Here is a 115343-nt window from a genome sequence, read left to right as displayed (position 1 = left end):
GGCGGCCAATCTCACGCCACTCATCGGCGAGTTCGGCCTCGGCGCGGGCAGCCGGGTGCTGCAGTTCGCATCGATCAGCTTCGACGCCGCGCTGTGGGAGATCTCGCTCGCGCTGCTGTCCGGCGCCGCCCTCGTGGTCGCGCCCGCCGAGCAGCTCCAGCCGGGCCCGGCCCTCGCCGACCTCCTCTCGCGCACCGGCGCGACCTTCCTCACCCTCCCGCCGACCGCCCTCGCCGTCCTGGCCGACGACGCGCTGCCCGCCACCGCCGACCTCGTCGTCGCCGGCGAGGCCACCGCACCCGACCAGGTCGCCCGCTGGTCCCGCGGCCGCCGCATGATCAACGCCTACGGGCCCACCGAGGCCACGGTCTGCTCCACCATGAGCACGCCGCTGTCCGGCGCCGTCGTCCCGCCCATCGGCCGGCCCATCCCCAACGCCCGCGCCTACGTCCTGGACGCCGCCCTGCGCCCGGTCGCCCCCGGCGTCGTCGGCGAGCTCTACCTGGCCGGCGGCGGCATCGCCCGCGGCTACCTGCGCCGCCCGGCCCTGACCGCCGAACGTTTCGTGGCCGACCCCTTCGGCCCCGCCGGCGGCCGGATGTACCGCACCGGCGACCTCGCCCGCTGGAACGCCCACGGCGAGCTGGAGTTCGCCGGCCGCACCGACCACCAGGTCAAGGTGCGCGGCTTCCGCATCGAGCCCGGCGAGATCGAGGCCGCCCTCGCCGCCCACCCCGCCGTCGCCCGCGCCGCCGTGATCCCCGTCGAGCACCAGGCCGGAGACCGCCGGCTGGTTGCCTACGTGGTGCCCGCCGCCGACGACACCGCCCGCGACACACAGCAGGAACAGGCCCAGCTGGCCACCTGGCAGGAGACCTACGACGACCACTACGCCGCCCTCGACGGCGAGTTCGGCCACGACTTCACCGGCTGGAACAGCAGCTACACCGGCGCCGCCCTCTCCCTGGAGGAGATGACCGAGTGGCGGCAGGCCACCGTCGACCGCCTCAAGGGCCTCCAGCCGCGGCGCGTCCTGGAGATCGGCTGCGGCTCCGGCCTGATCCTCGCTCCGCTGGCCGACCACGTCGAGGCCTACTGGGGCACCGACATCTCGCCGGCCGTCATCGAACGGCTGCGCGGCCAGCTGGAGCACCATCCCGACCTGGCCGCACGCGTCGAACTGCTGGCCCGCCCCGCCCACGACCTGGACGGGCTGCCCGCAGACTACTTCGACACCATCGTCGTCAACTCCGTCGCCCAGTACTTCCCCAACCAGGCCTACCTGCGCGACGTCATCACCGGCGCGCTCGCCCTACTCGCCCCCGGCGGCACCCTCTTCCTCGGCGACATCCGCAACCACCGGCTGCTGCGCACCTTCCGCACCGCCGTCGAACTGCGCCGCGGCGGCTCCTTCGCCGACGCGTCCGCCATCGGCCGCGCCGTCGAGCAGAGCGTGGCCGCCGAACAGGAACTGCTCCTCGACCCGGACTACTTCACCCTCCTCGCCGCGACCCTGCCGGACGTCGCCGAGGCCGGCACCGAACTGCGCCGCGGCACCCACCACAACGAAATGAGCCGCCACCGCTACGACGCCGTACTCCGCAAGAAGCCCGTTGAGGCGGCGGAACCGGCGCCCGCCACCACGCTGGTCTGGGGCACGGACGTCGGCAGCTGCGCGGAGATAGCCGCCCACCTGGAGCAGCACCGGCCCGCACGGCTGCGCGTTGAAGGCGTGCCCAACCTGCGCCTGGCCCACGAGACCCGCGCCCGGCACCTGCTCGCCACCGACGGCGCCGCGGCCGCCCTCGCCTGCCTGGACGGACCGGCACCCGCCGGCACGGTCGACCCGGAGGAGCTGTACGGCCTCGGTGACCGCCTCGGCTACCACACCGGCGTCACCTGGGCCGCCGCGGCTGAGGACGGCAGCCTGGACGCGGTCTTCGGCCGCTCCGCCGCCGACGTCCGCCCCGGCCTCCTGGCCCGCCCCGCCGCCGCCACCCCGCTCGACACCCTCGCCAACAACCCCGCCCGCGCCCGCGAAGGCGCCGACCTCCAGGCCTCGCTGCGCACCCACGCCGAGCGCCTGCTGCCCGGCCACATGGTGCCCGCCTTCTTCGTCACCCTCGACGACCTGCCGCTGACCCCCAACGGCAAACTGGACCGTGCCGCCCTGCCCGCGCCCGACTGGGACGGCGACGCGGCCGGCCAAGCACCGCGCAACCAGCGCGAGGAGATCCTCAGCACCCTCTTCGCCGAAGTCCTCGGCCTGCCCCGGGTCGGCATCGACCGGGACTTCTTCGACCTCGGCGGCCACTCCCTGCTCGCCACCCGTCTGCTCGCCCGCATCCGCACCGTCCTCGGCACCGAACTGGCCGTCCGCGACCTCTTCGAGGCGCCGACCGTCGCCGAGCTCGCCCGCGTCCTCGGCGACGCCCAGGGCACCCGCCCCGCACTGCGCCGCCAGGACCACCCCGAGCGGATCCCGCTGTCCTTCGCCCAGTACCGGCTCTGGTTCCTGCACCGCATGGAAGGCCCCAGCGCCACCTACAACATCCCGATGAGCCTGCGGCTGACCGGACACCTCGACCACGACGCGCTGCGCGCCGCCCTCGCCGACGTGACCGCCCGCCACGAGGCCCTGCGCACCCTCTTCCCCGAGGAAGACGGCATCCCCTACCAGCGGATCCTGCCCGCCGACCAGGCCCGGCCCGCGCTCGACGTCGTCGACACCGACCCGGCCGCCGTCGAGGCGCTCGTGGCCGGGGCGGCCCGCCAGGGCTTCGACCTGGCCACCGAACTGCCAATGCGCGCAAGCCTGTTCACGGTGGCGCCCGACGAGCACGTACTGCTGCTCCTGCTGCACCACATCGCCGGCGACGGCTGGTCCTGGCGGCCGCTGGCCCGCGACCTGTCCACCGCCTACGCCGCCCGCCTCGAAGGCCGCGCGCCCACCTGGACCCCGCTGCCCGTCAGCTACGCCGACTACGCGCTGTGGCAGCGCGACCTGCTCGGAGCCGAGGACGACCCCGACAGCCGCCACGCCCGCCAGCTCCAGTACTGGACCGAGGCCCTGACCGGGATCCCCGAGGTCCTCGAACTGCCGCTGGACCGGCCCCGGCCCGCTGTCATCAGCTACCGCGGCGACACCGTCCCGTTCCGCATCGACCCCGCGCTGCACCAGAGGCTGCTCGCGCTGGCCGCCGACGGCCGGGCGAGCGTCTTCATGGTCCTGCAAGCCGCCTTCGCGACCCTGCTCGGCAAGCACGGCGCCGGCACCGACATCCCGATCGGCGCGCCCATCGCGGGCCGCACCGACGACGCCGTCGAAGACCTCGTCGGCTTCTTCGTCAACACGCTGGTGCTGCGCACCGACACCTCCGGCGACCCCACCTTCCGCGAGCTGCTGGAGCGGGTGCGCGAGAGCGACCTGGCCGCCTACGCCCACCAGGACCTGCCGTTCGAGAAGCTCGTCGAGCGGCTGCGCCCGGAGCGCTCACTGGCCCGGCACCCGCTCTTCCAGGTCATGCTGGCCTTCCTCAGCGACGGCGAGGCCCAGCTGGAGCTGCCCGGCCTGAAGGCCGCGGCCGCGCCCGTCGGCGTCGGCATCGCCAAGTTCGACCTTCACCTGAGCCTGGTCGAGCGCAGGTCCGCCGACGGCGCGCCCGCCGGCATCGAAGCGGCCCTGGAGTTCAGCACCGACCTGTTCGAGCGCGGTACGGCCGAGGCCCTGGCCACCCGGCTCGTACGACTGCTCGACGCGGTCACCGCCGAACCCGACCGGCCCATCGGCACCGTCCAGGTCCTGGACGCGGCCGAACAGCGCCGTCTGCTGACCGACTGGAACACCACCGACGGAGCGAGCACCGATGTCCACGTGGCGGAACTTTTCCAGCGTCAGGTGGCGCGTACGCCGCGCGATGTGGCACTTGTGCACGAAGCTGCCGCGCTGACCTACGCCGAGCTCAACGCCCGCGCCAACGTCCTGGCCCGGCACCTGGTCGCCCAGGGCGCCGCACCCGGCGAGATCGTCGCGCTGGCCCTGCCCCGCTCCGTGGAGCTGATCACCGCGCTGCTGGCCGTCCTCAAGACCGGCGCCGCCTACCTGCCCGTCGACACCGAGTACCCGGCCGAGCGCATCGCCCGGATGCTCGAGGACGCCCGGGCGCTGTGCGTGATCACCACACCCGGCGCCTGCGACGGCATCCCCGCCGGCCTCCCGCGCATCCACCCGCACGACGGCGCGGACACCGCCGGCACCACCGGCCCCACAGCGGCCGACCTCACCGACGCCGACCGCCTCGCGCCGCTGCACCCGCAGCACCCGGCGTACGTCATCTACACCTCCGGCTCCACCGGCCTGCCCAAGGCCGTGGTCATGCCCGCGGCCGGGCTGTCCAACCTGCTCACCTGGCACACCGCCCGCTTCCCCGGCGGCCCCGGCGTGCGCACCGCCCAGTTCACCGCGATCGGATTCGACTTCTCCGTCCAGGAGATCCTCTCCCCGCTCGTCATGGGCAAGACGCTGGTCGTGCCCACCGACGGCATCCGCAGCGACGCCGACGCCCTGGCCGCATGGCTGGAACAGCACCGTGTCAACGAGCTGTTCGCACCCAACCTCGTCCTCGAAGCGCTCGCCGAGGCCGCCGAGCGGCGCGGCACGGCGCTGCCCGACCTCACCGACGTCCTCCAGGGCGGCGAGGCCCTCACGCCCAGCGAGCGGCTGCGCGCCTTCCACGCCCGCCTGCCCGGACGCCGGCTGCACAACGTCTACGGCCCCGCCGAGACCCACGCCGTGACCACCCACACCCTCACCGGCGACCCGGCCGCCTGGCCCGCCGCCGCACCCATCGGCCGCCCGGTCGACAACGACCGCGTCTACCTGCTCGACGCATCACTGCTGCCGGTGCCGCCGGGCGTCACCGGAGAGCTGTACGCGGCCGGTGCCGGCGTCGCCCGCGGCTACCTCAACCGCCCGGGCCCGACCGCCGAGCGCTTCGTCGCCGACCCCTTCGGCGCGCTCTTCGACGCTCCCGGCTCCCGGATGTACCGCACCGGTGACCTGGCCCGCTGGACGGCCGACGGCGAACTGGAATTCATCGGCCGCGCCGACCACCAGGTCAAGGTGCGCGGTTTCCGCGTCGAGCCGGCCGAGATCGAGGCCGCCCTCGCCGCCCTGCCCCGCGTCGCCCGCGCCGCCGTCGTCGCCGCCGAGGACGGCCATGGCGACAAGCACCTCGTCGGCTATCTGGTTCCCGCCGGTGAACCGGCGCCCGACACCGGCGCGCTGCGCAAGGAACTGGCCGCCGTCCTGCCCGGCTTCATGGTGCCCTCGGCCCTGGTCGTGCTCGACGAGCTGCCGCTGACACCCAACGGCAAACTGGACCGGGCCGCGCTGCCCGCTCCCGCCGCCACGGCCGGCAGCCGCGCACCCCGCTCCCCACGCGAGGAACTCCTCGCCGGACTCTTCTGCGAGGTGCTCGGCCTGGAGCGGATCGGTATCGACGACGGCTTCTTCGACCTCGGCGGCCACTCGCTGCTCGCCACCCGCCTGATCAGCCGGATCCGCACCGTGCTGGGCGCGGAAGTGGCGGTCCGCGACCTGTTCGAGGCGCCGACCGTCGCCGCGCTGGCCCGCATCCTCGACCGCACCGCGCAGGACCGCAGGCCCGCGCCGCGGCCACTGCCACGCCCCGAGCGGATCCCGCTGTCCTCCGGCCAGAACCGGCTGTGGTTCCTCAACCGGCTCGGCGGCTCCGACGCGGGCTACAACCTGCCGGTCGCCATGCGGCTCACCGGCCACCTCGACGAACAGGCGCTGCGCGCCGCCCTCGCCGACGTGACCGCCCGCCACGAAACCCTGCGTACCCTCTTCCCCGAGCACGACGGCACTCCCTACCAGCACATCCTCGCCGCCGACGAGGTGCGCCTGCCGCTGGAGACCGTGCACACCACGCCCGACGGCCTGGCCGGCGTCCTCGCCGCCGCCTCCCGCCGCGGCTTCGACCTCACCGCCGAACTGCCGCTGCGCGCCACCCTGTTCACCGTCGCGCCCGACGAGCACGTGCTGCTGCTCCTGCTGCACCACATCGCCGGTGACGGCTGGTCGCTCGCTCCGCTGGGCCGCGACCTGACGCGCGCCTACACGGCGCGGGTCCAGGGCGGCGCACCGCAGTGGGACGCGCTGCCCGTGCAGTACGCCGACTACGCGCTGTGGCAGGACGAACTGCTCGGTGCCGAGGACGATCCCGACAGCCTGACGAGCCGGCAGCGCGCCTACTGGCGCGAGGCCCTGGCCGGACTGCCCGAAGAGCTCGAACTGCCCGCCGACCGGCCCCGCCCGGCCATCGCCGAGAGCCACGGTGAGGCCGTCGTGTGGAACCTGCCCGCCGAACTCCACCGCGACCTGCTGGCCCTGGCCCGCGAGAACGGCGCGAGCCTGTTCATGGTCCTCCAGGCCGGTCTCGCCACCTTGCTGACCCGCATGGGCGCCGGATGCGACATTCCCGTCGGCACCCCGGTCGCCGGCCGCACAGACGACGCCTTCGACGACCTGGTGGGCCTGTTCATCAACACCCTGGTGCTGCGCACCGACACCTCCGGCGACCCCACCTTCCGGCAGCTTCTGGAGCGGGTCCGGGAGACGGCCCTGGCCGCCTACGCACACCAGGACCTGCCGTTCGAGCAGCTGGTGGAGGACATCAGCCCCGAACGCTCGCTCTCGCGCAACCCGCTCTTCCAGGTCCTGCTGGCCCTGCAGAACACGCCCGGCGGCGGTCTCGACCTGCCCGGCCTGACCGCACGGCCCGAACCGGTCACCCTCGGCGCGGCCAAGTTCGACCTCACCTTCAACCTGGACGAGCGGCACACCGCCGAAGGCGCGCCCGACGGCGTCAACGCGATGCTGGAGTACCGCACGGACATGTTCGACCGCGCCACCGCGCAGGCCCTGGCCGACCGGTTCGCCCGCCTGCTGGCGGCGGCCGCCGCCGACCCGGACCGCCGCATCGGCGCCCTGCCGGTCCTCGACGACGCCGAGCGCGAACGCGTCCTGACCGAGTGGAACGCCACCGCTCACGAGCCGGACCGCTCCGCCACCTCGCTTACGCGGCGCTTCGCCGAACAGGCCGCCCGCACCCCGGACGCCGTCGCCGTCAGCGACGGCGGACGGCAGCTGACCTACCGCGAACTCGACGCCCGCGCCAACCGGCTGGCCCACCGCCTGATCGCCGAGGGCCTCACCGCCGAAAGCCCGGTCGCGGTGCTGCTGGAGCGCTCGGCCGCCCTGGTCGTGGCCACCCTCGCCGTCCTCAAGGCCGGCGGGGTCTACGTGCCGCTGCACCACAGCCATCCGGCCGAGCGCATGCGGCGCGTCGTGGCCGACACCGGCGCGCGGCTGCTGCTCACCGACGACGCCTCACGCGCGCTGCTGCCCGAGCCCGGCGTCCCCGCGCTCCTTGTCGGCGACGCGCACACCGACGCCGCCGCGGACGGCCGGTGGCCGGACACCGACCCGGCCCCGGCCATCGCACCCGACCGGCTCGCCTACGTGATGTTCACCTCCGGCTCCACCGGCGTGCCCAAGGGCATCGGCATCACCCACCGCGACGCCATCGACCTCGCGCTGGACCGCTGCTGGGAGCCCGGACCCGGCCAGCGCGTGCTGATGCACTCGCCGTACGCCTTCGACATCTCCACCTACGAGCTGTGGAGCCCGCTGCTGTCCGGCGGCCGCATCGTCGTCGCTCCCCGCGGCGACCTGGACGCCGTGACCCTGCGCACCGTCGCGGAAACCGAAGGCATCACCTCGCTGCTGCTGACCGCCGGCCTGTTCGGCGTCATCGCGGACGAGGCCCCGCAGGCCTTCGCCGGCGTGGCCCAGGTGTGGACCGGCGGCGACGTCGTACCTCCCACCGCCGTGCGCAGCGTCCTCACCCACTGCCCCGGCACCGTCGTCAAGGTCCTCTACGGCCCCACCGAGATCACCCTGGGCTGCACCTGGCACCACTTCACCGAGCCCGGCCAGGTGCCGGACAACGTGCCCATCGGCCGCCCGCTGGACAACACCCGCGTCTACGTCCTGGACGAGCGCCTGGAGCCGGTGCCCGCCGGCGTTCCCGGCGAACTCCACATCGCCGGCGCCGGCCTGGCCCGCGGCTACTGGGCGCAGCCCGCGGCGACCGCCACCCGGTTCACCGCCGACCCCTTCGCCGAGCTCTTCGGCGAGCCCGGCGGACGGATGTACCGCACCGGCGACATCGCCCGCTGGAGCCACGACGGCGTCCTGGAGTTCCTCGGCCGCACCGACGAACAGGTCAAGATCCGCGGCTTCCGCATCGAACCCGGCGAGGTGGAGACCGCGCTCGCCGCCCATCCCGACGTCACCCGCGCCGCCGTCGTGGCCCGTCCCGACCGCTTCGGCGGCAAGGCCCTGGTCGCCTACCTCGTCCCGGCCGAGGCGAGCACTCCCGACCCGGCCGAACTGCGCGGCAGGCTCGAAGGACAGCTGCCCGACTACATGGTGCCGTCCGCCTTCGTCGTCCTCGACGCCCTGCCGCTGACCGCCAACGGCAAGCTCGACCGAGCGGCTCTGCCGGAGCCCGAATGGGCCCGCGCAGGCGACTCCCGGCTGCCGCGCGGCCCGGTGGAGGAGCTGCTGTGCACGCTCTTCGCCGACGTCCTGGGCCTGGAGCGGGTCGGCATCGACGACAACTTCTTCGACCTGGGCGGCCATTCGATGCTCGCCAGCCGCCTGGCCGGCCGCATCTCCTCCGTGATGGGCACCGACATCAGCGTGCGGACCGTCTTCGAGGCGCCGACCGTCGCCGCACTCGCCGGCCGCATCGACGGCGGCGGCGCCGACCACGACCCGCTCGCGGTGCTGCTGCCGCTGCGCTCCGAAGGCGATCGGCCGCCGCTGTTCTGCCTCCACCCGGCGGGCGGATTCGGCTGGATCTACACCGGGCTGCTGCGCTCGCTCGACCGCGAACAGCCGGTGTACGCCCTCCAGGCCCGCGGCCTCGGCGGCGACGAGCCGCTGCCGGCGAGCCTCGCGGACATGGCCGACGACTACGCCGAACAGATCCGCAAGGTCGCGCCCACCGGCCCGTACCAGCTGATCGGCTGGTCCTTCGGCGGCCTCGTGGCGCACGCGGTGGCCGCCCGGCTGCAGGAGCGGGGAGAGCAGGTGACGCTGCTCGCCGTCCTCGACGCCTATCCCGGCTGCTACGACGAGGAGCACCAGGTCGGCGAGCAGGAGGTGCTGGCCATCCTCCTCAACGCGGCCCATGTGGACCGCGCCGGTCTGGGGGAGGGGCCGCTGGAGCGGGCCCGGGTCATGGAGCTGCTGCGCGAGCGCGGCAGCGCGCTGGCCGGTCTCGACGACGAGGCCTTCGCCCGCATGGTCACCGTCTTCCTCAACAACACCCGTCTGCTCCCGGGCTTCGTCCCCGGGAACTTCGACGGCGACCTGCACTTCTTCGCGGCAGGCATCGGACGCACCGACCCGGCCCTGACCCCCGACCGCTGGCGGCCCCACATCACCGGCCACATCGAGGAGTACGAGCTGGACACCGACCACGCCGGACTGGCCCGGCCCGAGGCCCTCGCGGCCATCGGCCGCCTGCTGGCCGGCCACCTGGCCGGGCCCGCCGCGTAACCACCGGACGAGCGGCCACCGCACCTTTCACGATGGGAGACACCGCCTTGACCTCCACCACCCCGATCCTCGACCGGGCGGCCACCGGCACCGGCGCGCCGGACACGGCCGAACCGCCGCGCCTGTCCGGCTCGTTCGACACCGACCGCCATGCGACGTGCGGCTTCCTCCAGGCGGCCACCGAGGCCATCGAGGCCCTGCCGCCGCGACCCGAGCGCGGCGCACACCAGCTCGCGCGGGCCGAGTCCCTGCACCGGCAGGCCCGCCTGCTGCGCCGCCGCTTCCTGGCGCTGCACGCCGACCGCGTGTACGCGGAGCTGACCGACGGCCTCACGCTGCACCCGCGCCTGGACCGGCTCGCCGACCTGGCCGCCGAACGCTTCCCGGGCCTCGTGCCCACCCGTGCGCAACTCGCCGCCGAGGCACGCCACTACCAGCACCACAAGGAAGGCTGGGAGGTCGACCAGGGCCTCTTCTTCCACGCCCTGTTCGACTCCCGCACCGCAGGAACCCATCTGCTGCGCTCCATGCTGCGGCCCACCCCGCGGGCCCTGGCGTCACTTGCCGAGTTCCGCCGCACCGGCCGCGCCGACCTCCAACTGGCCACCGTCACCCGCCGCGACGGCATCGCCACGCTGGAACTGTGCAACGACGCCTATCTCAACGCCGAGGACGACGAGGCCGTGGAGGCCCTGGAGACCGGCACCGACCTGGTGCTGCTCGACGACGCCAGCCACGTCGGCGTACTGCGCGGCGCACCGATGTCCCACCGCGCCTACCTCAACCGCCGTGTGTTCAGCGCCGGCATCAACCTCACCCGCCTCTACCACGGTGAAGTCACCTTCCTGGGCTTCCTGTTGCGCCGCGAGACGGGCTACATCGCCAAGTTCCTGCGCGGTCTCGTCCTCCCGGACACCGCCGCCGCCGGCTTCGGCGCCGAGGACTTCGCAGTGCCGCAGAGCGACAAGCCGTGGGTCGGTGCGGTCGACACCTTCGCCATCGGCGGCGGCATGCAGATCCTGCCCGTCCTCGACCGCATCGTCGCCGCCGACGACTCCTGGTTCAGCCTCCCCGCCCTGGAAGAGGGCCTCGTGCCCGGCGTCGCCAACCTGCGGCTGACCCAGCTCCTCGGCAGCCGCCTCGCGCGCCGCGTCATCTTCTGGGGCCACCGGCTGCGGGCCGACCAGCCGGAGGCCGCGCTGCTGTGCGACGAGGTCGTACCGGCCGACGCCATGGACGACGCCGTCCTCGCGGCGGCCCAGCACCTGGACAACCCGGCCGTCGGCGCCAACCGGCGCATGCTCACCCTCGGCGAGGAACCCTTCGACGTGTTCCGCCGCTACATGGCCGGCTACGCCCTGGAGCAGTCCCTGCGCCTCTACAGCCCGGACCTCATCGCCAACCTCGAGCGCACCTGGATCAGCCGTAACCGCGCCCGGAGCCAGGGCGGCCGCTCGTGACCCTCCTCGCGCCGCCCGAAGCACCCGCCCTCCCGGACACCACGGCCGAAGAGCCGCCCGCCGAGCTGCAGTTGGCCATGTACCGGGCGCTGGTCCGCGGCCGGGCCTTCAACCAGCAGGCCTCCGCCTTCAGCAAGCAGGGTCGGCTCGCCGTCTATCCCTCCTCGCGCGGCCAGGAGGCCTGCCAGGCCGGCTCGGCGCTCGCCGTCCGCGCCACCGACTGGGTCTTTCCCACCTACCGCGACAGCGTGGCCCTGCTCACCCGCGGTATCGACCCCGCCGAGATCCTCACGCTCTTCCGCGGCGACCAGCACTGCGGCTACGACCCCCGCGCCACCCGAACCGCCCCGCAGTGCACCCCGCTCGCCACCCAGTGCCTGCACGCCGCCGGACTGGCCGACGCGGCGCGCATGTCCGGCGACCCGACCGTGGCCCTGGTCTACATAGGCGACGGCGCGACCAGCGAAGGCGACTTCCACGAGGCGGCCAACTACGCGGCGGTCCGCCGCGCACCGGTGGTCTTCTTCGTACAGAACAACCAGTACGCGATCAGCGTGCCGCTGTCCAAGCAGACCGCCGCCCGCACGCTCGCCGACAAGGCCGTCGGCTACGGCATGGCCGGTGTGCGCATCGACGGCAACGACGTCCTGGCCGTCCACCGGGCCGTGACCGAGGCCGCCGACCGGGCCAGGTCCGGCCAGGGCCCGACCCTGATCGAGGCGGTCACCTACCGCATCGACGCCCACACCAACGCCGACGACGACACCCGCTACCGACCCGAGGGCGAGGCCGCGGCCTGGGCCGGGCTGGACCCGGTGGACCGGCTGGAACGGCGTCTGCTGGACAGCGGGGTCCTCGACGAGCAGGCCATCGCCGCGACGGCCGCCGACGCCGCCGCCCTCTGCTCCGGCCTGAGCGCGCAATTCTCCACCGAGCCGCAGGCCGACCCGCGCGAGATGTTCCGCCACGTCTACCACCACCTTCCGCCGCACCTCAGAGAACAGGCCGCACAGCTCGACGCCGAACTCGCCGCGGCCGCGGAGGAGGAGTGATGGCCGACGTCACCCTGGCCAAGGCCCTCAACACCGCCCTGCGCCACGCCCTGCGCGACGACCCGCGCACCCTCGTCTTCGGCGAGGACGTCGGCACACTCGGCGGCGTCTTCCGCATCACCGACGGCCTGGCCCGCGAATTCGGCGACGACCGCTGCTTCGACACCCCGCTGGCCGAGTCCGCCATCCTCGGCACCGCCGTCGGCATGGCCATGTACGGCTACCGGCCGGTCGTGGAAATGCAGTTCGACGCGTTCGCCTACCCGGCCTTCGAACAGCTCGTCAGCCACGTCGCCAAGCTCCGCAACCGCACCCGCGGCGCGCTCAGCCTCCCGCTGACCATCCGCATCCCCTACGGAGGCGGCATCGGCGCCGTGGAACACCACAGCGACTCCTCCGAGATCTACTACATGGCCACTCCCGGCCTGACCGTCGTCACGCCCTCCACCGTCCGCGACGCCTACTCCCTGCTGCGCCGCTCCATCGCCTCGCCCGATCCCGTCGTCTTCCTCGAACCCAAGCGCCTGTACTGGCACAAGGAGGCCGCCGCCCTGCCGGCCGACACCGGTCCGCTCGGCTCCGCCGTCATCCGCCGGCACGGCAGACACGCCACCCTCATCGCCTACGGTCCCGCCGTCGCCACCGCCATGGAAGCCGCCGAGGCCGCCACCGAGTCCGGCTGGGACCTGGAGGTGATCGACCTGCGCACACTGATGCCGCTGGACGACGAGGCGGTGTGCGCGAGCGTGCGCCGCACCGGCCGCGCCGTCGTCGTCCACGAGGCCCACGGCTTCGCCGGCCCCGGCGCGGAAATCGCCGCCCGCATCACCGAACGCTGCTTCTACCACCTCGAAGCCCCGGTCCGCCGCGTCACCGGGTTCGACGTTCCCTACCCGGCGCCCGTGGTCGAGAAGCACTACCTGCCCGGTGTCGACCGCATCCTGGACGCCGTCGGCGCACTGGAATGGGAAGGAGCACCCGCATGAGCACCGCCGCGACCACCGCGGACTGGTTCCGCTGCCTGAGCCCGCGGCCGGCCGCCGACGTACGCCTGCTGTGCTTCCCGCACGGCGGCGGCTCCGCCGCGGCCTACCGCGACTGGCACACGCTGCTGCCCGACTCGGTCGAGGTCCAGGCCGTCCAGTACCCCGGACACGCCGACCGGTTCGGCGAACCCCTGCCCGACGACCTCGACCGGCTCGCAGACGACCTGTGCCGCGCGGCACTGCCGCTGCTGGACCGCCCGTTCGCCCTCTACGGACACAGCATGGGCGCCCTGGTGGCCTACGAGACCGCGCTGCGCCTCCAGGACCGCGGCCTGCCCGTGCTGCGGCTGATCGTCTCCGGCATGCCCGCGCCCCGCCTCGTACGCCCCGGCGACGTCCACCTCGGCTCCGACGACGCACTGTGCGCCGAGCTCGAACGGCTCGGCGGTGTACCGCCGGAGGTGTTCGAGTACCCGGACCTCCGCGACGCCGTACTGCGCACCGCCCGCGCGGACTACCGCCTGGCCGAGACCTACCGGCCGCGCCCGGACGCCGTACTGCACATCCCCGTCACCACCCACCGCGGCCTGGCGGACCCGGAGTTGACGGCGGCGGAGGCCGCGGGCTGGGCGGAGGCCACCACCGCCGAGTGCCTGCACCGCGTCTTCGCCGGCGACCACTTCCACGCGGCCGCCGACCCCGCACCCGTGGTCGCCGACCTCGCCGCCGCTCTTGTCAGCGCCGTGTCAGTCCCGTAGCAGGCGCGCCGCCGATGCTGGCCGAGCGGCCCCTTGCCCGGGGAATCCGACCCATCCGAGGAGCATCATGACCAACCCATTCGAGGACGCCGACGCCACGTTCCTGGTACTCGTCAACGACGAGGGCCAGTACTCGCTGTGGCCGTCCTTCGCCGAGGTCCCGGCCGGCTGGGCGGTCGTGGTCCAGGCCACCGACCGGCAGAGCGCGCTGGACAAGATCACCGAGCTGTGGACCGACATGCGCCCCAAGAGCCTCGTCGAGGCCATGAACGGCGCCGGGGCATGACTCCCGCCCCCGGCCCGGCGACCGCCGTACTGGACGCTCCCGCGCCGGTCGCGGCCGCCGGGCACGTGCTGCACGCGGCCGAGCTGCACTCCTCGCTCACCGACCCCGCGCTGACCTCGATGACCCTGCTCAGCGAGATAGCCGTCCGGTATCCCGGCGCGCTGTCCTTCGCCACGGGCCTGCCCTACCAGGGGGACTACGAGACGGCGGCGCTCCCGCGCTACGTGGAGACCTACACCCGGTACCTGACCGAGGAGCGGGGCCTGACACCCGAGCAGGTCACCCGGACCCTGTTCCAGTACGGCCGGACCACCGGCATCATCAACGACCTGCTCGCCCGCCATCTGTCGATCGACGAGAACCTGACCGTCGACCCGGACGCGATCGTGGTCACCACCGGCTGCCAGGAGGCGATGATCCTGGTGCTGCGCGCGCTCCGCCGCGACGCGCGCGACGTGGTCTTCGCCGCCGACCCGACCTACGTCGGCTTCACCGGAGCGAGCCGGCTGGTCGACATGACGGTGCGGCCGGTGCGCGAAGGCGACGGCGGCCTGGACCCGGACGACCTGGTCGCACAGATCCGGCAGGCCCGTGCCGACGGCCTCAACCCGCGTGCCTGCTACGTCATTCCCGACTTCGCCAACCCGTCCGGCGCCGCCATGCCCGTCGACGACCGTCTGCGGCTGCTGCGGATCGCCGAGGAAGAGGGCCTGCTGCTGCTGGAGGACAACCCCTACTCGATGTTCCACTCCGGCGGCACCCGCCCGCCGACCATCAAGTCCCTGGACCGCGCCGGACACGTGGTCTACCTCGGCTCGTTCTCCAAGACCGCCTTCCCCGGCGCCCGGATCGGCTATGTGGTGGCCGACCAGCGCATGGCCGAGGGCGGCCGGTTCGCCGACCAGCTGGTCAAGCTCAAGAGCATGCTCACGCTCAACACCTCGACCGTGGCCCAGGCCGCGATCGGCGGCCTGCTCGTCGAGCACGGCTGCAGCGTGGAGAAGGCCACCGCCCGCGCCGCCGACGTCTACCGGCGCAACGGCCGGGCCCTGCTCGACGGGCTGAAGGAGCGCTTCGGCGGCGGCCCGGACGCCCGGGTCCGGTGGAACAGCCCGTCGGGCGGCATGTTCGCGGTGCTCACGGTCCCGTTCCGCGCCGACGACGAGGCACTGGAGGAGTCGGCCCGTGACTTCGGTGTGCTGTGGGCCCCGATGCACCACTTCTACGCGGGCACGGGCGGGACGCATCAGCTCCGGCTGTCCTTCAGTGTCCTGACACCCGAGGAGATCGGCGTCGGTCTGGACCGCCTGGCGGCCTTCGTCGCCCACCGCACGGCCTGACCCACACGCCTCCCACACCCGCAGCGGTACCTCTCGCCCACCCCCGAGCGAGGAGTGCCGCTGCGTTCTTCCCGTCAGCCCCGCGTCAGCGCCGTATTGGCCGCCTCGCCAAGACTCGTGCCCGCCCGTGGCAGCCCGCGCCCGCCCGGACGCCGATCCCCGCAGCCGGATCCGACCCAGGAGACACATCCGATGACGAACCCCTCCACCGCAGGTGAGCCGACGTTGACGCGGCACGTGGCAGGCGTCGGGCCGGTCGCGGGAGCCTCCCGCCGGACAGCGCTGACCGAGGAACAGCTCGGGCTGCTGCTCCAGCACCGCGCCGACCCCGAGGCGTCCCCGTACAACGTGCCGCTCGCCCTCGACCTGCGCGGTCCGCTGGACGCCGCCGCGCTGGAGGAGGCGCTGGGCCGGCTCGTCAGGCGCCACCCCATGCTCTCCGCGCGCGTCGTCGACGACGGCGATCTGCCGGAGCTCGAACTGACCCCGGACCGTGCACCGGTGCTGGAACGGCGCACCATCCTCCTGTCCGAAGGCGACAGCGGCGCCGACAGCACGGCCCTGCTCGCCACCGCCCGTCGCGAACTCGACCTGGAGCGCGACGGCGTCATGCGCGCCCTGCTGCTGCGGCACGGCCCCGAGCACCACACGCTGCTGCTGATCGTCCATCACCTGGTCGTCGACGGCGAGTCCACCGCGACCCTGCTGTCCGACCTGCTCGCCGCCTACGAGCACGGCACCATTCCCGGCGCGGAGCCCGCCGACTTCGCCACCTACGTCGCCGCCCGCGCCGCCCGCGCCGAGCAGCACACCGCGGAGCTGGAGGCCTACTGGCGCGAGCGCCTCGACGGCGCCGACGTCACCGTCGACTTCCCGCTCGACCGCACCGCTCCGTCCGACACCGCGACGCCGCAGGAGGGCAGCGTCCCGGTCGAGCTGGGTGCCGAACTGAGCGCCGACATCGTCCGCTTCTCACGCACGCGCCGCGCGGGCGCGGCCGCCGTACTCCTCGCCGCCTACCTCAGGGCACTGGGCACCTACGGCCGCCAGTCCGCGCCGACCGTCGGTGTGCCGCTCGGTGTGCGTGACGACCTGAACTTCGAGCGGACCGTCGGCTATTTCGTCCGCACCCTGCTCGTGCGCTCGCCCGAACAGGAAGGCCTGAGCGCCGAGCAGTTCGTCGCCCGCGTCCAGACCGAGCTGGCCCGTGCCGTGGACCACTCGCGGCTGCCCTTCCCGCGGATCGCCCGGCTGATCCCCGGTGCCGACCGCGCCAGCGTCCAGAACTTCAACTGCTGCTTCGTCCTGCACAGTTGGGCCGACACCTCGGCGGCCGCCGCCGACGGCGTGCTGCTCTCCGGCGGCCTGCGCGCCCACTGGCGCCAGGACGTTCCCACCCCCGGCCTGGGACTGCTGACCCTGGAGCTGTACGAGGGCGAGGGCCGGCTGCGCGGACGGCTGAAGTACGACGCCACCCGGATCGAGCCCGGCACCGCCGAGGCCTTCACCGACCACGTACTCACCCTCGCCGAGCAGATCGTGCGCGAGCCCGAACGTCCCGTCGCCGAACTCGACGGCATCAGCCGCCGCGCCCGCACCACCCTCGACCTGCTCAACGCGACCGATCACCCGCTGCCCGCCGCCGACATCGACACCCTGCTGCGCCGCCGCACCGAAGAGCAGCCCGACCGCACCGCCGTCGAGTTCGGCGACCACACCTGGACCTACGGTCAGCTCGCCGAACGCATCGACACCTACGCGGCGGGCCTGGCCGGCCGTGGCATCGGCGCCGGCGAGCGCGTCGGCATCATGCTGCCGCGCGACCACGAGGCGGTCGCCGCCATGCTCGCCATCCTGCGCGTCGGCGCCGCCTACGTACCCATCGACCCAGCCCATCCCGAAGCCCGCCGGCAGCACATCATCGACAGCAGCGGCCTGCGGATGGTCCTGGTGGCCGAGAGCACCGCGGACTCCTGCCCGCCCGGTCCCGAGCCGGTACGCCTGAAGGAGCTGACGACCGGGCCGACCGCCGCTCCGGCGGCGCCGCCCACTCCCGAGACCGCGCTGCACGTCCTCTACACCTCCGGCTCGACCGGCCTGCCCAAGGGCGTACAGCTCAGCCACCGGGCGCTGGCGACCGATGTGCTCGCCGCCATCCGGCACTTCGGTATCGATCCGGACGACGCCGTGCTCCTCAAGGCGCCGTTCACCTTCGACGTCAGCGCCCACGAGATGCTGATCGCGCTCGTCTCCGGAGCCCGCCTGATCGTCGCGCCGCCGGACGCCGAGCGCGACCCGGACCTGCTCGCCGAGACCCTCGACCGGCACGCCGTCACCCTGCTGCACGCGGTCCCCTCCCAGCTGCGCCTGCTCCTGGAAGCCGAGGCGTTTCCCGCCAACCGCAGCCTGCGCACCGTGGTCAGCACCGGCGAGTCCCTGCCCAACGAGCTGCGGGCCGCCTTCGAGGCCACCCATCCGGCGCGCCTGCACAACGCCTACGGGCCCACCGAGACCTCGTACTCCACCGTCTTCTCCTGGTCCCGCGGCGAACGGCCCTTCTGGACCGACCGCGCCGACGTCCCCATCGGCGTCCCCTTCGACAACATCCGCTGCTACGTCCTCGACGACCAGCAGCGGCTGCTGCCGCCCGGCGCACCCGGCGAACTGTGGATCGGCGGCGGCACCGTCTCGGACGGCTACGTCGGCGATCCCGAGCGCACCGCCGACCGCTACCGCCGGCTCGACCTCGGCGACGGCCGCACCGGTCCGGTCTACCGCACCGGCGACCTGGTGCGGCTGCTGCCCGACGGCTCGCTCACCCACCTCGGCCGCCTCGACGACCAGGTGAAGGTCAACGGCAACCGGGTCGAACTCGGTGAAGTGCGCGCCGCGTTGATGTCCGTCGAAGGCGTCGAGGACGCCACCGTCCAGGTCGCCCGGCACGCACAGGGCAGCCTGCAGATCGTCGCCTATGCCGCGCCGCAGACGCTCGACGCGAGCGCGGTGCGCCGCGAGGCCGCCGCGATGCTGCCGTCGCACATGGTGCCCGTGAAGATCACGCCGGTGGAGCGGATCCCGCTGCTTCCCAACGGCAAGACCGATCGTCAGGAGCTTGCCCGCATGGCCGAGCGCGCCACGCACACCTCCGAGGCCCCGGCCACACCGCCCGCGGCGCCGGCTCCCGCCACCGCGACCCAGGGCGCGCCGCCGGCCGCCGCCCCGCAACCGGCCCAGGCGGCCCCACGGCACTCCGCCGCACCGTCCGTGCTGCCCGTCCTGCGGGCCATCTGGAGCGACCTGCTCGGCCAGAGCAGCGACGACGCCCAGTTCTTCGAGTCCGGCGGTGACTCCATCCTCGCCATGCAGCTGGTCTCCCGGCTGCGCCGCGAGGGCTTCACGCTGGCGATGCGCGAGATCTACCGCCACCCGGTGCTCGCCGACCTCGCGGCCCACCTCGACGACCAGGCGGCGCAGGCACCGTCGGCACCGGCCGCCGCGGCGCGGCCGTCCGGCGCGGCCGGGCAGACGGCGGGGGAGTGGCCGCTGGCGCCGGTCCAGTCCTGGTTCTTCCGTCACATCAAGACCGACCTGCACCAGTGGAACCAGTCGGTGCTGCTGGAGGTCAACAGCCCGGTCGACCCGGGCATGCTGCGGCTCGCCCTGCAGGCCGTCGTAGCAGCACATCCCGCGCTGTCCGCCCGCTTCGAGCAGCCCGCCGGCGCCACCGGCGAGGGCCGCATGTCGGCGGCCGCCCCGTTCGCCGCCTCGGCGCCCCGTGACGTGCTGTGGGAGCGCGAGTTCGGCAGCGAGGAGGAGCTCGACGAGGCCCTGGAGGCAGCCGAGCGCAGCCTGGCGCCGCTGGACGGCACGCACGTGCGCGCCGTACTGGCCCACGACCGGCGCGGCGGCGGTGACCTGCTGCTCATCGCCATCCACCACCTGGTCGTCGACGGAGTCTCCTGGCGCGTACTGCTGGAGGACCTGGAGCACGCCCTGGCCTCCCTCGCCGACGGCGCCCTGCCCGCCCTGCCCGCCGAGGCCTGCGGCTACCAGGAGTGGGTGGCCGCACTGCCCGCCGTCGCGGCCCGCGACGGCGAGGCCGACTACTGGCTGGAGCTGGCCGAGGACCGCCGCGCCGCCCACACCCTCCTGCTCACCGCGCCCGCTCCCGACGAACAGCTCATCCGCCGGATGGAGTTCGCTCTCGACACCGCCGCGACCCAGCGCCTGATCGGTCCGCTCCCGGACGAACTCGGCCTGTCCGTCCACGAGTTGATGGCCGGTGCCTTCGCTCAGGCCCTGGCGCGGTGGCGCGGCACCTCCACGGTCACCTTCGACGTCGAGACACACGGCAGGCACGGCCGTGACGACCTGTTCCGCACGGTCGGCTGGTTCACCTCCATCCACCCGGTGGTCGTCGCCGCCGACCGCGCGCTCCACCCGGAGCAGTACGTCGCCGCGGCCGGCCGGGTGCTGGCCGGCACGCCGGAAGGCGGCGTCGGCTTCGGTGCGCTGCGCGAGTACGCGCCGGACGCCGCCGTCCGCGACACCCTGCGCACCCTGCCGCCAGCCCTGGCCTGCTTCAACTACTACGGCCAGGCCGACCAGCTCAGCCCCGCCGGCCGCTTCCGCATGTCACCGCGCCCCATCCCGCGCGAACACTCCGCCCGCTGCGAGCGCGTCTACGCCATCGAGGTCTACGGCATCGTTCACGACGGCCGCCTGCGCATGGGCCTGACCTGGGTGCCGAGTCCCGCCGACGGCGTCGACGAGGACGCGATCGACGCCCTGGTCGGCCAGATGCGCTGGGTGCTCGCCTCCCTGGCGGGCATCGACGGCAATGCCGTGACGGCCGCGGAGATCACCACTCCCGCCTCCACCGCTCCCGCCACCCGCACCCCGGCCGCCGCGCCCGTGCACCGCCACCAGACCGTGCCCGTCACGCCTCAGCAGCACGGTCTCCTCCTGGACGCCCTCGCCCACCAAGGCACCGGACGCTACGTCGAGCAGCTCCACTGGCGCTGGCACGGCCCGCTGGACACCGAGCGCTTCACCGCCGCCTGGCAGTCGGTCTTCGACGGTGAGACGGTCCTGCGCGCCTCCTTCGACTGGCAGCACGAGCCCCACCTCGTCCTGCACGACCGCGTCACCGCCGACGTCGTCCGCCTCGCGCCCGGCACCACCGACTGGGACGAGCTCCTGGAATCGGACCGGCTGCGCGGCTTCGACCTGCGCCGCCCCGGCATGCTCCGGGTCACCCTGCTCGACGAGGACGAGACCCGCGGGAACGGCGTGAACGCCGCGAACGACGCGAACGGCGGGAGCGACGGTGCCGGCGGGAGCGACGGTGACGGCGGCTCCACCCGCATCCTGCTGACCTTCCATCACGTACTGCTTGACGGCTGGAGCGTGTCCCTGCTCATCCAGCGCTTCTACCGCGCCTACCTCCGCGGTGTCGCCCTCCCGGCCGGCGACCGCAGGCCCGACATCCGCGACTACGCGACCTGGCTGCGCGCCCAGGACACCACGCCGGCCCGCGCGTTCTGGTCCACCGCCATCCCGCAGGGCACCCTCGCCGTCCGGCCCGCGCTGCCCGGCGATCCCACCGGCCAGAGCGGCTCCGGCCGAGTCCAGACCGCCCTGACCGCCGCGGAGGCCGAACGACTGCGCGGCTGGGCCGCCACACACGCCGCGACCGAGAGCAGTGCCCTGAACACCGCCTGGGCCCTGCTGCTCAGCCGCGCCGCCGGCGGCACCGCGGCCGTGCCCGTGGGCTTCGGCGTGACCGTCTCCGGCCGCGGCATCCCGCTCGACGGCATCGAAGGCGTCCCCGGCCTGCTGATGAACTCCCTGCCGATGGCCGTCGAGGTCGACCCGTCGGCGACCGTCCCGCACCTGCTGGCCACCCTGCGCGAACAGGCCCTGGACATGGCCGCCTACGAGTGGGTCTCCACCGGCCAGATCCACGAGTGGACGGGCCGCGGCGCCGGCGAGAAACTCGTCGAGAGCCTCGTCGTCTTCGAGAACTACCCGCGCTCCCAGGACGGCCTCGAAGCCGACCTCGGCTCCCAGGGCATCAGCGTCGAACTTCCCGACGCCGCCGGCTCCGAGACCGCCTTCCCCGTCACCCTCCTCGCCTTCCGCGACACCGACAACAGCCTCCAACTGGTCGTCGTCCACGACCGGACCCGCCTCTCCGACGACGACGCGGCACTCCTCCTGGACCTCTACGCCCGCCTGCTGCGCGACCTGCCCGAGGTCGCAGACGACCGGACCACCGTCGCCGACGTCCTGGAGACCCTCCTCGACGACGCCCTGCCCACCATGGCCGACCGACCCGAGCCCGCCGACACGGACGACGGCGGACACACCTGGCCCGAAGGCCCCGGCACCCAGCTCGTCAAGGACGCCTGGCACACCGTCTTCGGCACCACGGACGTCGCACCCGGCACCCACTTCTTCGAAGCCGGCGGCCACTCCCTGCTCGCCATGCGCCTCCTGCGCGACCTCGCCGACCGCACCGGCCGCACCCTGCGCCTGGACGACCTCCTCGCCCACCCCAGGGCCGCCCAGCTCGCCCGCCTGCTCGACCAGGAGCCCGGCGACGACGGCGCCCACTCCGTGCTCGTACCGCTGCGCGCCGCCGACCACCCGGACGCCGGAACCGTCCACCTGGTCCACCCGCCCGGCGGACAGGTCGCCTGCTACGCCCAGCTCGCCCAGAACTACCAGGGCCCCGAGGCCGTCGTCGGCATCCGCGACCCGCGCGTCGACGACCCCGAGCCGCGCTACCTCACCACCGAAGAGCTCGCCGAGATCTACCTCGACGCGCTGCGCCCGGAGATCGAATCCGGCCGCAGGCTCATCCTCGGCGGCTTCTCCGGCGGCGGAGTCGTCGCCTACGAGATCGCGCAGCGCATCACCGCCGAAGGCGGCGTGCCGCCGCTGGTGCTGATGGTCGACGCCGGTGCTCCCGACGGAAAGATCACCGACGCCGAGGCCGACGGCTCGTTCCTCCACCGCCTGCGCGCCGTCGCCGAGGAGACCAACCCCGCCGGCACTCCCGCACCGCAGACCGCCGGCACCGGTGAACCCGCCGACGCCGCCGCCTACCTCACCGAACTCGCCCAGATCGCCGACTGGATGCGCGGCGACGGCCGCGGCGACCCGATCACCCTCATGCGCGACAGCGTCGAAGCCGTCCAGCGCTACCAGCCCGCTCCCTACGCCGGACCCGTCGCGGTGCTGCGCGCCGGTGACACCGAATTCGGCAAGGGCACCGACTACGACGAGTCCGACCGCTTCCACGGCCGGCCCGGCCTGGGCTGGGAGGACCACTGCACCGATCTGACGATCCGGATCGTGCCCGGCAACCACGTGACGATGATGACCGGCGACAACGTACGCGAACTCGCCAGGATCCTGGCCTCCGCCGCCCACCAGTGACCCCCTTCCCGCACCCGAGGAGACCCTCCATGCCCGCACCCCGCAGGCGGATGACCCTGGCAGGAATCATCGACGGCCCCGGCGGCCACGTCGCCGCCTGGCGGCATCCGGCGACACAGGCCGATGCCCAACTCGACCTCGACTTCCACATCCGCAACGCCCGAACCCTCGAACGCGGCCTGTTCGACGCCGTGTTCATCGCCGACATCGTCGCCGTCTGGGGCACCCATCTCGACTCGCTGTGCCACACCTCGCGCACCGAGCACTTCGAGCCGCTCACCCTGCTGGCCGCCTACGCGGCCGCCACCGAGCACATCGGCCTCGCCGCCACCGCCACCACCACCTACAACGAGCCGCGCCACATCGCCGGCCGCTACGCCTCCCTCGATCACCTCAGCGGCGGCCGTGCCGCCTGGAACGTCGTCACGTCCGCGGCGCCCTGGGAGTCCGTCAACTTCGGCAAGCCCGAGCACATGGAGCACGGACAGCGCTACCAGCGTGCCGAGGAGTTCATCGACGTCGTCCAGCAGCTGTGGGACAGCGCCGGTGACGCGGACGGCGGCACCGCCGGCACCCGCATCGACCACCGCGGCGAGTACTTCGACGTCGCCGGCCCGCTCGACGTCGCCCGCCCGGTCCAGGGCCGTCCGGTGATCATCCAGGCGGGCTCCTCGCCCGTCGGCCGGGAATTCGCCGCCCGCCACGCCGAGGTCATCTTCACCCGTCACAACCGCCTCGGCGACGCCCAGGACTTCTACGCCGACCTCAAGTCCCGCGTCGCCGCCCACGGCCGCAACCCCGACCAGGTCATGGTCTGGCCGACGCTCGCACCGATCGTCGCCGCCACCGAGGCCGAGGCCGAAGAGCGCCTGGCCGAGTTCCAGGAACTGGTCCCCGACCACGTCGCGCTGCGCACACTCCAGGACTTCCTCGGCATCGACCTCAGCGACCACCCCGTCGACGGCCCCGTCCCCGACGTCCCGTACACCAACCAGTCGCAGAGCACCACCGAACGCCTCATCGGCCTCGCCCGCCGCGAGAACCTCACCATCCGCGGCCTCGCGCTGCGTCTCATGGGCGACATCATCGCCGGAACTCCCGAGCAGATCGCCGACCACATGGAGTCCTGGTTCACCCAGGGTGGAGCCGACGGCTTCAACATCGACTTCCCGTATCTTCCCGGCTCCGCCGACGACTTCGTCGACCACGTCATCCCCGAGATCCAGCGGCGCGGTCTCTTCCGCACGTCCTACGAGGGCACCACCCTGCGCGAGAACCTCGGCCTGGACATCCCCGCACGCCTTCAGAAAGCAGGTGCCGCGTGACCTCCGGACAGCACGACACACCCACCGCGGTTCTCCTCGCGGCCATCGCACCCCACCAGGCGCCCGGCGGCCCCGCCGCCTTCCCGGCCGTACGCGCCGCCGTACGGGCCGCGGAGGACAGCGGCTTCGCCGCGGCCGTCCTCTGCGACGGCACGGCCGACATGCCGGCACGCTTCGAGGCCACCACACTGGCCGCCGCGCTGGCCGCCGTCACCCGGCACATCGGCCTCATCGTCCGCCCGCCCTCCGGCGACCTGGCGCCCTACCACCTCGCCCGGATCACCGCCTCCCTCGACCACCTCAGCCGCGGCCGCGCCGGCTGGTGCTCCGCGCCGGCGGCCGACGGCAGCCACGCGGCCGGTGCCGCCGAGTACATCGACGTCGTCAAGGGCCTGTGGGACAGCTTCGACGACGACGCCTTCGCGCACGACCGTGACAGCGGCGTCTACTGGCACCTCGACCGCGTGCACAGCCTCGACCACAACGGCGAGCACTACAGCGTCGCCGGCCCCCTCAACGTCGCCCGCCCGCCACAGGGCCACCCTCTCACCGCCGTCACCGACCCCGCCCTCGCCGCATCCGCCGACGCGGTCTTCCTGGACACCACCGACCTCGAACAGGCCCGCGCCCGGCGCGAGCGCATCCGCCGGGACGCGACCGAGGCCGGACGCGCGGCGGATCAGGTCAAGGTCTTCGCCCCCCTGCCCGCCGGCGCCGGCGCCGACCATGTGGACCGGTGGACCCGGCAGCGGGCGGTGGACGGCTTCCTCGTGCCGCTGCACCGCGCCGACGACCCCTTCCTGACCGACGCCGTCCCCGAGCTGCGCGACCGCGGCCTGCTCGCCCCGCAGCCCCCGGCCGGCACGACCCTGCGCGAGCGCCTCGGCCTGTCCCGTCCAGCCGGCCGCTACGCCCTGGTGGGCTGAGGGAGCTTCCATGGAGACGCTCATCCTCAGCGGCAGCACCGCGGCCGTGTCCACCTCGGCCCGCCTGGCCGGTCTGGTCCGCCATCGCCTGGAACGCCTCGACCCGGTCGGCACGGTCACCGCACTGGACCGACGGCTGCTGCGCCTGCCCGGCCTGGACGCCGACGCCTTTACCACCGGCGCCCTCGAAGCCGATCCGGACGTCGGCCACGTGCGCGAACGCCTCGCCGCCGCGCACGCGGTCGTCCTGATCACTCCCGTCCAGCACGGCAGCTACGCCGGCGCGCTCAAGAACCTGCTGGATCACGCGCCGCGTTCCGCGCTGCGCGACAAGGCGGTGCTCGTCGCCGCCACCGGCGCCACCGTGCACACCGGCGCCACCGCCTGCGACCACCTGCGCGCGGTCGTCCGCTCCATGGGCGGCTGGAGCGTGCCCACACAGCTCGTCGCCGAACGCGCCGAACTGATCATGGACCCGCCCGAGCGTCTCATCGGCCGCGTCGACCAGGCGGCGTCCCAACTGCTCCAGATGGCCCGGCTGCTCTCTCCGGCGGCGGCCGTCGCCTGACCGTCCGTGTGGCCGGCTTCGAGCGTTTCTCCAGCCTCCTCACCCACTGTCGTAAGCCGGCGACGACGACGCCCGGACGGTCCGGGCCAGCCGGGAGGAGGCGCGCACCATGCCGGTCGGCCGGCCCCTGACGCTCTACTGCTTCGCACACGCCGGTGCCGGAGCGAGCTGCTTCCACCGCTGGCGCGGTCCCGTCGGAGACGGCGTGCGCGTCGTTCCCGTGGCCCTGCCCGGCCGCCTGGGAAGGCGAGCAGCGCGCCTGACCGGACGGGACGAGGCGGTCGCCGCGCTCCTGCCGCGCCTCGGCCCCCTGGCGGAACCCTTCGCGTTCTACGGCCACAGCCTCGGCGGCCTCATCGCCTACACGCTGGCCCGCGCACTCGACACGCCCGAAGGCCGGCCGCCACGGCCGGCCTTCGTCGCGATCGGCGCGTGCGCTCCTCCCGACGCCCCGGCGCTCCTGCCTGACGGAGCGGACCCGGGCGCGGCCCCGGAGCCGGACGCACTCCTGCGCAGACTGACCGGCGCCGCCGCCCCGTCCACCGGCGCGGAACTCATCGACGGCGACCTCTGGCGCCGTGCCGTACTGCCGGTGCTCCGCGACGACCTGCGCCTCGCCGCCGCACTGCGCACCGCGGCCCGCAGCCCGGCGACCGGCGGCCCGCTGTCACTGCCGCTGCTGGTGGCCGGCGGCGCCGACGACGAACTGGTGCCGCCCGAGATGCTCGGCGGCTGGCGCCACTGGACGACCGGACCATTCGTCCGGCGCACGGTCCCCGGCGACCACTTCTTCGTACGCGACAAGACCGCACCGGCACTCGTCGGCCGAGCCTGCCGCGTGGCGCTGTCCACCGCGCGGACCGCGGCGGGAGCGACACCGTGAATCACGCGGTGCCCGTCGGCCCGACCCGACGATCGAGACGATCAAGACGATCAAGGAGAGAGTGACCATGGTGACCTTCGTCGACGAGCGGAGCGTGGAGGCGGCCGATGACGCACGCTGACCTCGCGCCGCGGGTGCTGGTCGCGGGTGCGGGGCCGGTCGGGCTGAGCGCCGCGTATGAACTGGCCCGTCGGGGCCTGCGCGTGCGGATCGTCGACGCCGCTCCGGGACCCGAGCCCAGCGGCCGGGTCGTCCTCCTGCAGCCCCGCACTCTGGAGACGCTCGATCAGATGGGCGTGGCCGAGGCGGTGCTGCGGCACGGGAGCGAGAGCCGGTCGCTGACTCTGCATGCCGGCGGCCGTGGACCGGCGGTCCGGCTCCAGGCGGACTACGCGGCGACGCCCACCCGCCACCCGTACAGCTTCGCCGTACGGCAGAGCCACCTGGAGGCCGCCCTGCGCGAGGCGCTGGCCGCGCTCGGCGTCCGGATCGAGTGGGGCCAGCGGCTGGCCGGTTTCACCCAGCACGGCAGCGGTGTCCGGTACCGTCTCGGCACCGCCGACGGTGCCGAGGAACAGCGCGTGGCCGGCTGGCTCGTCGGCTGCGACGGGGCCGACGGCGTTCCCTGGGCGCATACCGGATGGCAGGGTTCGGTCCCGCGGATGTACGACGGAAGGGTCTTCGTCGTGGGTGACGCGGCGCGCGTGCTCGGCTGCGATTCCGGGCTGGGCCTGAACACCGGGATCCAGGACGTGTACAACCTCGCGTGGAAACTGGCCATGGTCGAACAGGGCTACGCGGCACGGGCCTTGCTCGACAGTTACGGCGCGGAGCGGGTGCCGGCCGGGCGGCCGGTTCCCGTACGTTTCCGGACCCTGCTGACGCGAGCGGCGCTGCCCGCCGTGCTCACGGCCGTCCGCCGCGTTCCCGCGTTGCGGCGGATGGTGCAGCGCACGGTGTCCGGTGCCACGTCGGGCCTCCGGCTGGGCTACCGGGACAGTTCGCTGACCACCGGTGAGCGGCCCTGCCCCGTCCCCATGGCCGATCCCATCGGCGCACCGGTGTTCGTGTCCGCCGTCCCCGGAGCGCCGGGACCCGGTGAGCGCGCGGCGGCCGCCGCGGCCCGGTCACCGCACACGCCCGGTCCCACGGCCCTGCACGCGGAACTGCGCGAACCCCGGTTCTCGCTCCTCTACGCGCCCGCCTCCGGCGACGACCGAGACCCGTACCTGCGGGTGGCGGCGCGGGCGGCCCGACGGCACGGCACCTGGCTGTCGGTGCGTACCGTCGGCGACTGCGCGGCCGGCGCGCCCGCCCCGCTGCCCGACCCCGGCGGAGAGCTGCGCGACGGCCTGGGCCTCGGCCCCGGCGGCTGGGTGCTCATCCGGCCCGACGGCTATGTGGCGGCCCGCGGGCGCGAGTTGGAGGACGAGGCGCTGGCCCGTGCGCTGGTACCGCTGCACCTGACCCCCGTGGACCCGGACCGCGAAACAGACCCGGAGGACGCCGACGCCACCCTCCCGGCCGGCCCGGCCCGCCCGGTACCGTCTCCCTGACCTGTCGCGTCTCTCTGTTCGGTTCCGTGTCCCTGGGCGGTGCCGCGCGCTGGCTGGTCATGTGTGCCGGCCGGTCCCGTTTCCCCTGGCCAGTCGCGTCTCCCTGGCCGGTCCCGTGTGCTGTCCGGTTCCGTTTCCCTGGCCGGTCGCGTCTCCCTGGCCAGTCGCGTGCGCTGTCCGGCCCCGTGCTTTGGCGGGTCCCGAGCTTTGGCGGGTCCCGCGCTTTGGCCGGTCCCGTGTCTTGGCCGGTCCCATGTCCGGATCGGTGCGCCCTGGCCGCAGTTGTCCGTCGGCCCAGGCGCCCCGGTTGTCCGGCCCGTCAGCCTCCGGTCGTGGCCAGGGACGCCGGTTCCAGAGTGAGTTGGGTGCCCTGCCAGCGGCGGCGCAGGCGGCGGTCGTGGGTGACGACCACGAGGGTGCCGGTGAAGCCGAGGAGGGCGGTCTCCAGTTCCTCGACGAGGGCGGGAGACAAATGGTTGGTGGGCTCGTCGAGGAGCAGGACGTCCCATGGCTCGCTGATGAGCCGGGCCAGTGCGAGCCGCTGGCGCTGGCCGGTGGACAGGCGGTCCACCGGTACCAGGAGCTGGTCGCGGTGGAAGAGGCCCAGGGCGAGCAGCTGGTCGGCGTGTTCGGCGGGATGTCCCGCGCGCCCGCGGGCGAAGGCGGTCAGCAGGGTCTCGCCGGGCCGGCCGGGGCGCGGTTCCTGGGGGAGATGACCGATCCGGCCGCGCCGGACGACGCTTCCGTCGTGCGGTGCCAGGTCGCCGGCCAGAACGCGGAGCAAGGTGCTCTTGCCGCTTCCGTTGGGGCCGGTGATGAGCAGCCGTTCGCCCGCCGAGACCTCCAGGCCGGTCGGTGCGAGCCGGTCCGGAACGCTGACGTCCGTGGCGTGCAGCACGACGCCGCGCAGCGCGCCGGCCCGCAGTACGGGAGCGAAGCGCAGCGGTTCCGGCGGCGGTGGGACCGGGCTGTCCAGGAGGCGGCTCAGCCGCTCCTCGGCCTGGCGCACCCTGCTGGCCACCGACTGCTGCACGCGTCCGGCCGCACGGTCGTAGGCCATCTTGTTGCCGTCCTTGATGGCGCGTCCCGGCGCCACTCGCCGCGCGGTGGTCGCGGCCGCGTCCCGGAAGCGGTCCACGTCGGCCTGCCACTGCTCATGCGCCTGAGCCCACCGCTGCCGTGCGGCCGCCTTCTCGGCGAGGTAGCCGGCGTAGCCGTTGCCGTACCGGACGACGTCGTGCCGGTCGCCGTCCACCTCCAGCAGGCTGGTCGCCACGCGTTCGAGGAAGTCCCGGTCGTGGGAGACGGCGACGGTGGTGCCGGGGCGGCTGCGCAGGTGGTCCTCCAGCCAGCCGAGGGCGTCCGCGTCGAGGTGGTTGGTCGGCTCGTCCAGCAGCAGTACCTCGGGCGCGGCGGCCAGCAGAGCGGCGAGACGCAGCCGGACCTGCTCACCGCCGGAGAGGCCGCCCACCACACGGTCACGGCCCAGCCGGCCCAGGCCGAGGCCGTACAGGGCCCGCTCGACACGGGCATCGGCCTCGTAGCCGCCGCGCAGTTCGAAGACGGTCAGCAGCTCGCCGTACTCGGCCATGCCGGACTCGTCACCGGCGGCCATGGCCGCTTCGAGGACGCGCATCCGCCGCTCGATCGCCTTGAGTTCGCCGAGGGCCCGGTCGACGACCTCCCGGACGGTCGCACCGGGCGGCAGCTGTCCGTCCTGTGCGAGATATCCGACGCCGCCGTCCGCGTGGACGACGACCTCTCCCTGGTCCGGCCGCTCATGCCCGGCGAGCAGGCGCAGCAGTGTGGTCTTGCCCGACCCGTTCTCGCCGACGATTCCGGTGCGCTCACCAGCGGCGAGCGAACAGGTGACCGAGTCAAGGACGAGCCGGCCGTCGAAGGACTTGGTGACGTCGAGAGCGGTGATCTGCGTAGGCATGGGAGGACTCCGAAGCATTCGTGAACGAGGCGGCCGTCGTGGGCCGAGGGGCCGGGTGAACGCTTCGGATGAGCATCGGTGACTCCACTAATGCGGCAACTGTTGCATTAAGATGCTGCCATGGTTCCGTCCCGCTCTGCAACCCGATCACCCGGCCTCACCCGCCCGGGTGGCCGCACGGCCCGGATCCGCGGGCAGGTGCTCGACGCGGTCCGCGCCGAGCTGGTGGAACACGGATACGACGCCTTGACCGTGGACACGGTCGCGTCCCGCGCGGGCGTCCACCGCACCACCGTCTACCGGCGCTGGCGGGACGTCGGCGGCCTGCTCGCGGACGTGTTCGACGCCGCGGCCGACGACGACTGGCAGCCCCACGACACCGGCTCCCTGCTCGGCGACCTGGTGGCCCTGAACGAGGAACTCCAGGCGGCGCTGACCGAGCAGCCGTCGGCCACCGAGGCGCTGATCGCCGCGTCCTTCCGTTCCGAGGAGGCGGCCCGCGCCCTGCGACGCTTCTGGGAGGACCGGTACACGCGCTGTGAGCCCGTCGTACGGCGGGCCGTCGAGCGCGGCGAACTGCCCGCCGGCACCCACGCGCGGCGCCTGCTCCTCGCCGCCACCGCACCGCTGTACCACCAGCTCGTCCTGATGCACCTGCCTCCCGAACCAGGCCTGGCCCGGCACGCGGCCAGAAGCACCGTCCTGGCCGCGACCGCCGGCGCCTTCACCGATACCGGACCCGACGACGTCTGACCGCGGGCGCCCGCCGTACGGTCACCGCGCCGTGCGCGACGCCCGTCGCACGGTCACCGTGCCGCGAGTGACGTCTCCGCGTGCCGCTTGGCGAGGTTGAGCGTGGCGGTGGAGTTGCGGCCGAGGGCCTCGCGGACGTAGCGGCGGGCCTGGTCGATGGTGGCGTCCTCGCCGAGGACGGACGGGATGGCCTCCTCGCGGAGGATGACGCTGTGCTGCGAGGTGACGGTGACGCCCGTGTCGTCGGGCACGACGGACCATCGGCCGGTGTGGGCCTCCATCAGTGCCGGAGTGGCCGTCTGCTTGTAGACGATGCGGCCGGTGTCCGGGAAGCACACGCGGATGGACTCGGTGGTGTGGGTGGAGCCGTCGGCGGTGCGTGTGTCCATCGCCATGACCTGCACGCCGGGAGTGTCCTCGGTCAGGTCCAGGCGGGACACGTGCGGGACCAGCCGGGGCCAGTCGCCGACGCGATAGAGGAAGTCGTAGACCGGCTCGGCCGGGCCCTCGACCCGCACGCTGTCCTCGAAGGACAGGACCAGTCGGTCGAGCCGCGACCAGCGCTCGGCGAGGGCCTTCAGACGGCCGAGTTCGGCCCGGCTGTTGGTGTCCGTGGCCCGCTCGACCCACTCGACGTCCTCGGGCCGGTCCTCGCCCACCGTGAAGTCGTGCAGCAGGACCAGCCGGGACGCTTCCGCTCCGCGGTCCTCGACGATCCAGGTGCCGCCCATGCCGGTGAGCGGAGCGGCCGAGACCTCCTGGCGGAAGTCGACGCGCCGCGCGGCCGCGTCCAGCCGGCGGCGTGAGGTCCACGACTTGACCTCGCCGTTGGCGGTCGCCCACATGCGCAGCCGCTCGTGCGTGCCGTCGAACTCCAGCCGCTCCACGTACACGTTCGGCGGGAAGAGCAGCGGCCACTGCGCCGTGTCCGCGATCAACTCGTAGACGACCGCCGCGGGCGCCGCGATCTCCACGTCGTGCGAGGTGCGATGAACCTGCTCGGCCGACACCTTCACTGTCCCTTCTCTGATCCCTGGGTTCAGGATGCGCGTTCAGAAGTTGCCGAGGCCGCCGCAGACGTTGAGGGCCTGCGCGGTGATGGAGGCGGCGGTCTCGGAGGCGAGGTAGCCGACCAGGCCGGCGACCTCCTCCGGCGTGGAGTAGCGGCCGAGCGGGATCTTGGCCTCGAACTGCTCCTGGATCTGCTCCTCGGTGGTGTCCCAGGCGGCGGCGTATCCCTGGCGGACGCGCTGCGCCATGGGCGTCTCGACGTAGCCGGGGCACACGGCGTTGACGGTGACACCGGCCGGAGCGAGTTCCTTGCCGAGGGCCTTGGTGAAGCCGACGACACCGTGCTTGGAGGCGCTGTACGGAGCGCCGAGCACGACGCCCTGCTTGCCCGCGGTGGAGGCGATGTTGATGATCCGGCCGCCGGCGGCGCCGGCCAGGCCGCCGTTCTTCAGGGCCTCGCGGGTGACCAGGAAGACGCTGTTGAGGTTGGTGTCGATGACGTCGTACCAGAGGTCGTCGGAGAGGTCGGCCGTCGGGCCGCCGCCGCTGCGGCCCGCGTTGTTGACCAGGACAGTGATGGGGCCGAAGGCCTGGACGGCCGCGGCGACCAGCCGGGCGACCGAGTCGCGGGAGCGGACGTCCGCGGCGATGCCGTCGGCCTCGATGCCCTCCTCGCGCAGGTCGTGGACCGTCTGCTTGACCTCCGTCTCGCCCCGCGCACACAGGAAGACACGGTGGCCGGTACGGCCCAGCTGCCGGGCGACAGCCAGCCCGATACCGCTCGTCGCGCCCGTCACCAGCGCGACGGGCTTCGTCGTTGTCGTCATCGGATTCCTTCCACAAACGCCGTGATGACGTCGACCGTCTCCCGCGTTGCTCGAGGTCGGTCGGAAGGCCGCTCAACCGGCCCGGCGGGCCCATCCGCCCATCGGGCTTGAGGCAGGTTCCAACCGGGTGCGACCGGTGCCGTGCAGGCTGGCGCGCGGCCCGAATGACCGAAACGGAGACGCCATGACCCCCTGTCCGGGAACGCTGACCGAGGTCGCCGACGGGGTGTACGCGTTCGTGCAGCCCGACGGCGGCTGGTGCCTGAGCAATGCGGGCCTGGTCGTCGGAGACGGAGGCGGTGGTGTGCTCGTCGACACGGCGGCCACCGAGGCCCGGGCGCGGCGGCTGCGCGAGGAGGTGCTGCGCCGTACGGCCACGCCTCCGCGCACCCTGGTCAACACCCACTTCCACGGCGATCACACCTTCGGCAACCACCTCTTCCCGGAGGCCGTGGTCGTCGCGCACGAGCGGACACGCTCCGACATGGCGGCCGCGGGACTGCATCTGACGTCGCTGTGGCCGGACGTGTGTTGGGGCGACATCGATCTCACGCTGCCGGAGGTGACCTTCCGCGACGCGCTCACGCTGCACGCAGGTGATGTGCGCGTGGAACTGCTGCACCTCGGTCCGGCCGCGCACACGACCAACGACACCGCGGTGTGGCTGCCCGGGCAACGCGTGCTGTTCACCGGTGACCTGGTGATGTCCGGTGTCACGCCGTTCTGTGTCATGGGTTCCGTCAGCGGTTCCCTGGACGCACTGGAGCGCATGCGCCGGCTGGACCCGCTGGTGGTCGTGCCCGGCCACGGTCCCGTCGGCGGCCCTGAGGTGATCGACGCCAACGAGGCGTACTTCCACTGGCTGCGCGACCTGGCACGGCGAGGCGTCGCCGAAGGCGTGTCCCCGCTCGAACTGGCTCGCGCGAACGGTCCCGGTGCCTTCGCCGGCCTGCTGGACGCCGAGCGTCTGGTGCCGAACCTGCACCGGGCCTACGCGGAGGAGCACGGCGCGGCGCCGGGCGCGCCGCTGGACATTCCGGCGCTGTTCGCGGAGATGACGGAGTACAACGGCGGACTGCCGGCCTGCCGCGCGTAGCCCGGGGCGTTCGGGATGTGCATCTCTCCTGTCAGACCGGGGTGCGCTCGGACAGCGCCCGGTTGACCAGTTCGAGGTACTTGCGCGGCGTCTCCGCCTCGTCGATGGCTTCCTCGTCCAGGAGCACGTCGAAGTCCCGCTCGATGTGGCCGGTCGTCTGGAGCAACGCCAGCGAGTCGTAGCCGAGTTCGGCGAACGGGACGTCCAGGATGTTGCCGTCCAGGTCGACGCCCTCCTCCTCGCCGGCGCACTCGCGCAGCAGGTCGGTCAGATCGGTGAGTTCGAGCCGGTTCACGGCATACCTCTTTCTTGGGCTTTCTTTCGGTCCGGACGAAGGCGCATGTCGGCTGCGCCTGGTGCGAGAGGGCGGTGGCGCGGGCTGTCAGGCGCGGACCACGGCCGCGGCGTTGAAACCACCGCGCCCGCGCGCCAGTACCAGCGCGGTCCGCAGTGCGACGCCACGGCGCGGCGCACCGGTCACGAGATCCAGCGCGCAGTCGCCGGCCGGGTCGCGCGTGCCGGTCGTCGGCGGAATCACCTGGTCCCGCAGCGACAGAAGGGCCGCGGCCAGGTCCAGCGAGGCGCCTCCGGCGGCGAGCCGGCCCGTCATCGTCTTCGGTACGGTCACCGGAACGCCGCGCTCTCCGAACAGCTCGCCGATCGCCTGTGCCTCGGCCCGGTCGGCCGCTCGTTCACCGGCGCCGTCGGCGAAGACCACGTCGACCTGGTCGGGCCGCACGCCCGCGTCCGCCAGGGCCAGTTCGGCCGCGGCGCCGAGCCGCGAACCTCCGCCGGCCTGCGGCGCCGGATCGAAGGTGGAGGCGTATCCGGCGACCGTCCCGTACTCCCGGGCGCCACGTGCGCTCGCCGCGTCGGCGTCCTCCAGGACCAGCAGGGCGCCGCCCTCGCCGGGCACGTAGCCGTTCGCGTCCGCCGAGAACGGCAGGAAGGCGCGGTCCGGATCGTCGCTGACGCTGATGCGTCCCTCTGCCAGGTGTGCGGCCCAGGCCCACGGGCACAGCGCCGAGTCGACCGCGCCCGTCACCACGAGCGAGGCGCCCCTGCGCAGTTGACGGCGCGCCTGGCCCACGGCGTCCAGGCCGCCCGCCTGCTCGGTCACCAGCACACCGCTGGCACCGCGCATCCCGTGCCGGATGGAGAGCTGGCCGGTGTTCACCGCGTAGAACCAGGCGAAGGACTGGTAGGCGCTCACATGCTGGCTGCCCTTGCTCCACAGCGCCTGCAGCTCGCGCTGGCCGTACTCGAAGCCGCCCGCGGAACTCGCGGTGACCACGCCCGCCGAGAAATCGGGCAGTCCGGCCGGGTCGACACCGGCGTCCTTCAGGGCCTCTTCGGCGGCCGCCAGCGACAGCCGCGTGACCTGGTCGGTCTGTGCCATCAGCCGGCTCGGCACATGGTCCTCGGCGACGAACCCGGGCACCTCGCCGGCCAGTTGGGCCGGATAGCCGGAGGCGTCGAAGCGGGTCAGGCGGCGGATGCCGCTCTCGCCGCGAAGCACCGCCGCCCACCAGGCCTCGGTGCCCAGCCCGTTCGGCGCGGCGACACCGATGCCGGTGACCACGGCGCGGGTGCGGGTGGCCGCAAACGGGGTGGAGGCCGGTGCGGTGGTGCGGTCGAGAAGGGGTGTGCCGGTCATGCGTTCACTCCCAGGTGCGGGCGGGTCAAGACCATGGCGCTCTGGAACCCGCCGAAGCCGCTGCCCACGGTGAGGACCGTGTCGGTGACCTGCTCGCGGGCCACCAGCGGTGTGTAGTCCAGGTCGCAGGAAGGGTCGGGTTCGTGCAGATTGGCCGTCGGCGGCACGACGTCGTGCTCGATGGCCAGAGCGCTGGCGGCGATTTCGAGCGAGCCGATCGCGCCGAGCGAGTGGCCGATCATCGACTTGATGGAGCTGACCGGCACCTCGTGGGCCCGTGCGCCCAGGCTGCGCTTGAACGCGGTCGTCTCGTGCCGGTCGTTCTGCTTGGTGCCGGAGCCGTGCGCGTTGATGTAGTCGACGTCCGCGGGAGCGAGCCGGGCCTCGTCCAGAGCGGCGGTGATGGCCTCGGCCATCTCGCGGCCGTCCGACCGCAGTCCGGTCATGTGGTAGGCGTTGCTGCGGCTGGCGAAGCCGGCGATCTCGGCGTACACATGCGCACCGCGGCGGCGGGCGTGCTCCAGCTCCTCGACGACCAGGACGGCCGAGCCCTCACCGAGGACGAAGCCGTTGCGCGTCCGGTCGAAGGGCCGCGAGGCCGTCTCCGGCTCGTCGTTACGGGCCGTGGTGGCCTTGATGGCATCGAAGCAGGCGAGCGTGATGGGCGAGATCGGTGCCTCGGTGGCGCCGGTGACGACGACGTCCGCGCTGCCCTCGCGGATCAGCTCGACGGCGTGCCCGACGGAGTCCAGGCCCGAGGTGCAGCCCGTGGACACGAGCGCGACCGGCCCCTGGGCACCGACCGTGTGGGCGACCTCGGCGGCCAGTGAGCTCGGCACGAAGTAGTCGAACAGATGGCTGACGGCGCGCTCGTGGTCGACCAGCCAGTGGGCGCCGCTGTCGCTGACGGTCGCGTACTCGACGTCCAGGCCGGTGGTGCAGCCGACCGCGCTGCCGAGCGCGACGCCGGTGCGCAGCGGGTCGAGCTGTCCGTCCAGACCGCTGTCGGCCAGCGCCTCGCGGGCCGATACCACCGCGAACTGGGCGGCGCGGTCGAGCCGTTCGACATCGGCCGCGGTGAACCCGTGCGTCTCGGGCGCGAAGTCCACTTCCGCCGCGATACGCGAGCGGAACCGGGCCGGGTCGAACAGGGTGATACCACGGGTGGCCGTGCGGCCCGCGGTGAGCAGCGACCAGAACTCCTTGGTGCCCACACCGCCCGGCGCGACCACTCCGATACCGGTGATCACGACCCGTTTCATCGGCCGTCCCCCAAGTCGTCCTCCAGGTGTCCCGGCGGCGGCGCATTCGACACCCAGCCGGCAACACGACCACTACATCGACGCCCCGAGCCTCGCCGACGTACCTGGAGAACGGCTCGAACACGCCTTCCGCAGCGGCCACCGTGCCGTTCGCGCGGGCCTCAAGTCGGTGGGACCGCGGCACATCGGCGGGAGCGCTTGAGGAGTAATTGAAAGAGGCTCCATCCGTGCCGCAGAGACTGTTCGTGCGCCGAGTTCGGATTCCTCAACGGCACGGATGGAAGCGGAGGCTGAGGCCATGGCCGTCGAGCTGGTGGGTAGCGCCGAACACCCCGTCCGCAGCCTGGAGTTCGCCGCCCTGTACGCCGAGGTCCAGCAGTTCTACGCGCACCAGATGCGGATCCTGGACACACACGACACCGAACGCTGGGCGGACACCTTCACCGAGGACGCCATACTCGAACTGCCCACCCTGCCCGCGCCGGTGCGTGCCCGCGCCGGCCTCGCCCGCTATGTGCGCGCCGGCGCGGCCCGGCAGCGGCGCACCGGCGGCCGCCTCGACCACTGGGTCGGCATGCTCGACGTACGGCCCAGGACGGACGGCTCGCTGCACACCCGCTGCTCGGCCCTGGTGTACGTCACACCGAGCGAAGGCGGTCCGAGAGTCCTGTACGTGTGCGTCATGGAGGACGTCCTGGTCCGCAGCCACGGCGAGTGGCGCACCGCACACCGTCGCGTGACCCGCGACGACCTGGCCTGAGCGACGAGGAGACAGCCATGCCGGACACCGACCCGGAGAACTCGGACGAACTGGTGGCCGCCGCACTGAAGGCACACCGCGCGCTGTCGCGAGGGCTCGGCGAGAGCGTGCCGGTCACGGCGCTCGGGCCGGACGGCGCCCTGCGCGGGCTCGCCGCCTTCATCGCGGTGTACGCCGCCCAGCGGGACCAGCCGGACCAGCCGGACCAGCAGGACCAGCAGGACCGGCAGGACCGGCAGGACCGGCAGGACCGGCAGGACCGGCAGGACCGGCAGGACCGGCAGGATCACCGCGACCTGCGCGAGGCGGCCTGACCGAGGATCACGGCAGGCCGGTGAACGCGGCGTGGACGTCGCCGAGTTCACGGGTGTGCACGGTGAGCCACTCGGCGCTGACCGCCGCCGCGTCGAGAACCGCGAGCACGGCCCGTAAGGTCTCGACGCCGGCATCTCCGGCGATCCGGAGAGTCAGCGTCGCCGGATCACTCCACGCATCGCCGAGCCCCGGACTCCGCCCAGCGCCGAACGCGACGCCGGCCCGTTCGAGCGCGCTCGCATCGGCGAACCGCAGGCCGATGAGAGCGTCGGGCGGATCGCTGTGCGGCGTCCGGCAGAACTCGGAATCGCCGGACGCGGGATCGCGGGACTCGGGCCGGCCGCCCGGGCCGCAGGAGAGCGCAGCGCCGGTTGCGTACGTGCGGGTACGGCCGGTATCGGGGCCGGTGGTGCGGTCGGTGCCGGGTGGCGGGCCGTCGGGTTCGGACCGTGTGCTCAGCAGGACGAGCCGGGTCCTGGCCGTTGCGGTGGCGGGCGCCGGGGCGTGGCCGAGGGCCGGCGGGTGCGGCAGGTGGTCGGAGACCGGCGGTTGAGCCCAGGGCATGTCTGTCACGGACACTGCTCTCGCCTTCGTTCGCGTGTCGTGGTCCGGGTGCCGGGCGGGTGCGGGCCGGGAGCCCGGTGTCGTGGCCGGCCCTTGTTCACGGGAGGACCTCCGCCTCGTCCGGGTCCGGCACGATCACCGTGCCGGCCCTGTCGTCGCCGAACATCTCCAGCAGTACCGAGTGCGGAACCCGGCCGTCGATGACCCGGGCCGCGCCCACGCCGCCGCGCACGGCGCGCAGGCAGCCGGTCATCTTGGGAACCATGCCGTCGCTCAGCTCCGGCAGGAGCTTTTCCAGCTCGCCGGCCGTGAGCCGCCGGATGACCTCGTCGCTGTGCGGCCAGCCCGCGTACAGACCCGCGACGTCCGTCAGCATGACGAGCGCCTCGGCGCGCAGCGCCGTCGCGAGCGCCGCCGCCACGGTGTCGGCGTTGACGTTGTGGACCAGACCGTCCTCGGTGCTGCGCGCGAGCGGCGAGACCACCGGGATCCGGCCGTCGGCCAGCAGGTTGTCCAGCGCACCGGTGTTCACGCCGGTGATGTCGCCGACCCTGCCGATGTCCACCGGCTCGCCGTCGATCCACGGCACATGCCGTACCGCGGTGAGCGTGTCCGCGTCCTCGCCGGTCATGCCGACGGCGAGCGGCCCGAAGCGGTTGATCAGCCCGACCAGTTCGCGCTGCACCTGGCCGGCGAGGACCATCCGCACCACGTCCAGCGCGGCCGGCGAGGTGACTCTGAGCCCGGCCTTGAACTCGCGCTCCAGGCCGCGCCGCGCCAGCTCGGCGTCGATCTGCGGGCCTCCTCCGTGCACCACCACGGGCCGCAGCCCGGCGTAGCGCAGGAAGACGACGTCCCGGGCGAATGCCGCCGTGAGGTCTTCGTCGACCATGGCGTGACCGCCCAGCTTGATGACGACCGTCCGGCCCTGGTGGCGGGCCAACCACGGCACGGCCTCGCCGAGGAACCCGGCCTTGACCAGGTCCGGATGCGCAGTGACGGTCATGAGGACCTCGCACGCCGGAGAAGAGGGCCGCCGGCCGGGCGGTTGGCGCTCATAAGCACGACTCCTTCTGTGAGAACGCTCGGCTGTGGGGCGGGCCCCGGTGCTGCGGCCTCGGCACCGGGGCCCGTACCGCGGTGCGCTGCCTCAGGCGACCGAGGACGTCGCCCGCACGGTCCGGCTGCTGCCCAACTGCCGTTCGGTGCGCCGCAGTACGATCGAATCGGCGATCTCGCCGCTGCGTACCGCGATGTTCGACAGCAGTGACGACGTCAGTCCGTGGCTGTGCTCGGTGCCGCCCTGGAGATAGACGCCGCAGGTCAGTTCCGACGCGGTGACGAGGCGGTAGTCGCGTTCGACCCGGTGCCGGCCCGCCGCGTCGCGCAGGAAGTGCCGGTCGAAGTCGCCGAGCAGGCGAGCCGGATCCAGACCGTCGTAGCCGGTGGCGAACACCAGCGCGTCGACGGCCAGTTCCTCCGTCCGGTCGTCCAGCACCGAGCGCAGCACCACCCGCGTCCCGCTTCCGGCGCGTACCACCTCGGCGACCCTGGTGAGGTTGCGGAAGTGCAGCCGCCGGCTGCCGCGCACCTGCTCGTCGTACGACCGCTGGTACAGGTCCCGGATGACATCGGCGTCGACCACCGAGTAGTTGGTGTTGCGGTGGTAGTGCCAGAACGCGTCCCGGGCCCGCTCGGTGCCGAAGTAGTACTCGTCGACCGCGCCGGGATCGAACACCTGGTTGGCGAAGGGGGTGTCGTCGGCGATCGAGTAGCCGTAGGACGGGATGACCGCGTTGACCTGGGCGTGCGGCAGCGCGTCGTGGAGGAACCGGGTGATCTCCGCCGCGCTCTGGCCGGCGCCGACCACCGCCACGCTCCTGAGGTCGTCCGGCGCCTGCGCGTGGAACCGGGTCAGGAACTCCGAGCTGTGCCACACCCGTTCGTCGGACGTCACTCCGTCCGGCAGCCGCGGCACCAGGCCCGTCGAGACGACCACGTTGCGCGCGGCGACCACGTCGGTGGTGCCGTCGCTCCTGCGCACCTCGACCTCGACGAGGTCGGGCGCCCGGGAGCCTGCCTCGGTGCCGGGACGGACCGAAGTGACCTCGGCGCCGTAGGTGACCCGGTCGCCGAGGCCGGCGGCCGCCCACTCCAGGTACTGGTGGAACTCCTGCCGGGTCGGGAAGAAGTCCTGGTTGTTCACGAACTGCACCAGCCGGTTCGAGGCGTGCAGATACGAGATGAAGCTGAACCGGGACATCGGATTCCGGAATGTCGCCAGGTCCTTGAGGAACGAGATCTGCATGGTCGTCGACGGCAGCAGCATGTTCCGGTGCCAGCCGAACGTGGGTTGCCGCTCGAAGAAATGAGAGGTGACCGGGTGTTGCGGATCGCTCGCCCCGTGCTCCTCCAAGGCGATCGCGAGCGACAGGTTGGACGGGCCGAACCCGATACCGACCACGTCGTAGATCTCTTGGTTGCGCCTACCCGCTATGCCCATAAGAAATTCTCCTGCTTGCGTCTGGAAAACTCGGCCAGGTGGCCCGAGAGACCGTTCTGCAGTGTGCTTTGGAGCGTGCCTCGAAGACGACGGGAAGGCAACTGGAAGACGGCTTGAAGACCACTTGAGAGCTTCTGGAGGCGCGGTATTTCGGCGAGCGTTGTCCTGCCGACGGGACGGCGGTACGGTCGGCGCGGATTCTCAAGATTTCCGCGTGGCGCGGCCGATGGCGGATGTGTCCGGAGTAATGGGATCAGCCATGCCCTGAGCCAGAGCCATGCCCTGAGCCAATTGCCGAGAGGGTGAATCCGGATGTTCGTGCCCAGCTTTTACCGCGAACCGGACTGTTCGTGGATGGTGGATCTGATCCGTGGAAATCCATTGGCACTCGCCGTGGCCAACGGCAGCCCGGAGGACGGTCCGTTCGCCACTCATCTGCCGGTCATCTTCGACCCCGAGACGTCCGGCGACTGGTCCGGCGAGCTGCCGGGAGCCACGCTGCTCGGGCACATGAACCGGGCGAATCCGCACTGGGAGGCGATGCGGACGGGCAGCGTCCTGCTCCTGACGTTCACCGGCCCGCACTCCTATGTGTCACCCACGGTGTACGAGGTGACGCCGGCCGCTCCCACCTGGAACTTCACCGCGGTGCATGTCCGCGGTGTGGTGGAGAGGATCGAGTCGACGGAGGAGACGCTGGACGTGGTGCGGTCCACCGTGCGCGCCTTCGAAGGGGCGTTCGGCAACGGCTGGGACATGACCGAGTCGCTCGACTACTTCCGCAAGATCGTGCCCGGCGTGGGCGCCTTCCGGTTCACGGTGACCGGAGCCGAGGGCATGTTCAAACTGAGCCAGGAGCAACCGGGCGAGGTACGCGAGCGGGTCAAGGAGTCGTTCGGGCAGAGCGCGTGCGCGTATCAGCGCGCGACCGCCGGGCTGATGAACCGGCTGCCGTGAGCCGCCTGAGGCCTCGGCGCCGAGGCCTCAGGCGCTGATGGCGACCGGCCGGCTCCGCCCGGCGAGATCCCCGGGCCGCGCGTCCTCCTCGGCGCCGCCGCCCGCGGCCGGCGCGGCCAGGCCCGTGACGGACGTGAGCCCGGGGATCTCCGCGTGCTCCGCCGGCCGGCCGAGATCCTCCAGAGCGCTCGCCGCCGCGCTGTCCAGCGTCGTCATCACCCACTGCTCGAAGTCGACACCGAGCTGCTCCGCGGCCTTGTGCCACCACTGAAGACGGCTGCCGGGCAGCTCCAGGTGGCGGCTCGGCTCGGTCGGAGTGCGCGGCTGGTGCTCGCTCTGGCGCGCGGCGCGCAGGGCACCGCGCAGCTGCTTGGTCGTCCACTTGTGCTGCTCGGCGCGGTCGAGCCAGAGATCCTGCTGCTCGGCCGGCATGGAGGCCAGCTCGGCGTGGTGCTGGAAACTCAGCGCGGGCCTGCGGCGACTGAGTTCGAAACGCCGTGAGACCCAGGCGTAGTTGCGCAGCGTCTGGTACGAGAGACCGGCGGCGCGAATCCCGCGCTGGTAGCGGTCGGTGTAGTGGTCCTTGCCGTACACGAGCCAGTCGCCGAGCCACCAGGAGGACGAGTCGAGGACGTCGGCCAGCTGCCGTCCGGCCCGCTCCCACTCGTCGTAGCCTATGCCGGTCGGCATCTGCAGGCCGACCTTGGTCGTCAGCACCTGGCCCCGGCGCGGAGCGACTCCCGCGGGGCGCGGCCCGCGTGGCGGTGGCTGGGGGAGTGCGGTTGTCGGGGCGCCACGCGACCCCGTGGTTTGACCGGCCTGACGCGCCATCATGCCTCCATGAGAACGGTGCACGTAACCAGCGAGAAGTCTCGAAGGACGGGCTGGAGCAATGCCGTAGCGGCACTCGAACGCCTGCACGGTGAATTTCCAGCCAGCCTCGTGCCGACCGTCCAGTGGCATCTCCGGCGGCACGACCGGTCAGGCCGCCACCGGTCCCTCGGCGAAGACCTCGGACAGCGCCGCGCGGAAGCCGTCGAGGAAGGTGTCCACCTCACGGTCCGACACGATCAGCGGCGGAGCGAGCCGGACGACGTCCGGCATCACCGCGTTGACCAGCAGACCTCTGTCCTGTGCCGCTTGCTGCACGCGCGCCGCGCACGCACCGTCCAGCACGACGCCCATCAGCAGGCCGGCACCGCGCACTTCGCGTACCAGCGGATGTGCCGGCGTCTCCAGGCCGCGCCGCAGCCGCTCTCCGGCCGACGTCACACGGTCGAGGAGGCCCGTCCGCTCGATGGTGTCCAGTACGGCGAGCGCGGCGGCGCACACCACCGGGTTGCCGCTGAAGGTGGAGCCGTGCGCACCGGGCGTGAGCAGCTCGGCGGCTGGTCCGAAGGCGAGCGTCGCGCCGATCGGCAGACCGCCGCCGAGGCCCTTGGCGAGCGTGACGACGTCCGCCTCGACGCCGTCGGCCTGCGCCGCGAACCAGTGGCCGGTGCGGCCGACGCCGGTCTGGATCTCGTCCAGGACGAGCAGCGTTCCGGTCGCCGCGGTGATCTCGCGTGCCGCCCGCAGATAGCCCGGCGGCGGCACGACCACGCCGTTCTCTCCTTGCAGCGGCTCCAGCACCAGCAGCGCGGTGTCCGCGGTGACGGCGGCGCGCAAGGCCTCGACGTCGCCGTACGGCACATGGCTGACGTCGCCCGGCAGCGGCTGGAACGGGCGCTGCTTGGCGGGCTGTCCGGTGAGGGCCAGCGCGCCCATGGTGCGGCCGTGGAAGCCGCCGGCGGCCGACACCATGTGCGGACGGCCGGTGAGTCTGCCGATCTTGAAGGCCGCCTCGTTGGCCTCCGCTCCGGAGTTGGAGAAGTAGACCCGGCCCCGGCGTCCGGCCAGCCGCAGCAGCCGCTCGGCCAGGCGCACGGTCGGCTCCGCGATGAACAGGTTCGAGACATGTCCGAGCGCGGCGATCTGCTCGCAGACGGCCGCCACGACCGCCGGATGCGCGTGGCCGAGCGCGTTGACCGCGATACCGCCGACGAAGTCGAGGTACTCACGGCCCTCCGCGTCCCGGACCCGGCTGCCACGCCCCTGGACCAGAGGCAGCCGGGGAGTGCCGAAGTTGTCCATCATGACGTCCTGCCAGCGGCGGGTCAGCGCCGCGTTGTCCGCCGTGCCGGCGCTGTCGTCCGAGGCGTTCACGAGGCGTACTCGCTGTTCTCGTGGACGTAGTCGGCGGTGAGGTCGTTCGTCCAGATGACGGCGCGCTCCGCACCCGCGGCGAGGTCCACGGTGATCACCACTTCACGGCCGCTCATGTCGACCAGCCCGCGGTCCTCGCCGACCGACCCGTTCCTGCACACCCACACACCGTTGATCGCGACATCGAGGCGGTCGGGCTCGAAGGCGGCGGACGTGGTGCCGACGGCGGACAGGACGCGGCCCCAGTTCGGATCCTCGCCGTGGACGGCGCACTTGAGGAGGTTGTTGCGCGCGACGGACCGGCCCACCTCGACGGCGTCGTCCTCGCTCGCGGCGCCGACGACCTCGATGCGGATCTCCTTGCTCGCGCCTTCCGCGTCCGTGACGAGCTGCCGGGCCAGATCGGCACAGACCTCGCGGACGGCATCGGCGAACTCGTCGTACTCCGGAGTGACATGAGAGGCACCGGAGGAGAGCAGCAGCACGGTGTCGTTGGTGGACATGCAGCCGTCGGAGTCGACCCGGTCGAAGGTGCGACGCGTGGCGTCCCGCAGCGCGCGGTCCAGGGCGGTGCCGTTCAGCGCGGCGTCCGTGGTGAGCACGACGAGCATCGTGGCGAGCCCGGGCGCGAGCATGCCGGCGCCCTTGGCCATGCCGCCGACGGTCCACGCGCCCCGGCTGACGGACGCCGTCTTGTGCACCGTGTCCGTGGTCATGACGGCGACGGCCGCGTCCTCGCCGCCGGCCGCGGACAGCCGGGTCACGGCGTGCTCGACGCCGGCCAGGACCCGGTCCATCGGCAGCGGCACGCCGATGAGCCCGGTGGAACAGACCGCCACGTCCGCCGCGTTCAGACCGAGGTGCTTCGCGGCTCGCTCCGCGGTGGCACATGTGTCCTCAAGGCCTCGCGGTCCGGTACAGGCGTTGGCACCACCGGAGTTGAGCACGACCGCGCGGATCTCGCCCGCCGCGAGTACCTGCCGGGACCACTGGACCGGCGCGGCCTGCACGCGGTTGGAGGTGAAGACGCCGGCCGCGGCGTGACACGGCCCGTTGTTGACGACGAGAGCCAGGTCCCGGCCGCCGTTCTGCTTGATTCCCGCGGCGACACCGGCCGCCGCGAACCCTCGTGCTGCCGTGACACTCACTGCATCTCCTTGTTCGCCCAGTCCGCGCGTGCACGTGCTCCCCCGGCTACCGCCGGGAGGTGCCCCCAGCTCACGGTGCGACTCCGATCGTGGAAAGACCCAGCTCCTCGGTGAGACCGAGAGCGATGTTCATGCTCTGCACGGCCCCACCCGCCGTGCCCTTGGTCAGGTTGTCGATGGCGGCGATCGCGATGATCCGGCCCACCGACGGGTCGAGGGCCACCTGGATGTGCGCGGCGTTCGATCCGTACACGGCCGCGGTGCAGGGCCACTGTCCCTCCGGCAGCAGCCGCACGAACGGCTCGTCGGCCAGTGCCTTGTGGTACGCGGCGCGTATGTCGTGCGCGTCGACTCCGGGCCGCGCCGCGGCGGAGCAGGTGGCGAGGATGCCGCGCGGCATGGGCGCCAGGGTCGGGGTGAAGGAGACGGCGACTTGGCGGCCCGCCACGGCGCCGAGGTGTTGCGTCATCTCCGGTGTGTGCCGATGGCCGCCGCCGACGCCGTACGGCCGCATGGAGCCCATGACCTCGCTGCCGAGCAGGTCCGGCCTGGGTGCCTTGCCGGCTCCGGACGTGCCGGACGCGGCGACGACCACCGCCTCGGGCTCGGCCAGGCCCGCCGCGTACGCCGGGAAGAGGGCCAGCAGGACCGCCGTCGGATAGCAGCCCGGCACCGCGATGCGCCTGGTGCCCGCCAACGCGGCGCGTGCGCCGGGCAGTTCGGGCAGGCCGTACGGCCAGGTGCCCGCGTGCGCCGAGCCGTAGAACCTCTGCCAGTCGCTCGCGTCCGCGAGCCGGAAATCCGCGCCGCAGTCGACGACGAGCGTCTCCTCACTCAACTTCTCCGCCACAGCGGCGGATTGGCCGTGCGGCAGCGCGAGGAAGACGACGTCGTGGCCCTGGAGAACCTCGGCGGTGGTGGGCCGCACCTCCCGCTCGGCCAGCGGCGTCAGGTGCGGCTGCACTGCGCCGACCCGCCGTCCCGCACTGGACTGGCCGGTCAGCGCGCCGATCTCCACTTCAGGATGGGCCAGGAGCAGGCGCAGGAGCTCACCTCCCGCGTATCCGCTCGCTCCGGCCACGGCCGCTCGCACGGTCATGGAGCCTCCGAGCCGGACGATGTGCCGCAGTACTCGGCGTTCAGAACCGGGAGCATGGTCTGCGCTCCCCAGGTGCTGTTGTAGTTGAAAGCGAGCTGGTGGCGGCCGTCCTCGGTGAAGGCGGCCAGCGAGAGCCATCCCAGTGCGCCGCCGTCGTGGTACCACACCGAGGTGCCGCAGCTCAGCGTGAGCCGTTCGATGCCGAGTCCGTAGGACGAGCCCGGGAAATCGGGATCGTCGACGGTCGCCTTCATCTCCCTCAGCTGCCGCGGCGGCAGCAGCCTTCCGCGCATCAGCGCTCCGTAGAACCGGTTCAGATCGTCCGCGCTGGAGATGATGTCGCCATTGCCCCAGCCCTGTGACCCGTTCATCTCGGTGACGTCGTCGATCCGGTCCGGCTGCGCCGGAAAGATCTTGGCGTAGCCGCGGCTGCTCGGTCCGGTCAGGCGGAAGCCGGTGCCGGGATTGGACGTCGCCCGCAGTCCCAGGGGTTCGATGATCCGGTCGCGCACCTCGTCCTCGTACGGCCTGCCGGCGACCTTCTCCAGGACCAGCGCGGCCAGCACGTCGTTGGTGTTGGAGAAGGAGTACCTGGTACCGGGTGCGAACAGCGGCGCGTGCGCGAGGGCCACGCGCACACGCTGCTCGGGCGTCAGGGTGTCGTACCGGTGCTGGAGGAAGCCGTCGCCGAACACATATGTCTCGTCGTACTGCGGGTCGGCGAAGTAGTCGAACAGGCCGCTGGTGTGGTTGAGGAGCTGCCGTACGGTGATCGTGCGGCCGTCGTTGCCGTTGCCCGTCACCAGGCCGGGCAGATGGCGCTCCACGCTGTCGTCGAGACTGAGCTTGTTCTCCGCCTCCAGCTGCAGCAGGACCGTCGCCACGAAGGTGTTGGTGATGTTGCCGACGCGGAACCGGTCGTTCTTGCCGCGCGGAGCGCCCGTCGTCAGATCGCCCACGCCCGCCGCCGACTTCCACACTCCGCCGGCGTCCCGGGCCTCGGCGGTGACGCCGGGCACGCCGGCCGCGACGGCCGCGTCGATGGCGTGCCGCGTGGCCTGGTGGTCGGCCGTCGTGGGAGCCGTGGCCCGCGCCGCCTGAGCGGGACCCGTGAGGACGGTGGCCATCAGCGCGACCGCCGCCAGGCCGACCACGCCGGCCCTTGGTCTCTTCCCTGTCGTCATTCCCGCTCCTGAGAGTCGTCCGGGGGTTTTTGTAGGGGGTTCCGTAGGGGGTTCCGTACGGGTTTCCGTACGGGTTTCCGTAGGAGGTTCAGGCCGAGCGCGTCGCGTCCGCCGCGTCGAGCGCCGTGGTCGCGTCCTGTTCGATCTGCCGCAGCAGCGGCGCGGGTTCGTCCTGGAAGTAGAAGTGACCGCCGCTGAGGACCCGTAGGCCCAGGAAGTGCTCGGAGTGCTCCGCCCAGCCGGCCATCCGCCGCGGCGAGGCGGAGCGGTCCTCGCGGCCGGCGAAGGCGGACAGCGCCACGGGCAGCGGACCGGCGTCGGGAGCGGGACGCCAGCTCTCCACCAGGCGCAGGTCGGCCCGGATGATCGGATCGAACAGGGCCCACAGTTCGGGATCGTCGAAGACACCCTCGGGTGTGCCGCCGAGCAGCTTCAGACGCGTGCGCAGCTCGGCGGCCGGCAGCTCGTGGTACCAGTCTCCCTCTCCCGCCGACTGCGGTGCGGACCGCGCCGACACCCCGAGCCACACCGGCAGCGGCAGGCCGAGTTCGGCGGCCCGCCGGGTCATCTCGTACGCCACCAGGGCGCCCATGCTGTGCCCGAAAAGTGCGTAGGGACAGGCCGGTTCGGGCTCGATGTCGCGCAACAGGTGGTCGGCGAGGCGGCCGGCGTCCGTGAACTGCGGTTGGTCGAGAAGGAGGCCGTGGCCCGGTGCGTCGAGCAGCCGTACGTCCCAGGTGTCCGGCAGTCCGGCCGGCCAGCCGCGGTACGGCAGGTGTGAGCCGCCCGCGTGGTGCAGGACGAACAGGCGCAGGGCAGGTCGTGTGCAGTCCATCGCTCTCCCTCCGGACATGTGTGCGCGTGTGCCTGTGGTGAGGTCACCGCTTCGAGAGCCCGCACCGGCCGCCGCTCGCTCGCTGGAGCGGAACTCGACCGGGCCTGTGAGGACCGCGGACAGTGTGGGCGGTGAGCGCGTTCACGATGTCCCCGCCGTCGCAGCCGGTCCCACCGTCCCGCACGCCTGAGCCGACGCGCGCGAACCGCGATGAGCGGCGCACGTCCTTGCCCGCGAGTCGGCATCGTGGCACAGGAATCCGCCCCGGTACAGAGGATCACGGCGGGCTGCGGATCCGGGCGGACGACCGGACGGCGGGCGGGCCCGCCGCACTTGTAGCGCCGGTGGCCGAGTCCCTACGGTGACGTGCCAACGCCGGGGTCGCCGCAGACGCCGCGTGTCCTGTCGACCGGACAACGCCGATCCGCGAACCCGCGCCCGGTGCTTCCTACGCACCCGGCCTGGCGATTCCCCATCCAAGTCACCTCATGACGGTTAAGGACGGTGCCAGTTGAGCGCGAACCCCTTCGATGACGAGAACGGCCGCTTCTTCGTGGTGGCCAACGACGAGGACCAGCACTCCCTGTGGCCGGCATTCGCCGACGTGCCCGCGGGCTGGCGGGTCGTCTTCGGCGAGGCGGCCAGGGCCGAGTGCCTGCGGTACGTCGAGGAGCACTGGACCGACCTGCGTCCCAAGAGCCTGCGGGAGGCCATGTCGGCGCGGTGAACGCCGCCCGTGCTCGGCCTCGGCCGAGTGAACGGTTTACGCCCAGGAAGACGCTCTGAGTTGGGAGATGAAGGTGGTGACGGGGGCTGTGAGAAGCGTGAGCAGATACAAGGCGCGGCCGGTGGTCGGCAGTGGTGAGCCGGCGCAGCGCGATGTGGTCCTGTCGTTCGTCGGGACACAGGCCACGGTGCAGAAGTCGGGCATGGTCTTCCCGGAGAACCTGCCGGAGCGGTCCTGGGAGCAGATCGGGACCAACCTGCGCGAGCTCGTGAACTCCTCGGCGTGGTGGCTCGCCGACTGGCTGATCTACGGGGAGGCCACCTACGGGTGGCGGCGGTACAAGGAGGCCATCGAGCGCACCGGGCTCGACTACCAGACCTTGCGCAACTACGCCTGGGTGGCCCGGCGGTTCGAGCACCACCGCAGGCGGGACAGCCTCAGCTTCGCCCACCACGCCGAGGTGACCCGCCTGGCGCCACCGGAGCAGGACTACTGGCTGCGCAAGGCCGAACAGCAGAAGTGGTCGCGCAACGAACTGCGCAGGGCCGTCCGCGCCAGCCTGGCCGCACAGAACGAAAAGGCCGAGGTGCGCACGAGCGGCGCCGACGAACAGCAGGACGTCCCTCGGCTCGCCGAGTCGGCCGCCGCCGAGAAACGCCGGCAGAAGGTCACCACCCTCACCATCGAGCTGTCCGCCGGCCAACTGGAGTACTACTCGAAAATGGCCGCCGCGCACGGCCTGCCCGTCGACAAGTGGGTCACCCGAATGCTCGAAACAGCCGACGAGAGCATCACCGAGAAGCGCACGGCTTGACGGGGCGGGGCTGGCTGGCGGCGCGCGGCTTGGCGGCAGGGTCTGGTGCCGCTGTGCTTGGCGGCGTACGGCTTGGTGGCGCAGGGTCTGGTGGCGCTGTGCTTGGCGCACGGCCTGACGGCGCTCCATCTGACGGCGCTCCGCTTGGTAGCGCTCCGTCTGACGGCGCATCGCTTGGTGGCGCTCCGCTTGACGGCGCCCTGTCTGACGGCGCGTGGCCTAGCGGCGCATCGCCTGGTGGTGCACGCCCCGGCGGCACACCATCCGAAGGCACTGGCAAGCGCGGCGCACCGCTCGAAGGTCGGCAAGTGCGGCGCAGTGCCTGAAGGTGCCGGCAGGCGCGGCACACCGTCCGAAGGCGTCGGGCAGGCGCGGCGCACTGCTCGAAGGCGTAGACAAGCGCGGCGCACCACAGGCGTCGGAAGGCGCGGCGCACTGAAGGCGTCGGCAAGGGCGGCGTACCGAAGGCGTCGGCAAGCGCGGCGCGCACCGTCCGCAGGCGTCGGCGACCCCGTTCCCCGTTCGCGTCCACGGCTCGTCCGACCGGACACCTCTCGTATCGCCGACCGGACACCTCTCACATCGGAGTCAGTTGATGATCCTTCAGGGAAAACGGGTCGCTCTGCCCTCGGAGCCCGTCGTTCACCGGCAGTTCGAGGCGCATGTACAGGCCACTCCCGACGCCGTCGCCGTCTCCTGGGCCGGTGAGCGGGTGACGTACGCGGAGCTGGACGCGAAGGCGAACCGGTTCGCGCACTTCCTCGTGGCGCGCGGACACGGCCGAGGCGCGAAGGTCGGCGTCTGTCTCGACTACTCGACCGACATGCTCGTCGCCATCCTCGGCACACTGAAGGCCGGCGCCGCCTACGTACCGTTCGACCCGGCCTATCCTGAGGCCAGGCTCCGCCTCCTGCTGGGCCAGGTCCCCGATCTCGCGCTGATCGTGGCCTCACCGGCGACGGCCGCGATGGTCGAGTCGGCGGCCGTCGACCTCATCGACCTGGACCGGCTCTCCGAGCACCTGGCAGGTCTTCCGGCGACCGCTCCCGAAGTCCGCGTCACCGGAGACGACGTGTGCTACGCGGTCTTCACGTCCGGATCGACCGGTACGCCGAAGCTGACCGCGGTGCGGCACGAGGGCTGGTTCAACCTGATGAACTGGCTGAAGCTCGAATACGGCCTGCACCGCGGCTCGCACAACCTGGTCGTCAGCGCGTTCGGCTTCGACCTGTCCCAGCGGGCCCTGATGACACCACTGTTCTGCGGCGCCACCCAGTACCTGATGGCGAGCCGGAACTTCGACGCCATGCTGGCCTACCGCATGCTGACCGAGCACGAGATCCGCGTGGTGCACTGCGCCTCCAGCACGCTGTACCTGCTGGTGGACTGGGAGAGGGCACGCGGCGGCGACGCACTCGGCAGGCTCGACTACGTGCTCTTCGGCGGCGAGCCGCTCAAGGCCGAACGGCTCACGGACTGGTCCCGGCGCGACGGCAACACCTGCACGCTCCTGCACCAGTACGGCGTCGCCGAGTGCACGGATGTCGCGACGTCGTACGACCTCGCCGCGTACCGGCCCGGCGAGCACGACGTGCCACCGGTCGGCAGGCCGGCCTACAACACCGACATCCATCTCCTCGACGAGAACCTGCGCCATGTCGCGCCGGGCGAGCAGGGCGAGATCTGCATCTCCGGGGCCGGAGTCGGCGCGGGCTATCTCAACAACGGTCCGGAGAACGCGAAGTTCACGACGATCGAGGTCGACGGAGAGCGGCGCCGGCTGTACCGCACGGGCGACCGCGGCCGGGTGACCGAGGCCGGCGAACTCGTCGTCCTCGGCAGGATCGACGCGCAGGTGAAGGTGCGCGGCATGCGCATCGATCCGACCGACGTGGAGCGCGCGCTCGGCAGGCTGGCCGGTGTCCGCGAGGCCGCCGTGGCGATCAGGCACACCGACTCCGGCGAGGCCGAGCTGATCGCGTTCATCGTCCCGGCCGAAGACGATCTCGCCGAGGACGACGTGCGCGCCCGCCTCCTGACCACGCTGCCGCGGAACATGGTGCCGGCCAGGTTCCGGAATATTCCGCGGATTCCCTTGAGCCCGCACGGAAAAGTCGACCGCGCGGCACTGCTCGACGCACCTTGATGACAGCCTGGAGGAATGTGATGATTGCCGAAAGCGTGCGCGCCATTTGGTGCCGGGAATTCCAGCGTGACGACATATCGGCCGACGAGGATTTCTTCGCGCTGGGCGGCCAGTCCCTGATCATGGTCAGGATTCAGGGCGCATTCATCGAGGAATTGGGCGTCGAGGTCCCGATGGACGAGCTGTTCCGCAATCCGACGGTGGCGTCGATTTCCACGTACATCGAATCGCTGGCAACTACCCGGTAGGAGAGGCGCCATGTACGACGTGATTGTCATAGGTGCCCGTTGTGCGGGTTCGCCGACGGCCATGCTGTTCGCGCGGCAGGGCTATCGCGTCCTGCTCCTGGAGAAGGCGCGGTTCCCGCAGGACACGCTGTCCTCGCACTACCTCCACCAGCAGGGCGTGGCGCTGCTGCAGCGGTGGGGCCTGCTCGACCGGCTGCGCGAGGCCGGCTGCCGGCCGATCACACACCAGAGCTACGAGGCGCCCGGCGTCCGCATCGACGGCTTCTCGCTGCCGATCGACGGCCTGCGGACCACCTACGCGCCGAGGCGCTACGTACTCGACCCGATCCTCGCGGACGGTGCCGTGGCGGCCGGCGTGGAGTTCCGGCAGGGCTGCGCGGTCAACGACCTGGTGTTCGAGGACGACCGGGTCGTCGGAGTGCGGTACACGACACCCGGCGGCGCCGAGGCGACGGACCGTGCGCGACTCGTCGTCGGCGCGGACGGCATGCGCTCGCTGGTGGCCCGCAAGGCCGGCGCGAAGAACGTCATCGAGCATCCGCGGATGACCTGCACCTACTACAGCTACTGGTCCGGCGTTCCCGCGCACTTCGAGCTGTACGAGCAGCCGGGACGTTGGATCGGCGTCCTGCCCACCAACGACGACCTCACCCTGCTCATGGCCTACTTCCCGCAGGACGAGTTCGGCCAGGTCCGCAAGGACGTCGAACCCGCCTACCTCGACGCCTTCCGCACCACGGCACCGGAGTTGTACGAGCGGATGCGGGCCGGCCGGCGCGAGGAGCAGCTGTACGGCACGGGCCACCAGGAGAACTACTTCCGCAAGGCGTACGGCCCCGGCTGGGCGCTGGTCGGCGACGCGGTGAACCACAAGGACTCCATCACCGCACGCGGCATCACCGAGGCCTTCGTGCAGGCCCAGTCGCTCACCGACCACATCGGAGACCGGCTGCACGACGACGCCGCGCTCAGGTCGGCGCTGCGGCGCTACGAGAACGACCTGAGCAACGAGGCACTCAATCACTACCAGGGCGCGCTCAACGTGGCCGAGCTCAAGCCCGAGGGCCGCACGGACATGCTGCGCAAGCTGGTCGGACACCAGGAGCACATCGACCGGTACTTCTCGACGCTGTCGGGCGCGTGCTCCATCGACGACTTCTACAACGACGAACTGCTGACCCTGCTCGACCAGAGCTGACTGACGACCCGCTCCCCGGTTCGCCGATTTTGGAGACACAATGATCCCGTTGTCGTTCGCGCAGCGCCGGCTGTGGTTCGTGGACCGGTTCGAAGGCCCGTCGCCGACCTACAACGGCGCGTTCGCCCTGCGGCTGACCGGTGAGCTGAACGCGGATGCGCTCGAGGCGGCGCTCCGCGATGTCATCGACCGGCACGAAGTCCTCCGCACGGTGATCGTCGAGGGCGACGACGGCGTCCCGCACCAGCAGGTGCTGCCCTCCGGCGAGAAGCCGTTCGACCTGCCCCTCGTCGAGGTCGCGGGGGAGCAGGAGCGGGCGGCCGCGGTCGAGGAGGTGGCCACCGCGACCTTCGACCTGGCCGCCGACGCGCCGATCCGCGCCAGGCTGGTGCGGTCCGGGCCGCGCGAGCACACCCTCGTCGTCGTGGCGCACCACATCGCCGTGGACGGTGAGTCCTTCGGGCCGCTGTTCCGCGATCTCACCACGGCCTACGCCGCCCGCACCGAGGGCAGGGCCCCGGCGTGGGAGCCGCTGCCGGTGCAGTACGCGGACTACACGCTGTGGCAGCGGGACGTGCTCGGTGACGAGTCCGATCCGGACAGCACGTCGGCCCGGCAACTGGCGTACTGGCGCAAGGCGTTGGCCGATCTGCCGCAGCCGCTGGCCCTGCCGACGGACCGCCCGCGTCCGAGGGTGATGGACCCCGCCGGCGACCGCATCCCGTTCTCCATCGGGCCCGACCTGCTCGGGGCCGTGGAGAAGCTGGCCGCGGAATCGGGCACCACGGTGTCGATGGTCATGCACTCGGCGCTCGCGGTGCTCCTGCACCACCTCGGGTGCGGTGACGACGTGTCCATCGGCGCGCCGATCACGGACCGCACCGACGAGGAGCTGCGGGACCTCGTCGGGTTCTTCGTCAACACCTGGGTGCTGCGCGTCGACCTGTCCGGCAACCCGTCGTTCGGCGAGCTCCTGGAGCAGGTGCGGGACCGCTCCCTGGCCGCCTACGACAACCAGGACATGCCGTTCGAGCGGCTGGTGGAGCTGCTCAACCCGGACCGGTCCACCGCCTACAACCCGTTCTTCCAGGTCATGCTCTCCTGGCAGCCGCCCGTGCCGCCCATGGAACTGCCCGGCCTCGGTGTCCGGGCCGAGCGGCTCGAGACCCGGACGGCCAAGTTCGACCTGTTCTTCGACCTGATCCCGAACGGCACCGGCGGGGCGAACTGCCGCCTGGAGTACGCCACCAGCCTGTTCGACCGGGACACCGCCGAGGGCATCGCGCACCGGTTCGTCCGCGTACTGGGGCTTCTCACCGCCGACTCGGAGCGTGCGATCGGCACCGTCGACGTGCTCGACGCCGCCGAGCGGCAGCGGCTGCTCACCGAGTTCAACGACACCGCCGCGCCGCTGCCCGAGCTGACGGTCCCGGAGCTGTTCGAGGCCCAGGTGGCCAGGACGCCCGACGCCCCGGCGCTCGTGTGCGACGAGCGGACACTGACCTACCGGGAGCTGGACGACCGGGCGAACGGCGTCGCCTGGGAGCTGATCCGGCGCGGTGCCGGGCCGGAGGACCTGGTGGCCCTCGCGCTGCCGCGCACCGAGGACCTGGTGGCTGGCCTGCTCGGGATCCTCAAGTCCGGTGCCGGATACGTGCCGTTGGATCCGCAGTACCTCAGCGGGCGGGCGGAGAGCGTGCTGTCCGAGGCGGCTCCGCGCTTCGCGGTCACCGACACCGCGACCTGGCAGGACCTGCCGCAGGGCGACATGGCGTGCGTCAACCTCGACGAGCGCGCGCAATGGGAGACGGCCACGGGGGCGCCGGACAACGCGGCCCGGATCGCGCCGCTGAGCCCGGACAACCTGGCGTACGTGATGTACACCTCCGGCTCCACGGGCAAGCCCAAGGGCGCCACGATCACCCACCGGGGCGCCGTCAACGGCGTGCGCGAGCTGGTGCGCGTCCTCGACGCGCCGACCGGCTGGCGGATGCTGGCCGGCACCTCGGTCAACTTCGACGTCTCGGTCTTCGAGCTGCTGACCACCCTGACCACCGGCGGCACCGCCGAGGTGGTGGCGAACGCGCTGGCGCTCGACGAGCGGGAGCGCTGGGACGGCCATGTGATCAGCGGGGTCCCCTCGGTGCTCGGGGAGCTGGTGGGCCGGCTGGAGAAGGCGCCCGACGTGCGCACGGTCGTGTTCGCGGGCGACGTGCTCCCGGGCCGGCTGGTGCGGCAGGTGCGCGAGGCCCTGCCCGGCGTGCAGATCGTCAACTCCTACGGGCAGAGCGAGAGTTTCTACGCCACCACGTTCTCCCTCGCGGCGTCCGAGGAGTGGGCGGACGGCGACGTGGCCCCCATCGGCACCCCGCTCGGGAACATGCGTGCCTACGTGCTGGGCCCGGGACTCACCCCGGTGCCGCAGGGCGTGGTGGGTGAGCTGTACGTGGTCGGGACCTGCCTGGGCCGCGGCTATCACGGCCGCCCGGGCCTGACCGCCGAGCGCTATGTGGCGAACCCGTTCGGCCCCGCCGGCGAGCGGATGTACCGCACGGGCGACCTGGCCCGCTGGAACGCCGAGGGGCAGCTGGAGTGCGTGGGCCGCGGCGACGGCCAGGTGAAGGTGCGCGGCTTCCGCATCGAGACGGCCGAGGTCGAGGCCGCGATCACCGCGCACCCCGGCATCAACGAGGCCGTGGTGATCAGCCGGGAGGTGCCCTCGGGCGGGCGGAGGCTCGTCGCGTACGTGGTGCACACCGGCGAGGGAGCCGTCGGTGACGACGGCGCCGGCGGCATCGGCGACGTGGACGTGCAGTCCGGTGCCTCCGCCGCCGAGCTGCGCAAGTTCGTCGCGGCCCGGCTGCCCGACTACATGGTGCCGTCGGCCTTCGTGGCCCTCGGCCGGCTCCCGCTCGGTCCGACCGGCAAGCTGGACCGCAAGGCGCTGCCCGAGCCGGAGTTCCTCGGCGAGACCTACCGGGAGCCGCGCACCGAGGCCGAGAAGATCATCGCCGCGGCGTACGCGGACGTGCTCGGTGTGGAGCGGGTCGGTGCCGACGACGACTTCTTCGCGGTGGGCGGCGACAGCCTGCGCTCCATCCAGGTGGTGGCGCGGGCCCGCGCCCGCGGCCTGGAACTGAGCACGCGGGAGATCTTCGAGTGCCGCACCGCGGCCCGCCTCGCCGAGGTGGCCTCCGCCCGCACGGGCCTGGCGCCCGTGCTCGCCGAGCTGGAGGGCGGCGGCGTCGGCCCGATGCCGCTGCAGCCGGTGGCGCGGCAGGTGTTCGAGCACGGCGGCGGGACGAACCGCTTCGCCATGTCGATCGTCCTCGAACTGCCCACGGGCATCGACGCGAACGGCCTCGCCGCGACGCTGGACGCCGTACTCGACCGCCACGACCTCCTGCGCGCACAGCTGGTGCCCGGCGACGAACCCTCCCTCGTCGTACGCCCGACAGGAACCCTGCGGGCGGTGGACCTGATCCACCGCGTCGACTGCGACGGCCGCTGGGACGAGCCGTCCTCGCTGCGGGCGGCCGAGGCCGAGCTGGACGCCTCGGTCGGCCGGCTCGACCCGGAAGCCGGGACCATGGCCGACTTCGTCTGGTTCGCCCCGCCGTCGGGTGCGGGCAGGCTTCTCGTGGTGCTGCACCACCTGGCGGTGGACGGCGTCTCCTGGCGGATCCTCATGTCGGACCTCGCCGAGGCCTGGCAGCAGGTCCGCTCCGGCAGGGCGCCCAAGCTGCCCGCGGTCGGCACCTCGGCCCGCCGCTGGGCGTCGGCGCTCCAGGACGAGGCGCTCTCCCCGGAACGGGAGGCGGAACTGACGTACTGGCGGGACCTGCTGGAGGCGTCGAACCCCCCGCTCGGCACGCGGGCGTTCGACCCGGCCGTGGACGTCTGGTCGACGCTCGACACCGTGCGGGCGCAGCTGCCCGCCGAGGTCACCGAGGCCGTGCTGACCAAGCTGCCCGCGGCGTTCAAGGGCACCGGGACCGACGTACTGCTCGCCGCGCTCGCCCTCGCGGTGAACCGGTGGCGCGGTGAGGACCGCTCGACCCTGGTGCGCCTCGAGGGACACGGCCGCGAGGAGGAGGTCGTGCCCGGGGCCGACCTGTCCCGGACCGTCGGCTGGTTCACCACCATGTACCCGGCCCGGGTCGATGTGCGGGGAGTGGACCTGGCCGACGTACTGGCCGGCGGCCCCGCGGCCGGGCAGGCGATCAAGCTGGTCAAGGAGCAGCTGCGCGGGGTCCCGGACAAGGGCCTCGGCTACGGGCTGCTGCGCTACCTGAACCCGGAGACCGCCGAACAGCTCGCCGAGTACCCGGCGCCGCAGATCGGCTTCAACTACCTCGGCCGGATCTCCGACGCCGACGTGCCCGAGCACCTGCGCGCGCACGGGTGGGGGCCCGCGTCCTGGTCCGCCGAGCTGATCGCGAAGCCCGACCCGGACCTGCCCGCGCTGTCCGCGCTCGAGGTCAACTCGGTCGTCACGGACACCGCCGACGGCACCCGGCTGCAGGCGGCCTTCATGTTCCCCACCGGGGTGCTCTCCCGCGAGCGGGCCGCCGAACTGGCCGAGCTGTGGGTCGAGGTGCTGCACGGCATGGCCGCGTACGCCGCACGCCCCGAGATCGGCGGGCTCACGCCCTCGGACGCCCCGCTGGTCCCGGTGCGCCAGGACGAGATCGAGGCCTGGGAGGAGCGCTACGGCCGGCTGGTCGAGGTATGGCCGCAGGCGCCGGGGCAGTCCGGCATCCAGTTCCAGGCGGCGCTCGCCGACGGCACCTTCGACGTCTACCACATGCAGTTCGTGCTGCACCTGTCCGGGCAGGTGGACCCGGAGCGCATGCGGGCGGCCGGGCAGGCGCTGCTCGAGCGGTACCCGAACCTGCGCTCCGCGTTCCTCACCACGGCCGACGGCGACCCGGTGCAGGTCGTGGCGGAACACGTCGCCCTGCCCTGGCGGCACCTCGACCTGACCGGCCGCAGCGAGGCCGAGCAGGACGCGGCGCTCGATGCGGCCCTCGCCGACGACCGGGCCGACCAACTCGACCCCACCCGCCCGCCGTTGATCCGCCTGGCCCTGCTCACCTGCGGACCCGAGCAGGCGAAGCTCATCCTCACGGCGCACCACACCCTGTTCGACGGATGGTCGTCGCCGCTGGTGATCACGGACCTGATCCGCCTGTACGCCGAGACCCGTGACCTTGCTCCGGTCCGCTCCTACGGCGACTACCTGGCCTGGCTGTCCCGGCAGGACCGGGAGGCCTCGGCGGCCCGCTGGAAGGCCGAGCTGGAAGGATTCGACCAGCCGACCCTCGTGGCCGCGGGCCTTGCCCCCGAGGGGGAGGCGACCGCGCTCGGGCGGGTCGAGGTTCCGCTGTCGATCGACAAGGGACGTGAACTCGCCCGGCGCGCCGCGGAACTCGGGGTCACCCTGAACACGGTCCTGCAGGGCGCCTGGGCGATCCTGCTCTCGAAGCTGACCGGGCAGCACGACGTGGTGTTCGGCGCCGCCGTCAACGGCCGCCCCGCGGACCTGACCGGCTCGGACGAGATGGTCGGCCTGTTCATCAACTCCCTGCCGACCAGGGCCATGTGCCGAGCCGACCAGAGCCTGGCCGATGTCATCACCGACCTGCAGAACCGGCAGATCAGCCTGCTCGACCACCACTACTACGGCCTCGCCGACATCCAGCGCGGCGTCGGGCTGCCCGCCCTGTTCGACACGATCGTGGTGTTCGAGAACTACCCGATCGACCGCGAGGGCATCGTCGACGCGAACGCCTCGGCCGGGTTCACGATCGACGCCATCCGGCCGTTCGCGGGCTCGCACTACCCGCTCACCCTCAACGCCTCCGACCCCTACCTGCGGCTCTCCCTCGATTACCAGCGCAACCTGTACGACCGCGCCGCGGCCGAGGTGATCGCCGCGCGGCTCGTCCGGGTGCTGGAGCAGGTGCTTGAGGACCCCTCGGTGCCGGTGGGTGCCGTGGAGGTGCTGGGCGAGGACGAGCGGGACTGGCTGGTGCGCCAGGTCAACGACACGGCCCACCCGGTGGCCGCGGACACCCTGCCGGCCGCGTTCGAGGCCCAGGTGGAGCGTGACCCGGACCGGGTGGCGCTGATCGGTGAGCAGGAGACGCTGACCTACGGGGAGTTCAACCGGCGCGCGAACCGGCTGGCGCATTGGCTGGTCGAGCAGGGCGCCGGCCCCGAGCGGCTGGTCGCGGTCAAGATCCCCCGCTCCGTCGACCTGCTCGTGGCGCTCTACGCGGTGGTGAAGGCGGGTGCGGCCTATGTGCCGGTGGACCCGGACCTGCCCGAGGACCGGGTGCGGCACGTGCTGGACAGTGCCAAGCCGCTGCTGGTCCTCGACGAGAACCTGCCGGACGTCTGCGCCCACCCCGAGACGAACCCGCAGCGTGAGCTGTCCCCGGACCACGCCGCATACGTCATCTTCACCTCCGGTTCCACCGGCGGCCCGAAGGGGGTGCAGGTGGCGCACCGGTCGATCATGAACCGGCTGCAGTGGGGCCTGGCGCACTTCGAGGTCGGGGCCGAGGACCGGGTGCTGCTCAGCACGACGGCGAGCTTCGACGTGTCGGTGCCGGAGCTGTTCGCGCCGCTCCAGGTCGGGGCCGCCGTGGTCATCGCGCGTCCGGACGGGCGCCGGGACCCGGCCTACCTCGCCGACCTGATCCAGCGCGAGCGGGTGACCGGCGCGGACTTCGTGCCCTCCCTGCTGGAGGCTTTCGTCGCCGAGCCGGCGGCCAAGGAGTGCACCAGCCTGCGCTGGATCGAGGTCGCGGGCGAGGCGTTCCCGCCCGCACTGGCCAACAAGGCGGTCGGCGTGCTGCCGGGCTGCGGGGTGCACAACCTCTACGGACCCACCGAGGCATCGGTCGAGGTCACGGCGTGGCAGCACGTGCCGGGTGCGGACCGGGTGCCGATCGGCGCACCGATCTGGAACACCCAGGTGTACGTGCTGGACGCGGCGCTGCGCCCGGTCGCGCCCGGGGTCGCCGGCGAGCTGTACCTGGCCGGCACCGGGCTCGCCCGGGGCTACCTCGGACAGACCGGGCTGACCGCGGGCCGGTTCGTGGCCTGCCCCTTCGGCGAGCCGGGAACCCGGATGTACCGCACCGGCGACCTGGTGCGGTGGACCACGGACGGCCAGGTCGAGTACATCGGCCGGACCGACTTCCAGGTCAAGGTGCGCGGCTTCCGCATCGAACTCGGCGAGATCGAACAGGCGCTGGCCGCACACCCGGACGTCGACAGCGCGGTGGCCGTGGTGCGCGAGGACCGCGCCGACGACCAGCGACTGGTCGCGTACGTGGTGCCGGTCAAGGGCACGGATCCGGCCGGGCTGGACCTCACGGCCCTGACGGGCCAGGTCCAAGAGCACCTGCCGGAGTACATGGTCCCCTCGGCGATCGTGCCGCTCGCCGAACTGCCCACGACACCGAGCGGGAAGCTCGACCGCAAGGCGCTGCCCGCACCGGACTACACCGAGGCCGACACCGGACGCGGGCCGCGCAACCACACCGAGGAAGTCCTCTGCCGGCTGTTCGCCGACCTGCTCGGCCTGGCGGAGGTCGGTATCGACGTCGACTTCTTCAGCCGCGGCGGGCATTCGCTGCTGGCCACCCGGCTGGTCGGCCGCATCCGCAACGAGCTGAACGCCGACGTGAAGGTCACGACAGTGTTCCGCAATCCGACCGTCGCCCAGCTGGCGGTTCGGATCGGGGAACTGGCCACGTCGAACCGCCCCCGGCTGCGTCCCCGGCTGGGCCAGATGACCGTTGAGGAGACGCGTCGATGATCCCCCTGTCCTTCGCCCAGCGCCGGCTGTGGTTCCTCCACCGTCTGGAAGGCCCGTCCGCGACCTACAACATCCCGTTCGTGCTGCGCCTGGACGGGCCGCTGGACACGGCGGCCCTGTCCGCCGCGGTCACGGATGTCGTCACCCGGCACGAGAGCCTGCGCACCCTGGTCGCCGAGAACGCGGACGGCACGCCGGAGCAGCGGATCCTGCCCCCCGAGGAGGCGGCCCCGCCGTTCCGGGTGACCGACGTGGCCGCGGACGCGGTGGACACCGCGCTGCAGGAGGCCGCGTGCGAGGGCTTCGACCTGGACACGGAACTCCCCCTGCGGACCACCGTGCTCCGCGTCGGCCCGCAGGAGCACCTGCTGGTGTTCGTGTTCCACCACATCGCCGCGGACGGGGCGTCGATGGCGCCGTTCCTGCGGGATCTGCTGTCGGCGTACGCGGCCCGCCACCGGGGCGAAGTGCCGCAGTGGCCGCCGCTTCCGGTGCAGTACAAGGACTACACGCTGTGGCAGCGCCAGCTGCTGGGCGACGAGGAGGACCCGGAGAGCATCGCCGCGGCCCAGCTGGAGTACTGGCGGGGGGAACTGGCCGGGGTGCCGCAGCCGGTGCAGCTGCCGCTGGACAGGCCGCGGCCGACGGCGGCCGGCCACGACGGCGGCCATGTCGACTTCGAGCTGGACGCGGACCTGCTCGCCGGGATCGGGAAGCTGGCCGCGGAGCGCGGCGGCACGGCGCCGATGGTCGCGCAGGCCGTGCTCGCGGTGCTCCTGCACCACGTCGGCGCCGGCAACGACCTGACGATCGGCAGCCCGATCGAGGGGCGCGCCGATGAGCAACTCGACGATCTGATCGGGTTCTTCGCCAACACCTGGGTGCTGCGCGTCGACCTGTCCGGCAACCCGTCGTTCGGTGAGCTGCTGGAGCAGGTGCGCGACCGGGCCCTGGCCGCGTACGACAACCAGGACGTCCCGTTCGAGCGCCTGGTGGAGCTGCTCGGTCCGGACCGCACCACCGCGTACCAGCCGCTGTTCCAGGTGATGCTGGCCTGGCAGTTCGAGTGGTCGCAGATCGAGATACCGGGTCTGCGGGTCACCCCCGTCCCGGCTGGCACCGGTACCGCGAAGTTCGACCTGTTCTTCAACATCGTCCCGGCCCCGTCCGGCGGTGCGTACGGCCGGCTGGAGTACGCGACGGAACTGTTCGACCACGCCACGGCCAAGGGCCTCGTCGACCGCTATGTGCGCGTACTGCGGCAGGTGGTCGCCGATCCCGGGACGCGGCTCGGCGGGGTGGACGTGCTCACCGCCGCCGAGCGGGACCGGCTGACACAGCTGAACGACACGACGGCGCCGGTGCACGCAGCGACGGTGCCGGAGCTGGTCGCCGCCCAGGCGGCGCGCACGCCGGACGCGACGGCGGTGGTGTCCGGGCAGACCGAGTTGTCGTACCGGGAACTGGACGCCCGCGCAGGCCGGCTGGCCGCGGTCCTGCGGGACCGTGGTGTCGGGCCGGACACGCTGGTCGCCGTGGCACTTCCGCGCTCGGCGGACCTGGTGGTCGCACTGCTCGCGGTGCTCAAGGCCGGCGGCGCCTACCTGCCGATCGACCCCGACTACCCGGCCGCGCGCGTCGACCTCCTGCTCGGCGCGGCCGATCCGGCACTGGTCCTGACCGACTACGAAGCGGCGGCGACCGTGGCCAAGTGCCGGCTGCCGGTACTCCACCTCGACGACCTGAGCCTCGACGGCCCCGCTCTCGAAGCCCCGGACGTCCGTATCGGGCCGGACAACCTGGCCTACGTGATGTTCACTTCGGGCTCGACCGGGACGCCCAAGGGTGTCGCCATCACCCATGCCAGTGTGGTCAACGGTGTGCGGGATCTGCGTCGGACCGTGCAGGTCGAGGCGGGGTCCCGGATGCTGGCCGCGACCTCGGTGAACTTCGACGTCTCCGTGTTCGAGATCTTCACCGCGCTCACCGCCGGAGCGAGCGTCGAGATCGTCCGTGACGTACTCGAACTCGCGGAGCGCGGCAGCTGGTCCGGCACCACCATCAGCGCCGTGCCCGCGGTGTTCTCCGCGCTGCTGGACCAAAACGTCGACCTCGACGTGCGAACCGTCGTCTTCGCCGGTGAGGCCCTCTCGGCCGACCTGGTCCACAAGGTGCACAAGACCTTCCCCCACGTCCGTGTCATCAACGCCTACGGGCAGACCGAGAGCTTCTACGCCTCCACCTTCACGCTCCCGCGGCAGTGGACCGAAACCGGCGCGATTCCGGTCGGACAGCCCCTGGCCAACATGCGTGCCTACGTCCTGGGGCCGGAGCTGACCCCGGTCCCGCCGGGTGTGATCGGCGAACTGTACGTCGGCGGGCTGCTCGCCCGTGGTTACCACCACAACGGCGGGGCGACCGCGGAGCGGTTCGTCCCCTGCCCCTTCGGTCCCGCCGGCGCGCGCATGTACCGTACCGGTGACCTGGCCCAGTGGGATGACGACGGCCAACTGAAGTACGCGGGACGGGCCGACACCCAGGCGAAGATCAACGGCATCCGCCTCGATCCGACCGAGATCGAGACCGTACTCGCCCGGCATCCCGCGATCGGCCAGGCAGCGGTCATGGTGCGCGAGGACCACACCGGCGGCAAACGACTGGTCGGTTATGTGGCGCCGGCGGGGCACGCCGGTGTTCCGGTGGCGGAGCTGCGGGCGTTCGTGGCCGAGCGGCTCCCGGACTACATGGTGCCCGCCGCGTTCGTGGTGCTGGACCGGCTGCCGCTCAACGCGAACGGCAAGCTGGACCGGGCCGCGCTGCCCGAGCCGGAGTTCGCCGGCACCGAGTACCGGGCGCCGCGCACCGAGGCGGAGCGGATCCTGGCCGAGGTGTACGCCGACGTGCTCGGCGCCGGACAGGTGGGCATCGACGACGACTTCTTCAGCAGCGGCGGGGACAGCATCCGGTCGATCCAGGTCGTCGCGCGGGCCAAGACGCGCGGCGTCGTGGTCAGCACGCGGGAGATCTTCGAGCACCGCACGGTCGCCCGGCTCGCGGAGCTGGTCGAGGGCCGGGAGGAAGAGGAGCGCGTGAGCCTGGCGGAGCTGCCGGGCGGCGGCGTGGGCTGGGCCCCGCTGCCGCCGACGGCGGCCCACGTCCTCGCGCTGGGCGGTGGCATCGGCCGGTTCTGCATGTCCGCGCTGCTGACCCTGCCCGCGGACATCGACCGTACGGGCCTGCTCGCGACGCTGCAGGCCGTACTGGACCGGCACGACGTGCTGCGCTCCCGGCTCGACCGGGCGCAGCCGGGCCTGCGGATGGAGCCGGCCGGCAGCGTGGACGCCGCCGCTCTGGTGCGGGAAGTCCCCTACGGCGACGCCGATGTGCAGGCCGAGCTGGACGCGGCCGCGGACCGGCTGGACCCGGACGCGGGCGTCATGGCGCAGTTCGTGTGGCTCACCTCCGACGCGAACGCGAACGCGGATACGGAAACGGCCCCGGACCGGCTGCTGATCGTGCTGCACCACCTGGTCGTCGACGGGGTGTCCTGGCGGATCCTGCTGCCCGACCTGGTGTCCGCCTGGCAGCGGGTCCGCGACCGCCTCACCCCGGCACCGGCAGCCGAGGGCACCTCGCTGCGCCGCTGGATGCACGCCCTGGCCGACGAGGCGGCCACCCCCGAGCGGGTGGCCGAACTGCCCGTCTGGCAGGAGATCCTGCGCGCGGAAGAGCCCGTGCTGGGCGCGCGGGAGCTGGACCCCGCGCGCGATGTCACGGCCACCGTGGACACGGTGCGCGTCCAGGTGCCGGCGGACGTCACACAGACCTTGCTGACCACGGTGCCCGCGGTGTTCCGCGGCGGTGTCGACGACGGGCTGCTGGCCGGACTGGCCCTGGCACTGGCCCGCTGGCGTGAGACGCGGCGCGTTTCCGGATCCCGGGCGCTGGTGCGGCTGGAAGGGCACGGCCGGGAGGAGCACCTGGTGCCCGGCGCGGACCTGTCGGGCACGATCGGCTGGTTCACCGCGATGTACCCGGTGCGGCTGGACCTGGCGGGCATCGACGTGGCCGACGCGTTCGCCGGCGGCGCGGCCGCAGGACGGGCCGTCAAGGCCGTCAAGGAACAGCTGCGGGCGGTGCCGGACAACGGCATGGGCTACGGCCTGCTGCGCCACCTCAACGAGGAGACCGCCGCCGAGCTGGCCGGACAGCGCGCACCGCAGATCGGGTTCAACTACCTGGGCCGCGCCTCCGGCGCGGACATCCCCGAGGACCTGCGGGGCCTGGGCTGGGCACCGGACACCACGCACCGGGACCTGATCGCCGCGCCCGACGCGGACATGCCGGTGCTGTCGGCGCTGGAGATCAACGCGGTGGCCACCAACACCCCCTCCGGTGACGAGCTGACCGCCTACTTCGGCTTCCCGACCGGGGTGCTCTCCCGCGCCGAGGTGACCGAGCTGGCCGGGCTGTGGGTCGAGGCGCTGACCGCCCTGGCCCGGCACGCCACGGCACCCGACGCCGGCGGGCTGACCCCGAGCGACGCGCCCCTGGTGGAGGTGGGCCAGGGCGAGATCGACACCTGGGAGGACCGGTTCGGCAAGCTGGCCGAGGTGTGGCCGACGACCCCGGTGCAGTCCGGGATGCTGTTCCACACGGCGCTGGCCGGATCCTCCTTCGACGCCTACCACATGCAGCTGGTGTTCCACCTGTCCGGCGAGGTCGACCCGGAGCGGATGCACCGGGCCGCGCAGGCACTGCTGGGGCGTCATGCCGGCCTCCGCGCGGCGTTCGTCGACCGGGCGGACGGCGATGCGGTGCAGGTGGTGCCGGAGACGGTGTCCCTGCCCTGGCAGTACCTCGACCTGACCGCCGCCGGCGAGGCGGAGCGGACCGAGGAGTTCGAGCGGTTCCTCGCCGAGGACCGGGCCGCCCGCTTCGAGGTGGCCACCCCGCCGCTGATCCGGATGGCGCTCGTCCACCTCGAACCCGGCCGCGCCGAACTCGTGATGACCGCCCACCACGTGCTGATCGACGGCTGGTCCATGCCCCTGCTGATGCAGGACCTGCTGCTGTTCTACGCGTCCGGCGGCGACCCGGCAGCTCTGCCCGCGCCCCGTGACTTCGGCGAGTTCCTGACCTGGCGCGCCCGGCAGGACGAGAAGGAGTCCGCACGGGTGTGGGCGGCCGAGCTCGACGGCGTCGAGGAGCCGACCCTGCTCGCTCCCGGCTCCGAAGGCGCGGCCGAGGGCGTCGGCCAGGTCGACATCACGCTCCCGGTCGACGAGGCCCGCGCACTGGGCCGGCGGGCCACCGAGCTGGGCGTCACCATCAACACCCTGGTCCAGGGCGCCTGGGCACTCCTGCTCAGCCGGCTCACCGGCCGCGAGGACGTGGTGTTCGGCGCCACCGTCTCCGGGCGCCCGCCCGCCGTGACGGACGTCGACTCGATGGTCGGGATGTTCATCAACACCCTTCCCGTACGCGTCGAGTACGCGCCCGGCGACACCCTCGCCGAGGTCCTCACCCGGCTACAGGGCCGGCAGGCCGCTCTCCTGGACCACCACTACTACGGGCTCACGGAGATCCAGCAGTCCGTCGGCCTGCAGTCCCTCTTCGACACGCTGGTCGTCTTCGAGTCGTACCCGGTCGACAAGGACGGCATCAGCGCCGCCTCCGACGCCGCGGACGGGATCGCCTTCACCGGCCTGCGCGCGTCCACGGCCACCAACTACCCGCTGACCCTGATGGCTGCGGCCGACCCGCACCTCCAGCTCATCCTCCAGTACACGCAGGGCGTCTTCGACCGGGACACGGTGGAGGTGCTCGCGGCCCGCCTCGTGCGCGTCCTGCGGCAGCTGGCGGCCACCCCCGAGCTGAAGGTCGCCGACATCGACATCCTGGACCGGGCCGAACGCGACCGGCTGCTCGCCGAGTTCAACGACACGGCCGTACCGACCCCGGACGTCACGATCAACGGGCTCGTCGAGGCACAGGCGGCGCGGACCCCGGACGCGCTCGCCGTGGTCGCCGAGGGCGAATCGCTCACGTACCGCGAGGTGAACGGCCGGGCCAACCGCCTGGCGCGTGAACTGGCCGGATGCGGGGTGGGCCCGGAGTCGGTGGTCGCGGTGTCGCTGCCGCGGTCGGCGGACCTCGTGGTCGCCCTGCTCGCGGTCCTGAAGGCGGGCGGCGCGTATCTGCCGGTCGACCCCAAGTACCCCAGCCATCGCCTTGCGGCCATCTTCGAGGAGGCGCGGCCGCGCCTCGTCCTGACGGACACCGCGACGGTCGCGGTGCTGCCGGAGCACGACGCCCCGGACGTCCTCCTCGACACGCTCGACCTGTCCGGAGCCGACACCGGCCTCGAACTGCCCCTCCACGCCCAGCAGTTGGCGTACGTGATGTACACCTCCGGCTCCACGGGCAAGCCCAAGGGCGTCGCCATCAGCCACGCCAACGTGGTCAACGGCGTGCTGCGGCTCGCCGACCGGGTGGGCATGGCGCCGGGCAAGCGGATCCTCGCGGGCACGTCGGTCAACTTCGACGTCTCGGCGTTCGAGATCTTCACGACCCTCGCCGCCGGCGGCGTCGTCGAAGTGGTCCGGGACGTCCTGGTCCTGGGCGAGCGGAAGGGCTGGAGCGGCGGCGTCATCTCCACCGTGCCGTCCGCCTTCGCCGAACTCGTCGACCAGATCTCCGGCCGCACCAGCGTGGAGACGGTCGTCTTCGCCGGCGAGGCCCTGCCCGCGTCGCTCGTCGAGAAGGTGCGGGACGCCTTCCCGGGCGTACGGGTCGTCAACGCCTACGGGCAGAGCGAGTCGTTCTACGCCACCACCTTCACCGTCTGCGGCGACACCCAGGGCTGGGCGGGCAGCGCGCCCGTCGGCACCCCGCTCGGCAACATGCGGGCCTACGTCCTCGGCCCCGGCCTGGCTTTGGTGCCGCCGGGCACGGTCGGCGAGCTGTACGTCGGCGGGAACGTGGGCCGCGGTTACCACGGCCGCGGCGACCTGACCGCCGAGCGCTTCGTCCCCGACCCGTTCGGCCCCTCCGGCTCGCGCATGTACCGCACCGGTGACCTCGCCCGCTGGAACGGCGAGGGCCAACTGGAGTACGAGGGCCGGGGAGACGCGCAGGTCAAGGTGCGCGGCTTCCGCGTCGAGCCCGGCGAGGTCGAGGCCGCGCTCACCGCCCACCCCGGTGTCGCGCAGGCCGCCGTCATCGCCCGCGAGGGGCGGGGCAGCGGCACGGGCAAGCAGCTGGTCGCGTATGTCGTGCCCGCCGGCACCGGCGACGGCACGACGACCGAGGACCGCGCCGGCCTGGGGGCGAGGGAACTGCACGGCTTCGTCTCGGAGCGGCTCCCGGACTTCATGGTGCCGTCCGCCTTCATGGTCCTCGACCGGCTGCCGCTCTCCCCGAACGGCAAGCTGGACCGGGCCGCGCTGCCCGAGCCCGAGTACACCGGCACCGCCTACCGGGCACCCCGCACCCCCCGCGAGGAGACCCTGGCCAAGCTGTTCGCCGAGGTGCTCGGCGTGGACCGGGTCGGCATCGACGACGGCTTCTTCGAGCTCGGCGGGCACTCCCTGCTCGCCACCCGGCTGATCAGCCGCGCCCGTGCCGAGCTGGGGATCGAGATACCCATCCGCAAGGTCTTCGACCTGCCCACGGTGGCCGCGCTCGCCGCCTGGTCGGAGCAGTCGGCAGCCCCCCGCCGCCCCAGCCTCCGCCAGATGATCGTCAAGGAGTGAAGCAATGATTCCGCTGTCATTCGCCCAACGCCGGATGTGGCTTCTGCACCAGCTGGAACAGGGAGCGGCGACCTACAACATCTCGGCGGCGTTCCGGCTGACCGGAGCCCTGGACCAGGACGCCCTCGGCGCGGCGGTCCACGACCTGGTCGACCGGCACGAGATCCTGCGCACCACGTACGCGACGGACGACGCCGGTGAGCCCTACTCGCGGCTCCTGCCGACGGCGGAGGCAGCGCCGGAACTGCGGGTGGCCGAGGTGGCGCCCGAGGACCTGACCGGCGCGATCGAGGAGGCCGTAGCGCACCGATTCGACCTGTCGGCCGAACTCCCCCTGCGCGCAAGCCTGTTGCGCTGCTCCCCGCAGGAACATGTGCTGGTCATGGTCGTCCACCACATCGCCTCGGACGGCAGCTCCAGCGCGCCCATGATGCGGGACCTGATCCACGCCTACACCGCCCGCAAGGACGGCCGGGCACCGCAGTGGGAGCCGCTGCCCGTGCAGTACAAGGAGTACGCGCGGTGGCAGCGCGAGGTGCTCGGCGACGTCACCGATCCGGACTCGCTCGCCGCGGCGCAGGTCGAGTACTGGCGCAAGGAACTGGACGGGGTGCCGCAGCCCCTGACCCTGCCGTTCGACCGCCCGCGGCCCGCGGAGGCGAACTCGCACGGCGACACGATCCCCCTCGCGGTGCCGGCGGACGTGGCGGCCGGACTGCAGAAGCTCGCCGACGAGCGCGGTTCGAGCATGTCGATGGTCCTGCAGGCCGCGCTCGCGGTGCTGCTGCGCCGGCTCGGCGGCGGTGACGACCTGACGATCGGCAGCCCGATCGCCGGGCGGACCGACGAAGCGCTGGCCGACCTGATCGGTTTCTTCGTCAACACCCAGGTGCTGCGGGCGGACCTCTCCGGCAACCCGACCTTCGTCGACCTGCTCGCACAGGTGCGGGACAAGGCGCTGACCGCCTACGAGTACCAGGACGTGCCGTTCGACCTGCTGGTCGAGGCCATCAACCCGGAACGCTCGGCGTCGTACCAGCCGCTGTTCCAGGTGATGTTCGCCTGGCAGAGCTACCAGAAGCCGGACCTCGACGTCCCCGGCCTCAAGGTGACGTTCGAGCAGGCCATCCCGTCGACCGCCATGGTCGACCTGTTCTTCAGCCTGACCGTGGACGAGACGGGCGCGCTGCGCGGCGACCTCCAGTACGCGACCCAGCTGTTCGACCGCGACTCGGCCGAGGTGATCGCGGCCCGGCTCGTGAGGGTGCTGGAGCAGCTGGCCGCCGATCCGAGCCTGCGCGTCGCAGACGTCGACGTGCTGGGCGACCAGGAGCGGCAGCGGCTGCTGACGGAGGTGAACGCCGCCGGCAACGACATCCCCGAGGTCACCCTGGTCGAGCTGTTCGAGCGGCAGGCGGCGCGGCGCACGGACGCGGCCGCGGTGACCTGCGACGGCGCCTCGCTCACGTACGGCGAGCTGAACGCCCGGGCCAACCGGCTCGCACGGCACCTCGTCGCCCAGGGCGTGGGCCCCGAGTCCCTGGTCGGGATCTGCCTGGAGCGCTCGGCCGACCTGGTCGTCGCGCTGCTCGCGGTGCTCAAGGCGGGCGGCGCCTATCTGCCCATCGACCCCGACTCCCCGGCCGACCGCATCGCCTACATCGTCCAGGACGCCCAGCCGGTCCTGCTGGTCACCACCAGCACCAACGGCACCGCACAGGGCCTGGACCACGACCTCCCACAGGTCCACCTCGACCAGGCCGGGGCCTTCGCCGAGGAGGAGGCCGCCGACCTCACCGACGCCGAGCGCCGCACGGCCCTGCGCCCCGACCACCCGGCGTACGTGATCTACACCTCCGGGTCGACCGGCCGCCCCAAGGGCGTGCTGATCCCGCACCACAACGTGGTCGGGCTCTTCACCGCCACCGAGGACTTCGCCTTCGGCGCGGACGACGTGTGGACCCTCTTCCACTCCTACGCCTTCGACTTCTCGGTGTGGGAGCTGTGGGGGCCGCTGCTGTACGGCGGCCGCCTGGTCGTGGTCCCCTACGACGTCTCCCGCTCCCCGGCCGACTTCCTCCAGCTCCTCGCGCGCGAGCGGGTCACCGTCCTCAACCAGACGCCCTCGGCCTTCTACCAGCTCGTCCAGGCCGACGCCGAGGCGCCCGGCCAGGAACTGGCGCTGCGGTACGTGGTGTTCGGCGGCGAGGCCCTCGACCTGGGCCGCCTCGCCGAGTGGTACACACGCCACGCCTCCGACGCGCCGGTGCTGGTGAACATGTACGGCATCACCGAGACCACCGTGCACGTCACCCGCGTCGACCTGGACGAGCACTCCGCCGCCCGCTGCAAGGCCAGCGTGATCGGCCCGGCCGTCCCGGGCCTGCGCGCCTACGTCCTGGACACGAACCTCAAGCCGACGCCCACCGGCGTGACCGGGGAGCTGTATGTGGCGGGCTACGGCCTGGCCCGCGGCTACCACGGCCGGCCGGGCCTGACCGCGGGACGGTTCGTCGCCTGCCCCTACGGCGAGCCGGGTGAGCGCATGTACCGCAGCGGCGACCTGGTCCGCTGGAGCAGGAACGGCCGGCTGGAGTACGTCGGGCGGGCCGACTCCCAGGTGAAGATCCGCGGTTTCCGCATCGAGCTGGGCGAGATCGAGCACGCGCTGGCCGGACACCCGGGCGTGGCGCAGGCGGTGGTCCTGGTGCGCGAGTACCAGGAGGGCGACAAGCGCCTCGTCGGCTATGTGGTGCCCGAGCCCGATGTCACGGTCGACACCGGTGAGCTGTCCGCGTACCTGCACGAGCGGCTGCCGGACTACATGGTGCCCTCCACGGTGATCCCGCTGGCGGAGATTCCGCTGACCTCGAACGGCAAGCTCGACCGACGAGCACTGCCCTCGGAGGACACGAAGACCGTGGTCGGCCGAGAGCCGCGCAACGCCTACGAGGAAGAGCTGTGTGCCCTCTTCGGCGAGCTGCTCGGCCTGGAGAAGGTCGGTATCGACGACGGCTTCTTCGCGCTCGGCGGGCACTCGCTGCTGGCCACCCGGCTCAGCGTCCGGCTCCGCAAGCAGTTCGACATCGACATCCCCATCAGGACGATCATCAAGTACCCCACGGTGGCCGAGCTGGCCGCGCTGATGCTCGCCGGCGGCGTGCCCGCCGACGACGCCGACACGTTCGCGGTCGTGCTGCCCCTCAACAGCGATCCCGGTACGGGCAAGCCGCCGGTGTGGTTCTTCCACGGAGGGGGCGGGCTGGGCTGGGCGTACTACAGCTTCGCCGCCCATCTGCAGGACCGGCCGGCCTACGCCCTGCAGTCCCGTGGCTCCGACGGCGTGGAGCCGCTCGCGGGCTCCGCGCAGGAGATGATCGAGGACTACGTCACCCAGATCCTGAAGATCCAGCCGGAAGGGCCCTTCAACCTGATCGGCTGGTCCTTCGGCGGCACGGTCGTGCAGGCCGTCGCGGACGCACTCGACCGGCGCGGGCACGAGGTCTCCCTCGTGGCCATCCTGGACGCCCAGCCCGGGGGCCACGGGTTCAGGCAGGTACACGCCGACAAGGACTCGGAGGACTACCGGGCCGAGCTCGAGGACGACTTCAGCCAGTACATCCGCATGGGAAACCGTCAAGGATTCCTGGACACCATGTCGAAGGTGATGGCCAACAACACGTCCCTCATGGTGGATTTCGAATCGCCGGTCTTCCGCGGCGACGTGCTGTATTTCCACGCGGCGCTCGAGGACACGTCGTACGCGCACCTGTGGCGTCCGTACGTCGGCGGTTCCCTGCACGTGCACGACCTGCACGCCACGCACCACGAGATGCACATGCCCGCACCCGTGACCCAGTTCTTCGAGGTCGTCCAGCCCAAGCTGGCGTAGCGACCGGACGGCTGTGTCCCGGAACTGGTTCGGCAAACGATCCAAGAGAAGATGATGGGGGTTGGTCAGGGTGACAGGACCCGGCGTATCCGCGGAACACGGGGGACACGGGGAACGGGCCACGCTGCTGTGCGTGCCGTTCGCCGGGGCAGGTCCCTCGTTCTTCCACCCGTGGCGGGAGCTGGCCGCCGGCCGCTGGCGCGTGACCTCGGTCGAACTGCCCGGCAGGGAACGGCGGATCCTGGAGACGCCGTACCGCAATGTCGTCGAGGCGGCCAAGGGCTCGATCGACGACATCGTCGCGGACCTCGGTGCGGGAACGCGCACCGTGCTGTTCGGGCACAGCCTGGGCGCGGTGCTCGCCTACGAGCTGGTGCACCTGCTGAGCACGCGCGGTGTGCACGTCGAGCGCCTGGTCGTCAGTGGTTCGCCGGGGCCGTGGACCCAGCGCGAGCGGCGGGCGGCGGGCCTCCCGGACGACGAGTTCCTCGCCAGGGTCGAGGAGTTCGCGGGCTTCCGGCACGAGGCCCTCGACCACCCGGAGATGCGTGAACTGATCCTCCCCGTCCTGCAGGCCGACTGCGAGATGCACGAGGCCTACGTCCCGAGCACCGACGAACCGGTGTCGGTGCCGATCTGCTCGCTGCGCGGCGACTCCGACGGCCTGGTCACCGCGGAGGAAGCCCGGCAGTGGCAGGCCGCGACCACGGCGGAATTCAGCTATGCGGAGTTTCCGGGCGACCACATGTACCTGGTCGACCACGGCCGCGAGGTGCTGGACGTGATCGAAGCGGAGTCCGCCCGCGACAGGGGGACAACAGCCCCAGAGAGGGAAGTGGAAGCATGAGAAGTTCAGCGATTGCGGTGTCAGGCCTGCGCAAGGCATACGGCGACAAGGTCGTGCTCGACAGCGTCGACTTCGATGTCGCCGCGGGGTCGGTCTTCTCCCTGCTCGGTCCGAACGGGGCCGGCAAGACGACGACGGTGAACATCCTGACGACGCTGATGAAGGCCGACGCCGGAACGGTGCGGGTCGCCGGGCACGATGTGGTGACCGCGACCAAGCAGGTGCGCGCGGCCATCGGCGTGACCGGCCAGTTCGCCGCGGTGGACGAGCTGCTGTCGGGCCGGGAGAACCTGCGGCTGGTGGCGGACCTGAAGCGCGTGCGCCCGGCCGGCCGGCTGGTCGATCGGCTCCTGGAGCGGTTCGACCTGGTGGAGTCGGCGGACAAGATGGCGGCGACCTACTCCGGCGGTATGCGCCGCAAGCTGGACCTGGCCATGACGCTGGTCGGCAACCCGCAGGTCATCTTCCTGGACGAGCCGACGACGGGTCTCGACCCGCGCAGCCGGCGCACGATGTGGGAGATCGTCCGCGAGCTGGTGGCCGAGGGCACCACCATCTTCCTGACCACCCAGTACCTCGAGGAGGCCGACCAGCTCGCCGACCGGATCGCGGTGCTCAACCAGGGCCGCCTGGTCGCCCAGGGCACCCCCGAGGAGCTCAAGCGCCAGATCCCCGGTACCCACGCCCGGTTCCGCTTCGCCGACATCCACGACCTCGACGCGGCGGCGCGGGTGCTGCCCGGCTCCACGCGGGACGACGAGGAGCTGATCCTGCGGGTGCCCAACGACGGTGAGTCGAGGTCGCTGCTGGCCCTGCTGAGCCGGCTCGACGAGAACTCCCTCAGCGCCAAGGAGTTCTCGGTGCACACGCCGGACCTCGACGACGTCTTCCTCGCCCTGACCGACAACACGGCCACCGGCAGCACGGACACCGAGAGCACGATCAAGGAGAAGGAGGCGGTCGCACCGTGAGCAGTGTCTCGACGGCGTTCGGCGACGCGGCGATCATGATGCGCCGCAACTACAAGCACACGACCCGGAATCCGGTCACCGTGTTCAACGCGGTCCTGTTTCCCATCGTGATGATGCTCATGTTCGTCTACGTGTTCGGCGGCGCCTTCAAGGTCGAGGGCAAGTACGTCGACTACGCGGTGCCGGGCCTGATCGTGATGGCCATCACGTACGGGCTGGGGCCGACCGCGGCGGCCGTGAACAGCGACATGACGACGGGCATCACCAACCGGTTCAAGGCCATGGACGTCTCGCACGGCGCCGTGCTGTTCGGTCACGTCGTCTCCACGACGCTGCGCGCCCTGATCGCCGACGCGGCCATCATCGGCGTCGGCTTCGCGATGGGCTTCCGTCCGCACGCGAGCTTCCCGCAGTGGCTCGGCGCGATCGGCCTCATGCTGTTCCTCGGGTTCGCGACCAGCTGGCTCACGGTCGCCATGGGCCTGGGCGCGAAGACCGTGGAATCCGCGGGCATGGCCACCGTGCCGCTGATCATGCTGCCGTTCCTGAGCAGCGCGTTCGTCCCCGCACACACGATGGGGACCGGCGTGCGGCAGTTCGCCGAGTACCAGCCCTTCACCCCGATCATCGAGACGCTGCGCGGCCTGCTGTTCGGCACCACACCGTCGACCGGCCACGTCATCGCGGCCGTCGCCTGGTGCGCGGGGCTCACGGTCGTCGGCTATGTGTGGGCGGTCGCCAACTTCAAGAAGCGAGTGTGACCTCGCCCCACCGCTCCTCACCCCCTCCCCGGCCGCCTCGGCGAACTCCACTTCGCCGAGGCGGCTTTGTGCGCTCTGCGCGCACTCGCGCGGCGCCGGGGCCGTCGGCACGGATGAGGAGTCAGCATGCGGGCTCGCCGGATCGGTCTCAACCCCGTCCGCCGGCGCGCACGGGCCACCACCAACCCGGTGGGAACGGGCGCGCATGCACGCCACACTCAAATCGGCCATTCGAAGAATTTGTCTCGCCGGCGGGACAGCGCACAGGGCCCCTGTGGAGGAAGGAATGACTGGCAATGGAACGTCAAGCCGCGCCGTCGAGCGCACCGGTGTCACTGGGGCAGGAAGTCGCGGACATGTGGGGGGAATACCTCGACTGCCACATAGGTCCGGAGGATGACTTCTTCGCGTTCGGCGGCAATTCGATAGCCGGCATCAAGATCATCGAGCGGGTGCAGCAGGACTACGGCGTCAAGCTGTCCGTGCGCGACTTCTACCTGGCGCAGACCCCGGCCCGGGTCGCCGAGCTGATCGAGCAGGGGAGGGCGGTGGCGTGAGGTTGACGCCGGGTCCCGGGCGCGACATCGACCTCGACCGCGTCGACCTGTTCGACCTGGACCTCTACACCTCGGGCGATCCGCACCCGATCTGGGACGTGATGCGGGAGAAGGCCCCCCTGCACCACCAAGTCCTCCCCGACGGCCGGGAGTTCTGGTCGGTGACCCGCTACGAGGACGTCTGCCGCGTCCTCGGCGACCACCGGGAGTTCACCTCCGAGCGCGGCACGACACCCACCCACGTCGGCGTGGACGACCCCGCGGCGGGCAAGCTGCTGACGTCCACCGACCCGCCGCGGCACACCGAGGTCCGCCGGCCGCTCGGCTCGCCGCTCACCGCCCGGGCGGTGAAGTCCTGGGAGGACTCGATCCGCGCGACGATCGTGCGCTTCCTGGAGCCGGCGCTCGACGGCGAGACCTTCGACCTGGCCGAGCGGGCGCTGCTCCTCCCGGCGATGGTCACGGGTCCACTACTGGGGATCCCGGAGAAGGACTGGGCGGAACTCGTCCAGCTGACCGCGATGGTGACGGCTCCCTCGGACCCGCACTTCCAGGTCGGCAGCGAGGCCGCGACACTGGCCATCTCCCACCACGAGCTGGTCAACTACGTCACCGAGTGGGTCAAGCAGCGCCGGTCGACCGGCGGCGAGGACGACACCCTGCTCGCCCACCTCATGAGCGTCCGCGCGGGCGGCGTGCCGCTGACCGACGAGGAGATCGCCCTCGACGGCTACAGCATTCTCCTCGGCGCCAACGTGACGACGCCGCACACCGTCTCGGGCACGGTGCACGCCCTCGTCGAGCGGCCCGAGCAGTTCGAGAAGGCACAGGCGGACCCGACCCTGATCCCGAACCTGGTCGAGGAAGGGCTGCGCTGGACCTCGGGCGCGTGCAACTTCATGCGGTACGCGGTGGACGACGTCCAGATCGCCGGGGGCACGATCCCGGCGCGCGCGGCGGTCGTCGCGTGGATCGGCTCGGCCAACCGGGACGCGTCCCGGTTCACCGATCCGCACACCTTCGACATCACGCGGAGCAACGCCAAGCGCCATGTCGCCTTCGGGTTCGGGCCGCACTTCTGCATCGGCGCGCCGCTGGCCCGGCTGACCCTGCGCATCTTCTTCGAGGAACTGCTCCAGCGGTTCGGCTCGATCGAACTCGCCGGCGAACCGCAGCACCTGCGGTCGTACTTCATCGCCGGGATGACCCACCTCCCCATCGTCGCCCAGAAACGACACACGCCATGACTTCCGGCACCGCCATCACCGCGTCGCCGTGGTTCGTCCGGCCGCCGTCCGCCGACCACCCCGCCCGGATCTTCTGCTTCCCCTTCTCCGGATCCGGAGCCTCCGCGTTCAGCGTCTGGCCGGCCGCGCTCGGCGACGCCGAGGTCTGCCCGGTGCAGTTCCCCGGCCGCGAGAACCGGCTGGGGCACCCCCACTACGGCACCTACGAGAAGCTCGCCGCCGACCTGGTCGAACCCCTGGCACCGCTGCTCGACCGGCCGTTCGCGTTCTTCGCGCACTGCGCCGGCGCGATGCCCGCGTACGAGACCGTGCTCAGGCTCGCCGAACTCGGCCTGCCCACCCCGGACCGCCTGTTCGTGTCGGGCCAGCCGGCCCCGCACGACGCCTCGCGCGACCGCATGCTCACCATGACCGAGGACGAACTGCGCGCCGAGGTGGAGGCGTTCGTCCGCAGCCGGGGCGTCGAGCCGCGGCCGGACATGGTCGACCTCGGCCTCATGGTGCTGCTGCGTGACACCGCGGCCGCGCGTGCGTACCGGCGGACCGAGCCGGTCGCGGTGGACTGCCCCATCGTCGTACTGCACTGGCAGGACGACGCGGACGTGGACCTCGCCGACCTCCAGGGGTGGCGGCGGTACGCGGACTCGGTCGAGTTCCGGGTGGTCGAAGGCGGCCACTACGACTTCATGGACGCGCCGGACGAGCTGCAGGAAGTGCTGACCCGTTGGCTGTGAGCGCAGGTCAGCCGCCCGTAAGAGCCGTACACCGAGGGAACCGGGAGGAATGCGCATGAGTGGCGCAGCCACCGATATTGCCGTCATCGGGATGTCGTGCCGCTTTCCCGGTGTGCACAACCCGGCCGAGTTCTGGCGCCTGCTGCTCGACGGGAAGTCGACCATCGGAACGTTCCCCGAGCAGCGGGCCGCCGACGCGAACGCGAAGCACACGTCCCACCCGGACGCCGCCACCTTGAACTCGGGTTCGTTCTTCGACTCCATCGACGGGTTCGACGCCGCCTTCTTCGCGGCGGGGCCGGCGGAAGCGGCCGCCATGGACCCCGTGCAGCGGCTCGGTCTCGAGCTGGCCTGGGAGGCCGTCGAGGACGCCGGTGTCCCGGCGAGCGCGCTCGCGGGCCGCGAGGTCGACGTCGTGGTCGGCGCCGCGCCCTCCGGGTACGACCTGCTGCGCAAGCTGTCCGGCAGCGACCAGGACGACCACTACGCCGCGCTCGGCTCCAGCGGTGCGCTGATCGCGAACCGCATCTCGAACCTGTTCGACGTGCGCGGCATGAGCTTCTGCGCGGACTCGGGCCAGTCCTCCTCCCTCGTGTCGCTGGCGCTGACCTGCGACCGGATACGCGGTGGCGCGGTCGACATGGCGATCGCCGGCGGCGTGCACCTGATCGTCGATCCGGAAGCGGGAGCCGGCCTGGCCAATCTCGGCGCCCTGTCGCCCGACGGCCGCTGCTTCCCCTTCGACGAGCGGGCCAACGGCTTCATCCGGGGCGAGGGCGGGGCGTTCGTCCTGCTGAAGCGGCTCGACCTCGCCGTGGCCGACGGTGACCACATCTACGCGGTGGTGCGCGGCTGGGGCGTCAGCAGCGCCGGGGCGACCAGCCGGATGCCGGACCCCAGCCCCACCGGGCAGGCCGCCACCGTGCTCTCCGCCCTTGAGCGCGCGGCCGTCCCGTTCGACGGCGTCGACTACGTCGAGGCCCACGGCACCGGCACCCGGCTCGGCGATCCGGCCGAGATATCCGGGCTGCGCGAGGTGTTCCGGAAAACCGGCCGCGGCCGGCCCCTGGCGATCGGCTCGGCGAAGGCGAACGTTGGGCACCTGGAGTCGGCCGCGGGGATCGTCGGCTTCGTGAAGGCCGCGCTCTGCCTGGACCGCGCCCAGCTGGTCCCGAATCCGGGCTTCCGCTCCCCGAACCCCGCCATCGCGGACTTCCACGCGGACTTCGAGGTCCTCCGCACCGCGCGGCCCTGGCCGAGCGAGCCGGGCCGGCCGCGGCGGGCCGGGGTGTCGTCGATCGGGATGGGCGGCACCAACGCGCACGTGATCCTCGAGCAGGCCCCCGAAGCCCGTACCGAACTCCCCGCCACAGACGGGGACGTGACCTCCGCAGGTGTTGCCGGGGTGGTGCCATGGGTGCTGTCCGCGCGCTCCGAGGCGGCCCTGCGGGAGCAGGCGGCGCGGCTGCGGGAGTTCGTGGCCGCCGACGCGTCGCTGTCGGTGACCGACGTGGGGCATGCGCTGGTGTCGACGCGGGAGTCGTTCGAGCACCGGGCGGTGGTGCTGGGCGGTGACCGCGAGGAGGCACTGGCCGGCCTCGACCTGGTGGCGGCGGGCGGCGCCGCGGCGCGGGCGGTGCGCGGCGTGGCCGCGGGGCCCGCGGGCCCGGTCGTCTTCGTGTTCCCCGGCCAGGGGTCGCAGTGGCTGGGCATGGGGAAGCAGCTGTACGCGGAGTCGGAGGTGTTCGCGCGCGCGATCGACGAGTGTGCGCGCGCTCTGGACCCGTGGCTGGACTGGTCCCTGCTGGACCTGGTGACCGGCGCGGAGTCGGCGCCGTCGCTGGAGCGCGGGGACGCCGTGGTCCAGCCCGCGCTGTTCGCGATGATGGTGTCCCTGGCGCGGCTGTGGCGGTCGCTGGGCGTGGTCCCCGACGCGGTGGTGGGGCACTCGCAGGGAGAGATCGCCGCGGCGTGCGCGGCGGGTGCGCTCTCCCTCGAGGACGCGGCGCGGGTCGTCGCCCTGCGCAGCCGGGCGCTGACCGCGCTGGCCGGCCTGGGCGGGCTGAACGCGGTGGCCGCGCCCCTGACCTGGGTCGAGGACCGGCTCGGGCGGTGGTCCGGACGGCTGTCCGTGGCCGCGGTCAACGGCCCGGCCTCCGTGGTGATCGCCGGGGACCTCGAGGCACTGGACGAGTTCGCCGCGCTGGCGGCCGGTGACGGGGTCCGGGTACGCCGGGTCAGGATCGAGTACGCGTCCCACTCCCACCAGGTCGAACGCATCCGGGACCAGGTGCTCGCGGCCGCCGCGGGTGTCACGCCGAGGGAGACCGCGGTGGAGTTCCACTCCACGGTCACCGCAGGACCGCTCGACACCCGCGCGCTCGACGCCTCGTACTGGTACGACAACCTGCGCTCGACGGTGCGTTTCGGTGCGGTCGTCGAGAAGCTGATGCACGACCGCGGTGGCGTGTTCGTGGAGGTCAGCCCGCATCCCGTGCTCCAGGTGGCGATGGAGGAGGCCGCCGACGCGCTGGCGAGTCCGCCCCAGGTGGTGAGCACGCTGAGCAAGCACGACGGGAGCCTGGGCAAGGTCCTGGCGTCGCTGGCCGAGCTGCACGTGCGCGGTGTACCGGTGAACTGGCGGGCGGTGTTCGCCGCCGGCCGGCCGCGCCGGACCGGCCTGCCGACCTACCCGTTCCAGCGGCAGCGATACTGGCTGACGGCGCCCGCCGGCACCGGCACCGCGCACGGCCCCGACGCGCAGGCGGACGGACCGGGCGCGCACACCGCGGCGGCGGACCTGGACTCGCCGTCGGCGGTCGTCGCGCTCGTGTGCGCCGAAACGGCGGCGCTGCTGGCCACGAAGGGCGCGGGTCCGGCGGCCGCCGATCTCGAGGCGAGGTCGACCGAGACCTTCAAGGCTCTGGGCTTCGACTCCTCGATGGCGGTGGAACTGCGCAACAGGCTGAACGCGGTGGCCTCGGTGCGGCTGCCGGCCACCGTCGCGTTCACCTACCCCACTCCGCACACGCTCGCCGACCACCTCTTCTCCCTCCTCGAGCCCGAGGCGCCCCAAGCTCCCGAAGCTCCCGAAACGGTGGAGGAAACAGGTCTGGAAGGCCGTAGCGACGACGATCTCTACGCCTTGATCGACCGCGGATACGTGTAGCCACACCCGTTACCCGTTCTTCTCAACAACCTTTGGGGGAGGCCCTGGTGGAGGATGTCGACAAGCTCCGGTCCTACCTGCGACGCGCCGTCGGCGACGCGCAGGAACTGCGCGAGCGAGTGCGCGAGCTGGAGGAGTCCGCCCGCGAGCCCATCGCCGTCGTGGGTGTGGGGTGTCGCTTCCCGGGCGGGGTGACCTCCCCCGAAGGCCTGTGGTCGGTCGTGTTTGACGGTGTGGACGCGATGGGCGACTTCCCGCTGGACCGCGGGTGGGACGTGGAGGCGCTCTACGACCCGGATCCCGAGGCGCACGGAAAGACGTACACGCGCACGGGCGGATTCCTGCCCGAACTCCCGGATTTCGACGCGCAGTTCTTCGGCATCAGCCCGCGCGAGGCGCTGGCCATGGACCCGCAGCAGCGGTTGATGCTGGAGACCTCGTGGGAGGCGCTGGAACGGGCGGGCATCGACCCGGCCGCCTTGCGGGGTTCGGCGACCGGCGTGTTCACCGGGATCTACAACGTCGACTACGGCCCGCGGATGGGCGGTGGGGCAGGCGGTGAGGTCGAGGGCTTCGCGATGACGGGGACGTACCTCAGCGTCGCCTCGGGCCGGGTGGCGTACGTGCTGGGTCTGGAGGGCCCGGCGGTGTCGACCGACACCGCGTGCTCGTCGTCGCTCGTCGCCGTCCACCAGGCCGTGCGGTCCCTGCGGTCCGGGGAGTGCACGCTGGCGCTGGCCGGCGGGGTGGCGGCGCTGCCGACGCCGGGGATGTTCGTGGAACTCGCCCGGCAGCGGGGCCTGTCGGCCGACGGGCGGTGCAAGGCGTTCGCGGACGCGGCCGACGGCACCGGCTTCTCCGAGGGCGCGGGCGTGCTGGTCCTGGAGCGGCTCTCGGACGCGCGGCGCAACGGGCGCCGGATCTGGGCGGTGATCCGCGGTTCGGCGATCAACCAGGACGGGGCGTCCAACGGGCTGAGCGCGCCGAACCCACTGGCACAGCAGCGGGTCATCCGGGCGGCGCTGGCCGACGCCGGGTTGTCGGCCGGCGAGGTGGACGCCGTCGAGGCGCACGGCACCGGCACCAGGCTGGGCGACCCCATGGAGGCGGAGGCGCTGCTGGCCACCTACGGTCAGGACCGGGCCCCCGAAAGCCCGCTGTGGCTCGGGTCGTTGAAGTCGAACATCGGCCACGCGCAGGCGGCCGCGGGCGTCGGCGGCATGATCAAGATGATCATGGCGATGCGGCACGGGGTGCTGCCCAAGACGCTGCACGTGGACCGTCCCTCGACGCACGTGGACTGGTCGGCGGGGGCGGTGGAGCTGCTGACCGAGGCCAGGGACTGGACCACGGCCGAGGGACGGCCCCGGCGCGCGGGTGTGTCGTCCTTCGGCATCAGTGGCACCAACGCGCACCTGATCCTCGAGCAGGCACCCGAGACCCCCGAACAGGCACCTGACGGGGAGGGAACCCCGGCCCACCAGGTGTCCACCGGCGCCCCCGCGGCGGTGCCGTGGGTGCTGTCGGCGCGGTCCGAGCAGGCACTGCGGGAGCAGGCGCTGCGGCTGCGGGACAGCGTGGCCGCCGATGCGGACCTGCCGGTCGAGGCCGTGGGACATGCGCTGGTGACGACGCGGTCGCTGTTCGAGCACCGCCAGGTGGTCATCGGCGCCGACCGCGACGAACTGCTCGCCGCCCTGTCCGCCGTCGCCGCGGGTGCCGAGCCCGGCCCCGCCGCCGCGGTGTCCGGAGTCGCGAAACCGGTGGGCAGGACGGTGTTCGTCTTCCCGGGCCAGGGGGCGCAGTGGGTCGCGATGGGCCGGGAGCTGTGGGAAACCTCCCCGGTCTTCGCCGAGGAACTGCGCGCGTGCGCGCGGGCGCTGGAGCCGTGGGTGTCCTGGTCGTTGATCGACACCGTGTGCGGCGGGCCCGAGGCGGCGGACCTGGAGGACATCGACGTCGTCCAGCCGGTGCTGTTCGCGGTGATGGCGGCGCTGGCCAAGGTGTGGCGTTCGCTGGGCGTGACACCGGACGTGGTGATCGGCCACTCCCAGGGTGAGATCGCCGCCGCCTATGTCGCGGGCGCCCTGACCCTCGAGGACGCGGCCAAGATCGTGGCCCTGCGGTCCCGGCTCCTGGCCACGGTCACCGGACAGGGCACCATGGCCGGGATCCTGTTGCCCGAACACCGCGTGCGGGAGCTGATGGCGCGGTGGGGGAACCGGCTCGGGATCGCCGCGGTGAACGGACGGAACTCGACGACGGTGTCGGGTGAGACCGGGGCGGTCGAGGAACTGGTCGCGGCCTGCCAGGCCGAGGGCGCCCGCGCGCGGCTGGTCAAGTCCAGCGTGCCCGGGCACTCGCCGCTGATGGACCGGTTCGACGGCCGGCTCCAGGAGGAGCTGGGCCGGATCACCCCCATGCCCTCGCCGGTGGCGATCTACTCGACGGTGACCGGGGGGCTGATCGACCCCCTGCGGCTCGATGCGGCCTACTGGTACCGCAACCTGCGTGAACCGGTCCAGTTCGCGGCCGCCATGGAGCGCCTGATCGAACAGGAGCGGGGCAGCGCGGTCATCGAGCTGAGCCCGCACCCGCTGCTCGTGATGAACATCCAGGAGATGTTCGACACCACCCCCGGCGCCACCGGGATCGTGGTGGGTTCGCTGCGCCGCGACGAGGGCGGCCTGGGGAGGCTGTACCAGTCGGCGGCCGAGGCCTTCGTGGCGGGCGTCGCGGTGTCGTGGGAGGCGGCGTTCCCGGGCCGGGACGGCCGGTGGGCCGAGCTGCCCACGTACGCCTTCCAGCGCCAGCGCTACTGGCTGAACACACCCGCCGAGACCACCACCGTGACCACGTCGGACCACCCGCTGCTCGACGCCGTGATCGATCTGCCCGACGACGGCGAGCGCGGTGGAGTCGTGGGCGGCGGGCGCCTGTCGCTGGAGCGCCACCCGTGGCTCGCCGACCATGTCGTCCACGGCGCCGTCCTGGTGCCGGCCGCGGTGCTGGCGGAGCTGGCGGTGTGGGCGGCACACAAGGTGGGCTGCGACGTCGTCGACGAACTCACCCTCGAAACACCGCTGGTGCTGTCCCGGACGGCCGAGCGCGAGATCCGCGTCGTGGTCGACGGCAAGCGTGTGATCAGCGTGCACTCACGCGGCGAGGGCGAACCCGAGTGGACCCGCAACGCCGTCGGGACCGTCGGATCCGACACCACGGGAACCCACGCGCCCGAAGGCCTCCTCGCGTGGCCTCCCGCGGGCGCGGCCGCCGTGCCCTTCGAGGACGAGTACGCACGGTTGTCCGCCCTCGGGTTCGGCCACGGGCCCCTGTTCCGGGGTCTGCGGCAGGTGTGGCGCCAGGGCGACACCCTGTTCGCGGAGGTGGAGCTGCCCGCGTCCGACGGCGCGGACCAGGGCCGGTTCCGGATCCACCCGGCACTGCTGCACGCCGCGTTGCTCCCGGTCGGCCTGGGGCGGTTCGTCGACAACTCCCGGCCCGAAGGCTGGCTGCCGGTGCGCTGCACGGGCATCCGCGTCGGCTCCGCCCGGCCGACGGCGCTGCGCGTCCGGCTCGCCCCCGCGGGCGAGGACACGCTGTCCGTGACCCTCGCGGACCACAGCGGGGCACCGGTCGGCGGCGTCGCATCGCTGAGAATGCGGCCCGCGGACGTCGAGCAGCTGACCGAGCTGAGCTTCGACCGCCAGGACTCGCTGTTCCAGGTGGACTGGGTCCCCCTCACGGTCGCGTCCGGTCCGGCCGCGGACCGGTACGCGGTGGTGGGCGGATCCGACGCCATCACCGCCTCCCTGGGCCAGGACCGGGCGGTCTTCACCGACCTCGACGAACTCGCCGCCCTGGGCGGGGAGATACCCCCACTCGTCATCGCCGGCATCGAGCGCGCGGACGGCGCCGACACACCCGCCGACGTCGAGCGGAACCTCCACCGTGTGCTGCGCTGGACGCAGACCTGGCTCTGCGACGAACGGTTCGGTGACTCCCGCCTGGTCGTCGTGACGCGGGACGCGTTCCACGACGAGCAGGTGCCGCACCCCGACCCCGCGGCTGCCGCGATCTGGGGATTCCTGCGTACCGCGCAGACCGAGAACCCGGGCCGGTTCACGCTCGTGGACACGGACGACCGGGCCGCCTCGTGGGCCCAGGTCCCGGCCGCGGCCGCCACCGGGGAGGCCCAGCTCAAGATCCGGGCCGGCAGCGTGACCACACCCCGACTGGTGCACGCCACGGGCGCGTCCGGCGGGGCACCGGACGCCCTCGGCTCCGGTTCGGTGCTGATCACCGGCGGTACCGGCGGCCTGGGCGCGATGCTGGCCCGGCACCTCGTCGCGCGGCACGGGGTGCGCCGCCTGGTGCTGACCAGCAGGCGCGGGGCGGGGGCTCCGGCGGCGGCCGCGCTGCGCGAGGAGCTGACCGGGGCCGGGGCGCACGTCGACATCGTGGCCTGCGACGTGACAAGCCGCGAATCCGTCGCCGAACTGATCGCCGGGGTGCCGTCCGAGCACCCGCTGACCGCGGTGATCCACTGCGCGGGCGTGCTGGACGACGGCCTCGTGGAGGCCCTGACCGAGGACCGCCTGGACGCGGTCCTCGCGCCGAAGGTGCGCGGAGCCTGGAATCTGCACGAGCTGACCCGGCACCTGGACCTGTCCGCGTTCGTGCTGTTCTCCTCGGTCGCCGGCGTGCTCGGCTTCGCGGGACAGGCCAACTACGCGGCGGCCAACGCCTTCCTCGACGGCCTCGCGCAGGCGCGCCGGGCCGAGGGACTGGCGGCCCGCGCACTGGGCTGGGGCTTCTGGGCGGAGCGCAGCGAGATGAGCGCCGACCTCACCGACGCGGACGTGGTCCGCATGCAGCAGCAGGGCGTGCGGCCGCTGTCGTCGCAGGAGGGGCTCGCGCTCTTCGACTCGGCGGTCTCGGTGGACGAGCCGGTGCTCGTGCCGGTGCGGCTGAACCTGACGACGCTCGGCCCGATGGCCTCGCCGCTCCTGCGCACGCTGGCCGGCACGTCCGCCGGTCCCGGCGGCCCGGCCGGCCCGGCACCCACCGACGTCTCGCTCGCGCAGCAGCTGAAGTCGCTGCCGCCGGCCGAGGCGGAGGCGGCGCTGCTCGATGCCGTACGGACCCAGACCGCACTCGTCCTCGGGCACCCCGACACCGGGCGGATCGGTCCCGCCGCGACGTTCAAGGAACTCGGGATCGACTCGCTCACGGCGCTGCAGCTACGCAACAAGCTGGCGGCGGTGACCGGCCTGAAACTGCCCGCCACGCTCGTGTTCGACCACCCGAACCCGGCCGCCGTCGCCCGGTTCCTGGGCGCGGGCATCACCCCCGACTCCGCTGCCGCCCCGCAGTCCCCGGCCGATCACCTGGTCAAGGAGATCGAAGGACTGGGCGCCCGGCTGGAGGACGCGTTCCGCCGGCTCGCGGAGGAGGACAAGACCACCATTTCCACTTTGCTCGGCGAGCTGCAGGGCCGAGTCCGTTCCATGGCGAGCGCCGGAGCACCGGCCGGCCTCGCCGACCAGATCGGTGCGGCCTCCGCGGGAGAGCTTCTCGCGCTTCTGGACAAAGAGCTCGGCTAGGGGAAAGCGATGACAAACGACAACAACGCCGAGGTTCTCGACTACCTCAAGCGGACATCGATCGAGCTGATCGAGACCCGCAAGCGACTGCAGGAGCTGACGGACGCCGCCGCCGAGCCCATCGCGATCGTGGGTGTCGCCTGCCGCTACCCGGGCGGGGTGGCATCCCCGGAGGACCTGTGGGAGCTGGTGCGGGCGGAGGCGGACGTCGTCTCCGACTTCCCCGAGGACCGCAACTGGGACCTGGAGTACGACCCGGACCCGGACCGGCCCGGCACCTGTTACACGCGCAAGGGCGGATTCCTGTACGACGCGGGCGACTTCGACGCCGAGTTCTTCGGGATCAGCCCGCGCGAGGCGCTGTCCGCCGACCCGCAGCACCGGCTGCTCCTCGAGACCGCGTGGGAGTCCGTGGAACGAGCCGGGATCGACCCGGAGACCCTGCGCGGCAGCGACACCGGCGTGTTCGCCGGTCTCGCGTACTTCGGATACGGCAACCACTTCGCCACCCCCGAGGCCATCGCGGGCTACGCGCAGATCGGTTCCCTGCTGAGCGTGGCGTCCGGGCGCGTGGCGTACACGCTGGGTCTGGAGGGCCCGGCGGTGTCGACCGAAACCGCGTGCTCGTCGTCGCTGGTGGCGGTGCACCAGGCGGTGCAGTCGCTGCGGCAGGGCGAATGCGGCCTCGCCCTGGCCGGTGGCGTCACCGTCGTGGGGATGCCGCAGGTCTTCCGGGAGATGTCGCGGCAGCGCGGTCTGTCCGCGGACGGCCGGTGCAGGGCGTTCGCGGACGCGGCCGACGGCACCGGCTTCTCCGAGGGCGTCGGCGTGCTGGTCCTGGAGCGGCTCTCGGACGCGCGGCGCAACGGGCGCCGGATCTGGGCGGTGATCCGCGGTTCGGCGATCAACCAGGACGGGGCGTCCAACGGGCTGACCGCGCCGAGCGGACCGGCCCAGCAGCGCGTGATCCGGGCGGCGCTGGCGAACGCCCGGGTGCAGGCGAGCGATGTGGACGTGGTGGAGGCGCACGGCACCGGCACGACGCTGGGCGACCCCATCGAGGCGGGTGCTCTGCTGGCCACCTACGGCCAGGAGAGGGACCCGCAAAGCCCGCTCCTGCTCGGGTCGTTGAAGTCGAACATCGGCCACGCGCAGGCGGCCGCGGGCGTCGGCGGCATGATCAAGATGATCATGGCGATGCGGCACGGGGTGCTGCCCAAGACGCTGCACGTGGACCGTCCCTCGACGCACGTGGACTGGTCGGCGGGGGCGGTGGAGCTGCTGACCGAGGCCAGGGACTGGACCACGGCCGAGGGACGGCCCCGGCGGGCCGGCGTGTCCGCGTTCGGGGTCAGCGGCACCAACGCGCACGTGATCCTGGAAGAGGCCCCGCCCGAGGAGCAGGCGGAGCAGAGCGGCCCGGGCGAGGGCGTCGTCGGCGGCCTGGTGCCGTGGGTGGTGTCGGGCAAGAGCGCGAAGGCGCTGGAGCAGCAGGCGGGCAGGCTGCACGACTTCCTCGCCGCCGACGCGGACCTGGACCTCGCCGATGCCGGCTGGTCGCTGGTGTCGAGCCGGACGCGGTTCGAGCACCGCGCGGTGGTCCTGGGGCACGACCGCGACGACCTGCTGAGCGCTCTGGCCGCGCTGCGCGACGGCGAGGAGTCCGCCGCGGTGATCCGCGCCGCCGCCGGGGAGCCCGGCGGATCCGTCTTCATGTTCCCGGGCCAGGGCACGCAATGGGCCGGTGTGGCACGCGAGTTGTACGACACCTTCCCCGTCTTCGCGCAGAGCCTCGACGAGACCTGCGCACGCTTCGACGCGCACCTCCCCTTCGCGCTGCGGCCCCTGCTCCTCGCCGACGAGCTCGAACCCGCGCAGCGTGAGCGCACGGACATCGCACAGCCCGCGCTGTTCACCCTGCAGGTCGCCCTGTACCGGCTGCTGGCGCGGTACGGCCCGCGGCCCGACCACCTGATCGGCCACTCCGTCGGCGAGATCGCCGCCGCCCATGTGTCCGGGGTCTTCGACCTGGACACCGCGACCCGGCTCGTGGCGGCACGCGGCCGGACCATGCAGACGGTCACCGAGCCCGGCGCCATGCTGGCCGTACGCGCCTCTCAAGCCCGGATGAGCACGCTGCTCGGCCGGTACGACCGCGTCGGCATCGCCGCCGTCAACGGCCCGGAGTCGGTCGTGGTCTCGGGCCTGCGCGACCAGGTCCACGCCCTCCGCGACCGGCTGGTCGCCGACGGCACCTCGGCGAAGCTGCTCCCGGTCGACCACGCGTTCCACTCCCCGCTCATGGACCCGATCCTGGACGAGTTCGCGGGATCGCTCGCCGTGCTCCCCGCGGGCGAGATGGCGATCCCGATCGTCTCGACCCGGCTGGGCCGCGAGGTCACGCTCCAGGAGCTGACGAGCGTCGAGTACTGGGTCGGCCACCTCCGGGAGCCCGTCCGCTTCTACGACGCGGTGGAGTGCGCCCGTGCGGCCGGCGCGACCGTCTTCCTGGAGGTGGGGCCGGGAGCGACGCTCGCGAGCATCACCCAGGAGGCCTTCGCCGGTGAGGGCGTGCACGACGCGCTGGTCCTGTCGGCGTCGCGGCGGGACCGCACCGGGCCGCAGGCGCTGATCGGCGCGCTGGCCCACCTGCATGTCCGGGGCCGGTCCGTGGACTGGCACGCCCTGTTCGGCACGCGCCGGCGGGTGGACCTGCCGACGTACGCGTTCCAGCGGCAGCGGTACTGGCTGGACCTGCGGGCCCAGGCGGGGTCGGCGGACGTCGCCTCCGCCGGTCTGTCGGCCGCGGAGCACCCGCTGCTCGGCGCCGTGGTGGACCACCCCGGCACGGACGAGGTGGTCTTCACCGACCTGTGGTCCCTGCGGACCCACGGCTGGCTGGCCGACCACGCCGTGTTCGGCGCGGTCGTCGTACCGGCGACGGCCTACCTGGACCTGGCGCTGTCGGTGGGCGACCACGTCGGGTGCGGCGCGGTCGAGGAACTCACCCTGGAAGTCCCCCTGATCATCCCCGACCAGGGCGACGTGCAGGTGCGGGTCGTCGTCGGCGCGGCGGACGAGAGCGGACGCCGCTCCCTGGACGTGTACTCGCGCCCCGGCGCGGACGGCCCGGCGGTGGGCGGCTGGACCCGGCACGCCATGGGCAACCTGGCACCGGCCACCGCGCCGACGGCCACCTGGGCGGATGACACGCGCGCGCTCGCCACCTGGCCCCCGGCCGGGGCCCGGCAGCTCGACATCGACGCCCTCTACGACGACTTCGCGGACGCGGGCTTCGACTACGGTCCGGTGTTCCGCGGGCTGCGCGAGGTCTGGCAGCACGGCGACGACCTCTTCGCGCTCGCCACGCTCCCCGAGACCGCCGAGGGCTCGGCCGCCGGCGCCTTCGCCCTGCACCCGGCCCTGATGGACACCGTCCTGCACGCGTCGATCGTCGGCGGTGTCATCGAGGTGACGGGCGAGCAGGGCCGGATGCCCTTCTCGTGGTCCGGCGTGGACCTGGCCGGGCAGTGCGGCCCGACCGTGCGGGTCCGGCTCTCCGCGGCCGGCGAGGACAGCGTGTCGCTGGTGGTCGCCGACGAGCACGGCCGCAAGATCGCCTCCGTCGGGGCGCTGACGTTCCGGCCGGCCAGTGCCGAGCAGGTGCGCTCGGCGCGCGGCGGGCAGGAGCGGTCGCTGTACGAGGTGCAGTGGCGGCCGGTGAAGGAGGGCAAGCCGCGGGCCCACCACGAGCGGTGGGCCGTCCTCGGTGCGCGAAGCGGCCTGGCCCCCCGGCTTCTGGAGGCGGGCGGCGGGAGCACCGTGCTCTACGAGTCCCTGGACGAGGTCCTCTCCGGGCAGGCGCCCCGGCACATCGTCTTGTGCCTTGACGACTTCGTCGCCGCCGGTCCCGATCTGCTCACCGTGGTCGGCGACACGGACAAGCGCGTACTGGAGTGGGTCCAGCGGTTCCTCGCCGAGGCGGCCCTCGCGCAGTCCACGCTGGTGGTGCTCACGCGGCTGGCTCTCGACACGGGTGTGGGCGAGCGTGTCGAAAGCCTGCCCGGCGCGTCCGTGTGGGGCCTGATCCGGTCCGCCGGGACCGAGCATCCCGGCCGGTTCCGGCTGGTGGACCTCGACGACGCGGCGACGTCCTGGGCCCGCTTCCCGGACACGTTCGCCCTCGACGAGTCCCAACTGGCGCTGCGTGACGGCGCGTTGCTCGTGCCCCGCCTGGCCGTGGCCGCAGCGGACGACCAGCGGATCGAGCCGCCGGCGGCCGGCGCCCACCGGCTCGGCATCCCGAACAAGGGGACGCTGGAGAACCTGACCTGGGTCCCGTGCCCGGAGGTGGAAGCGCCCCTGACGAGCGGCCAGGTCCGCATCGCCGTGCAGGCCGCGGGCCTCAACTTCCGTGATGTCACGATCGCGTTGGGTCTGGTGGACAAGACGGCCATCGACGCCGGGCTGGGCAGCGAGGGCGCCGGAGTCGTCCTGGAGGTGGCGGACGACGTGACACGTCTGGCGCCGGGCGACCGGGTGACCGGCATCTTCACCGGCGCCTTCGGCCGCACGGCCGTGGCGGACCACCGGATGCTCGTGCCCATCCCCGACGGGTGGAGCTACGCCGAGGCGGCGTCCGTGCCGTGCACCTTCCTCACCGCCTACTACGGGCTCTTCCGCGTGGCGAACCTCAGGAAGGGGCAGCGGATCCTCATCCACGCCGCGGCAGGCGGCGTCGGCATGGCCGCGGTCCAACTGGCCCGGCACGTCGGTGCCGAGGTCTACGCCACCGCGAGCCCCGCCAAGTGGCCCGTGCTGCGCGGCCTGGGCATCGACGAGGAGCACCTGGCGTCCTCGCGCGACCTGGAGTTCGCAGAGAAGTTCCTGCGCTCCTCGGGCGGCCGCGGTGTGGACGTCGTACTCAACTCCCTCGCGCACGAGTTCGTCGACGCCTCGCTGACGCTGCTGCCGGGCGGGGGACACTTCGTCGAGATGGGCAAGACGGACATCCGCGACCCCCGTCGGGTGGTGGCCGGCCACCCCGGAGTCGACTACGCGGCCTTCGACCTCTACGAGGCCGGCCCGGACGCGATCCAGGAGATGTTCCGGGCCGTCATGGAGCTGTTCGCCGACGGGCGGGTGCGGCTGAGCCCGGTCTCCCTGCGCGACATCCGCGACGCGCGCCGTACCTTCCGCGAGATGAGCCAGGGCCGCCACGTCGGCAAGCTGGTCCTCGAGGTGGGCGACGGCCTCGGCGGCGGCACCGTGCTGGTCACCGGCGGCACCGGGGGCGTGGGGTCGCTCGTGGCCCGGCACCTCGTCGCCGAACGCGGCGTACGGAGCCTGCTGCTGGCGAGCCGTCGCGGAACGGCGGCCGACGGGGTACCCGAGCTGGTCCGGGACCTTCAGGACGCGGGGGCGACCGTACGGGTCGTGGAGTGCGATGTCGCGGACCGGGCCGCCGTGGCGGACCTGCTCGCGGACCTGCCCGGCCGGTACCCGCTGACCGCGGTCGTGCACGCGGCGGGTGTGCTCGCGGACGGCACCGTCGAGTCGCTGACCGCGCAGGGCATCGACCACGTGCTGCGCGCCAAGGTCGGCGGCGCGGTCAACCTGCACGAGCTGACCCGGGAGCACACGCTGTCGGCGTTCATCGGGTTCTCCGCCCTCGCGGGCACGCTCGGCAACGCGGGACAGGCCAACTACGCCGCGGCGAACGCCTTCCTGGACGGTCTGGCGGCACAGCGCAGGGCGGCCGGCCTGCCCGGCACCTCGCTGTGCTGGGGCTGGTGGGAGCAGAGCAGCGGCATGACCGGGGAACTGGACCAGGCAGACCTCTCCCGGCTGCGGCGGATGGGCATCGCCGCGATGCCGACGAACGAGGCACTGGCCCTGTTCGACGCGGCGTGCGCGAGCGGCAAGCCGGTCCTCGTCCCGGCCCGGCTGGACATCGTCGCGCTGCGCGACAAGACCGGTGACGAGCTGCCGTCACTGCTGCGCGACCTCGTCGAGGGCGGTCGTCCGCGCCGGAACAGGGCGGGCACGGCCAAGGACGGCGGCTCGCGAGGACTGACCGCGAAGCTGGCCACCCTGCCGGCGGACGAGGCGCGGACCGCCCTCCTGGACTGGCTGCGCGAGCAGATCGCCGTCGTGCTCGGACACGCGTCCAGCAGAGGTGTCGACGTCGACGAGGCGTTCGCCCGGTTCGGATTCGACTCGCTGACCGCGGTCGAACTCTGCAACCGCCTGAATGCCTCCACCGGGCTGCGCCTGCCGTCCACCATCGTCTTCAGCTACCCGACACCACGCGAGCTGAGCGAGCACCTCTTCGGCCTGCTGCGTCCGGCAAAGGACACAGGCCCGGCCGAGGACGCCGAGGACGCGCGGATCCGGGAGGTGCTGCGGACCGTCCCGATCGACAGCCTGCGCGGCGCGGGCGTCCTGGAACTGGTCCTGGCGTGCGCCGAGGCGCCCGAGCCGAGCGGCGACGCACCCGTGGCGGCCGTGGACGCCGACGCTGACGAACTGTCGGACCTGGACCTGGACGCACTGGTCGACCTGGCTCTGGGTGAGAAGGGGTAAGTGACATGACCAACTCCGCAGATCGCACCGCGGACGGCACGGACCGGGTCCAGCGGGCACTCCGCACGCTCATCGAGGAGCGCGACCGCCTCCGGCAGGAGAACGACGCCCTGAAGACCGGCCGCGGCGAGCCGATCGCCGTGGTGGCCATGGCATGCCGCTACCCGGGAGGCGTGTCGACGCCCGAGGACCTGTGGGACGTGGTCCGCGAAGGCCGGGACGTCGTCGGCGACTTCCCGCAGGACCGCGGGTGGCGGGACGTGTACGACCCGGATCCCGGCGCCGCAGGCAAGGCGTACACGCGCCAGGGAGGGTTCCTGGCCGACGTCGCCGGATTCGACGCGGACTTCTTCCACCTCAGCCCGCGTGAGGCGCTGGCCGTCGACCCGCACCACCGCCTGCTGCTGGAGACGTCCTGGGAGGTCTTCGAACGGGCCGGCATCGTCCCCGCCGACGTGCGCGGGTCCGAGGTCGGCGTCTTCTCCGGGGTCAGCTCGTCCGAGTACGGGTGGCGTTTCCTGGAGGGCGGCCAGAAGGAGCTGGAGGGCTACCTCCTGTACGGCAGCGCGCTGAGCGTCGCGTCGGGCCGGGTGGCGTACGAGATGGGGCTGACCGGCCCGGCGGTGTCGGTGGACACGGCGTGCTCCTCGTCCCTGGTGGCCCTGCACATGGCGGTGCAGTCGCTGCGTTCGGGGGAGTGCTCGCTCGCGCTGGCGGGCGGGGCGCTGGTGATGGCGACGCCCGCGATGTTCGTGGAGTTCTCCCGGCAGGAGGCCCTGTCGGCCGACGGCCGGTGCAAGGCCTTCGCGGACACGGCCGACGGCACCGGCTGGGCCGAGGGGGTGGGTGTGCTGCTCCTGGAGCGGCTGTCCGACGCCCGGCGCAACGGCCACCCGGTGCTGGCTGTCGTACGCGGCAGCGCGGTGAACCAGGACGGGGCCAGCAACGGGCTGACCGCTCCCAACGGCCGCGCCCAGGAGAAGGTGATTCTGAAGGCCCTGGCGAACGCGGGGGTCGCGGCCGGTGACGTGGACCTGGTCGAGGCCCATGGCACCGGGACCGCGCTGGGGGATCCCATCGAGGCAGGGGCGCTGCTGGCGACCTACGGTCGGGACCGGGCCGAGGACAGGCCGCTCTGGCTGGGGTCCCTGAAGTCGAACATGGGTCACGCCCAGGCCGCCGCCGGGGTCGCCGGCGTCATCAAGGCCGTGCAGGCCATGCGCCACGGGTACCTGCCCAAGACCCTGCACGTGGACGAGCCGTCGCACCACGTCGACTGGTCATCCGGCGGTGTCGAACTGCTGGTGGAGGGGCGTGAATGGCCCCGGGCGGACGGTCCGCGGCGGGCCGGGGTGTCGTCGTTCGGGGTCAGCGGCACCAACGCGCACGTGATCCTGGAAGAGGCCCCCGAGGAGGAGGTGGAGGAGCGCGGCCCTGAGGCGGGTGTGGTCGGCGGTCTGGTGCCGTGGGTGGTGTCGGGCAAGAGGGCGAAGGCGCTGGAGCAGCAGGCGGGCAAGCTGCGCGACTTCCTCGCCGCCGGCCCGGACCTGGACCTCGCCGACGCCGGCTGGTCGCTGGTGTCGAGCCGGTCACGGTTCGAGCACCGCGCGGTGGTCCTGGGCCGCGACCGGGACGAACTGCTGGGCGGCCTGGCGGCGTTGAGCGACGGCGCGGACCGCGCCGGGGTGGTGCGCGGCATCGCCGGGAACCTCGGTGGCGTCGCCTTCGTGTTCCCGGGGCAGGGCTCGCAGTGGCTCGGCATGGGCCGGGAGTTGTACGACGCCTTCCCGGTGTTCGCGCAGTCCCTCGACGCGTGCGCGGCCGCACTGGCCGAGTGGGTCGACTGGTCGCTGCTCGACGTGCTGCGCGGCGCGGCGGGGGCGCCGACCCTCGAGCGGGTGGACGTGGTGCAGCCGGCGCTGTTCTCCGTGATGGTGTCCCTGGCCGCCCTGTGGCGGTCCTGGGGCGTGGAACCGGCCGCGGTGGTGGGCCACAGCCAGGGCGAGATAGCCGCCGCCTACGTCTGCGGTGCGCTGTCCCTGCGGGACGCCACCAGGATCGTGGCGCTGCGCAGCAAGGCCCTGATCGAGCTGAAGGGGCTCGGCGGGATGGCCTCGGTCGCGGAGTCCGCCGAGGTCGTGGAAGAGCGACTGGCGCCGTGGAGCGACCGGGTGGGCGTCGCCGTGGTCAACGGACCCCGCTCCGTGGTGGTGTCCGGGGAACCGGACGCACTCGACGAATTCGTCGAGAAGATGAAGGCCGACGGCGCCCAGGCGCGGAGAATACCGGTCGATTACGCCTCCCATTCCCACCAGGTGACCCGGGTCCGCGACCAGGTGATCGGCGCGCTGACCGACGTGAGCCCGAAATCGTCGACGCTGCCCTTCTATTCGACCCTCTACGGCGAAATCATCGACACCGCGGGGCTGAACGCCGACTACTGGTACAACAACCTGCGCGAAAAGGTCCTCTTCGAGACGTCCGTCCGGCAGCTGGCGGAGGACGGCTTCGGGGTGTTCATCGAGATGAGCCCGCACCCCGTGCTGAATGTCCCGGTGCAGGAGATCGTCGAGGACGTGGACGACGCGCTGGTCCTGTCGTCGTCGCGGCGGGACCGCGACGAGGTGGCGGCCGTACTCGGCTCGCTGGCCCAGCTGTACGTCCGGGGCGGGACCGTGGACTTCGGCGCCCTGTTCGGGACGCGCCGGCGGGTGGACCTGCCGACGTACGCCTTCCAGCGGCAGCGGTACTGGCTGAACTCCTCGCCCACGGCGGCGGCGCAGGCGTCCCCGACGGAGCCGCCCGCGGACGACGACCAGGTCGTCCCGCTGCCGGACAGGATCTCCGCCCTCCCCGGCGACGAAGCGACGACACTCGTCCTCGACCACGTCCTGGAGAAGGCCGCCGTCGTCCTCGGACATTCCTCCAGCGCGTCCATCGACCCCGACGAGAAATTCTTCGAGATCGGATTCGACTCCATGCTGTCGATGGAGCTGAGCAAACGCCTGAGCGCGTCGACCGGGCTCAAACTGAAGGCGAACATGGTGCTGCGGCACCCGACCGCGCGACTGGTCGCCGGACATATCGTGTCCTCGATATCCACGCGCGTTCCGCGGTGAAAGGTCCCGCCGGCGGGACACCGCAAGCTCGACAGCGGCTTGTCCCGCCCGGAATCACATTGTCTTGAACGGCTGGCCCACCCTCCCGACCATAGGGGGTGACCTGCGAATTCCTCCGGTGTCCCGGTTTGTTTGTCGAGGGGTTGATCTCTGTGCCTTCATTCGGTGCGTCGTCTGCGCACAAAGGCATGTGGCGGGCGCAGCACATGGCTCCCGACACGCCGAACCACGCGCTGACCATGTGGGATGTGGACGGTGAGCTGGACGCGGCGGTCATCCGGTCCGCGTTCCTGCACGTGATGGGCGAGGCGGAGGTGCTGCGCGTCAACTTCGTCGACGACGGCGGCGGACTGCGCCTCATTCCCCGGGAACTGGGGGACTGGCGGCCGTTCTTCCTCGACCTCAGCGCCGAGGCCGACCCCGAGCAGGCGGCGCGCGAGGCCCTGGCCGACCTGGTGCGCGAGCCGTTCGACCTGGAGCGGGACCTGCTGTTCCGCCTCGGCGTGGTCGAACTCGCGCCGACCCGCTCCCTCCTGGTGATCGCCTACCACCACCTCATCTCCGACGGGTTCGGCGCCGGCGGCCTGCTGTCCAAGCGCCTCGCCGAGGTCTACACGGCGCTGGTGCGCGGGGAGCGGGTACCGGAGCTGCCGCACCCGTGGGACGCCGAGTCGTTCGCCACCGAGGCGACGCAGTACCTCGCCTCCCCGAAGTTCACCGAGGACTCGGAGTTCTGGCGCGACTACCTGACCGACGCGCCCGCGCCCGCGCAGGTCCCGCGCGTCGCCCTGTCCGACGCGCAGCGCTCCGCGCTGTCCGAACCGATGAGCAGCGCCGACCGCTGGTCGGAGGTGGCCGAGACCATCGGCATGGTGAGCCGGACCCTGACCGTTCCCCGCGCCGAGGCGGACGTGTGGAGCGGCACCGCCAAGTCCATGGGCGTGTGGATGTCGCAGATGCTGACCGCGGCCACGGCGGTGTTCCTGCGGCACCGCTGCGACCGGCCGGAGTTCCTCCTCTCGCTGGCCGTCGGCAACCGGGTCGGCGTGGCGAGCCGGACGCCCGGCCTCGCGGTGAACGTGGTGCCGGTGCGGGTGGCGGTCGACCTCGACGCGACCTTCACCGAGATCGCCGACACGCTCGTGGACCAGACGTACGACCTCTTCGACCACACCGCCTGCCACTACTCGGACATCCAGCGCGCTGCCGGAACCGTCCTGAGCGGACGCGGCAGTTACGGGGCGGTCGTCAACGTCGTCGAGTTCGTGGAGCAGCTCCGCTTCGGCGACAGCCCGGCGCGTTACTGCGGCGCGACGACCGGCACGTTCGAGGAACTGTCGATCGGCGTCTACACCGACGGCAGCCCCGACAGCGACCTCTTCATCCGGCTCGACGCCCCCGCCCGCCTGTACGACCGTGCGGAACTGCGCTTCATCGGCGAGGAGTTGATCGCGTACATCCGTGCCGTGGTGGCCGCCGGCGCGCAGCCGGTCGGTGCGCTGGACGTGGTGAGCGGCGCCGCGCGGCACCAGGTGCTGGAGGCGCCGAACGACACGAACGCGCCGCTTCCGGGTCTGACGGTCCCGCAGCTGTTCGCCCGGGTGGTGGAGCGGGAGCCCGACGCCGTCGCGCTGGTCTCCGGCGACGACACGGTCTCCTACCGGGAGCTGGACGCGCGCTCGAGCCGGCTGGCCGAGGCGCTGCGCCGGCGGCACGTCGGACCCGAGACGGTGGTGGCGGTGGCGCTGCCCCGGTCGGTGGACCTCGCCGTCGCCCTGCTGGGCGTGGTGAAGGCGGGCGGAGCCTATCTGCCGATCGATCCGGCGTCCCCGGCCCAGTCCGTCAGGTCGCGGATCGACGAGACCTCGGCGGTCGCCCTGCTCACCGACGCGACGACCGCCGAACTGCTCTCCGTGGTCACGGACGTCCCGGCGCTCGTGTGCGACGACCTCGTCTCCGGCACCGCCGACACCGCCGACAACGACAGCGCCGCCGCGGCGAGCGCCCACCAGGACAACCTGCTGGCCGTCCTGTACGACTCCGCAACGGCCGGCGCCGCCACCGGAGTCGGGCTGACCCACCGCAACATGGAGCGGTTCGTCCTGGACCACCACTGGCGGGAAGCCGGCCACGGCACCGTGCTGTGGCACGCGCCGCACACCTGCGACGCACTCGCCCTCGACCTGTGGGTGCCCCTGCTGAACGGCGGCCGGGTGGTCGTGGCTCCCCCCGGGGACCTCGACATCGACGCGTTGACCACGGCGCGCGCGGCGCACGGGATCTCCACGGTGTGGCTGCCCGCGGGCCTGTTCTCGGCGATCGCGGCCGAGCGCCCCGAGGCCCTCGCCGGGCTGCGCGAGGTGTGGACCGGCGGCCACCGCGTGTCCGCGGCCGCGCTGCGCCGGGTCCGGGAGGCCTGCCCCGAGCTGACGATCGTCAACGGCCACGGCGTGCCGGAATCGACCGTGTTCGCCGCCTGCGACCGCCTGGCCGCAGGCGAACCGGCGCGCCACGCGGGCACGGTCGGCCGCCCGATGGACAACACCGCCCTCTACGTCCTGGGCCCGGGCCTGGCGCCGGTCCCCGTCGGCGTGACCGGAGAGCTGTACGTGGCCGGGCCCGGTGTGGTGCGTGGCTACCCCGGGCGGCCCGCGGCGACCGCGGAGCGCTTCGTACCCTGCCCGTTCGGTCCGGCCGGAGCGCTCATGCACCGGACCGGGGACCGGGTGCGGTGGGGCACCGACGGCCGGCTGGAGTACGTGGCCCGGGCCGACGCCCAGGTGGATGTGCGCGGCGTCCGGGTCGAGCCGGCCGAGGTCGAGGAGGTGCTGTGCGAGCACACCGGCCTCGCGCAGTCGGTCGTGGTCGTCCACGCGGACGGCTCCGGGCAGCAGCACCTGGTGGCCTATGTCGTCCCGGCGGCCGGCCGGACCGTCTCGGCCGACGAGCTGCGCCGGTTCGCCGCGGGACGGCTGCCGGAGTCCATGGTGCCGTCGGTGTTCACGGTGCTGGACCGTCTGCCGGTGACGGCGGGCGGGCGGGTGGACCGGGCGGCGCTGCCCGAGCCCGGGTTCGACGAGCGCACGTACCGGGCACCACGCAACGACACCGAGCGGATCCTGGCCGCGGCCTTCGCCGACGTGCTCGAGCTGGACCGGGTGGGCATCGACGAGGACTTCTTCGACCTCGGCGGCAACTCGCTGCGGGCGATCCGGCTGGTCGGCCTGATCCGGTCGGAGCTGAAGCAGGAGGTGTCCATCCGCAGGCTGTTCGCGGCGCGCACCGTCATCGGCCTGTCGGACATGTGGAAGGACCTCGGCCGGTCCAGCAGGCCGAGCCTGTGCAGGCGGACGAAGGAGGGCGCGGTCCTCTGACCGCGGTCCGCCGCCCAACCGCTTTCCCGTCAGCGGGGTAAGGAGAAGGGGAATCATGGATTCTTTGACAGAAGCCCTGCTGTCCGGGGCCGGCCCGGACGAGATCGGGCGACACGAACTTCCCTCGCACTACCAGGCCGCGCATCTGCTGGCCTCGGATCTCGGCATGTTCGACGGCATGGAGGACAAGGACGTCCGCAAGTCGCTGCACGTCGGGCCGGTGCCGATGCCGGACATCGCGCCGGACGAGGTGGTCGTCGCCGTCATGGCGAGTTCCATCAACTACAACACGGTGTGGTCGGCGACGTTCGAGCCGGTGCCCACGTTCCGGTCCCTTGAGCGCTACGCCCGCCAGGGCGGGTACGCCGCCCGGCACGATCTGCCGCACCAGGTGGTGGGGTCGGACGCGGCCGGCATCGTCGTACGGGTCGGGGCCGGGGTACGGCACTGGAAGGTGGGCGACCACGTGGTCGTCAGCTGTGTCCAGGTCGACGAGCAGGAACCGGCGACGCACGCCGACGCGATGCTCGGCTCGGGGCAGCGGATCTGGGGCTACGAGACGAACTTCGGCGGGCTCGCCCACTACTCGGTGGTGCGCGCGAGCCAGCTGCTGCCCAAGCCGGCCCATCTGACCTGGGAGGAGTCGGCGGGTGTGCTGCTGACCGCGGCGACCTCGTACCGGATGCTGGTCGGTGCCAACGGCGCCCGGATCAAGCAGGGCGACGTCGTGCTCATCTGGGGTGCGACGGGCGGCCTCGGCGCCTTCGCGGTACAGATGGTGAAGAACGCGGGCGGTATCGCCGTCGGCGTGGTCAGCTCCGAGCGCAAGGCCGAGGTGCTGCGCCGGCTCGGGTGCGATGTGGTGATCGACCGCAATGAGATCGGCATGGGCGGGGACGGCGCGCCCAGCCCGGAGCGGACGATCGAGCTGGGCAAGCGGCTCGGGCGGGAGATCCGCCGGCAGGTCGGCGAGGACCCGCATGTCGTGTTCGACTACGTCGGGCGGGCGACGTTCGGGATCTCGGTGTTCGTCGTGCGCAAGGGCGGAGTGGTCGTCACCTGCGGGTCGAGCACGGGTTACGACCACCACTTCGACAACCGCTACCTCTGGATGAACCTCAAGCGGATCGTGGGCAGCCACGCGGCGAACCTCCAGGAGCAGGCGGAGTGCAACCGGCTGTTCCGGCTGGGGCATCTCTCCCCCGTTCTCTCCGAGGTGTTCCCGCTGACGGAAGTGGGCGAGGCCGCACGGCTGGTCCAGAAGAACAGGCACATCGGCAAGGTCGGCGTGCTCTGCCTCGCGCCCGAGGAGGGGCTCGGCGTCACCGATCCCGTACTGCGGGAGAAGATCGGCGCGGCGCGGCTCAATCCGCTGCGCGCAGCCGGCCTGCCCGATGTCGCAGGGGTGTCCTGACATGGGGATCGGCATACTGTCCACCGGCTCCTGTCTGCCCAAACACGAGGTGGGCAACGAGGAGGTCGCCGAGCGCGTCGGCGTCACCGCGGAGTGGATCGAGCGCAAGACGCAGATCCGGTCGCGGCGCTACGCCGCCCCGCACGAGGCGACGTCCGACCTGGCGGTGAAGGCCGCCGAACGAGCGCTGGCACAGGCGGGGCTGACCGCGCAGCAGATCGACTACATCATCGTCTCGACCTCCACCGGGGACTTCCCGCAGCCGCCCACGTCGTACCTGGTGCAGCACGGCCTGGGCGCCTACGGCGCGGCCTGCTTCGACGTCAACGTCGTGTGCAGCGGCTTCGTCTACGCGCTGTCCCTGGCCCACGCTCTGGTGGCCGTACGGCCGGACGCCCGGGTGCTGGCCATCGGGGCGGACGTGTACTCGCGGATCCTGGACTTCACGGACCGCAAGACGGCGATCCTGTTCGCCGACGGCGCCGGCGCCGCGGTCGTCGGGGCGGTGCCGGAGCCGTACGGGATCATCGCGAGCGACCTGTCCAGCCGCGGCGACGCACACCACCTGATCCGTGTCGAGGCCGGCGGCAGCCGCAATCCGGCGTCGGCGGCGACCCTCGCCGAGGGCGGCCACTTCTTCAGGATGGACGGCCGCGGCGTACGGGACTTCGTCGCCGAACACGTGCCACCGGCGCTGCTCGCGCTGGCGCGCAAGGCCGGCGTCGACATCGGCGCGGTCGACCACTTCATACCGCACCAGGCCAACGGCGTGATGCTCAGCGAGGTCGTCGAGCGCACGGGGCTGGGCGCCGCGCAGACGCACCGCACCCTGATCAGGTACGGCAACGTCGGCAGCGCCTCGGTGCCGGTCGCCCTCGACGAGGCCAACCGCACGGGAGCGCTGTCGCGGGGCGACCTGGTGCTGCTCGCCGGGTTCGGCGGCGGCATGTCGATCGGAGCATCACTTCTGACCTGGGGGGCCCACGCATGACCACGTCCACGCACAACGCCGGTGAGGGTATCGACCGGGTGGGTGTCGCCGGCAGCGGCATCATGGGAACCGGCATCGCCGAACTGTGCGCGAAGGCCGGGCTCGACGTGACGGTCGCGGTGTTCTCCGAGTCGTCGCTCCGGACGGCGCCGCAGAAGCTGGCCGCGTCCCTCGGCCGGGGCGTCGCCAAGGGCAAACTGACCGCGCAGGAGCGCGACGCGGCGCTGGGCCGGGTGTCGTACACCCGTGACCTCGCCGACCTGGCGGACCGCCAGCTGGTGATCGAGGCGGTCAAGGAGGACGAGCAGCTCAAGCTGGACCTGTTCGCCACCCTCGACAAGATCGTCGAGGACCCGGAGGCGATCCTGGCGACCAACACGTCCTCGATCCCGGTCGTACGGCTCTCCGCCGCGACCCGGCGCCCGGGCCAGGTGCTCGGCATGCACTTCTTCAACCCGGTGCCGGCGCTGCCGCTCGTCGAGCTGGTCTCCTCGGTGCTGACGGACGAGGCGGTGAGCGCGCGGGCCCTGGTCTTCGTCCGCGACGTCCTCGGCAAGAAGCCGATCGCCTCGCCGGACCGCGCGGGCTTCCTCGTCAACGCGCTGCTGTTCCCGTACCTGCTGTCCGCGGTCCGGATGGTCGAGTCGGGCCTGGCGCCGGCCGAGGTCGTCGACCAGGGCATGGAGCAGGGCTGTTCGCACCCCATGGGGCCGCTGCGGCTCGCCGACCTCATCGGCCTGGACACGACCGTGTCCATCGCGCAGGCCATGTACGAGGAGTTCAAGGAGCCGCTGTACGCGCCTCCGCCGCTGCTGCTGCGCATGGTCGAGGGCGGTCTGCTGGGCAAGAAGTCCGGCCGCGGTTTCTACACGTACGCGTGAGGGATGTGCGAGGGGCCCGGCCGACCGCGAACGGTCCGCCGGGCCCCTCGTCGCTGTCGGCCGGTCAGGAAACGGCGGCTTTTGTGAGCAGCCCCTCGGTGACGGCCGCGGCGACCCCGTCGAGGTGGTCGAAGAGGTAGAAGTGGCCGCCCGGAAAGACCTTCACATCGAAGTCCCCGGTGGTGTGCGCCCGCCAGGTCTGAGCATCCTCGACCGCCATCATCGGGTCGCTGTCCCCGGTCAGGACGGTCATCGCGGCGGCGAGCGGCTCGGCCCCGCGCCAGCTGTACGTGCCGAGGGCCTTGTAGTCGGCGCGCAGCGCCGGCAGCACCAGCTCCAGCAGGTCGGGGTCGGCGAGCATGGCCTGGTCGATGCCGCCCAGCCTGCGCACATCGTCCAGCACATCATTGTCGTCGAAGAGGTGGTAGGGGAGGCTGTCGGTACCGGGCCCGCCCCGGCCGGAGAGGAACAGCCGCTGGGGGCCCGGGAGTTCACCCTGGGCGAGCAGCAGGGCCGTCTCGAACGCGACGAGCGCGCCCATGCTGTGGCCGAACAGGGCGTACGGCCGTCCGCGGTCTGCGGCCAGCTCGCGGGTCAGCTCCTCGGCCACCGCCTCGATGAGCGGGGCCAGGGCCGTGAACGGCGTCTCTCCGTAGCGTTCCTGGCGCCCCGGGTACTGCACGGACACCACGTCGAAGTTCGCGGGCAGCGTGTGCGCCAGGTCCTTGAACGCCGTCGCGGAGCCCCCCGCATGCGGGAAGCACACAAGCCGCGGCCCGTCCCCCGCGGCCGTGGTGAAGCGTCGGAACCACGTGCTGTTCACTGTCGGTGTGTCCCTTCGTCCGATCGTTTCGGGTGGTGTGTCACCCCTGCAGGGCCGGGCCGAACCAGGTGGTGAGGGCGGTGCGGAGGGTGGCGGTGTCGGGCGTGCCGTCGGCGTCGGCCGCCCAGGCGACGTGGCCGTCGGGGCGGATGAGGAGTGCTGCGGGGGCGGGGATGTCGCCGATGGCGGGGACCATCCAGTGCTCGTCCTCGCTACGCGCTTCGGCGAGGTCGACGCGGTCGGCCCAGCCCTTGGCGACCGCGGCCAGGTCGGTGCTGCCGTGCAGGTCGAGCAGGACGGGGCGGCCGGCGTGGAGCAGCTCGTAGACGCGGCTGGTGCCGTCGGACGCTTCGAGGTCGGCGTCGGGGACGCGGCGGCCGGTCAGTGGGTGGTCGCCGTCGGTGGGGTAGCGGATGCCGAGTGCGTTGAGCAGGTGGCGCAGGTATTGGTTGACGTCGTCGAAGACCATCAGGGAGCTGAAGACGTCGCGCAGCGCGTCGGTCTGGGGGCCGGGGCGGACGAGGGCCGACTGTGCGCGGGTGTTGTGCAGGACGCGTTCGGCGACGGGGTGGCGCTCGGCGTGGTAGGAGTCGAGCAGGTTCTCGGGTGCCTGGCCGCGTACGACCGAGGCGAGTTTCCAGCCGAGGTTGACCGCGTCCTGGACGCCCATGTTGAGTCCCTGGCCGCCGGCGGGGAAGTGGATGTGGGCCGCGTCGCCGGCGAGGAGTATGCGGCCCGCCCGGTAGCGGTCGGCCTGGCGTGCGGCGTCGCTGAAGCGGGAGACCCAGCGGGGGCTGTGCATGCCGAAGTCGGTGCCGGCGACCCTGATCAGGGATTCCCGCAGCTGTTCGAAGGTGGGTGGTTCGTGGTCGGGGACGCGGTCGAACTCGGAGGTGATGACGCGGTGCCAGCCGGGTTCGAAGGCGATGGCGGAGTAGTCGCCGACGGGGGTGCGGCGTACCCAGACGTAGTCCTCGGGCAGGTCGGGGAGTTCGACGTCGCCGATGAGGGCGGTCATGGTGGGTTCGGTGCCGGGGAAGTCGATGCCCGCCAGTTTGCGGATGGTGCTGCGTCCGCCGTCACAGCCCACGAGGTAAAGGGCACGCAGCGTCTTGGGCGCTGTCTGGGCCGTACCGAGCTCGACGGTCACGCCGTCCTGGTCCTGGCCGATGGCGGTGACCTCGGACGAGCGGCGCACGTGTACGCCGAGTTCCGTGGCCCATTCCTCCAGCAGCCGCTCGATGGCGGACTGCAGGATCATCAGCGGGTAGGGGTGCCGGGACTCGGACTCGTCGAAGTCGAGGTAGAGGCCGGAGAAGTGGCCGACGGGCTGGAGCTGGCCTTCGGCCAGGAAGCGGTCGAGGATGCCGCGTTGGTCGAGGACTTCCAGCGTGCGGGAGTGGATCCCGCCGGCGCGGGACTCGCCCGATCGTTCGGCGAGCTTCTCGACCACGGTCACGTCGATGCCTGCCAGCCGTAGTTCGCAGGCGAGCATCAGGCCGGTGGGCCCGGCGCCCGCGATCACCACGTCCGTGTCCCTGCGGGTGTCTCCCACGTCGTTCCCCCTCGTTCCGGTGAGCCTCTGACGCCGTTCGATCACCTCCACGTTCACGCACGTGGATGAGCGCTTCAAGACAACTCGGTGCCGGTACGGGGCACACCACGGTCCGACTTGCCTTGTCCCGCCGGCGGGACGGGCCTACGGGGCCACAGGGCGTCGAGCGGACGGCAGCCGGACGCACCGGCCGAACCGGCACCGGGCACGCCGGAGGCCCGCCGGTGCCCTCGATGGATGGTGTGGGCGCCCGGCGGGCGGTTCGGGCGCTCCGTGCATGCTCGTGGCCGTCGCATCGGAGCTCACGACCCGAGAGCCTCCTCCGCCCCGCTCGACGGGTGATCGCGGGGCGGTGGAGGACGGGCGGGGCCGCGGCCGCGGCCGATCCCGAGTCCGCCCGCAAGCAGCACATGCCGGGTGGCGTCGCTTGGCGTCACCTGGTGCCAAGTGGTGCCACGTGGCGCCATTCCGTGCCTCCAAAGGTGCATGAGCGCTCATGCCGCCGCCATGACCCAGATCGCCCCCTCGGTGTTTCCGCAGGTAGAGCGGCCGAGTCCTGAGGCCGCCACCCCGAGGCGCCATGAAGACTTGCGCATGGCACCACGATGCTGCCATGATGACGTCATGGACCTCACGCCGTATGTCGACACTCTCCGCCGCGAACTCGCGGTGGCCGCCGAGGCCGGCGGGGAAGATGCCCGCGAGCTGGCCGAGCGGCTCACCGCCCCCCTGGAGTCGGCGACCCGGCTGACACTGCTCAACGTGCTCTCTGCCGCGATGGACGAGATCACCCGCGAGCTGGCGCCCGGTTCGGTCGACGTACGGCTGCGCGGGCTGGACCCCGACTTCGTGGTGACGCCACCGCCCACCGACGGCGGCGCCATCGTGGAGCCGACCGCACCCGTCGAGCCGTTCAGGACCCCGGTCCCGGCCGACGGCGACGAGGGTGGCACCGCCCGCGTCAATCTGCGCCTGCCCGCGTATCTCAAGGCCCGTGCCGAGGAGGCCGCGAGCCGTGAGGGCCTGTCGGTCAACGCCTGGCTGGTGCGGGCCGTGTCGGCCGCGGTCGAGGGCGGTGCCCGGCCGCGTACGCCGGAGAGAGCCCAGACCGTCGGACAGAGCTTCACGGGCTGGGTGCGCTAGCCGCGCCTCCGTGCCCGCGCCACTTCACCCACACCACATCACGTCCCACCAGCGGGGACGCCCTGAAGACCCATGAGGACGGGACAGCCATGCCTTCTTTCGACACTCCCGAAGCGATCTCGGTCACCGCGCGTGTGGAGGCCGGTTCCATCCAGTTCATCGCGGGCGAGCGGACCGACACGGTCGTCGAGGTGCGGCCGCGTGACCCGAAGAAGGACCGGGACGTGCGCACGGCCGAGCAGACCGAGGTCACCTACGCGAGCGGTGTGCTCAGCGTCAGGACGCCCAAGTCCAACCTGTTCGGCCGCACCGGCATCGTCGATGTCACGGTCGACCTGCCCGCCGGCTCGCGCGTCGACATGACCGGTGCCTGGACCCAGGTGCTCGGCGAGGGCCGGCTCGGCGAGGTCCGCGTGAAGACCTCATCGGGTGATGTGCGCCTCGACGCGACCGGCCCGCTGCACCTGACCGCCTCGCACGGCTCGATCACCGTGGACCGTGCCGAAGGCCCGGCCGAGATCACCACCAGCTCCGGCAGCCTGCGCGTCGGCCTCGTGGACGGCTCCGCCGTGCTGAAGAACTCCCACGGCGCCACGAGCGTCGGCGTCGCCACCGGTGAGCTGCGGGTCAGCGGCGCCAACGGCGACATCAGCATCGAGCGTGCCGAGGCCTCGGTGTCCGCCACCACCGCGCACGGCACCCTGCGCGTGGGTGAAGTGGCCCGTGGCACCGTCCAGTTGGAGACCGCCTACGGCGCCATCGAGGTCGGCGTCCGCCAGGGCACGGCCGCCTGGCTCGACGTCAACTCCGGCTCCGGCCACGTACGCAACACCCTCACCGCCTCCGACACCCCGGAGCAGACCGAGGACACCGTCGAGGTCCGCGCCCGCACCCGCCACGGCAACATCGACATCCGCCGCGCCAAGGCCTGAGCACCCTTTCCCGACGCGCCCCCGTACCTCACCTCACCTCACCCTTCGATCGGAGGGCCACATGCCTTCATCTGTCATGCCCACGACCATCGGGAGTGGCGGTCCGCAGTCACCCGCCGCCATCTCCGCCGTCGACCTGCGCAAGTCCTACGGTGACAAGACCGTGCTCGACGGCATCGACCTGCACATCCCGGCCGGTTCGGTCTTCGCCCTGCTCGGCCCGAACGGTGCCGGAAAGACCACCGCCGTCAAGATCCTGTCCACGCTGATCTCCGCCGACGGGGGACAGGCCCAGGTCGCGGGCCACGACATCGCCACCTCCCCGGACGGGGTCCGTGCCGCGATCGGGGTGACCGGGCAGTTCTCCGCCGTGGACGGGCTGATCACGGGCGAGGAGAACATGTGGCTCATGGCGGACCTGCACCACCTGCCCAAGCGGGAGGGGCGGCGGGTGGCCGCCGAACTCCTGGAGCGTTTCGACCTGGTGGAGGCCGCGAAGAAACCCGCCTCCACCTACTCCGGCGGCATGAAACGCCGCCTGGACATCGCCATGACCCTGGTCGGCAACCCGCGGATCATCTTCCTCGACGAGCCGACCACCGGCCTGGACCCCCGCTCCCGCCACACCATGTGGCAGATCATCCGCCGCCTCGTCACCGACGGCGTCACCGTCTTCCTCACCACCCAATACCTCGAAGAAGCAGACGAGCTGGCCGACCGGATCGCCGTCCTCAACAACGGCAAGATCGCCGCCGAGGGCACCGCCGACGAACTCAAGCGGCTCATCCCCGGCGGACACGTCCGCCTCCGCTTCACCGACCCGGCCGCCTACCGGGCCGCCGCCTCCACCCTGCACGGAGCGAGCGCCGACGACGAGACCCTGGCCCTGCACCTGCCCAGCGACGGCAGCCAGCGCGAACTGCGCTCCATCCTCGACTGGCTCGACGCGGCCGGCATCGAGGCCGACGAACTGACCGTGCACACCCCCGACCTCGACGACGTCTTCTTCGCCCTCACCGACACCACCAACCCCCGCAAGGAGAACGTCCGATGAGCGCCCTGTCCCTCGCCGTGCGCGACTCGAACACGATGCTGCGCCGCAACCTCCTGCACGCCCGGCGCTACCCCTCCCTCACCCTGAACCTGCTGCTCACCCCGATCATGTTGCTGCTGCTGTTCGTGTACATCTTCGGCAGCGCGATGAGCGGCGGCGCCGGCCGCTCCGCCTACGTCGCCTACCTCGTACCCGGCATCCTGCTGATGACCATCGGCTCCACCACCATCGGCACCGCCGTGTCCGTCTCCACCGACATGAGCGAAGGCATCATCGCCCGCTTCCGCACCATGGCCGTCCACCGCGGCTCCATCCTCATCGGACACGTCGTCGGCAGCGTCCTGCAAGCCGTCATGAGCGTCGTCCTCGTCGGCGCCGTCGGCTTCGCCATCGGCTTCCGCTCCCACCACGCCACCGCCCTCGAATGGCTCGCCGCCTTCGCACTCATCGTCGGCTTCGCCCTGGCACTCACCTGGATCGCCGTCGGCATGGGCCTGGTCAGCCCCAACGCCGAAGCCGCCAGCAACAACGCCATGCCCCTGATCCTGCTCCCCCTGCTCTCCAGCGCCTTCGTCCCCCTGCACTCCATGCCCGGCTGGTTCCAGCCCATCGCCCGCTACCAGCCCTTCACCCCCACCATCGAAACCCTCCGCGGACTCCTCCTCGGCACCCACATCGGCAACAACGGATGGATCGCCCTCACCTGGTGCCTCGCCCTCACCCTGCTCGGCTACCGCTGGGCCACCGCCAAGTTCAACCAGGACCCGAAGTAACCACCACGACGACGCGGGCCAAGGCGGCGTACACCGACACCACACCGGAGTACGCCGCCTCACTCATGCCGTCAGTGTGGGGGTGCGGTTTGGGGACCGCCTCTGTCGCTCAAGCAGTTCCGGGCGGCGCCGCCCACGCCGTCGGCGCAGGCCCTGGCGGTGCGGGTCGGCCTCGCCACCGCCGACGTCCGTCTCGCGTGACCTGCTGCGCGTCAGTCCGGCAGCCAGTGCAGCTCGTGTGCCAGGGATTTGGCGATGGTACGGATGCGGCGGTGCAGTGGTGACGGCACGCGCGGGAGGACCAGGTGGATCGTCAAGGTGGGTGCGCCCTGCAGCGGTCGCCACGTGAGACCGGCCGGTGATGTCGTGACCGCGGCTTCACCGGCCGGGGCGAGGGTGAGTCCGTCGCGTAGGTCGCGCTGGGACATGTCGAAAGAGACTGCGGACGTGTGGAATCGGGGGTTCGGCCGGGCGTCGCGGAACAGTGCGGACAGCTGATCGTGGATCACGGGGTTGGCCGTACGGTCGGGGAGTCGCAGCGGATACGCGGCCGCATCGGCGATCTCGATCTCCGGGTGTTCGGCCAGCGGATGATGCTGTGCCAATTGGACCCCGACGCGCTGACGCCGCAGCAGGAACCGGCGCACGCCGCGACCCGGCTGTTCACCGCGGGTGATCCCCGCATCGATGCGGCCGTCGGCGACCGCGGGGGTGATCTCCGGTGTCGCCATCGGGACCGCGCCGACCTCGAGTCCCGGGCTGCTGCGAATGAGCCTGTCCACCAGGGCCGGTGCCGTCTCTGCCCCCGTGCTGAGGCTGTATCCGATGCGCAGCGTGCCCAGTTCACCGGCCCCCGCATTCCGGGCGGTGTCCCATGCCCGGTCCAGCGCCGCCAGCGCGGGCGGCGCGGACTCCGCCAAAGCCGCACCGGCCGTGGTCAATACGACGCTACGCGTGGTGCGAACCAGCAGGCTCGTACCGAGTTCCGCCTCCAGTCGACGCATCCGGGCACTGAGTGCGGGCTGCGCGATACCGATCCGTGCGGCCGCGCGGGTGAAGTTCAACTCCTGCGCCAGCACCAGAAAGTACCGCAGGCTCACCGTATCCGGCGCCAAATGCCCTCCCTGTCGATTGATAACGATCCGTTCTGAGTCTATCCCGTACCGGTCTTTCCTTCGACCACACATCAAGCCCTAACCTGCGCATATGACGATTCAACTGACCGCGGCAAGCGATGCAGGAGGCAGTCATGCATAAGTTGGTGGTCCTGTATTCCGAGCCCGACGACCCTGACCACTTCCGCGACTACTACGTGACCAACCACCTTCCACTGGTCATGAAGATGCCCGGCCTGCTTGCGTGGCGCTACAGCTTTGACGTGGCGGCGACCGAGGGAGAAGCGCCGTATTTCGCGGTCTTCGAAGGCGACTTCGCCGACGCCGCCGCCATGGCCGCGGCGCGGGCGTCGCAGCACGGCCGGCGGGTGGCCGCCGATGTCCCCAACTACGCCACCGGCGGTGCGGTCGTCATCCACTATCCGGTGCAGGACGGCACCGGCTGAGGCAGGACGGTACGCTCCGGGACGCGTTCGGTCGGCCGCCTCGGCCAGGTCCGGCCATCGGCGGAACACCGTTCGCGGTTGCCGGTTCGCTGAACGTCAGTCGAGCGTCAAAGGTGGACCTATGACCTGGCCGGATGTCACGGTGGTTGACGCGTGCGTGCGGCGCGACGGCCGGGGCGGCAGCCCCACGGCCGTCACCGACGACGACCCGGCGGCGACGGACGCGGACCGGCGTGCGGTCGCTGCTGCGGCCGGCACCTCGCACGCGGCGTTCCTCGGCCCGGGGCGGACGCCGGACGGTGGCCGGCCGGTCCGGTTCTTCACCGCCACCGCCGAACTGCCCGGCTGCGGCCACGGCACCGTTGCCGCGCAGGCCGTCCGGTTGACCCGCACCGCGCTGGGCGAGCTGAACGACCGCCAGCACACCGGCGGGCGCACGTTCGACACCGTCGCGATCCGCCGCCCCGCCGGCATCGAGGTGTGGTTCGACCAGGGCCTCGTCGCGCTGCGTCACCCGGCACCGGACGAGCGCGCCGCGATCGTCGCCGCGCTCGGGCTCACCGCGGACGACCCGCATCCGACCGACGCGCCACGGATCGCCGCGCCCGGCGCACCACGCATGCTGGTACCGGTCCACGACCGGTCGGCGCTGCTCCGAGTCCACCCACACTTCGGCAGGCTGACAGCGGCGTGCCGGCGGTACGGGCTCCTCGGCTGTTTCGTGTACGCACCGCCGGTGGGCGACCGACCGGGTGCGGCGCGGATGTTCGCGCCGGCGATCGGTGTCGACGAGGACGTCGCCAACGCCAACAGCACCGGCTGCCTGGTCGCCCACCTGCTCGACACGACAGGGGCACAGACGGTCGCGATCGAGGTGGAGCAGGGTGACACCCTCGGCCGACCGGCCAGCGTGCTCGCTTCGGCCCGACGCGGGCCGGCGGGCATCACGACCCGGGTCGGCGGGTTGGCGGTGGTCCGCGACGGACACCGAGGCGACAACTAGGGCCTGTCCGGCGGATCCTGTCGCAGACGCGGGGGCTGGCACGCCTATCTGCGGCGTTGTCGTCGGTTGTCGACTCCCCCACGCTCGGCTTCTCCCCCACGCTCGGCTTCGCTCGCGCGGGGGGACCCCCATCGCGGGGGACCCCCATCGCGTCGACGCCCTCCTCCGCCTTGCAGCTGGACGCACCAGCCCCCGCTCACCTGCGCTGATGAGGCGCCGTCGCCTTCCCGCGACCTGATCCGCCGGACAGGCCCTAGACCGTCCTCTTCTGCGATCCGCGCATGGGGCTGGGGCTGTCCGCCGCGGTCAAGCGTTGGCACCCGGTGGCGGACGTCAGCGGGACGCGGTGTCGAGGGCGCGGCTGAGTGTCCATTGGGGACTTCTCCGAGCGATGGTCCTCAAGGGCCGATCCAAGATCGGAGACTGCTCAAGATCATCACTAGCGCCGTTTCCGCAGCGTGCCGCGTGCGGACACACCGGGCCAGACCGGCGGTGTGCGCCCCGGACAGCAGCTGGGTGTCCAGCTCATACAGGAAGCACTCGAGCAGGGCACCCGTGTCGCTCATCGCGGAGCGTTTGGCGCGCGGCGGGCGCCCTTTGCCTGGACGGTCCAGCTCGCGCAACGCCTGCGCGCCCAGCTGAACGGTGCCCGCCCCCGCTCGAGCGGCCGTCGAAGGGCGTCGGAACGCGTCCGCCTCCCCGAACGGTCAGGCGGCGTGGCAGAGCGTCGCGGGGTCGGCCAGGGCCGAGGCGTGGGCCACGGCCGCGGGACGGGTGGCGAGGACGGTGGCCGCGGCCTGCGAACGGCCGCGTGCAAAGACGACGAGGCGCAGCACCGCGAACCGCCCGATGCCGGCGAGTGCGGAGGCGGACAGGTAGACGACCTGCTGGAGCACCGCACCGGGCGCCGTCACCAGCAGCTGCAGGACGAACATCGCCACGCAGGTCACCGCGTACGCGGCCGTCGCGGACCCGGCCGACTGCACATGCTGGTGCCAGGTCGCGCGTCCGCCCGCGCCGAAGGTGAAGCGGGCGTGCAGCTCGGTGGCCAGGAGTGTGGAGGCCACGGTGATCACGGCGTTGGCCAGGACCCAGGGAATCCAGGAGGCGATGGCTGCCACGGCGAAGCTGGAGGCGAGCCCGACCCCGCCGCCGCAGAGCACGAAGCGGGCGAAGGCGGCGAAGGCGCCAGGTTCTGCCTGCTGCCGGCTGCGTGCTGTCTCCATGATCCGCCCCCTTGATGACTCACTCCGACGAAACGTGACGCCATCATGGCACACAAATGATGTCGCGTGGGGTCGGCACGTGACGCCATTCTCGCCACTCATGGCTCCGCATCGTGCGGGCTGCTGCAAAGGCGCAGTTCGGCGACTCGGTGTGCATGCTCATCGCATCCATGACGTGGCCCGGGTTCACGAAGACCTGGGGCTTTACGGGTGGCGCCACGGGCGGTGACCCGCAATGGCCCATTCGTGGCGCGCATTGGCTCATAATGACGCCAGATGTGTGCCATGATGGAGTCACGGAAACGGCGCCGGATGCGGCGTACGACGTAAAGGAGCCCACCATGTCCGGGGAGCAGGCACCGGAAGAGGCCGGCACCGTCCGCGGCCCCGACGTCGCCGTCTGAGCCTCCGCCCGGGCCCGCAAAGGGCGAATCCAGCCCACCACGAAAGGAAAGCTGATGAGCCAAACGCCTCCCGTCCCTCACGGCCTCCCCATGGACCGCGATGCGGGCCCCTTCGACCCGCCCCGCGACATCTCCCGGCTGCGCGAGGCCCGCCCCGTCAGCCCCATGCTCTTCCCCGACGGTCACGAGGGCTGGCTGGTCACCGGCTACGACGCGGCCCGCCGGCTCCTGGCCGACACCCGGTTCAGCTCCCGCCAGGACATCGGCCCTCTCCGCGTCCCGTACGAGGTCCCCGGCATGCCCGCCGTCACCGAGCCGTCCCCGCAGGTCCCGGGCCTGTTCATCAGCATGGACCCGCCGGACCACACCCGGCTGCGGCGCATGCTCATCGGCGCCTTCACCGTCAAACGCATGAAGGAACTCGAAGCGCACATCACCGACATCGCCGAGCGGCAACTGGACGAGATGGCGCGCCTGACCCCGCCGGTCGACCTGGTCAAGGAGTTCGCGCTGCCGGTGCCGGTACTGGTGATCTGCGAACTGCTCGGCATCCCCTACGCGGACCGGGAGAGCTTCCAGGCCAACTCGGCCAAGTTCATGGAAAAGGACGTGGCGCTCGACGAGAAAATGGCCGCCTACACCGGCCTGACCACGTACCTCTCCGAACTGGTCACACGCAAACGCGCCACCCCCGGCGAGGACATCCTGTCCGACCTGGCCCGCCGTGACGACCTCACCATCGAGGAACTGACCGGCATCGCCTTCCTGCTGCTGCTCGCGGGCCACGAGACCACCGCCAACATGCTGGGGCTGGGCGCGTTCGCGCTCCTGGAGAACCCCGAGCAGGCGGCCGAACTGCGCGCCGACCCGGATCTGATGCCCAATGCCGTCGAAGAACTCATGCGCTACCTGTCCGTCGCCGACATCTTCTACCGCTATGCCACGGACGACATCGAGCTCGGCGGCGAAACGATCCGCAAGGGATCGACCGTCGTCGTCTCCCTGCTGGCCGCCAACCACGACCCCCAGCGCTTCGACAACCCCGACACCCTGGACATCCACCGCCAGGCTCGTGGTCAGCTGGCCTTCGGCCACGGCGTCCATCAATGCCTCGGCCAGCAACTGGCCCGCATCGAGATGCGCGCCGGTTTCGCCGGCCTGCTGCGGCGCTTCCCGACCCTCGAACTCGCCATCCCCGCCGATGAAGTGAGGCTCAGGACCAACATGAACATCTACGGCGTCCACGAACTCCCGGTCACCTGGACCGAAACGGCCCCGTAGGAAAACCGGCGCCGCACCCACGGGCAGGCAGTCGCCGGACTGGAGCACATCCCCCGCGTGCTCACTTCCCCGGGAACGCGTCTAACTGTCCGTGCCGGTGCCCGATGCGGTAACAGCTGTTACCATCCTGGTATGGCGAAGACACAGCTGGGCGCGCGCGTGGATGAGGACATTGCGGAACTCGCGAAGAAGCGCGCCGCCGACCTGGGGCTGAGCATCGGGGACTACCTCGCCAGGCTCGTGCAGGATGATGCCAGCGGCTTGCGTGCCCGTGCGGTGGACGCCGCCGCCCGGTTCCTGGCCGAACACCAGACGGTCTTCGACGAGGCCGAGGAAGCCCAGCAGGCACCTCGGGGAGCG

At 72.2% G+C, this 115343-nt stretch carries 66 protein-coding genes and 1 pseudogene (2 of these 67 running past the window's edge); 48 read left to right on the top strand and 19 right to left on the bottom strand.

The window, feature by feature from the left end; translation table 11 throughout:
* The 13 genes from ACWC0C_RS17775 to ACWC0C_RS17715 all read left to right on the top strand — a co-directional run.
* A protein-coding gene (locus ACWC0C_RS17775) for an amino acid adenylation domain-containing protein (protein WP_450864783.1) crosses the window boundary here: on the top strand, positions 1–9655 show its 3' portion. 5036 nt of this gene lie to the left of the window's left edge; the window shows 9655 of its 14691 coding nt (coding positions 5037–14691); its start codon lies off the left edge, out of view; the stop codon is at positions 9653–9655.
* Positions 9656–9702: 47 nt separating this feature from the next.
* Positions 9703–11115 (top strand): enoyl-CoA hydratase/isomerase family protein, encoded by a 1413-nt coding sequence (locus tag ACWC0C_RS17770; protein WP_450864782.1) that lies wholly within the window; start codon positions 9703–9705, stop codon positions 11113–11115.
* A complete protein-coding gene (locus ACWC0C_RS17765) occupies positions 11112–12167 on the top strand; it encodes a thiamine pyrophosphate-dependent enzyme (protein ID WP_450864781.1) in 1056 nt (351 codons plus the stop codon). Before ACWC0C_RS17770 ends, ACWC0C_RS17765 begins: the two co-directional genes overlap by 4 nt.
* On the top strand, positions 12167–13153 hold the full coding sequence (locus tag ACWC0C_RS17760) for an alpha-ketoacid dehydrogenase subunit beta (protein WP_450864780.1): 987 nt from the start codon (positions 12167–12169) through the stop codon (positions 13151–13153). Before ACWC0C_RS17765 ends, ACWC0C_RS17760 begins: the two co-directional genes overlap by 1 nt.
* Positions 13150–13911 (top strand): thioesterase II family protein, encoded by a 762-nt coding sequence (locus ACWC0C_RS17755; RefSeq protein ID WP_450864779.1) that lies wholly within the window; start codon positions 13150–13152, stop codon positions 13909–13911. The genes ACWC0C_RS17760 and ACWC0C_RS17755 overlap by 4 nt, the downstream gene beginning before the upstream one ends.
* A 67-nt stretch (positions 13912–13978) precedes the next feature.
* Complete coding sequence (locus tag ACWC0C_RS17750) at positions 13979–14197, top strand: MbtH family protein (RefSeq protein ID WP_449195671.1); 219 nt, start codon at positions 13979–13981, stop codon at positions 14195–14197.
* Entirely contained in the window at positions 14194–15537 is a 1344-nt protein-coding gene (locus tag ACWC0C_RS17745) for an aminotransferase-like domain-containing protein (RefSeq protein WP_450864778.1), read from the top strand. Before ACWC0C_RS17750 ends, ACWC0C_RS17745 begins: the two co-directional genes overlap by 4 nt.
* 192 nt (positions 15538–15729) lie before the next feature.
* Entirely contained in the window at positions 15730–22983 is a 7254-nt protein-coding gene (locus ACWC0C_RS17740; protein ID WP_450864777.1) for an amino acid adenylation domain-containing protein, read from the top strand.
* 29 nt (positions 22984–23012) lie between these two features.
* Positions 23013–24308, top strand: a complete 1296-nt coding sequence (locus ACWC0C_RS17735; protein WP_449195668.1) for an LLM class flavin-dependent oxidoreductase — start codon at positions 23013–23015, stop codon at positions 24306–24308.
* Positions 24305–25234: an LLM class flavin-dependent oxidoreductase gene (locus ACWC0C_RS17730; protein ID WP_450864776.1), complete on the top strand. Its 930-nt coding sequence runs from the start codon at positions 24305–24307 to the stop codon at positions 25232–25234. Before ACWC0C_RS17735 ends, ACWC0C_RS17730 begins: the two co-directional genes overlap by 4 nt.
* A gap of 10 nt (positions 25235–25244) precedes the next feature.
* A complete protein-coding gene (locus tag ACWC0C_RS17725) occupies positions 25245–25802 on the top strand; it encodes an NADPH-dependent FMN reductase (protein WP_450864775.1) in 558 nt (185 codons plus the stop codon).
* A gap of 109 nt (positions 25803–25911) precedes the next feature.
* A complete protein-coding gene (locus tag ACWC0C_RS17720; protein WP_450864774.1) occupies positions 25912–26685 on the top strand; it encodes a thioesterase II family protein in 774 nt (257 codons plus the stop codon).
* A 107-nt stretch (positions 26686–26792) separates the two neighbouring features.
* A complete protein-coding gene (locus tag ACWC0C_RS17715) occupies positions 26793–28241 on the top strand; it encodes an FAD-dependent oxidoreductase (RefSeq protein ID WP_450864773.1) in 1449 nt (482 codons plus the stop codon).
* A gap of 319 nt (positions 28242–28560) precedes the next feature.
* On the opposite strand, the gene abc-f is transcribed toward ACWC0C_RS17715, so the two are convergent.
* A complete protein-coding gene (gene abc-f, locus ACWC0C_RS17710; protein WP_450864772.1) occupies positions 28561–30180 on the bottom strand; it encodes a ribosomal protection-like ABC-F family protein in 1620 nt (539 codons plus the stop codon).
* Between the two features lie 120 nt (positions 30181–30300).
* Between abc-f and ACWC0C_RS17705 the strand changes: the two genes are divergently transcribed.
* Entirely contained in the window at positions 30301–30933 is a 633-nt protein-coding gene (locus ACWC0C_RS17705) for a TetR/AcrR family transcriptional regulator (protein WP_449195662.1), read from the top strand.
* A 53-nt stretch (positions 30934–30986) separates the two neighbouring features.
* Here ACWC0C_RS17705 and ACWC0C_RS17700 read toward each other — a convergent pair whose 3' ends face one another.
* Together ACWC0C_RS17700 and fabG are read right to left on the bottom strand one after the other, a co-directional pair.
* Positions 30987–31943: an aromatase/cyclase gene (locus ACWC0C_RS17700; protein ID WP_450864771.1), complete on the bottom strand. Its 957-nt coding sequence runs from the start codon at positions 31941–31943 to the stop codon at positions 30987–30989.
* A gap of 42 nt (positions 31944–31985) precedes the next feature.
* The gene (fabG, locus tag ACWC0C_RS17695) at positions 31986–32771 is read right to left on the bottom strand and encodes a 3-oxoacyl-ACP reductase FabG (protein ID WP_450864770.1); all 786 of its coding nucleotides are present in this window, start codon (positions 32769–32771) and stop codon (positions 31986–31988) included.
* A gap of 184 nt (positions 32772–32955) precedes the next feature.
* On the opposite strand from fabG, the gene ACWC0C_RS17690 reads away from it, so the two are divergent.
* Positions 32956–33867: an MBL fold metallo-hydrolase gene (locus tag ACWC0C_RS17690; RefSeq protein ID WP_450864769.1), complete on the top strand. Its 912-nt coding sequence runs from the start codon at positions 32956–32958 to the stop codon at positions 33865–33867.
* A 31-nt stretch (positions 33868–33898) separates the two neighbouring features.
* On the opposite strand, the gene ACWC0C_RS17685 is transcribed toward ACWC0C_RS17690, so the two are convergent.
* The 3 genes from ACWC0C_RS17685 to ACWC0C_RS17675 form a co-directional block, all read right to left on the bottom strand.
* Complete coding sequence (locus ACWC0C_RS17685) at positions 33899–34162, bottom strand: acyl carrier protein (RefSeq protein ID WP_449195658.1); 264 nt, start codon at positions 34160–34162, stop codon at positions 33899–33901.
* Positions 34163–34249: 87 nt separating this feature from the next.
* The gene (locus ACWC0C_RS17680) at positions 34250–35524 is read right to left on the bottom strand and encodes a ketosynthase chain-length factor (RefSeq protein WP_450864768.1); all 1275 of its coding nucleotides are present in this window, start codon (positions 35522–35524) and stop codon (positions 34250–34252) included.
* A complete protein-coding gene (locus ACWC0C_RS17675) occupies positions 35521–36786 on the bottom strand; it encodes a beta-ketoacyl-[acyl-carrier-protein] synthase family protein (RefSeq protein ID WP_450864767.1) in 1266 nt (421 codons plus the stop codon). The genes ACWC0C_RS17680 and ACWC0C_RS17675 overlap by 4 nt, the downstream gene beginning before the upstream one ends.
* A gap of 298 nt (positions 36787–37084) precedes the next feature.
* On the opposite strand from ACWC0C_RS17675, the gene ACWC0C_RS17670 reads away from it, so the two are divergent.
* The gene (locus tag ACWC0C_RS17670) at positions 37085–37546 is read left to right on the top strand and encodes a nuclear transport factor 2 family protein (RefSeq protein WP_450864766.1); all 462 of its coding nucleotides are present in this window, start codon (positions 37085–37087) and stop codon (positions 37544–37546) included.
* Positions 37547–37563: 17 nt separating this feature from the next.
* A complete protein-coding gene (locus ACWC0C_RS17665) occupies positions 37564–37860 on the top strand; it encodes a hypothetical protein (RefSeq protein WP_450864765.1) in 297 nt (98 codons plus the stop codon).
* A 7-nt stretch (positions 37861–37867) separates the two neighbouring features.
* On the opposite strand, the gene ACWC0C_RS17660 is transcribed toward ACWC0C_RS17665, so the two are convergent.
* The 3 genes from ACWC0C_RS17660 to ACWC0C_RS17650 all read right to left on the bottom strand — a co-directional run bounded on the left by ACWC0C_RS17660 (position 37868) and on the right by ACWC0C_RS17650 (position 40928).
* Positions 37868–38434 (bottom strand): hypothetical protein, encoded by a 567-nt coding sequence (locus ACWC0C_RS17660; protein ID WP_450864764.1) that lies wholly within the window; start codon positions 38432–38434, stop codon positions 37868–37870.
* 88 nt (positions 38435–38522) lie between these two features.
* A complete protein-coding gene (gene argB / locus ACWC0C_RS17655) occupies positions 38523–39431 on the bottom strand; it encodes an acetylglutamate kinase (RefSeq protein ID WP_449195652.1) in 909 nt (302 codons plus the stop codon).
* 144 nt (positions 39432–39575) lie between these two features.
* Positions 39576–40928 carry a lysine N(6)-hydroxylase/L-ornithine N(5)-oxygenase family protein gene (locus ACWC0C_RS17650; protein ID WP_450864763.1) on the bottom strand — a complete coding sequence of 451 codons (1353 nt, stop codon included), beginning with the start codon at positions 40926–40928 and terminating at the stop codon, positions 39576–39578.
* A gap of 312 nt (positions 40929–41240) precedes the next feature.
* Here ACWC0C_RS17650 and ACWC0C_RS17645 point away from each other — a divergent pair, with 312 nt between their 5' ends.
* Positions 41241–41885 (top strand): FMN-binding negative transcriptional regulator, encoded by a 645-nt coding sequence (locus ACWC0C_RS17645; RefSeq protein WP_449195650.1) that lies wholly within the window; start codon positions 41241–41243, stop codon positions 41883–41885.
* A 27-nt stretch (positions 41886–41912) separates the two neighbouring features.
* On the opposite strand, the gene ACWC0C_RS17640 is transcribed toward ACWC0C_RS17645, so the two are convergent.
* The 6 genes from ACWC0C_RS17640 to ACWC0C_RS17615 form a co-directional block, all read right to left on the bottom strand.
* Positions 41913–42602, bottom strand: coding sequence for an LmbU family transcriptional regulator (locus tag ACWC0C_RS17640; protein WP_450864762.1), 690 nt, complete (start codon positions 42600–42602; stop codon positions 41913–41915).
* Between the two features lie 264 nt (positions 42603–42866).
* Positions 42867–44090 carry an acetylornithine transaminase gene (locus ACWC0C_RS17635; protein ID WP_450864761.1) on the bottom strand — a complete coding sequence of 408 codons (1224 nt, stop codon included), beginning with the start codon at positions 44088–44090 and terminating at the stop codon, positions 42867–42869.
* Positions 44087–45238 carry a bifunctional glutamate N-acetyltransferase/amino-acid acetyltransferase ArgJ gene (gene argJ / locus ACWC0C_RS17630; protein ID WP_450864760.1) on the bottom strand — a complete coding sequence of 384 codons (1152 nt, stop codon included), beginning with the start codon at positions 45236–45238 and terminating at the stop codon, positions 44087–44089. Before argJ ends, ACWC0C_RS17635 begins: the two co-directional genes overlap by 4 nt.
* A 70-nt stretch (positions 45239–45308) precedes the next feature.
* Positions 45309–46337 carry an N-acetyl-gamma-glutamyl-phosphate reductase gene (gene argC / locus ACWC0C_RS17625; protein WP_450864759.1) on the bottom strand — a complete coding sequence of 343 codons (1029 nt, stop codon included), beginning with the start codon at positions 46335–46337 and terminating at the stop codon, positions 45309–45311.
* Positions 46334–47521 (bottom strand): serine hydrolase domain-containing protein, encoded by a 1188-nt coding sequence (locus ACWC0C_RS17620; protein WP_450864758.1) that lies wholly within the window; start codon positions 47519–47521, stop codon positions 46334–46336. The genes argC and ACWC0C_RS17620 overlap by 4 nt, the downstream gene beginning before the upstream one ends.
* Before the next feature lie 88 nt (positions 47522–47609).
* Positions 47610–48356 (bottom strand): thioesterase II family protein, encoded by a 747-nt coding sequence (locus ACWC0C_RS17615; protein WP_450864757.1) that lies wholly within the window; start codon positions 48354–48356, stop codon positions 47610–47612.
* A 511-nt stretch (positions 48357–48867) separates the two neighbouring features.
* Here ACWC0C_RS17615 and ACWC0C_RS17610 point away from each other — a divergent pair.
* From ACWC0C_RS17610 to ACWC0C_RS17505, 22 genes and pseudogenes are all read left to right on the top strand, one after another.
* A complete protein-coding gene (locus ACWC0C_RS17610; protein WP_450864756.1) occupies positions 48868–49083 on the top strand; it encodes an MbtH family protein in 216 nt (71 codons plus the stop codon).
* A 97-nt stretch (positions 49084–49180) separates the two neighbouring features.
* A complete protein-coding gene (locus ACWC0C_RS17605) occupies positions 49181–49897 on the top strand; it encodes an LmbU family transcriptional regulator (RefSeq protein WP_449195642.1) in 717 nt (238 codons plus the stop codon).
* 595 nt (positions 49898–50492) lie between these two features.
* Positions 50493–52043: an amino acid adenylation domain-containing protein gene (locus ACWC0C_RS17600; protein WP_450864755.1), complete on the top strand. Its 1551-nt coding sequence runs from the start codon at positions 50493–50495 to the stop codon at positions 52041–52043.
* A 20-nt stretch (positions 52044–52063) separates the two neighbouring features.
* The gene (locus tag ACWC0C_RS17595; protein WP_450864754.1) at positions 52064–52291 is read left to right on the top strand and encodes an acyl carrier protein; all 228 of its coding nucleotides are present in this window, start codon (positions 52064–52066) and stop codon (positions 52289–52291) included.
* 10 nt (positions 52292–52301) lie between these two features.
* Complete coding sequence (locus ACWC0C_RS17590; RefSeq protein WP_450864753.1) at positions 52302–53489, top strand: NAD(P)/FAD-dependent oxidoreductase; 1188 nt, start codon at positions 52302–52304, stop codon at positions 53487–53489.
* Between the two features lie 40 nt (positions 53490–53529).
* The gene (locus ACWC0C_RS17585) at positions 53530–61323 is read left to right on the top strand and encodes an amino acid adenylation domain-containing protein (protein ID WP_450864752.1); all 7794 of its coding nucleotides are present in this window, start codon (positions 53530–53532) and stop codon (positions 61321–61323) included.
* Positions 61320–69080: an amino acid adenylation domain-containing protein gene (locus tag ACWC0C_RS17580; protein WP_450864751.1), complete on the top strand. Its 7761-nt coding sequence runs from the start codon at positions 61320–61322 to the stop codon at positions 69078–69080. The genes ACWC0C_RS17585 and ACWC0C_RS17580 overlap by 4 nt, the downstream gene beginning before the upstream one ends.
* 4 nt (positions 69081–69084) lie before the next feature.
* Positions 69085–72972, top strand: coding sequence for a non-ribosomal peptide synthetase (locus ACWC0C_RS17575; protein WP_450864750.1), 3888 nt, complete (start codon positions 69085–69087; stop codon positions 72970–72972).
* 133 nt (positions 72973–73105) lie between these two features.
* Complete coding sequence (locus ACWC0C_RS17570) at positions 73106–73819, top strand: thioesterase II family protein (RefSeq protein ID WP_450864749.1); 714 nt, start codon at positions 73106–73108, stop codon at positions 73817–73819.
* On the top strand, positions 73816–74790 hold the full coding sequence (locus ACWC0C_RS17565; protein ID WP_450864748.1) for an ATP-binding cassette domain-containing protein: 975 nt from the start codon (positions 73816–73818) through the stop codon (positions 74788–74790). Before ACWC0C_RS17570 ends, ACWC0C_RS17565 begins: the two co-directional genes overlap by 4 nt.
* Positions 74787–75551 (top strand): ABC transporter permease, encoded by a 765-nt coding sequence (locus ACWC0C_RS17560; protein ID WP_449195633.1) that lies wholly within the window; start codon positions 74787–74789, stop codon positions 75549–75551. The genes ACWC0C_RS17565 and ACWC0C_RS17560 overlap by 4 nt, the downstream gene beginning before the upstream one ends.
* A 296-nt stretch (positions 75552–75847) precedes the next feature.
* Positions 75848–76108 carry an acyl carrier protein gene (locus ACWC0C_RS17555; protein ID WP_450864747.1) on the top strand — a complete coding sequence of 87 codons (261 nt, stop codon included), beginning with the start codon at positions 75848–75850 and terminating at the stop codon, positions 76106–76108.
* On the top strand, positions 76105–77355 hold the full coding sequence (locus ACWC0C_RS17550; RefSeq protein ID WP_449195631.1) for a cytochrome P450: 1251 nt from the start codon (positions 76105–76107) through the stop codon (positions 77353–77355). Before ACWC0C_RS17555 ends, ACWC0C_RS17550 begins: the two co-directional genes overlap by 4 nt.
* Positions 77352–78089, top strand: coding sequence for a thioesterase II family protein (locus ACWC0C_RS17545; RefSeq protein WP_450864746.1), 738 nt, complete (start codon positions 77352–77354; stop codon positions 78087–78089). The genes ACWC0C_RS17550 and ACWC0C_RS17545 overlap by 4 nt, the downstream gene beginning before the upstream one ends.
* 55 nt (positions 78090–78144) lie before the next feature.
* Positions 78145–81258 carry a type I polyketide synthase gene (locus ACWC0C_RS17540; RefSeq protein WP_450864745.1) on the top strand — a complete coding sequence of 1038 codons (3114 nt, stop codon included), beginning with the start codon at positions 78145–78147 and terminating at the stop codon, positions 81256–81258.
* 92 nt (positions 81259–81350) lie between these two features.
* Positions 81351–86864: pseudogene (locus ACWC0C_RS17535) on the top strand (SDR family NAD(P)-dependent oxidoreductase); the annotation flags it as partial.
* A gap of 9 nt (positions 86865–86873) precedes the next feature.
* A complete protein-coding gene (locus ACWC0C_RS17530) occupies positions 86874–93449 on the top strand; it encodes a type I polyketide synthase (protein ID WP_450864744.1) in 6576 nt (2191 codons plus the stop codon).
* Between the two features lie 5 nt (positions 93450–93454).
* Positions 93455–96568 carry a type I polyketide synthase gene (locus ACWC0C_RS17525; RefSeq protein ID WP_450864743.1) on the top strand — a complete coding sequence of 1038 codons (3114 nt, stop codon included), beginning with the start codon at positions 93455–93457 and terminating at the stop codon, positions 96566–96568.
* A 98-nt stretch (positions 96569–96666) separates the two neighbouring features.
* Complete coding sequence (locus ACWC0C_RS17520) at positions 96667–99942, top strand: non-ribosomal peptide synthetase (RefSeq protein WP_450864742.1); 3276 nt, start codon at positions 96667–96669, stop codon at positions 99940–99942.
* 55 nt (positions 99943–99997) lie between these two features.
* Positions 99998–101356 carry a crotonyl-CoA carboxylase/reductase gene (gene ccrA, locus ACWC0C_RS17515; protein WP_450864741.1) on the top strand — a complete coding sequence of 453 codons (1359 nt, stop codon included), beginning with the start codon at positions 99998–100000 and terminating at the stop codon, positions 101354–101356.
* A gap of 1 nt (position 101357) precedes the next feature.
* Positions 101358–102347 (top strand): 3-oxoacyl-ACP synthase III family protein, encoded by a 990-nt coding sequence (locus ACWC0C_RS17510; RefSeq protein ID WP_450864740.1) that lies wholly within the window; start codon positions 101358–101360, stop codon positions 102345–102347.
* On the top strand, positions 102344–103228 hold the full coding sequence (locus tag ACWC0C_RS17505; RefSeq protein ID WP_450864739.1) for a 3-hydroxybutyryl-CoA dehydrogenase: 885 nt from the start codon (positions 102344–102346) through the stop codon (positions 103226–103228). Before ACWC0C_RS17510 ends, ACWC0C_RS17505 begins: the two co-directional genes overlap by 4 nt.
* 64 nt (positions 103229–103292) lie before the next feature.
* Here ACWC0C_RS17505 and ACWC0C_RS17500 read toward each other — a convergent pair whose 3' ends face one another.
* Together ACWC0C_RS17500 and ACWC0C_RS17495 are read right to left on the bottom strand one after the other, a co-directional pair.
* Positions 103293–104051 carry a thioesterase II family protein gene (locus ACWC0C_RS17500; RefSeq protein ID WP_450864738.1) on the bottom strand — a complete coding sequence of 253 codons (759 nt, stop codon included), beginning with the start codon at positions 104049–104051 and terminating at the stop codon, positions 103293–103295.
* Between the two features lie 40 nt (positions 104052–104091).
* Positions 104092–105606 carry an FAD-dependent monooxygenase gene (locus ACWC0C_RS17495; protein WP_450864737.1) on the bottom strand — a complete coding sequence of 505 codons (1515 nt, stop codon included), beginning with the start codon at positions 105604–105606 and terminating at the stop codon, positions 104092–104094.
* Positions 105607–106230: 624 nt separating this feature from the next.
* Here ACWC0C_RS17495 and ACWC0C_RS17490 point away from each other — a divergent pair.
* From ACWC0C_RS17490 to ACWC0C_RS17475, 4 genes are all read left to right on the top strand, one after another.
* Positions 106231–106749 carry a hypothetical protein gene (locus ACWC0C_RS17490; protein WP_450864736.1) on the top strand — a complete coding sequence of 173 codons (519 nt, stop codon included), beginning with the start codon at positions 106231–106233 and terminating at the stop codon, positions 106747–106749.
* Between the two features lie 89 nt (positions 106750–106838).
* Positions 106839–107681, top strand: a complete 843-nt coding sequence (locus tag ACWC0C_RS17485) for a DUF4097 family beta strand repeat-containing protein (RefSeq protein ID WP_450864735.1) — start codon at positions 106839–106841, stop codon at positions 107679–107681.
* 61 nt (positions 107682–107742) lie between these two features.
* Positions 107743–108735 carry an ATP-binding cassette domain-containing protein gene (locus ACWC0C_RS17480; protein ID WP_450864734.1) on the top strand — a complete coding sequence of 331 codons (993 nt, stop codon included), beginning with the start codon at positions 107743–107745 and terminating at the stop codon, positions 108733–108735.
* Entirely contained in the window at positions 108732–109508 is a 777-nt protein-coding gene (locus ACWC0C_RS17475) for an ABC transporter permease (RefSeq protein WP_450864733.1), read from the top strand. The genes ACWC0C_RS17480 and ACWC0C_RS17475 overlap by 4 nt, the downstream gene beginning before the upstream one ends.
* Positions 109509–109720: 212 nt before the next feature.
* On the opposite strand, the gene ACWC0C_RS17470 is transcribed toward ACWC0C_RS17475, so the two are convergent.
* Positions 109721–110587, bottom strand: coding sequence for a LysR substrate-binding domain-containing protein (locus ACWC0C_RS17470; protein ID WP_450864732.1), 867 nt, complete (start codon positions 110585–110587; stop codon positions 109721–109723).
* Positions 110588–110757: 170 nt separating this feature from the next.
* Between ACWC0C_RS17470 and ACWC0C_RS17465 the strand changes: the two genes are divergently transcribed.
* Entirely contained in the window at positions 110758–111069 is a 312-nt protein-coding gene (locus ACWC0C_RS17465; RefSeq protein ID WP_450864731.1) for an EthD family reductase, read from the top strand.
* A gap of 121 nt (positions 111070–111190) precedes the next feature.
* Entirely contained in the window at positions 111191–112072 is an 882-nt protein-coding gene (locus tag ACWC0C_RS17460; RefSeq protein ID WP_450864730.1) for a PhzF family phenazine biosynthesis protein, read from the top strand.
* A 707-nt stretch (positions 112073–112779) separates the two neighbouring features.
* On the opposite strand, the gene ACWC0C_RS17455 is transcribed toward ACWC0C_RS17460, so the two are convergent.
* Positions 112780–113298 carry a hypothetical protein gene (locus ACWC0C_RS17455; RefSeq protein ID WP_450864729.1) on the bottom strand — a complete coding sequence of 173 codons (519 nt, stop codon included), beginning with the start codon at positions 113296–113298 and terminating at the stop codon, positions 112780–112782.
* A gap of 458 nt (positions 113299–113756) precedes the next feature.
* Here ACWC0C_RS17455 and ACWC0C_RS17450 point away from each other — a divergent pair, with 458 nt between their 5' ends.
* Together ACWC0C_RS17450 and ACWC0C_RS17445 are read left to right on the top strand one after the other, a co-directional pair.
* Positions 113757–114983 (top strand): cytochrome P450, encoded by a 1227-nt coding sequence (locus ACWC0C_RS17450; protein ID WP_450864728.1) that lies wholly within the window; start codon positions 113757–113759, stop codon positions 114981–114983.
* A 132-nt stretch (positions 114984–115115) separates the two neighbouring features.
* A protein-coding gene (locus tag ACWC0C_RS17445) for a hypothetical protein (protein ID WP_450864727.1) crosses the window boundary here: on the top strand, positions 115116–115343 show its 5' portion. 12 nt of this gene lie beyond the right edge of the window; only the first 228 of its 240 coding nucleotides appear in the window; it begins with the start codon at positions 115116–115118; its stop codon lies off the right edge, out of view.

This window comes from Streptomyces sp. NPDC001709 (assembly GCF_053596375.1).
Note: the sequence above shows the minus strand (reverse complement) of the source record. Positions and strands in the feature narration are given on the sequence as shown.

Excerpts from the sequence above, each read along its gene's own strand:
- ACWC0C_RS17760 (WP_450864780.1), top strand. The coding sequence starts at position 12,167 with ATGGCCGACGTCACCCTGGCCAAGGCCCTCAACACCGCCCTGCGCCAC.
- ACWC0C_RS17755 (WP_450864779.1), top strand. The coding sequence starts at position 13,150 with ATGAGCACCGCCGCGACCACCGCGGACTGGTTCCGCTGCCTGAGCCCG.
- ACWC0C_RS17750 (WP_449195671.1), top strand. The coding sequence starts at position 13,979 with ATGACCAACCCATTCGAGGACGCCGACGCCACGTTCCTGGTACTCGTC.
- ACWC0C_RS17745 (WP_450864778.1), top strand. The coding sequence starts at position 14,194 with ATGACTCCCGCCCCCGGCCCGGCGACCGCCGTACTGGACGCTCCCGCG.
- ACWC0C_RS17740 (WP_450864777.1), top strand. The coding sequence starts at position 15,730 with ATGACGAACCCCTCCACCGCAGGTGAGCCGACGTTGACGCGGCACGTG.
- ACWC0C_RS17735 (WP_449195668.1), top strand. The coding sequence starts at position 23,013 with ATGCCCGCACCCCGCAGGCGGATGACCCTGGCAGGAATCATCGACGGC.
- ACWC0C_RS17725 (WP_450864775.1), top strand. The coding sequence starts at position 25,245 with ATGGAGACGCTCATCCTCAGCGGCAGCACCGCGGCCGTGTCCACCTCG.
- ACWC0C_RS17720 (WP_450864774.1), top strand. The coding sequence starts at position 25,912 with ATGCCGGTCGGCCGGCCCCTGACGCTCTACTGCTTCGCACACGCCGGT.
- ACWC0C_RS17715 (WP_450864773.1), top strand. The coding sequence starts at position 26,793 with ATGACGCACGCTGACCTCGCGCCGCGGGTGCTGGTCGCGGGTGCGGGG.
- abc-f (WP_450864772.1), bottom strand. The coding sequence starts at position 30,180 with ATGCCTACGCAGATCACCGCTCTCGACGTCACCAAGTCCTTCGACGGC.
- ACWC0C_RS17705 (WP_449195662.1), top strand. The coding sequence starts at position 30,301 with ATGGTTCCGTCCCGCTCTGCAACCCGATCACCCGGCCTCACCCGCCCG.
- fabG (WP_450864770.1), bottom strand. The coding sequence starts at position 32,771 with ATGACGACAACGACGAAGCCCGTCGCGCTGGTGACGGGCGCGACGAGC.
- ACWC0C_RS17690 (WP_450864769.1), top strand. The coding sequence starts at position 32,956 with ATGACCCCCTGTCCGGGAACGCTGACCGAGGTCGCCGACGGGGTGTAC.
- ACWC0C_RS17680 (WP_450864768.1), bottom strand. The coding sequence starts at position 35,524 with ATGACCGGCACACCCCTTCTCGACCGCACCACCGCACCGGCCTCCACC.
- ACWC0C_RS17675 (WP_450864767.1), bottom strand. The coding sequence starts at position 36,786 with ATGAAACGGGTCGTGATCACCGGTATCGGAGTGGTCGCGCCGGGCGGT.
- ACWC0C_RS17670 (WP_450864766.1), top strand. The coding sequence starts at position 37,085 with ATGGCCGTCGAGCTGGTGGGTAGCGCCGAACACCCCGTCCGCAGCCTG.
- ACWC0C_RS17665 (WP_450864765.1), top strand. The coding sequence starts at position 37,564 with ATGCCGGACACCGACCCGGAGAACTCGGACGAACTGGTGGCCGCCGCA.
- argB (WP_449195652.1), bottom strand. The coding sequence starts at position 39,431 with ATGACCGTCACTGCGCATCCGGACCTGGTCAAGGCCGGGTTCCTCGGC.
- ACWC0C_RS17650 (WP_450864763.1), bottom strand. The coding sequence starts at position 40,928 with ATGGGCATAGCGGGTAGGCGCAACCAAGAGATCTACGACGTGGTCGGT.
- ACWC0C_RS17645 (WP_449195650.1), top strand. The coding sequence starts at position 41,241 with ATGTTCGTGCCCAGCTTTTACCGCGAACCGGACTGTTCGTGGATGGTG.
- argC (WP_450864759.1), bottom strand. The coding sequence starts at position 46,337 with ATGACCGTGCGAGCGGCCGTGGCCGGAGCGAGCGGATACGCGGGAGGT.
- ACWC0C_RS17620 (WP_450864758.1), bottom strand. The coding sequence starts at position 47,521 with ATGACGACAGGGAAGAGACCAAGGGCCGGCGTGGTCGGCCTGGCGGCG.
- ACWC0C_RS17615 (WP_450864757.1), bottom strand. The coding sequence starts at position 48,356 with ATGGACTGCACACGACCTGCCCTGCGCCTGTTCGTCCTGCACCACGCG.
- ACWC0C_RS17600 (WP_450864755.1), top strand. The coding sequence starts at position 50,493 with ATGATCCTTCAGGGAAAACGGGTCGCTCTGCCCTCGGAGCCCGTCGTT.
- ACWC0C_RS17595 (WP_450864754.1), top strand. The coding sequence starts at position 52,064 with ATGATTGCCGAAAGCGTGCGCGCCATTTGGTGCCGGGAATTCCAGCGT.
- ACWC0C_RS17590 (WP_450864753.1), top strand. The coding sequence starts at position 52,302 with ATGTACGACGTGATTGTCATAGGTGCCCGTTGTGCGGGTTCGCCGACG.
- ACWC0C_RS17585 (WP_450864752.1), top strand. The coding sequence starts at position 53,530 with ATGATCCCGTTGTCGTTCGCGCAGCGCCGGCTGTGGTTCGTGGACCGG.
- ACWC0C_RS17580 (WP_450864751.1), top strand. The coding sequence starts at position 61,320 with ATGATCCCCCTGTCCTTCGCCCAGCGCCGGCTGTGGTTCCTCCACCGT.
- ACWC0C_RS17575 (WP_450864750.1), top strand. The coding sequence starts at position 69,085 with ATGATTCCGCTGTCATTCGCCCAACGCCGGATGTGGCTTCTGCACCAG.
- ACWC0C_RS17565 (WP_450864748.1), top strand. The coding sequence starts at position 73,816 with ATGAGAAGTTCAGCGATTGCGGTGTCAGGCCTGCGCAAGGCATACGGC.
- ACWC0C_RS17555 (WP_450864747.1), top strand. The coding sequence starts at position 75,848 with ATGGAACGTCAAGCCGCGCCGTCGAGCGCACCGGTGTCACTGGGGCAG.
- ACWC0C_RS17545 (WP_450864746.1), top strand. The coding sequence starts at position 77,352 with ATGACTTCCGGCACCGCCATCACCGCGTCGCCGTGGTTCGTCCGGCCG.
- ACWC0C_RS17540 (WP_450864745.1), top strand. The coding sequence starts at position 78,145 with ATGAGTGGCGCAGCCACCGATATTGCCGTCATCGGGATGTCGTGCCGC.
- ACWC0C_RS17530 (WP_450864744.1), top strand. The coding sequence starts at position 86,874 with ATGACAAACGACAACAACGCCGAGGTTCTCGACTACCTCAAGCGGACA.
- ACWC0C_RS17525 (WP_450864743.1), top strand. The coding sequence starts at position 93,455 with ATGACCAACTCCGCAGATCGCACCGCGGACGGCACGGACCGGGTCCAG.
- ccrA (WP_450864741.1), top strand. The coding sequence starts at position 99,998 with ATGGATTCTTTGACAGAAGCCCTGCTGTCCGGGGCCGGCCCGGACGAG.
- ACWC0C_RS17510 (WP_450864740.1), top strand. The coding sequence starts at position 101,358 with ATGGGGATCGGCATACTGTCCACCGGCTCCTGTCTGCCCAAACACGAG.
- ACWC0C_RS17505 (WP_450864739.1), top strand. The coding sequence starts at position 102,344 with ATGACCACGTCCACGCACAACGCCGGTGAGGGTATCGACCGGGTGGGT.
- ACWC0C_RS17490 (WP_450864736.1), top strand. The coding sequence starts at position 106,231 with ATGGACCTCACGCCGTATGTCGACACTCTCCGCCGCGAACTCGCGGTG.
- ACWC0C_RS17485 (WP_450864735.1), top strand. The coding sequence starts at position 106,839 with ATGCCTTCTTTCGACACTCCCGAAGCGATCTCGGTCACCGCGCGTGTG.
- ACWC0C_RS17480 (WP_450864734.1), top strand. The coding sequence starts at position 107,743 with ATGCCTTCATCTGTCATGCCCACGACCATCGGGAGTGGCGGTCCGCAG.
- ACWC0C_RS17475 (WP_450864733.1), top strand. The coding sequence starts at position 108,732 with ATGAGCGCCCTGTCCCTCGCCGTGCGCGACTCGAACACGATGCTGCGC.
- ACWC0C_RS17465 (WP_450864731.1), top strand. The coding sequence starts at position 110,758 with ATGCATAAGTTGGTGGTCCTGTATTCCGAGCCCGACGACCCTGACCAC.
- ACWC0C_RS17460 (WP_450864730.1), top strand. The coding sequence starts at position 111,191 with ATGACCTGGCCGGATGTCACGGTGGTTGACGCGTGCGTGCGGCGCGAC.
- ACWC0C_RS17455 (WP_450864729.1), bottom strand. The coding sequence starts at position 113,298 with ATGGAGACAGCACGCAGCCGGCAGCAGGCAGAACCTGGCGCCTTCGCC.
- ACWC0C_RS17450 (WP_450864728.1), top strand. The coding sequence starts at position 113,757 with ATGAGCCAAACGCCTCCCGTCCCTCACGGCCTCCCCATGGACCGCGAT.